This is a genomic window from Arthrobacter sp. 18067 (genome assembly GCF_902706295.1).
Classification (GTDB): Bacteria; Actinomycetota; Actinomycetes; order Actinomycetales; family Micrococcaceae; genus Arthrobacter.
The window spans coordinates 55,408-142,557 of the sequence record NZ_CACSJJ010000016.1 but is presented as its reverse complement, the minus strand read 5'-3'; the positions used below and the strand labels follow the sequence as shown (position 1 = coordinate 142,557).

Genomic DNA, 87,150 nt, shown 5'->3' with positions numbered 1-87,150 from the left:
GAGGTGAAAAGGGGTGGTGCTAGACCGTGACGGGGGTCTTCACGGGCTCGGCTACGGGAGCCGACTTGATGGTGCGCCGCGTCAGTCCTGGTGAGACAACCCGGCGGGTGATGAATGCGAGAAGCTGATCGAAAAACAGGGCCAGCAGTGCAACGAGGACGGCGCCTGCGACCATTTGGCTGTAGTCGTTCTGGGCCTTGCCGTCGATCAGGAGACGACCCAGGCCGCCGAGCGAAATGTACGCAGCGATAGTCGCCGTCGAGATGATTTGCAGCAGGGCGCTGCGGACACCGGACAAAACCAGCGGAAGGGAGCACGGCAGCTGGACATCCGTGAGGATCTTCATGGTGCGGAAGCCCATGCCTTTGGCGGCGTCGACGGCGGCAGCATCCACCGCGCGAACACCGGCATAGGTGTTGGTCAGGATAGGCGGCACCGCCAGCAAGACCAGGACGATGAGGCTAGGCAGGACGTAGCCCATGCGGGAAGGGAACGCGGGCGAGATCAGCAGGACGAGGAGGATCAGCAGACCGACGCTGGGAAGTGCGCGGAGGGCATTGGCCAAGCCTGCGATCATGAACACGCCTTTGCCAGTGACACCAATGTAGATACCGAGGGGCACGGCAATCACGGCGGCAATGGCCAGGGCAATGAGGGAGTACAGGAGATGCTCGGCGATCAGCGTTGGGATGCCGTCGGCGCCACTCCAGTGCGCGGGGTCGAACAAGTAGTTCACGATGCCACCACCTTGGGGGTCCACGGTGTCAGCCACCGGTTGATGAGGATGATCAGCCCGTCCAGGATCATGGCGAGGACCACGCAAAGCACGATGCCCGCGATGATCGGCGTGTAGAAACGGAGCTGGAAGCCCTGCGTGAAGAGTGAGCCGAGCTGCGGGATGCCCAGCAGCGCAGCAACGGAGACGAGGCTGACGTTGGAGACGGCTGCAACGCGGAGCCCGGCGCAAATAACCGGGACGCCTACGGGAAGTTCGACTTTCAGCAGGCTCTGGTACCCGCGGTAGCCCATGGCTTTGGCGGCTTGGACAGTGTCCTCGGGAACGGAATCAAGGGCATCGGCCACTACGCGAACCAGCAGCGCCACGGTGTAGATGGTCAGTGCGGCAACAATGTTCATCGGGTCCAGAATCTTGGTGCCAAGGACCAGCGGAAGCAACACGAACAGTGCAAGCGACGGAACGGTGTAGAGCAGACCGGCCACGCCTACCAGCAGTGGGTAGATGCGGCGACTGCGGTGCGCCCACCAGCCAAGGGGCAGTGCAATGAGCAGCCCCAGGATCAGCGGGGTGACGGCCAGCAGGACGTGCCAGCCGAGCAGGAACACGATGTTATCGAACTGGCGGCCCAGCCACTCGAAGTTCATCGCGCCGTCTCCAAGTGTGGCTCGGCCTCGATGGCCTTGACGACGTCCGTGGCAGTCACGGTGCCCATCAGTTCACCGTGCTCGTTGACCACAACGCCGCGACGGCTGGGTGAGGAGAGCGCTGCATCGAGCAGTTGCCGCATCGTTCCGGAGGCAGCGGCCGGGATGCCGCTGAGGTTCAGGTTCTCGCGCTTCACCTCACCGTTCAGAAGATCCGGCTGCGCCCAGCCGAGCGGCTTCCTGCCGCCGTCGACCACCAACACCCAAGCACCAGACGCCTTGGCGCGGGCCTCGTCAACGGACGTACCGAGCTGCACCACAGCTTCTTCGCCGATGGCCACAGTGCCTGCGGTCTTGGTGAAACCGAGCGAGCGGTACCCACGGTCCCGGCCAACAAAGTCGGCAACGAACTCGTCCGCGGGAGAGGTGAGCAGCTCCGACGGCGAAGCCATTTGCGCCAGCTTGCCACCAACGCGCATCACAGCCACCTGATCGCCGAGTTTGAGGGCTTCGTCAATGTCGTGGGTGACCATGATGATGGTCTTCCCGATCTCTCGCTGCAGGCGAAGGAACTCCTCCTGCAGTTGTGCACGGACTACAGGGTCCACGGCACTGAAAGGCTCGTCCATGAGCATGAATGCGGGGTCTGAGGCGAGCGCCCGGGCGACACCAACGCGCTGCTGCTGTCCACCGGAAAGCTGCCACGGATACCGCTTGGCGAAGCTCGCCGGCAACCCTACGCGCTCCATCAATTCGAGCGCCTTGGTCCGGGCCTTCTGACGGCTTTCGCCGAGCAGGACCGGCATAGTGGATACGTTGTCCACGATGGTCTTGTGCGGGAAGAGGCCTGCGTGCTGGATGACGTAACCGATCCTGCGGCGGAGCAACGCTGCATCCATGCCGGAGGTGGGCTGGTCGTCAAGGTAGATGGTGCCGCTGGTGGGTTCGATGAGGCGGTTGATCATCCTCAGCGAGGTTGTCTTGCCGCAGCCGGAGGGACCGACCAGAATGGTCAGCTTGCCGGTGGGTGCCTCCAGATTGAGGCCGTCGACGGCGACAGTACCGTCCGGGTAGGCCTTGGTGACATTTTGAAACTTGATCATTTTGCTTCCATGCTTTCCTGGGGTAGCTCATGGTTTTCGGTGTTCAGGGTGAGGATGTTGTCAGCTTCCTCCACCAGTTGCTGGCCTATCTTGAGGGCCTTCAGCTCGTCCACGCGGTAGCTGGGAACCACGATGCTCAGAGATGCCACCGTGCGGCCCCCCATGACCACCGGGGCAGCGATGGCCGTGACGTCGTCCTCCACACCGCTGCGCACCACCGCAAAGCCGCGCCCAGGGTGTTCGCCCTTGAGCACTTGACCGGAAGCCGTGCCGGCGAGCGGGATGCTCCGCCCAACCCAGCTGGAGTGCCTGATCGAATGGGTGCCCTCCACGATCGCGATGTAGATTCCCGTGTCCCCAACCCCGGGAATACTTAGATAGCAGGATTCGCGTGTTGTTGCGACGAGGCGCTTCATGGCCGGCGTGCACAACGAGACAAGGGATTCCTTGCCGAGCGCGAGTGCACCCAGCTGGATGATGCTGGCCCCCGGCCGGAAGTTTCCGCCGTCGTCCCTTGAAACGAAGCCGCTGCCTTCCAGCGTGCGGAGAAGGCGAAGGGCGGTGCTCGGTGACAGGTCAACAACCCTGGCCGCGTCGCTCAGCGCAATGGCACCTTCCGAACAAACTGCCCCCAGGAGCGCGAGCGCCCTTTCTACTGTCCGGGTGGAGGAATCAGCCATCACACACCTTCGCTTTCCGTGGTCCACATCACAACTCTCTTGCCATTCAGTAAAAACCAAGTTTCATTAAATGGCAATGGTTTGAGGCTTTCTTACGCAGAAGATGACGACGGCGGCGCGCGGCCACCACATTCGGCCCGGATGCCGGCTTGGGGAATTGCGTTCAATAAGTTGACCCAAAACCCCTCGGAATATGTCCACACGCTCCCGGAGGGCCGCTCAGCCAACTCCCAGCAGCCGAACAGACTTCGATGCGTTAACAACGTGAATACATGTCACGTCGGTCACTTGACTGGAACTCGGCGGATATGACGTGCCACACTGTGTAGCGCGAGTGCACCGGCGTCCCCGTCGGAACAGCCGACGACGTCCTGCACTGCGATCCCACACCACAGTCCCCCAAGGGAGTCCCATGTCCAGTTCCAGCACCGAAGGCGCGCCCCAAGTCTCCCGGAAGGTGATCGGCCTGGCCGTTGCCGGCGCGGTGGGCGGCTTCCTCTTCGGCTTCGATTCTTCCGTGGTCAACGGCGCCGTGGACGCGATGGCAGACGAATTCGTCATGAGCGAGGCACTGACCGGGTTCGCCGTCGCGGTCGCTTTGCTGGGTTGTGCCGCAGGCGCCTACCTGGCCGGCAAGGTGGCCGACCGTTATGGGCGCATTCCCGCCATGAAGATCGGCGCACTTCTCTTCCTGGTGAGTGCTGTTGGAACGGGTCTTGCGTTCAGTGTTTGGGACCTCATCTTCTGGCGCCTGGTGGGCGGCTTGGGCATCGGGCTTGCCTCGGTAATCGCTCCGGCCTACATCTCGGAAATCTCCCCGCGGCACGTGCGCGGACGCCTGGCATCGCTCCAGCAACTCGCCATCACCACGGGTATCTTCGCAGCGCTGCTTTCCGACGCAGTGCTGGCCAATTCGGCCGGCGGCGCCGATGGCACCCTGTGGCTGGGCATCGAGGCGTGGCGCTGGATGTTCATCGCCTGCGCTGTTCCTGCAGCTGTGTACGGGTGGATCGCCTTCCGCCTGCCCGAGTCGCCGCACTTCCTGGTACTCAACGGCAAGGAAGACCAAGCCCGCACCATTTTCAACAAGCTGATCCCCGGCGACGACATCGAACGGCACATCCGCGAGATCCGCGAATCCATCCAGCAGGAGCAACTCTCCACCAAGAAGGGCTCGTTGCGCGGCAACAGGTTCGGTCTGCTGCCCGTGGTGTGGATCGGAATCATCCTGTCCGTGCTGCAGCAATTCGTTGGTATCAACGTGATCTTCTACTACTCCACCACGCTGTGGAAGGCCGTCGGATTCCAGGAGAAGGACTCCCTGACGATCTCCGTCGCCACGTCGGTCACCAATATCCTGGTGACCCTCGTAGCCATCGCACTCGTGGACCGCATCGGCCGCCGCCCCATCCTCCTGACCGGTTCCATCGGCATGGCCGTATCGCTTGGCGTCATGGCACTGGCCTTCTCCTCGGCGACCGGAACCGGCTCGGAAATCTCACTGCCCGGCGCATGGGGTCCGGTGGCCCTGGTTGCCGCAAACGTGTTCGTTATCAGCTTCGGCGCCTCATGGGGTCCGCTCGTGTGGGTGCTGCTGGGCGAGATCTTCCCCTCCCGCATCCGCGCCCGTGCGCTTGGACTGGCAGCTGCAGCACAGTGGATCGCCAACTTTGCCATCACGCTCAGCTTCCCCATCATGGCGGCAGGCTCCCTGCCGCTCACGTACGCCATGTACGCAGCGTTCGCGGCGGCGTCGTTCTTCTTTGTGATGTTCAAGGTTCCCGAGACGAACGGCATGTCCCTCGAGCAGGCCGAAACACTGTTCGTCCCCAAGGGTGCACCCGTGGCGCCACTGCCAGTTGCCTCAGACGAATCCAAGTGATTGCACACCCCAGATAGACATATAAAAGAGCCCCGCGGATTTCCGCGGGGCCCTTTTGTTCTGGACCTCTGGTTTGTTCCGGAACCCCGGGTCTAGACCAGGTGCGGCTCGTGCGACCTCAGGTAGTCGCGGCCTCCGAAAGCAATGACAATCGCGATCACCATAGCCACTGCTCCGGCGAAGAACGGCACCTGCGGCCCGAAGTGCTCGCCGAGCTGGGCCGCCGCGAACGGTGCCAACGCACCGCCCATCCAGCGCACAAAGTTGTAGCCGGCCGAAGCGACCGGACGCGGAGAATCAGACACGCCCATGGCCAGTTCGGTGTAGACCGTGTTGTTAATGCCCAGCAGGGCACCCGCCACGATGACAAGAACGACGACGGCAGTCACCGAGTGCCCCGCGGCCAATCCCAGCCCAATCAGGTCGAGCATGAGGACGGCGAGTGTGCCGGTCAGCACCTTTACGGCACCGAAGCGCTTCTGCAGTACGGGAGCGACGAAGACCGAGAACACTGCAACAGCAACGCCCCAGCCGAAGAACACTCCCCCGATTCCATAGGCGTCCATGCCCAGGATGAACGGGGTGAAGGCGAGGATGGTGAAAAATCCGTAGTTATAGAAGAGGGCACTGGCTGCGGTGGTTCGGAGTCCCTTGTGCCCGAGTGCCAGGAGTGGATCCCTGAGGCGGGACTTCCTGGCGGGAGCAGGCGTCTTTGGCAGCAGCGCCAGAAGGGCAATGAATGCTGCTGCCATCAGGACTGCGGTGCCGAAGAACGGTGCTCGCCACTGCCAGCCACCGAGGAGCGCGCCCAGCAGCGGGCCGAGCGAGATACCCAGACCCAGTGCGGCTTCATAGAGAATGATGGCCGTGCCGGTTCCACCGCTGGCGACGCCAACGATCACTGCAAGGGCCGTCGCCACGAACAGTGCATTGCCGAGGCCCCAACCTGCCCGGAATCCCACCAGCTGTTCAACACTGCCAGACAGGCCGGACAACGACGCGAACACCACAATGATCGCCAGTCCGATCAGCAGCGTCTTCTTCCCGCCGATGCGTGAAGACACGAAACCGCTGATCAACATCGCAATTGCCGTCACCAGGAAGTAGCTGGTGAACAGCAATGACACTTCACTGGTGGACGCCTCGAGGTTCTTGGCGATCGCCGGAAGGATGGGATCCACCAGCCCGATGCCCATGAACGCGAAGACGGCCGCGAGGGCGGTGGCCCACACCGCCTTAGGCTGTTTGAGGAAGGAGGCTTTTTCAGCCTCCAGCGTGGTTTCGATGGTTGTTTCGGCGCTTGCTGAAGCGTCAGCCAACTGGCGTGACATTCAATGGCTCCTTGTCGGTGCGGATTTTCTTAGTTCTGGAAAGAGCTGTTGAGCTTGCTGATGACCGGCAGCGCGGCAGCGAGATGCTCAATTTCCTCGCTACTGAGGTCCTGGAGCAGTTCGGCCACCATGGCGTTGCGCCGGTGGTTGGCGGCCTCGACTGCGGCGGTTCCGTCCTGGGTGATGGCCACCTGGACGGCGCGGGAATCGTCGGGATCAGGTTGGCGGGTCACCAGGCCGGCGCGCTCAAGCTTGATGATCTGCTCGGTGGCGCTGGGAACCTTGATGCCCAGGTTCTTAGCTATATCGCCCACGCGGAGGCCGCCGTCGGAGATCATTGACAGCAGGCTGAGCTGAGCGGCGGTGAGGTCGCCTTCAGGATCAAGGCGACGGAACATGTACACGCCTAGCCGCAGTGACTCGCGGAATTCCTGTGCGAGGTCAAGGAGCCGGGGATCAAAGGTGTTCATACTTAGGTAGCCTAATAGTTAGGGTACCTAATAGTCAAGCCCTGGCCGGTGAGGTTGGTCCGCGCCTATGGCCCGGTGGCGCCGGCGCTTTTGATGTGTAACTGTGGCCGGTTGGTGTGCGAATTTCGAGGGTATGGACATCTTCGGGGAGCGTTTTCGCCGTCCAGCCGGGGTTTTCCTTGGTGTGGTTGCAGGCTTCGCAGAGTCCAGCGCCGTTGGCCAGCGTGGTGGTCCCGCCGGAATGCCAGGGGACGATGTGGTCGATGTGGCGGATGGGCGCGTCGCAGTATGGGGTTCGACAGGTGTCGTCGCGGGTTTCGATGAAGCGTCTGAGTCGCGGTGGGAAGAGCCTTGCTTTGGAGTCCATGGCCAGGAGTTCACCGGCGGCCGGCGCGGTGTAGAGCCGGCGCAGCCACACGGTTATCTCATCGGCTTGCCTTTGTGCCGGACTATCGGGTGTTGAGGATGATTGGCCAGCGACGGCGTTCCTCCTCACCCCACGAGGCTCGTCCGAGACAGTCCCTCCGGCGCCAACCAGTGCCCTGGCCCATTCGGCAGGCACAACTCCGTACCCCTGGAGCCGGGCAGGCTCGCTGTCTCCCTGGAAGAGGGTTCGGTCGGTCATGACGAGCTGGAGGTCGACGCCGCTGATCCCTCCGCGCCTACCCGTGATGCGCTCGACGAGGGTATCGGCCATGACCTGGCCCCGGATCCGGGAGTCTCCGCTGGAGCGGGCGGAGTCCGCCTTTCGAGTAAGCGCGGCATAGACGGCCACGCCGTGGGCGACGGGGAGCAGTGCGGTCAGGTACGTCATGGAATCCGGGGCAGGCCGCAGGTTTACTGTCCTCTCGGCGGCGGCGTAACTGGCCCTCTGGGAAACGGAACGGGGATCTCGCCGGTAAGCTGCGGCTTTCGCGGCGGCAATGATGGCATTGTCGCCAGCGCCGACGAAGGTACCGGTGTCGGCGGCAAGTTCCTCGTCCACGGCACACCGGTCCTCAAGTGACAGGCAGGCAGTTTCTTTCACGAGCAGCGTGGCGCGCCACTCGTTGAGCAGGCCCGACTCCAGCGCCGCCATGGTGTGCGGCATCTCCGTGACCAACGCCTTCGCAAGCCCGAGGAGACGGGAGCCGCGGTTGGGCGATTCGCGCCGGGCCAACGCAACCTGCGCACCCACACCCTTGCCCCGCTCCGACGAGGGAACACCAGCGGTTGCCCGCACGCCCCGTTGGGCCAGGTCAAAGGCAACCGCGGCCCGGGCCTGGAGACCAACGATGGCGGATTTCAGATCTTCCAGCCCCCGGATTTGGTCGATCAGTTCGCTGCTTTCGGTGCCGAGACGGACAGCGCGCAGGAGTGGGACAAGCTCCGAAACACTGGGCGCGGAGCCACCGGACCGAAACGCCGCCCCGGGGTCAAGAGAGGCCGTATCAATCGATTGCCGTTCCCGAATCTGCTCCATGACTCAAGCCTTCCAGCCAGCCACGGACACCAGAAGGCATGAAGATTCCTATGTGGAAAACACCCAGCCTTGAGCCCAGCATGCCTTCTGTGGATGACGGATCCGGCCCTGCCCACACTCCTCGCCGATGTACACGCGGGGCGAACGAGTGCGGGACGCGTCTAGAGCTTCAGCTTCATGCCCTCATGGCTCGCGACGAACCCCAGCCGCTCGTAGAAACGGTGCGCTGCCACACGCGATTTGTCGGTCGTCAGCTGCACCAGCGAACAGCCACGCTCCCGGGCCTGCTCGATAGCCCACTCGACCATCAGCGCCCCGACACCCTGGCCTCGCAGCACCTCCGACACCCGGACCGCTTCAATCTGCGCACGCCATGATCCCTTGCGGGACAACGCCGGAAGGTAGCTGAGCTGGAACGTGGCAACAACATCACCGGCGAGTTCGCCGACCACCAGAAGGTGGGCCGGATCGGCGTCGATCGCGTCAAAAGCCCGCTCATAGGGCGCCAGATCGTCCACACTCTCGCGGGTGGCACCCAATTGATCGTCCGCCAGCAAAGCGAGGATCCGGGGTAGGTCGCCTTTGCGGGCGCGCCTCAGGCTGAACGTGCCAGGTCCGACGGCGGCAGTCATCAGGGCGGGTGCGGTACCAGATTCCGTGTTCACCATCCCAGCATGCCATTTTGGTTGGAACTCAGTATTGCTAAGTACCGGTACTTAGTTCTACTATGTAGTGGTAGCTAGTAATACTGAGTAGTGAGGGAGGTGTCCGATGGGCAAGCAGATGACGGAGATGCTCAAAGGCACATTGGAGGGCATTGTTCTGGCCCTCCTGACCGGAAAGGCAGCGTATGGATATGAGATCACCACGCTGCTCCGGGAGCAGGGCTTCACCGAGATCGCTGAGGGCACCGTGTATGCGCTGCTGGTCAGGATCGAGCAAAAGGGGCTGGTGGACGTTGAAAAGCGGCCGTCCGAAAAAGGGCCACCCCGCAAGGTGTACACGCTCAACACACAGGGCGAAAAGGAACTGAACGAATTCTGGAACACATGGAGCTTCTTGTCCGGACGGATTGAAGAGCTCCGCAAGGAAGGAAAATAACATGGCAGCAAAATGGATCGAGCTGGTGACCGGATCGCTCGAGCAGAAGAAGCAGTACAAGCAGGCCAAAGCGCGGCTGGACGCCCTGCCCGAGCCGTACCTCACCGTAGCGACCGCCTTCAACAGGTACTTGATGTACTACGGCGGCGTCACTGAGGGAGACACCATGGTGCAGATGTTCACGGACCTCGCCGACCTCTGGGAACGCGCAGCAATCGATGGCACGCCAGTGAGCGAAATCGTCGGCGAAGATCCCATCGAGTTCGCCGAGGCCTTTGCCCAGGCATACGGCGGAAAGCGCTGGATCGACAAGGAACGCGAGCGCCTCACCAAGGCAATCGAGAAAGCGAAGGAGGCTGAATCATGACCACAACGGCAATCCGGGTAGAGGGCATTGAGAAGTCGTACAAAGATCTGCACGTCCTGCGAGGTGTGGACTTCGAGGTAGCGTCAGGCAGTATTTTCGCCCTTCTCGGCTCCAACGGCGCGGGCAAGACCACCATGGTAAAGATCCTGTCCACGCTGCTCAAGGCGGACGGCGGGTCAGCCGCCGTCGAGGGTTTTGATGTTGCTGCGGAGTCGCTGCAGGTGAGGCAATCCATCAGCCTCACCGGTCAGTTCGCCGCAGTGGACGAGGTCCTGTCCGGCAAGGAGAACCTGATCCTGGTGGCGAAGCTCCGTCATTTGAAGAATCCGGGCCAGATCGCGGATGACTTGCTGGCGCAGTTCAGCCTCACCGAGGCCGGCCCACGCAAAGTAGCGACGTACTCCGGCGGCATGCGGCGTCGCTTGGATATTGCAATGAGCCTGATCGGCAACCCGAAGGTGATTTTCCTGGACGAGCCGACCACCGGGCTGGACCCCGAGGCCCGCCTGGAAGTGTGGCAGATCGTCAAAAACCTCGCCCGCCAGGGGACCACTGTCCTGCTCACCACGCAGTACCTCGATGAGGCTGAGCATCTCGCAGACCGCATCGCCATTCTTCACGAGGGTCGCATCATCGCCAACGGCACCCTCGCGGAGCTCAAGCAGCTGCTGCCGCCGGCCAAGATCGAGTACGTCGAGAAGCAGCCGAGCCTGGAGGACATCTTCCTGGCCCTGGTGGGAACCGGCAGCACCGCCCCAACCGGTAACAACGAGTCAGTAAAGGACAGGTCATGAACACCCATTTCTTCGCAGACACGTCCGTGCTGCTGGGCCGCTCCATGCGGCACATCTTCCGGAGCGTTGACACCATCATCACGACTGCGATCACCCCGATCGCCCTGATGCTGCTCTTCGTCTACGTATTCGGCGGAGCCATCAGGACCGACACCGAGAACTATGTGAACTACTTGCTCCCGGGCATCATGTTGATCGCGATCGCCTCCGGTATCGCTTACACGGCGGTCCGCTTGTTCACTGACATGCAGAGTGGCATCTTCGAACGGTTCCAGTCCATGCCGATCGCACGCTCGTCGGTTCTCTGGGCGCACGTCCTGACCTCCTTGGTGGCCAACGGACTCTCACTGGTGATCATCGTGCTGGTGGCACTCCTCATGGGATTCCGCACTTCGGCCAACGTTCTGGATTGGCTGGCCATCGCGGGAATCCTGGCGCTCTTCACCTTGGCGCTTACATGGATCGCCATTATCGCGGGGCTCTCCGCGAAGTCCGTGGACGGCGCCGGAGGGTTCTCCTACCCGCTGATCTTCCTGCCGTTCATCAGCTCGGCCTTCGTCCCGACGGAAACCATGCCTGGCCCGGTCCGCTGGTTCGCCGAGAACCAACCCGTCACCTCCATCGTGAACACCATCCAGGATCTGTTCGCGCAGCGTCCGGTGGGCGGAGACATCTGGGTTGCCCTGGCTTGGTGCTTGGGGATCCTGGTCGTCTCCTACGCCTTCGCAACTGCTGCTTACAAACGCCAGATCGCGTAGTACCCGCAGGCTGAACACCGCGTCAGACAAGGCCTAAGCTCCCCCTCAACCAGGGCGGGAGCTTTCGCCATTCAGACGGATTCGCCATTTGTCAGACATTAGCTATAGCTTTATCGAACAGATTTGTAACGGCCGTCACTATTGTGGCGGGTCCTTCGAAGGGTTCTTGAACTAATGTCCGACCAGACAACACAGGGGCAGCTCCGCGCCTCCAGCAGGGACAGCGAGCCCCACCTGTCACGCTCGCTCAGCAACCGCCACATCCAGCTCCTGGCCATCGGCGGCGCCATCGGAACCGGCCTCTTCATGGGCTCCGGCAAAACCATTTCCGTTGCCGGCCCCTCCGTGATCTTCGTTTACATGATCATCGGCTTCATGCTCTTCTTCGTCATGCGGGCCATGGGCCAGTTGCTGCTGTCCAACCTGAACTACAAGTCCTTCAGCGACTTCGCGGGCGACCTCCTCGGTCCCTGGGCCGGCTTTTTTACCGGCTGGACCTACTGGTTCTGCTGGGTAGTCACCGGCGTGGCAGACGTCATTGCGATCGCGGGCTACGCAAATGAACTCTGGCCGGGAATCCAACTCTGGATCCCGGGCATCGCCACCATCATCATCTTGCTGCTCCTCAACCTGCCCACGGTCAAGGCGTTCGGTGAGACCGAATTCTGGTTCGCACTCATCAAAATCGTCGCCATCGTGGCTCTGATCGTCGTCGGCCTGGTCATGATCTTCACGGGCTTCCAGTCCAACGCAGGCACAGCGAGCTTCACCAACCTGTGGAGCCACGGCGGATTCTTCCCCAAGGAATTCATGGGATTCGTGGCCGGCTTCCAGATCGCCGTCTTCGCCTTCGTCGGCATCGAGCTTGTCGGCACCGCAGCAGCCGAAACCAAGAACCCGGAGCACAACCTCCCACGCGCCATCAACGCCATTCCCCTGCGCGTCATGCTCTTCTACGTAGGCGCCCTCATCATCCTCATGTCCGTCACCCCGTGGACCGAGTTCAAAGCCGGCCAGAGCCCGTTCATTGCCATGTTCTCCCTGGCCGGCCTGGGTATGGCAGCCACCGTGGTCAACCTCGTGGTGCTCACATCGGCCATGTCCTCGGCCAACTCCGGCATCTACTCGACGTCCCGCATGGTCTACGGCCTGGCCAACGACGGCGACGCCCCGAAGCTCTTCGGCCGGCTCTCCAGCCGCAAAGTACCCCAGAACGCACTGTTCCTGTCGTGCGTCCTGCTGCTGGCCGGCGTCGCGCTTCTCTACGCGGGCAAGGACGTGGGGGTCGCGTTCGACATGGTGACCACCGTGTCCGCCGTCTGCTTCATGTTCGTGTGGTCGATCATCCTGGCCAGCTACCTCGTGTACCGCAAACGCCGCCCCGAGCAGCACGCGGCCTCGCCGTTCAAAATGCCCGGCGGCATTCCCATGGTGTGGGTTGTCTTCGCGTTCTTCGCGTTCCTGGTCTGGGCGCTGACGACGCAGCCGGACACGCTCACGGCCCTGCTGGTGACGCCCATCTGGTTTGCTGTCCTCGGCGTCGCCTACGCCGTGGTCCGCAAGACGCCCCTGCACCAGGCCCGCGTGGCCGAATGGAAAGCCATGTCCGAAGCGGAAACCGCGGCAGCGCGCTAACCCTCAAATACAAAGGAAGCCCGACGTCGGAACCCAGCTTGGGTGCCGACGTCGGGCTTTCTTTGTATAGCTGAAAGCGTCAGGCGAAGTACACGCCGATGCGGTTGCCGTCGATTTCCTCGATGCGGATGTCGATGTCGTAGACGTCGCGCAGCATCCCGGCGCGCATGATCTCCGAGGGTGTGCCCTGGTGGATGAGCCGGCCGTCCTTCATGGCCAGGATGGTGTCCGAGTAGCAGGACGCGAAGTTGATGTCGTGGACCACCAGGACGATGGTCTTCCCGAGCTCGTCCGCCAGCCGGCGCAGCAACCGCATCATCTCCACGGAGTGCTTCATGTCCAGGTTGTTCAGTGGTTCATCGAGCAGCAGGTATTCGGTGTCCTGCGCCAGCACCATGGCAATGTAGGCGCGCTGGCGTTGGCCGCCGGAGAGCTCGTCCACGAATTTGTCGGCCATGGACGTGAGGTCCAGCTGTCGGATGGCTTCATCCACATGCTCAAGGTCCTCGACCGTCGGCCGGCCGCCGCTGTGCGGGAAGCGCCCGAAGGCCACGAGATCCCGCACAGTCAACCGCATGGTCAGGTGGTTTTCCTGCCGCAGGATGGCCATGGTCCTGGCCAGCTCCTTGCTGGGCGTCGCCGTGACATCCAGCCCGGCTACCGAGACTCCCCCGGCGTCCATGGGCTGAAGGCGGCTGATCAACGAGAGCAGCGTGGACTTGCCGGCACCGTTGGGGCCGATGATGGACGTGATGCCGCCGCGGGGAATCTCGCAGGTTACGTCGTCCAGCACAGTGGTGCCACCATAGCGCTTGGTCACGTTCCGGACGGTAATCATGGTCGGGCCCAGGTGATATCAGCTGTCATTTCAGTGAGCCTTTCAGCAACAGATAAAGGAACAGGATGCCGCCGGTGAACTCGATGATCACGCTCAGCGCCGTAGCGAACCCGAAGACGCGCTCCAGCAGTAACTGACCACCCACCAACGCAATGGCACCGATCAGCACCACGATCGGCAGCAGCCACGCATGCCGGAATCCACGGCACAGCTGGTAGCCGAGGCTCACCACCAGGAGGCCGAAGAACGTCACCGGCCCCACCAGCGCAGTGGAAATAGCCACCAGCAGCGAGCACGCCAGCAGTACCCGCATCACGACGCGCTTGTGGTCGACGCCCACATTGATGGCCACTTCGCGGCCGAGCGCCAGCACATCCAGGGTGTGCCGCATCCGCCACACGCCAACGCACACCAGAGCGACCAGTACAGCGGAAACTGCCAGCAACCCCGGGTCCACGTTGTTGAAGCTGGCGAAGAACAAGTCCTGCAGGATGATGAATTCGCTGGGCTCCATGAGGCGCTGCAACAGCGAGGAGAAGCCGCGAAACAGAGTTCCCAGCACGATTCCCACCAACAGCAACAGGTGCAGGGACCTCGTGGCGCCGGTGAACATCCACCGGTACAGGAAGGCGCTGAACCCCACCATCAGCAGGATCTCGAGCCCAAATTTCAGCGTGGACGAAGCCGTCGCCAGCGTCGCGGCACCCGCCACGAACGCCAGCGCGGTCTGCACCAGGATGTACAGCGAATCGAAGCCCATGATGGACGGCGTCAGGATCCGGTTGGCCGTCACAGTCTGGAACAGCAGTGTGGAAACCCCCACCGCGACAGCCACCAGCAGCATCGCGGACACCTTGATGGCCCGGCGCGGCAGGATGTAGGCGATGTTGCCTTTGAGGTCGATGGTCAGGAAAACGGCAACGAGCACGACGGCGGCAATCGCCAGGATGCCGATCACCACTCCCGGCGGGGTGCTGCGGATGGCCTCACGCCAGCGGGTGCGGGCGGAAAGGCGGGGTGCGGTCAGGAGCGCTTCAGGCATTGCGTTTCCTCAGGAGCAGGAAGAGGAACAGGATGGCGCCCAGAACGGACATGACCATACCGACCGGCACTTCATAAGGGAACCGGATGGTCCGGCCGATGATGTCACAGACCAGCACGAACGCGGCTCCGAACAAGGCAGTCCACGGAACGGCCCGGCGGAGGTTGTCGCCGAAGAGCAGGGACACAATGTTCGGCACCACCAGGCCAAGGAAGGGTACTGCCCCAACAGTGGTCACAACGACGGCTGAGATCAGGGAGACGATCATCAGGCCGAGCCGCATGGTGCGCGCATAGTTCAGGCCGAGGTTGGTGGTGAAGTCCTGTCCCATGCCGGCCACGGTGAAGCGGTCTGCGGCAAAGAGGCCCACAAGGACAAGAACAGCCACGACCCACAGCAGCTCGTACCGCCCACGCAACACGCCGGAGAAGTCGCCGATCATCCAGTTGCTCAGTGTCTGGAGGAGGTCGAAGCGGTAGGCAAAGAACGTGGTGACGGCTGCGATGATGCCACCCAGCATGATGCCCACCAAAGGAATCAGCAGGGTGTTGCGCGCAGGGAGGCGGCGGAGGATCGCCAGGAAGAGCGCGGTGCCGAGCACGGCGAACACAGAAGCCACGATCATTTTGGTGAGGATCGGAGAGTCAGGGGCAAGAACAGTGACTACCAGGATTCCGAGCGTCGCTGATTCCACAGTTCCCACGGTGGATGGCTCCACGAACCGGTTGCGCGCCATGAGCTGCATGATCAAACCGGCAACTGCGACGGCCATCCCGGCCAGGACCACAGCCACGGTGCGCGGCACCCGCGACACCCAGAAGATTTCCCAGGCACCGGCGTCGTTCGCCATCAAAGCGGGCAGAGAAACATCGCTGACACCCACGAAGATGCTGCCCACGGCGATCACCAGCACAACGACAGCCGCCGCAACCAGTCGGGCGGTCTCGCCAGTCCGGTTGCGGCGTGCTGGTGCCGTGGGGCGCACGGCTGTAGTTGTCACGTCAGAATTTCAGGTGATGCGGGATATCAGGCGACGGAGTCGGCCACTGCGGTGACCATGGCCTGGACGTTGTTCAGGCCGTAGCCCACGAGGTACCAGCCTGCGGGATCGAGGTTGACGATCTTGTTGTTCTTGGCTGCGTTGGTGGACTTCACGAGCTCGTTGTCCAGGATCGGGTTCGCCGTGGACCCTGCGGTGCCGATGGCGGTGTCGCGGTTGATGACGTAAAGGATGTCCGGGTTGGTTTCCTTGATGTATTCGAAGGAAACGGCCTCGCCGTGGGCACCTTCGGACTTGACCTCGGCAGCCGTCGGAACGCCCAGGACGTCGTGGATGATGCCGAAGCGGGAGCCCGCGCCGTAAGCGGTGACTTCACCACCGGAGGTGAGGACGATCAAACCCTTGCCGGCGGTGGCTGCCTTGGCCTTCGTGTCGGCGACGGTCTTGTCCACCTCGGCGAGCTTGGAGGCGACTTCATCTTCCTTCTTGAAGATCTTGCCGAGCTTCTCCGTCTGGGCCTTGAAGCTCTCCATCGGCTTCGCGGCGTCAACCGATAGGTCGATGGTCGGAGCGATCTTGCTCAGTTCCTCGTAGGCGCCGGAGGTGCGCCCCGAGATGATGATGAGGTCCGGAGCTGCGGAGCTGACGGCTTCGAAGTCGGGTTCCTTGAGCGAGCCGACCTTGGCGTACTTGGCCTCGGAGAACTTCTTCAGCGCCTCCGGGTAGCTGGCCTCGGGAACACCGGTGGGCTCGACGCCGAGCGCGTTCATGGTGTCCAGGACGCCGAGGTCGAACGTGACAACCTTCGCGGGGTTCACGGGAACGTTGGAAGTGGAGCCCTGGGCGTGCTCGATGGTGATGGTGCTGGCCTCTTCCGGCTGCGAGGACGCCGTTGCGCCGCCTCCACAGGCCGTAACGGTCAGCAATGCTGCCCCTGCAGCCAGTGCCCCAATGTAGCTCGACAGCCTCTTTTTCACGCCGGTACTCCACTCACTAATAAGTCATAGATGTGTTGTCTAATTGCCTTTTGACTCTATTAGTAAGGTGAGGCTAACTTCAAAACCGAAAGGCCCTCCAGTGGGTGAAAGTGAGCGAACTCACTGGTTTTTCTCCTGCCGGAGACCGAAACCCTCTCTCACCTTTCGCGCCTTTCCCACCGACCCTCTCTCACCTTTCGTGCCTTTCCCACCGACCCTCTCTCACCTTTCGTGCCTTTCCCACCGCCCCTCTCTCACCCCTGTCAACGCCCTGCTGCAACTCGACGCGAAAAAGCCCGACGTCGGCGCTCTGGTGAGTGCCGACGTCGGGCTTATCTGAAAACGGTGAGAGACCGTCCGCCTGATCGGGCCGTTCCGTGAGAGAGGGTCAGCCTGAAGGGGGCAGAAGGTGAGAGAGGGTCAGGCCTCGGCCTGCCGGTCCTCCACAAGCTTCTGCAGCGCCGGGAACAGCGGGTGCGCAGGCGTCAGTTCCGTGATGCGTTCGACGGCGGCAGCCGCGTCCATCTCGGACAGCATCCTTGCGAGCTCCACGGCTTCGTCATCGGCGCCGTCGTCGAAACGAAGGGCCGCCGACATGGCCTCAAGGAGGGCCACCGGAGTCACACCGCGCTCGGCAAGCTCAGCCGCGGGGCCAACGAAGCGCTCGTGCCGGCCGAGCTTCCGCAAGGGCGCGCGACCCACGCGGTTCACGGTGTCCGGCAGGTGCGGGTTGGTGAAGCGTGACAGGATCTTCTGCACATACGCTTCCTGCTCGGCCTCCACGAAACCGTGCTTGGCCACCAGAAGTTCCTTCGTTTCCTCCAGCACAGCCCGGACCTTGGCCGCCACGGACGGATCGGCCATGGCGTCGGAGATCTTCTCCAGCCCCGCTTGGTACCCGAAGTACGCGGCCGAAGCGTGGCCGGTGTTGACCGTGAACAGCTTGCGCTCGATGTACGGTCCAAGCTCGTCCACGAAGGTAGCCCCGGGGATGTCCGGCACATTGTCACCGAACGGCGTGCGATCGATGACCCACTCGAAGAAAGTCTCCACCGTGACGTCCAGTCCTTGGCCCGGCGCCTGGTTGGGGACAATGCGGTCCACTGCGGTGTTGGCAAAAACCGCGACGGCGTCCAGATCGCCCGCGGAGTCGTCCCACGCCGCGCGGATCTCCGTGTGAAGGAGGTCCGTGGCGTTGATGGCGTTCTCGCAGGCCATGACCTGAAGGGGTGGCAGATCCACAGGCCGGGCCGCCAGCCCGCGGGCAATCACCGGTGCCACGAACTTCAGGATGTGCGGCCCCACAGCAGTGGTGACCACATCCGCCGTCGAGATTTCCTCAACAACAGCAGCTTCCTGCGATGCCGAGTTGAAGGCACGGAAGCCGGTGACGGTCTTGACCGCCGGGTTCTCGCCTACCTCGTGGACGTCGTAGCTGCTGGCCGAGGCGAGCTGGCTGATCAGCGCGTCCGCTACATCCGCGAACACCACCTCATAGCCGGCTTCGTGGAGCAGCAGCCCCACGAAGCCGCGCCCGATGTTGCCTGCCCCAAAATGGACTGCCTTCACTATGCGTTGACCTTTCCGAACAGCTCCAGGACTTCGTCAACCGTGGTGGCTTCTTCCAGCTGGGCAACCTGTGCCTTGTTGGTGAAGATCTTCGCGATCGAGGACAGGATGTGGAGGTGCTCATTGTTGAGGCCAGCAACGCCGACCACGAACTTCACTTGCTTGCCGCCCCAGTCGATGCCCTGGGGGTAGCGGATGATGGACACTGCCGAGTGGTTGATGTGTTCCTTGGCATCGTTGGTGCCGTGCGGAATCGCCAGGAAGCTGCCCATGTACGTGGACACGGATTCCTCGCGCTCGTGCATGGCGTGGACGTAGCTGACATCAACGGCGCCGCGGTCCAGCAGGAGTTTGCCGGCTTCGTCGATCGCTGAATCGCGGTCAGCTGCCGTCCCGTTCAGGACCACGCTTTCGCGGAGAAGGACGCCTTTACCCTCGACGGCGGCAGCCGGCTCTGCGGCATGGGCACCGTGGGTGGCGGCTGCTGCGACAGGCTGGGCAGCGGCGGCGGGTTCCGCCGTCGTGCTTTCTTCAGAAGCAGCGCCTTCTTCGCTGTTGCTGCTCCGTACCAGTTCAACGATTTCGTCGTACCGCGGGCTGTTCATGAAGTTGTCCACCGAGTAGTGCACGGCGCTGGCCGTCCTCGGCTGGGCGCGTTCGGTGAGGTCCTCGTGGGTGACAACGACGTCGTAAGTGTCATTCAAGTTGGCGATGGCGGAGTTGGTGACCTTGACGTCCGGGAAGCCGGCCGCCTTGATTTTGTTGCGCAGGACCGAGGCTCCCATGGCGCTGGAGCCCATGCCGGCGTCGCAGGCGAACACGATGTTCTGGACCGGGCGGGTCAGGACGGTTCCGCCCTGGTCACCGGCGCGCTCGCCGACGAGTGCCGAAGAGACGGAGCTCTTTTTGCCCTTCATGGCTTCCATGCGCGAGGTGGCCTCGGTGAGGTCGTCCTCGCCCTTGTTCTTGGAGGTGCGCAGGATCAGCGACGCAATAAGGAAGGAGACAGCGGTCGCGAGAATGACCGCGAGGATCACGCCGACGTAGCTGTCACGCGACGTCTGGGCGATCACCGCAATGATGGAACCAGGCGCTGCAGGAGCAACCAAGCCGGAGTTGGTGATGGCCAACGTTGCGATGCCCGTCATGCCGCCACCGATAGCTGCGAGGATCAGGATGGGCTTCATCAGGACGTACGGGAAGTAGATCTCATGGATGCCACCGAGGAAGTGGATGATCGCTGCACCGGGAGCCGAAGCCTTGGCAGCACCACGACCGAAGAACATGTAGGCCAGCAGGATGCCGAGGCCCGGGCCGGGGTTGGCTTCCAGGAGGAACAGGATGGACTTGCCCTGTTCCAGCGACTGCTGGATGCCCAGCGGGGTCAGCACGCCGTGGTTGATGGCGTTGTTGAGGAAGAGGACCTTGGCGGGCTCGATGAAGATGCTGGTCAGCGGCAGCAGGCCGTTGTTGACCAGGAACTGGACGACGTTTCCGGCGCCGGTGCTGAAGGCCGAAACCAACGGGGAAATGCCGTAGAAGCCAAGCATGGCCAACAGTGCGCCCCAGATGCCGGCGGAGAAGTTATTCACCAGCATCTCGAAGCCGGGGCGGATCTTGCCGTCCCAGAGGCGATCAAGCTGCTTCATGGTCCAGCCGCCCAGCGGGCCCATGATCATGGCGCCAATGAACATCGGGATGCCCGCGCCGACGATCACGCCCATGGTGCCGATGGCTCCCACCACGCCACCACGGACGTCATGGACCATCTTGCCGCCTGTGTAGCCGATCAGCAGCGGAAGCAGGTAGGTAATCATCGGGCCAACAAGGCCTATGTTGGGAACTCCTTCGGCATTGGTGCCGAAACCACCGAGCGCGGGAACTGGAATCCAGCCCTTCTCGATGAACAGCGCCGTAATCAGACCCCAGGCGATGAAGGCGCCAATGTTGGGCATGATCATGCCGGAGAGGAATGTTCCGAACTTCTGGACACCAACGCGCACGCTGGTGCGGGGCTTCGCAACTGTCTCTGTTGCCATGTGAATTCCTAACGTGTGTCCCGCGGCGGCGCGGGGTCAGTCGATATAGATCGAGAGAGTGCAGCCTTAGGAGCTGCTGGAAATGCGGTGAAGCCACTCAAGGAAGAGCTTCAGTTCAGAGCTGGAAAGTTGGTCCGAATGCGAGGCCTGCAGTGCCGCATTCAGGGCGATTGCCGCAACAACTACCGAGGACTTACCGGAGTCCTCCGCTGCGGCGCCACGGGCGGTTTCCGTGGAGACGGCAAAAATCATGGAATCCCGGGTCATCGTTGAGAGCTCGAGGTTCCGTTCTTCCACCGGTTCTGCGATCAGCATGAGCGTGACGCCCACGTTGGCCGCCAGGATGCTGCGTGCTGCCTCACGTGGTGGCACGTTGATCTGACCGGCAATAGCGGCTTTGTTCAGCATTTCTTCCAGAAGCGCTTCAGCATCGGCCACGATTGCTGGGCGGCTTTCCGGCCTGATGTTGCCGAACATGACCAGATAAAGATGGGGTTGGGTCAGGCCGAACTGGACGTGGTTATCCCACATCCGCCGAACGTCTTCCAAAGGCTCCCCGGACGGTGCAAAATCCCGCTCCCCCGCCACGTACTCTTCGAAACCGGCTGAAACGACGGCGTCGAACAGTCCTTCCTTGTCGCCAAAGTGGTGGTAGAGCGTGGGCGCCGTGACCCCGGCAAGCTTGGTGATCTGGCGCGTAGAGACCGCTGACCCCTCCGAATTCGCCAGCAACTCGGCAGCTGCGCGAAGCAACCGAATTTTGGGCGGAAGCTGGTCATCGAAACTCATAACCGCTACCCTAGCACCTATAGCGTTGCTATATGAAGTGGCTCACAACAGAAATTTGTAGGCTAGTTCCAGAGGCTCCCGGTGCCGTCGCCGGCGGGCTTGAACCAACAAGCAGGAACAGAGGATTCAGTGCAGAATTTCCAAGGAGTAGGGGTAAGCCCTGGCCGCATCATTGGTTCCGTCCGCCAAATGCCCAAGCCGGTGAGCGAACCGACGTCGGGAGAGCGGTTGGCCGAGGGAACCAGCCCGGAAGACGCCGTCGCAGGCTTGAAAGCGGCCGCGCAATCCGTCCACGACGAACTCAAGGGGCGCGCGGACACCGCCTCCGGCGACGGTAAAGCCGTCCTCGAAGCCACAGCCCTCATGGCCAAGGACACCATGCTCCTTAAGTCGGCGGCCAAGCTCATCAACGCAGGGTCGTCCGCGGAGCGCGCCATCTGGGAAGCCGGCGCCTCCGTCTCGGAAATGCTGCACAACCTTGGCGGCTATATGGCCGAGCGCGCCACGGACGTCTTGGATGTCCGCGCACGAATTGTTGCCGAACTCCGCGGCGTCCCCGCGCCCGGCATCCCCGCCTCGGAGACCCCCTTCATCCTGGTGGCCGAGGACCTGGCACCCGCCGACACCGCAACGCTGAATCCCGCTGTGGTGCTGGCCCTGGTGACCTCGGGCGGTGGACCGCAGTCGCACACCGCGATCATTGCCCGCTCCCTTGGTTTGCCCGCTGTTGTTGCCGCGCACGGCGTTGACTCCGTGGCCGACGGTTCCGAGGTTTACGTCGACGGCGCGGCTGGTTTCGTTGCCGTTTCGCCCTCCGACGAGCAGCGCGCTGCTGCCACGGCCTGGGCGGAAACCTCCGCCACGCTCGCCGAATTCGACGGAAACGGCACGACGGCGGATGGCCACCTGGTGCCGCTCCTCGCCAACGTCGGCGGAGCCAAGGACGCCGTGGCAGCTGCCGCTTTGGGCGCCCAGGGCGTTGGCCTGTTCCGCACCGAGTTCTGCTTCCTCGAGCGTGACACCGAGCCGTCTGTCGATGAGCAAGCCGCAGCCTACAAGGCTGTGTTCGACGCGTTCCCGGGCAAGAAAGTAGTCCTCCGCACCCTGGATGCCGGCGCCGACAAGCCCCTGCCCTTCCTTACGGACGCCAGCGAACCCAACCCTGCACTTGGTGTTCGCGGCTACCGGACCGACTTCACCACCCCGGGTGTCCTGGAGCGCCAGCTCGAGGCCATTGCCCGGGCAGCGTCTGAGTCCGAGGCCGATGTGTGGGTCATGGCCCCCATGATCTCCACGGCTGCCGAAGCCGGACGCTTCGCCTCGTTGTGCGCCGCCGCTGGAATCCAGACGCCTGGCGTGATGGTGGAAGTTCCCTCAGCCGCATTGACCGCCGCCACCGTGCTGCGCGAAGTCGGATTCGCCTCCCTCGGCACCAACGACCTCACCCAGTACGCCATGGCCGCCGACCGCCAGCTCGGCCCCCTCGCCGAACTCAACACCCCTTGGCAGCCCGCCGTCCTTCGGCTCGTCCAGCTCACAGTGGAAGGCGCCGCGCAGGAAGGCTCCGGCCGGGAGGGTACAGCCAAGCCCGTGGGTGTCTGTGGCGAGGCAGCCGCGGATCCGGCCCTCGCCGTCGTCCTCACCGGCTTGGGCGTCACCACGCTGTCCATGACCGCGCGCTCGTTGGCCGCCGTCGGGACTGTTTTGAAGACCGTCACCCTGGAGCAAGCGCAGGAGCTCGCACGGCTCGCTTTGTCCGCGCCGAGTGCTCTCGAGGCCCGCGACTGGGTCCGTGCCAAGCTCCCCGTGCTCGAAGAGCTCGGCCTCTAATTTTTCGTTTCCGACCTTTAGGAGAAAACCATGCCCGAACGCACAGCCACCATCGCCAGCCGCTCCGGATTGCATGCCCGGCCCGCCGCCTTATTCGCAGAAGCCGCAGGCGAGCAGCCGGTTGAGGTCACCATCGCCATGCAGGGCGAACCTGCCGATGACGCGCTCGACGCCGCCAGCATCCTTTCGCTCATGACGCTCGGAGCCGCGAAGGGCGACGTCGTTGTGCTGCGGGCAGAGGGCGACGGCGCCGACGCTGCGCTGGACGCACTGGTGAAGCTGCTGGAGACGGATCTGGACGCCGAGTAGCTCTCGCTGGGCTGGTGTAGGTTCGGGCTATGAACGAGCGTGCGATCCCTATCCTGCCGTGCCGGTACCTCGACGACATCGTGCCGTTCTACGAGGCCCTGGGCTTCAAAGTGACCTTCCGGCAGGCGCGGCCAAACCCCTACGTGTGCTTTAACCGGGGCGGGATCGACCTGCACTTCTTCGGCCTGGAGGCGTTCGAGCCGGAGAACTCGATGGGCACCGCCATCCTGCTGGTCGAGGATACGGGTGTGCTGTTCGACGAATTCGCAACCGGACTTCGTGCTGCTTTCGGCAAGTTGCCCATTGCCGGGATTCCGCGGATCACCCGTCCCCGCCGCAAGCAAGGAACGACAGCTGGGTTCACCGTGGTGGATCCGGGCGGGAACTGGCTACGGATCAGTGCCTTGGGTGAAACCGAGGATGATGGCTCCGGCTCGGAAAGCCGTCTGGAAAGAGTGCTGATGAGCGCTACCCGGCAAGGCGACTCCCATGGGGACGAAGCCCGGGCTATCTCGGTGATTGAGGCGGGGCTTTTGCGCCACGGGGAAGCAACGGACGCCGGGAAGCTGCCCCTGCTGGTGTACCTCGCTGAGCTGCACCACCGCACCGGCAACCCCGGGCTCGCCGCCTCAGTGCTGGATAGCGTGGACGCCCTCACCCTGACCTCCGGGGAACGGGAAGCGTTGGCCGCAGAGCTGGCCAATGCCGCAGAACTCCGGGCGTCGTTGTAGTTGGGCCGCGACGAACGCCGGTCCACGGCAGGCTCGCGCTAGGCTTCTGCCATGGCATTGATAGCTCCCCGCGTCACAGCAGGCCTTCCCGCCGATGACGCCCGGAATTTGGCGCGCTCCCTGGCGGACAGCAACGACATCACCGTTTTTGTGGATGGCACCGTCCACCGCCTGCCCGATCAAGCGAGGGACGCCGTCGTCGACCTCCTCGCGAGGCTGGGCCGGGGCGAAACGGTGACGGTCAGCAGCGTGGAGGAAATGCTCACCACGTCGCAGGCAGCGGAGCTCGCGGGCATTTCGCACACGTACTTGCGCAATATGACCGACCGCGGCGAAATCCCCGTGGAATATCGCGGCACGCATCGTCGGATCCGGCAGGCCGCCATCATTGCCTGGCTGGATACACAGAAGAAGAAACAGGCTGAAGCGGCGGCGGTCCAGACCAACGAAAATGACTTAAACGCCGGCTAAAAGTGTCGGAGTGATAAGGATCAAGCAACGATCCCACGCAACGGGCCAGCACCCGTTAAGGCCGGGGTTACGCTTGATCGGTGGGCAATTTCAAAGGGTGGCATATCGTGGCCGGGTTGGCCGCCATGGCCCTTGCCGCACCCTTGGGCTCTGCCATGGGATTGAACTTCGTGGCAACGTTCATGTTCGCGTGCACAGTGTTCGTGGCCGTGGCCATGTGGACGGAATCGAGAATTGCCCGACGCCGGGACGCGGCTGAGGCGGCCGCGGCGCCTGAGGCGTCACGTCCCGCAGTCGACCCCACTGAATCGGACGACGCGAACAGGGAATAGCCTATGGCCCCGGGAAAACGCGGTAAGTACTCCGAATGGCCGTGGAACCGACCTTGGCTGTGGCTCGTTTTCATCGCTGCCACCATCCCTTTCCTGGGCTTGATCTGGCTGCAAACCGGTGGCTGCGGCCAGGCATCGGGCGGGGTGGATTTCGAGACATGCCAATCGTCGCCCTTCCTCGGCTACCCGGTGACCTGGGCTCTCACGGTAGCCGCGGCAGCCTTTCTCGTGTGGTTCGCCGTGGGGCTGGGAAGGTCAATCCAGTACTCCCGCAGGCCCTCGCGCAATCGCGTCTTCACAGAACCGCCCCCGCAGTAACCCGCCAGGGGCATAGGCATGGGGTTCAATAGCAGTATGGCGTCGACCTCCCATTCCATTGTCTGGCCCGTGGTGCATGAGGAACGCCGCGCCCTGATTCAGGATCTGGAACCGCTCCATCCGGCTCAATGGAAGACACCGTCCCTGTGCCCTGGTTGGGACGTCCACGATGTCCTGGCCCACGTGATCGACAGCGCCAAAACCACGCCGCTCAAATTCATTCGCCGAATGATTGCCTCGCGGCTGGATTTTGACCGCGACAACGCCGTGGGCGTAGAGCGCGAAAAGACCGAGGACCCCGCGAAGACCTTGGTCCAATTGGACGCCGTGCTCTCCCGGACGTCCGGGCCGCCGGCTTGGCTGGCCACCAGGCTGGTTGAGGCCTTCGTCCACGGCGAGGATATCCGCCGGCCACTGGGCTTGCACCGCGCCTATCCGGCCGTCCACGTCGCCACTGCCATCGACTACCAAGTGCGGACCACCACCAAGATGGGTGGCGGCAAGGAGATCGCAGCCGGCTGGCGCTTGGTTGCAACTGACACCCCCTTCGAGCACGGTGACGGTCCGGTCGTTGAAGGTCCCGCGATCGCGCTGCTGCTGGCGGTATCCGGTCGGCCGGTAGCGGAGAGCGAATTGAGCGGTCCTGGCGCTCCGGTGTTCCTGCAGCGGCAGCCCTGATGACAACGCGGGAAAGGCCGGCAGCGCTGCTGTCTGCCGATGTCGAGGTGTTGGGCCTGAAGGGGCGGATCCTCTGGACCGAGGGCACGCCTTCGCCTGAGCCTGGGTCCGGGTCGGGGTCTAAGTTGGGCGCCGAACCCGCGTACATCCTGATCCATGGCATTGGGGTTTCACACCGTTACTTGGCCCGACTACATGCTGTGCTCGCCGCGGGCGCACCCACGTATTCCCTGGACCTCCCCGGTTTTGCCGGGACACCGAAGCCCGATCGGCAGCTCGGCGTGGAGGATTACGGCGCCTTCATCGCTGCGGCCCTCGCATCCCGTGGCATCGAATCCTACGTGTTGGTGGGCCACTCGATGGGTGTGCAATTCACCATCGAAGCGGCCTTGCATGCGCCGGAACACACCCGGCAGTTGGTGCTCATGGGACCGGTTGTTGACTCCCGGCACAAGAACGTGGGACGCCAGTCCCTGGCTCTTATCCTTGACGGGCTGCTTCGCGAGAGTCCCTCGTCCAATTGGATCGTTATCTCCGACTACTTCCGCTGCGGCCCGCGCTGGTACCTCACCGAGTTGCCCGTGATGATGAAGTACCCCACGGAGAAACGCCTGGCCTCAATACAGGTCCCGGTGCTGGTCCTGCGTGGAAGCCGGGACAATGTGGCGGGTCCTGATTGGTCGCTCCGGCTTTCGCGTACCGTGCCGCAGGGCCGGTTGGTGGAGATCCCTGGCGTCGGACACGTGGCACAGCACATGCGCCCGAAGGCCGTGGCGGATGCCATCCGGAGCTTCGTCACAGCGACGACGTTCCATGGCTGAGAGTAAAGCACGACGCCGGAGGGCGGCTTGAGTGCACTTGTTGGGTCAGCGCGCCGCGGCTAGGCTGACGAAGCAAGCGCATTAGTAAGTTTGCTTATGGAAGGGTTGATCGTGACAAGCAAAGACTCAAATGAAGAAACCCAAGGCTTCGGCGTAACGGGCGCGACGGGGCCATTCGGTGCCGCAACAACCCCCGCGACCCAGAACGACCACGTGAACGCAGATCCCGAACTGCGCCAAGACGAAGACGAGGACCCTGCTGCATCCGCGAACCCGGATCCCCTCGACGGGAATGTCACGGGATTGGAGCCCGGCGGCGGAGTCCCCCCGGGGGAAACCCCGCCCGCCGAGGGCAGCATGAGCAGCGACCAGGGGCACCAGGAGTAGCTACGGCAGCCTCAGGATCTCACCGAGGTCGTAATCCGCCGGTTCCTCCAACTGCGAGTACGTGCAGCTTTCCGGTGTCCGATCCGGCCGCCACCGCCGGAACTGCGTGGTGTGGCGGAAGCGGTCACCCTCCATGTAGTCATAGGCCACCTCGATCACCAGCTCGGGGCGCAGCGGCACGAACGAGAAGTCCTTGCCACCGCTCCACCGGCTCTGGGCGCCGGGCATCCTCGAACCTCCGGCCCCTTCGCCTTGATTGGCCCACTCGCCCCAGGGATGCTCGCTGAGTTCCACTTGGTAGGGCTCAAGCTCGGCCACCAGGCTTTCCCTTTTGGCCATGGGGAAGGAGGCCACCACCCCTACGTGCTGGAGGCGTCCGGCGTCGTTATAAAGACCCAACAGCATGGACCCCACAACTTTCGCGGTCTTGTGCCAGCGGAATCCCGCCACCACGCAGTCCGCCGTCCGCTCGTGCTTGGTCTTGAACATCACTCGCTTGTTGGGTTGATATGTCCCATCCAGCGGCTTGGACAGCACACCGTCCAAGCCCGCGCCTTCGAGCTGCACAAACCATTCCTGCGCGCGTTCCAGGTCCGTGACCGCGGGCGTGACGTAGACGGGAGGCTCAGCCTTCGCGAGCGAACGCTCCAGGATGCTGCGGCGCTCAGAGAACGGCCGGTCCATGAGGTTCTCCTCGCCCAGCGCAAGGATGTCGAAGGCGATCATGGACGATGGGGTCTTCTCAGCGAGCATCCGCACCCGGCTGTCCGCGGGATGGATCCGCTGCTGCAGCACCTCGAATTCGAGCCTGTTGCCCTCGATCAGGACAATCTCGCCGTCGATCACACATTTGTCCGGGAGGTTCTTCCGCAGCGCTTCCACCAGCTCCGGGAAGTACCGGGTCATGGGCTTCTCGTTGCGGCTGCCCAGGACCACCTCATCCCCATCCTTGAAGACGATGGTCCTGAAGCCGTCCCACTTGGGCTCATAGTGACCAACATCGGGGATGGCCGGAACGGACTTGGCGAGCATGGGCGAGACGGGCGGCATCACTGGCAGGTCCATAGACAATGTCTACCTGCCGGTGCACGCCGAAGCTAGTCTTATGCGATGGATATCTTGGCCGTGTTGGCCGCAGTACTCGGAGTTCCCGCGCTCCTCGCCGGCCTCTGGTACTGGACTTCCCGGCAGTCCAAGCGTGGAGTCAGGCGTGCGGCGGGCGGAATGCTGGGCATCGCCGACGAAATCTTCCGCCCTGAGACCCATCAGGCGCACCAAATCCAAAAGATCCAGCAAGAGTTGCCGGCTCCAGCGCCGGCCCCGAAGCCTAAGCGCTAGACGCCTCTCGCTTGCGGAGACCTACCGCCCGTTACATTAATGTGACTTTACTTTCCGGCTCATGTACCGTCGTAGGGCGACCCGTATCTCCGCTGGGCCGCTTCCGGATTGACGCCGAGCTCTGCCGCAATCCGGGATCCGCCAGACCCGCGGCAGAGGCGGGGGACCCAAAAGTTCCCGGACTTGATTCAAGTCCTTGGGGTGAAGCCGCTCAGGCGGCCGGACGGCCTCGTCCGAACCCGACAGCTAACCTCGAAGGCGTTGAGAGGCAACCACCATGTCCCCAACCATGGATCAGCCGCGCCGCGCCCAGACCGAACGCGAGCGCACCAAGCCAACCGGACGCCGTCGGGCCCAACCCAGCGGATCCCCCATCAGCGCGCCTGCAGACTCCGTCGCGGTGCCCGAAACTACAAGCACGACGCCGGAAGCCGCCACGGCGGCTGTCCCCACCGTCGCAACACCCACCACGCGCGCAGCCGTGCGCGCGGCCGAACGGGAGCAGGCAGCCCAGGCTGTGATCGCGCCCGCTGACCCCGCGGCCGGGGCATCTTCGCGGCCCAAGCCTGTTGAGGCGGCAACTGCGGCAATTCCGACCGTTCAGGCTGCAGCTCCTGTATCCACCACGCCGGGGCCTCCTACCGCGGCCATTCCAATCGTTGAGCCGGCCAGCCCTGAGCCGGGCTCCTCGGAACCGGCCACGGCAGCCATCCCCGTTGTCGCAGCCCGCGAAGAGTCCGCGACCACGCCACAGGCACACGCTGCGCCTCCGGCACCTGTGTCGCCGCGAGGCAAGTCCCCGGCCCAGGTTGCCGCGGCCGCAACGGCGTCGGCGTCACTCGCCAGCCGCAAGGATGTTCGCAAGCAGGCAGCCTCGCCCACGGCCGCCAAATCCAGCTTTGGTGGCTCCTCATTTGGCCGGGAACCCCACACCGTTCTCCGGAAAGCGGCATCGGTCAAGCACATGAGCCAGCGCATGGCCGTGGTAGCGGGCGCCCTTGGTCTGGTCCTGACGGCCGGAACCTTGGGACAGGCTCTCGAGCTGCCCTTCTTCGGCCAGGAAACCCCGGCCCAGGAAGCCAGCGGCAGCGGCGCCGATCGGAACTCGGGCTCCGCATCCCCCGCGCCCAGCGCTTCGTACTCCACCGCCTCATCGCCTTCTGCGTCAGCTGCTGCGACATCGGAAGCCGGCCAGCCGGCCACGGTTCCGGAGGCACCCGCAGCAGTGTCGCCGTCGTCGATTCCTACGCCGAAGATTTCACTGGCTGACCCGGTGTGGGTCCCATCCGCTGTGCCTGCGACCATCGCCGCGGCACCTGGTACCACCAGCCCGGCACCCACTCAGCCGGCGCCGGCTCCGGGCGACGTGCCGTCGGACACGATCACGACGCCGCCCACGACTCCTGCACCGACACCCACAACGACGCCGACTGTCACGCCCACGCCGACGCCGACTCCCACACCCACGGAAACGTCCACGCAGACGTCCAAGCCCCGGCCCACCGGCAACCCCAACGCGTCTATGACGCCGCAGCCCTCCGAGACGGCTCTTGAAGAGATCCTTGAAGCCGCGAAGGAAGCCCTCAAGTGAGCACCCGCCTGCCGCGCACCAGCACGCACGTGGGATGGCACAGCCGATACTGCAGCAGCAGCCGGACGGCTGCCTTCCGTCGTCGATTGGGACGCTGGAGCTGCCAGCGGTTGAAGCGGTCCTAAAGCAAACCCTGCGAATGAGGCAGGCACCCCACGACGGGTGCCTGCCTCATCCGTCCATCCAACCTCAGATCCGTGGTCTCCCCGCCCAGCGCCGCGCTTTCAAGGCAGCATGCAACTCAAGCCGGATTGCGCCACTCAACGGATCAGCGCCAATGAGTTGGCGGATCCTGCCGAGCCGGTTGTAGATGCTGCTCCTGTGGAGGTGAAGTTTGGCCGCGACGTCCTGTACTGAACCGTCGCTGTCATAGAGAAGCTCCAGGACGGGCAGGAGTTCGCCGTTCTTGTCCTGGTCCTCCAAAGTCCGGAAGTGCACGGACCCGGTGTCATCCCAGCCTCCGGGTGCCAGCAGGCGGTCGAAGAGCTGGTAGACGCCCACTGCCCGGCTGTCCACAAGCTCCCCCAGTGGCTGATCGACGGCGGCCGCCTGCGCCGCAACTTTCGATTGCCGGTATGCGCCCGAGAGCTGCCTGATGACCTGGAACGGCTCGCTGATACCCAGGATCACCCGGTCCACCGTCCTGCCGGCCCGCTTGGCGAGCTCCAGTTGATAATGCACCAGCACCTGGGCATGGTCCGCCCGCCCACCCGATTCGCGGAACAAGACCACAGAATGCGTCTCGGTACCGGCACTGAACAACGCGGCGTTGACGCCGATAGTGGACTGCAGGGCGGCCGATCGGTGGGTCAAGGTCGCGGCAATGGGGTCGACGTCGGACCTCGCACCATCCGCGTCCAGGATGGTCACCAACTGCCACGGACCGCGGCCTTGGATTTCCTTCCACCCCGCTACCGCTGCCACCGCGTTCGATTCACCGCTGCATGCCGAGAGGAACTCCTGCTCACGCCTCCGCCGGAACTCTGATTCGGCGGTGTTGGAATCAAGCAGCAACCCAGCCAACAGGTCCAGTTCGTCGCGCACGCCGGGCAATTCGGCGAGTATCGCCGTCGCGCTCTGCTCTTCGACGTCGAGCTGGACCCATAAGTAGCCCACGCGGAAACCCCGCACCAGGAGGGGCACGCAAACGCGGCCCAACATGCCGAGTTCCTCGTTGGCGGGAACGACGACAGGACGCACCGCCGTGGCGATGCCGTGGGACAGCTGCCAGAGGCTGACATCGCTGGGGACGCGCTTGCTGAGGAGGAAGTTCACGCGGACACGGTCGGCGTGGGACTGGTTGGAACTATAGGCGAGGAGGACGCCGTCGAGGTCTTCGAGGGACAGGCCCCGGCCCAGCTTCAACGCCACGCGTTCAACGATCTGCTCCACGTCCTGCTGCATCCGAAAAGCGTACCAACAGCAGGCGACACCTGACGCTCCAGCACTCGACAAATGTCGAGTCTCGATGGAGAAGACTCTTGAATTTCCGGGCTTTTCGCAGAGATGGGCTAGGGGGTCCATGTCGCCTGCCTCACAGCCGGATTTATTCTTGAATCACAGCCCGCAACACATTTTCGGCCGAAGAGGCCGCTAACGATGGAGCCCACAGATGATCATCGGCGTCCCCAAAGAAATCAAGAACAACGAATTCCGCGTAGCCATCACGGCTGCAGGTGTCCACGAGTTCCGCACCCACGGACACACCGTTCTGGTTGAGCGCGGCGCAGGCCTCGGCTCGGGCATCACCGACGAGGAATACTCGATCGCCGGCGCTGAAATCGTCAACGAAGCTGACGACGTCTGGGGCCGTGCGGACATGGTCATGAAGGTCAAGGAACCCATCGCCGCGGAGTACCACCGCTTCCGCAAGGGCCTCATCCTCTTCACCTACCTGCACCTCGCCGCAGAACCCGAGCTCACTGCTGAGCTCATCAACTCCGGCGTTACCGCCATCGCTTACGAAACCGTTCAGGAAGGCCGCACCCTTCCGCTGCTCGCACCGATGTCCGAGGTAGCCGGCCGCCTGTCGGTCGTAGTTGGCGCTTCCTCGCTGATGGCCCCGGCCGGCGGCAAGGGCGTCCTCCTGGGCGGCGTACCGGGCGTCCGTCCGGCCAAGGTTGTTGTCCTCGGTGCCGGCGTTGCGGGAACCAACGCCGCTGCCATGGCGCTGGGCCTCGGTGCCGATGTCACCATCATGGACATCAACATCAATCGGCTGCGCGAACTTGATGCCCTCTACCAGGGCCGCCTGAAGACCGTTGCCTCCAACGCCTACGAGATCGAGAAGTCAGTCATCGACGCAGATCTCGTCATCGGCTCCGTCCTGATCCCGGGTGCCAAGGCTCCCAAGCTGGTCACCAACGAACTCGTCTCCCGCATGAAGCCGGGCTCGGTCCTGGTGGACATCGCTGTGGACCAGGGCGGCTGCTTCGAGGACACGCACCCCACCACCCACCAGGAACCGACGTACAAGGTCCACAACTCGATCTTCTACTGCGTTGCCAACATGCCTGGCGCTGTTCCGAACACCTCCACGTACGCACTGACCAACGTCACCCTGCGCTACGCCGTGGCACTGGCCAACCTGGGCGTCAAGGCCGCATTCGACCGTGACCCCGCACTGGCCGCCGGCCTCAACATCGCCGCAGGCCACGTGGCACACCACTCCGTTTCCGAGGCGCACAACCTGCCCCTCGTCAACGACTGGCACAGCCTGGTTTCCGCGTAGCCTTTAGCTTCGCGGCGGCGGTTGGACGTCGTTGGCCCGCTGTTCCGTTGCTGCCCAGCAACGGAACAGCGGGCTTTCCACGTTTTAGCGTCCGATCCCCCGCCGCCTGCCCAGCGCAAGCTTGAGCCGCTGCTCGACTTCCCACGGACGGCTGAGGTGGTCCCACTCCATACGGACAATCTGCCAGCCCATGGCTTCAAGGGCCTTTTCCCTGCGACGTTCCTCGAAAATGACCTCGTCCGCAGCCGCCGGGCACCGCGGGTGATCCTGCCACTGTCCAAATAATCCTGCAGTATCCGCGGATCAGCCCCACGCCGCAGCGCTTGGTCCGCGATGATCACAGCCTTTTCGAAGTCCAGCGTCCGTGCACAATCAACCACCGTGCGTTCCAGACTGGTGACCCTGGCCGGTGATCCCCACAGTGTCCGTGCTTCCGAGACTTCGTAGCGTTCCAGCAACCCGCCGTGGGCGATGACGTCCGCGCCGGAACTCGCCTGAGCCGGAGAAAAGGCAGTGGTGACATGCACGTGTGGCCCGCTCTCCCAATCCGAAAATCCGTGGAGTCGGGCCGCACTCACATGGCTGTAGACGGCCTGGCTGGCGGGGTTGCCGCAGTGGTGCGCCTGGATACGGAGCATCTCCTGATCCCAGGGTTTGCGGCGGTGCCAATCAGCTGCCCGGACGTAGGCGCCACGCCTCAATCTCAGGAGCTTCCCGGAGCGTACGCCCGCCGTCAGGACCCGATCACCCAGCCCACTCCCCAGAAGCTCCGGAGTGGAGGCAACGGAGGTCTCCGGCCAATGTGCAGTGATGAGGGCGTCGAGTTTTCTTGGGTTCATGGACCCATGCTTGGCGGAATCCAGGCCCGCGGCTATCGGGCTCTGGCCTTATGTGGACAACCACGTTGCTATACCGCTTCTCCGTTGCGGGCCAACAACGATTTAGCGCTTCAGCAACTCGCTTGTGGCCTACGGCTTGCCGGGAACGTGGGGAACCACCTGCGTGGGAACAGGCACAGGGAGGTCCGACGGGCGGAGCTGTGATGGATCGATGGCTGGCGGATCGATGGCTGGTGGCGTCACAGGTACCACTGGGGGCGTGGGAATGCTGCCCTTGCCGGTTTCATCGTGCTGGGGAACCTTGGGTGTTTGCGATGGTGCTCCCCTGCCCGGCTGCGGAACGCGATCAAGAGCGCCCGGCGTCGAAGGCGCTGGCCCGGGCTGGTTCCGGGCAGGACCTGGTTTGGTCTCTTCGAGGGGTGGCTGCTGGGTTGAACCGCCGGGTCCGCCTTGCTGCGGAGCAGTTCCCGAGCCGGGCGCCAACTGCGAGACCACTGATCCGATTGCTGCGCCAAAGTGCTGGAAGGCGCCCGGAATCCCGCCTTCGGACGCGGCCGCCGCAGTGGCACCCCCGACCAAGGACACGGCAACAGCAAGGCCGGCGATGGCTGCGCGACGCTTCTTCCGCCGCCGCGCTGCCAGTTCGTCACGCGCTGGTGCCTCGTCCACAGGGGCTTGGGCAGTGGTCTGGTCAACGGTGGCGAGGACCGCCGTCGGGAGCTGGTGGGTGACGGCGACCCGGTGCGTGACGGCTGCGGGGTTGCCGGCCATCAGCGCGCGGACGGCGTCGGACGGCAGCGGGGCAGTGCTGGCCAGTGAGCGGAGTTCCAGCAGTTCGGTGCGGAGCCCTGCGTCACCCTCCAGGCCGGAGCCGGCCAACAAGTGGTCGATCGCCTGCTGGTGGTTACGTCCGCGCGGCGGAATGTGTTCGCTCATGATGTGCCGTTCGATCGTTGTGCCCGTTTCTTCAGCGCGTTCAATGCCCTGCGCTGCAACTGCTTCACGGCCCCTTGGGATTTGCCCATGATGTCCGCTGTTTCTTCCACGGACAGGTCGGCGACAACGCGTAAGGCCAGGACCTCCCGGTAGTCGTCCGCAAGACCCTCAAGGAGTTCTGTGACCCCCAGCCCGGAGCTCCGCCCGAACGCCTGGTCTTCCGCCGACGGTGCGCGTCGGGCGTCCAGCTCCGACTCGTACGGTGTGGAATCCGGCGTTCTTTCGCGTTTCCGGTAGTGGTCCACCATCCGTGCGTGGGCAATGGAGAACAGCAGCGTCTTGGCACCCTGAAGCCCGCCATGGAGGGAGTCCAGCTTTGGGTATAGCGCAAGGAACACGTCCTGCGTGACGGCTTCAGGGTCATCCACGCCACGGGCCCTGAGGTAGCCAAAGACCGGTCCGGCGAAGCTGTTGTAGGCAACCGTGAAGAGCAGCGCGGGGTCTTCCTGATCCGCCTGCACATATTCATCCGCCAAAGGGTCAAGCACCCGTGGACGCCTCCATCCCACGTTACGAAGCAGGGCTCCTTGTCCTAAGCCAAGGAGCCCCGCCCTTAAACCGTAGCCGCTGCCCGCTTAGCGGACAGAATCGAGCGGGGCTCCCGGAACGGCCGGAACGTCCGTGGGAACCTGCGACGGGAGGGCAGGTGCCGCCGGGGTTGCTGGCACCGCGGGAACGGCGGGGGTGGCCGGTACCTCCGGGCTGGCGGGGACTGCCGGAACGGCCGGCTTTGCCGGAAGTTCAGACGTTACGGCGGCATCGACGTCGGTTTCTGCCTTGGCCGAAGGGTCCGCCTTCACACCGGCAGCCTTGCCGGCATCAACCACTGCCTGGCAGTGCGCTTCCACCTTTGCTTCGCCGCCGGCGGCAATGGTCAGGGATTCGAAGCCGGGGACCTTGGAGTCGGACTTCAGGCCACCGTTCAGGAAGGCGGCGCAAAGGCCGAGAGCCTCGGGGGAAGTGGCATCTTCGGCTGCGGCCTTCGCATCGGACACAGTCTCTGCAGCCTTCGCCTGGCCGGCTTCGGCGGCGTTGGTAGCCTTTGCCTGCGCCGTCTCGACGGCGTCAGTCGCCTTGGTGTTGACGGTCTTGGCGGCTTCGGCTGCTTCAGCGGCCTGACCATCGAACGGGGCAGGTGCGCCGATCAGGTCATGGGCGGTCTGCTGGAACTCGGTGGGAAGCGCGCCATTGAAGGCAGCGACACCGGTTCCACCAGCGGCTACAGCTCCGGCGGCCAGGACGCCTGCGGCGACTTTGCTGGTGGCAAGGACAGTGAACAAGGACATGAAACCCTCCGACAAACGATGTTGGGATTGCCCCGGCAGCTGTTGGGCGGCTACCGGATGATCGGTGTGCGGACGTGGCCCGCACACCCCCTACATCGTTGGGGGCACCGATGAGGTTACGCCTCAGCTGAAATACTTTCCGCAGAGTGATGTCAGGCCCGTTGTGCACACCGGCTAGATGTCCCCATGGCCGAGTCCGCAACGGCCAACTATGCTCAGGAAATGCCTGGCGCAACAATGGTCCCAGGCATGCCACAACGTTCAGGGGATACGTGATGGGACTGGGTACGTAATGGGACAAGGATTGGTGGGCGCGGACGTCGGAGACCTCCGGCGGTTGTCGGCCGTGATGGACGCTGAGGCCGAAAAGATCGCCGATCTCAGGCGCCAGCTCAACGGATTGATCCAAAACGGCAACTACTGGAAGGGCAACGACGCCGACCAGTTTCGCAGCGCTTGGCACAGCGACCTCCAAGGACGGTTGGGAGCGGCAGCTGCATGCCTGAAGACCAACGCCCGTGCCTTGAAGCTCAATGCCGAGCAGCAGGAACAGGCCTCGCTGGGCGGATCTGGTGGGCCCGGGGGTTCCAAGGGCGGACCGGGCCCCGGGGTAGGCAAAAGCCCAGCGGGAACGCCCGGCTTCACTGTTGGTCCAACCACCTACGGTCCGGTGACGGTTGAGGGCGACGGGTCCTTGGTGGCTGAGGTCAATGGAGAGGCGCACGGATCAGTCGGTCCTGGCGGAGCGGCTTTTGAGGCCTCCGTTGACGGCAAGATCGGGGCCGAGATGACATGGACTGCCACGTCCGGATTCGGTCCCGTCACGACCACCACTACCAACGAAACGTTCTCTGGAGCCCGTGGGGACGGGAAGATCGATGCCCGGGTTCCCTTCGGGTTGGGACTCCCGAGCGTCCAGGCCAACGGTGAAGTCTTCGTGGGTGTGGAGAACACCACCACAACCAAGAGCGAATTCTTTGACGGGTGGGCAACCAACACATCGACCGTTCGGGGCATGACCGGGGCAGAAGCAGGGGTCCATGCGAGCGCGGAAACCCCCTTCCTGTTCGGTGCAGGCGGCGAAGCGTTTGCAGGCCAAAAGGTCACCTTCGGCAACGAAACGGAGTTCGCGGGAGGCCTGTTCAGCATTGGCCAAGGAGCGGAGTTGCGGGGAGGAGCCTGGGCCAGCGCTGGTGAAGGGGAGGTCAGCGTCAAAAACGACGACGTCACCGGTAAAGCAGCCGGAGCCGGAGCTGGTGCCGAACTGACCGCCTCCCAATACATTGAGGTGCTTGGCCAAAAGCTGTCCACATCGGAAACTGTCGCCGCTGGTGCGGGCGAGGGCTACTTCTTCAACGCGTCAATGGACGAGGACGGCTTCACCCTGGGTGTGGGCGCGAAAATCACGGCGGAACTTGGCCTCGGCGCCGGAGGCCAAATCACTATCAGTCCCTCCGGATTCGTGGATTCAGTGACCGGGTTCGTCGATTTCCTCAACAAGTAGCCTCCTGAACAGACACTGCTCCGAAAGGACTCCCATGACATCACACCAGGTTTTCCCGTCCGACGCTTTCCCCGCCTACCCGTCCATCAAGCTCACCCCGCCGGCTGGTTGGACGCAGCAAGTGGTTCCCGACGCGGTGGGTGCGCTCATGGCCCCCGCCGCCGCAGGAAATTACACGGCGAATGTGGTCATCTCAGTGTCGCGTCGCCTACCGGGGTACGGCCTCCAGGACATCGCAGCCTCCGTGGACCAGTTCCTGGATGCCCTGCCCGATGCCGTACTGCTTGCTACCGAACCCGTGGTCATCAACGGCCGGGATTGGCACGTTCGCGAGGCGCGGTACACACACCCGCAGGCCGGTTCCTTAGCGCAGTTCACGGCCGTCACGGTGGTCCAGCACCAGGCTGCCGCGGACATCGTCCAGCTGACCGGCAGTTGCCAGCCTGGTGAAGGGAACGACGACCTCAAGGCCATCTATTCGGTGGTTGCGAGCGCGGACGTTACGCCAGCGCCCTAGCCTGCTCGATCAGCTTCAGCACCGCAACCGAATCAGCCGGATCAACAGGTAACGGAAGCGCGGAGGCGGAGCCACCGTCGTCGAGCTTGTCCGCCAAAATCCGGTAGAACTCGGGGTACGCCCCGCGCTCGGTGGGGACAGTGGAGCGCTGCCCGTTCACCTCGAGCGTCCCCTGGTTTTCGGCAGGCTCGACGCCGTACTCGGGGTCCGTCGGCAGGCCGCCGCCCAGCACATGGGGCTCCTGCGGGTCGGTGCCAAACTTCACGAATCCGCCCTCGGTGCCGAGGATGCGGAAACGCGGGCCGTGGAGGTGGCTGTTGAGGTTGATGGTGACATGGCTGACCACACCCGACTGGTGTTGAAGGACAAGGAAGACGTCGTCATCGGCGCTTTCCTGGGGGCGGCGGGCTTGGATTTCTGCATAGGTGACCTTGGCGGGGCCGAAGAAACGAAGAGTGAGGTCGAGGACGTGGGTGCCGAGGTCGAAGAGAACCCCGCCGCCGTCTTCCGCAGTGGCACTGGCCTTCCATGCCTTGGAGATCTCCGGCGCCCAACGCTCCATGCCCACCTCAAACCGGGTCACGGTACCCAACGTCCCGGCGTCGAGCAGTTTCTGCACAGTGAGAGCGTCGGCATCCCAGCGGCGGTTCTGGTAGACCGTGAGGACGCGGCCCAGCTTCGCTGCAAGCTGGATCAGTTCCTCGCCTTGGTCGCTGTGCACCACGAACGGCTTGTCAACGACGACGTCGAGCCCGGCTTCCAGCGCCGCTTTCGCCAGCGGGTAATGGGTTGCGGGCGGCGTGCCCAGGACAACGAGGTCCAGTTCGCCAGCAAGGGCCAGGATGTCCTCTGGCGTGTTGACGATCGTTGCCTGTGGGTAGCGGTCCTTGGCTTTCGATTGGCGCGTTGCGTCCGAGGTTGCGATGACGGCGAGCTCATAGGCGGGGTTGCTGGCAAGGTAGGGCGCGTGGAAGACGCTGCCCGATAGCCCGAAACCTGCCACTGCGGTACGGATCGGCGTGGAAGTCATGCCCCTAGGCTACCGATCCTCGCTCACGTAACAGCCCTTTCACGCCAACCCTCTATCACCGGGTGAGAGAGCGATGGGGTGAAGGGCGCTAAAGGTGAGAGAGGGTTGGGACGGCGAAGGCCGGGAACCTCCACGAACCGATCAACAGGTTCAGGGAAGCTCCCGGCCTTCAGGAATTTACAGCGGGGAGGCTACTTCTTGGCGCCCTTTTCCCAGCCGAGGGTGGTCCAGTCCGGAACGTTGGAGAGGCTCTTGAACAGGGCCGGACCGTAGTTGGCCAGGCCCGTGCGCACGAACTGGATCTCCGGGCCATTCAGCACGGTACCCATGGAGAAGTACTTCTCCATGTGCTTCTTCTCGACGTCCATGGCGGCCTTGTTGCGCTCGGTATCATCAGCGATTGTTGCCAGGCGCTTGATTTCGGCGTCGAGCTCAGCGTCGCCCAAGCCGTTTTCGTTAGTGGCGGAGTCGTAGAACTGCTTCACGGCATCAGTGGCATCCGCGCCTACGGTGTAACCGGAGATGGTCACATCGAACTCGCGTCCGCCGATGACCTTGCCGAAGTCAGCGTCACCGCGCTGGTCGATGGTGACATCCATACCAGCGGCCTGGAGCTGCTTCTGCAGGGTCTGCGAGGTTGCAGCCGTGGTGGGGTCGTCACCGAAGTTGGTGATCTTGAAGGAGACGGGGACGCCATCCTTGGCCATGATGCCCTTGTCGTTGGCCGTGTAGCCAGCTTCGGTCAGGACCTTTTTGGCAGCCTCAGCGCCGGTGTCCTTCACGGGGTAGTTGTCCTGGTAGTACTCGGAGAACGGCATGAGCATCATGGAGCCCGAGCTCTCTTCGGACCAGTTCAGGCCGTTGAAGCGCACATCGCGGATGGCTTTTCGATCGACGGCGGTGAAGATCGCCTTGCGCACGGCTACGTCGGTCAGGGCCGGGCGTTTGGCGTTGATGTTGAGACCACCGGCAAACAGGCGCTGACCGCGGCGGACCTCGGAGTTGGTGGTTCCTTCGAGCTGCTTGTAGCGGCCCAGGGTGCGGCCGTTGGCTGCATCGATCTCACCGTTCTTGAACGCCGCGATGGTTGCGCTCGGCTCCATCTGACGCCAAATGACCTTTTCGAGGACCGGCTTCTGGCCCCACCACTTGTCGTTGGGCACCATAGTGACCGTCTTGGCCGTGGTGTCGTAGTTCTCCACCTTGAACGGTCCTGCCATCCATTCGGGGTGCATGTTGCCTGCAAACCCCGTGTTGAAGATCTCGGGGGTATTGATGGCCGGGTGGATCAGGCCGAAGAAGAGGCCTTCCAGCGGAAAGACCGGCTGGGTAGTGGTGACAATGACTTCTTTGTCGTTGGCACCCGCCTTGACTGAATCGACGAAAGCGTAAGCACCAGCGGTCACGATGTCGATTGACTTGTCTTCACCCTTGAGCATGTTCCAGGTGTTTTCGAACGTCTTGACGTCGATGGGCGTACCATCGTTCCACGTCGCTTTGTCGTTGATCTTGATCGTGACGGTCTGCTTGCCGTCCTTGACTTCACTCTTGACGTCTTCGCAGAAATCCTTGTTCGGCTCTGCCTTGCCGTCGAAGTCCAGCTTCCAGCAGCCGCCAATGCCACCGCTGTTGATGGAGGCAGTGTTGACGGGAGTCATCAGAGCTGAATTGTCAGCGCTGTTGCCCACATTCGAGAAGCCATTGAAGTCCGGCCCAATGCTGCCTACAGCAAGGGTGACCGTGCCGCCCTGCTCCAGATCCTTTGCTTCCTTGGCGTTGACGCTGATCAGCTTGCTGATATCGCCGCCGCTCTCTTCGGCCTTCTGAGAGGCCGGACCCGACGGCGTTCCCCCGCCGCAAGCGGTCAGCATAAGCGTTGCTGCGAGCGCTACGCCACCGATCGTCGTGTACTTCTTCATGGTTTGCCCTTCATGTTTTTACGACTGGAAATCTTTGCGAGTTGAATAACAGGGTTTCAATCAAATAGTTCATGTGTCGTCAGGCATGCACCACCAGCATGTCGGCATCCAGCTCTCCGTCCGGGAAGAAGCATGCGAAGTCCTGCGCGCCTTCCTTCTCAGAAGCCAGTGGCGGCTCCAGAGTAAGGCACTTCTCCTGCTTTGCGGCAGGGAGGGCGGCGAACACGGGACAACGGGTGGCAAAATTGCATCCCTTGGGCGCATCCAACGGGCTGGGAAGGTCACCCTGCAGGATGATGCGTTCGCGGGTGCGCTCCAGGTTGGGGTCCGGCACCGGGATGGCGGACAGCAGCGCCCTGGTGTAGGGGTGGCGTGGGTTGTCGAAGACGTCGTCCACATCGCCGGTCTCGACGATCTTGCCCAAGTACATCACGGCCACGCGGTCGGAGATGTGGCGGACCACCGAGAGGTCGTGGGCCACCATGAGGTAGCTGAGCCCAAGTTCGGCCCGGAGCTTGTCCAGTAGGTTGATGACGCCGGCCTGGACGGACACGTCCAACGCGGACACGGGCTCATCCAGTACCACCAGCTTCGGATTGACTGCGAGCGCCCGGGCAATGCCGATGCGTTGTCGCTGGCCGCCGGAGAACTGGTTGGGGAAGCGGTTGACGTGGTCCGGCTGAAGTCCCACCAGCTTCATGAGTTCCATGATGCGTTTCTTAATGGCGGCCTTGGGCATCCCCAGGTTCTCCAGGGGTTCGGCCAGGACTTCGTACACGGTGAAGCGCGGGTCCAGGGCGCCCGTGGGGTCCTGGAAGACCATCTGCATTTCCTTGCGCATGGCCATCTTGGTCTTGTGGTCCGTGGCGACCTTGTTGCTGACGCCACCGATGATCACTTCCCCCACCTGGTCCGGGTGGAATTCCATGATCTCCAGCAAGGTGGTGGTCTTGCCACAACCGGACTCGCCCACAATGGACACGCACTCGCCCTCGCGGATATCGAAGCTCAGGCCATCCACGGCCTTGACCGTGCCGATCCGCCGCTTGATCAAGGCACCCTTGAGCAGCGGGAAGTGCTTCTTTACGTCCTTGAGTTCCAGGACTTTTTCGCGCTCGACACGGGCAACGCCGTCGAACTTTGACACGGGTTTGGGCGGCGCGTGGAAAATCTTGTGCGCGTCCGCGTTACCGGACAGCTCATTCGACTTGATGCAGGCCGCCTTGTGCCCCAGCCTCTGACCCTCGACACCCGGCACAGCCGCGCCGGGGACCGGAAACAGATCGGGCTCGCCGTGCAGGCAGGCGTCGCTGACCAGTGGGCAGCGGGCCGCGAACGAGCAGCCGATCACGGGCAAAGCCAGGTTGGGCGGCGTCCCCTCAATGGGAACCAACGACTGCCTGGTGGCAGTATCCACGCGCGGAACCGCACCGAGGAGGCCCAGCGTGTACGGCATCCGGGGGTTGTAGTAGATGTCCTCCACTGTGCCGGTTTCCACGGGCTTGCCTGCGTACATGACCATGATGTCGTCTGCCATGCCCGCTACGACGCCGAGGTCGTGCGTGATCATGACGACGGCGGCGCCGGTCTCCTCCTGCGCGGTGTGCAGGACTTCCAGCACCTGCGCCTGGATGGTGACGTCCAACGCCGTCGTGGGTTCATCGGCGATGAGTACCCGCGGATCGTTGGCGATCGCAATGGCGATCATGACGCGCTGGCGCATGCCGCCGGAAAATTCGTGCGGGAAGGCCTTCAGCCGGTCCTTGGGACTCGGGATGCCCACCATACGCAAGAGGTCGACGGCGCGGGCTTCTTTGGCCTGCTTGCTCATGTTTGGGTTGTGGACGGTCAGTGCCTCGATGATCTGGGTACCCACCGTGTAGACGGGCGTCAGCGAGGAGAGCGGGTCCTGGAACACCATGGCGATGTCATTGCCACGGTGCTTGCACATGGCTTTGTCGCCGAGGCCCAGGAGTTCCTTGCCCTTGAAGCGCACCGAGCCGGTGATGTCCGCAGTCTCCGGGAGGAGCCCCATGATGGCCATGGACGTCACGGACTTTCCGGAACCGGACTCGCCGACGATGCCCAGGGTCTTGCCGGGCATGAGGTCGAAATCCACACCCCGGACGGCGTGGACAACACCGTTTTCGGAGTTGAAGCGGACGTTGAGGTCGCGGACGCTCAGGACGGCGTCGCCGGGGGCGTAGAGTCCTGCGTCGCGGAGGCGCTCGGCGGGAGTGATGTTGGTGCTCATTTGGTGGTCTTCTTTGCGGTCTTGGTCTTCGCCCGGCCAATGGAGCTGGAGCTGGGATCGAAGGCGTCACGGAGGCCGTCGTTCATCATGGCCAGCGAGCCTGTCAGCAGGAACATGACGGTGAGCGGAACCCAGAACATCCAGGGGAAGGACGACACCTGGCCTGTCGCTTGCCCGATGAGGACACCGAGGCTGACGTCAGGGAGTTTGATGCCGATGCCGATAAAGGAGAACGCAACTTCGGCCAGGATCGCGCCGGTGATGCCGCGGGTGAAATCGAGCACCAACAACGAGCCGATGTTCGGGACCAGGTGCCGCCAGACGATGCGGCGGGAAGGGACACCCATGTATTTGGCGGCCTTGACGTAATCACGCTGCATGAGGGACATGGACAACGAGCGCACCAGACGGGCAGTGCCCATCCAGCTGAAGAACAGGAGCACCACAACCAGCAGGAGCCAGCTGGGGAGGTCCTTGAGGCCACCACTGCCGCTGGTTGCCACGGCGACCACCAGGATGGCCGGCATCATGATGAGTGCCTCAAGGATGAACAGCATGGTGGCATCCACTTTGCCCCCGAAGAAGGCCATGGTGCAGCCATACACGGCCGAGATCAGCACGGACAAACCGCCCACGATCAGGCCGATGAGAATGGAGGTCCGGGTGCCGTCCACAATGAGCGCCAGGAGGTCGATGCCTGCCTGCGTTGTACCGAGCAGGTGGTCCGGTGACGGCGGCATTCCGATATTCAAAGGATCGATGGTGTCTTTATCCCATGAAGTCAGGAACCCGCCGAAGAGGGAGACGAGGAACAGCGCCACGAAGATGAACAAACCGGCGACGGCGGTACGGTTCCGCATGAAGCGACGGAAGATGATGCGGGACTTCCCGATCACCACATCCTGGTCGCCAACCCGGGACTCGTCGATTTCCGCAATGGGATCAATGATGTTGGTCATTACTGGACCCTCACTCGTGGATCGACCAGCGTGGTGGCGAAGTCGGCAAGGATGGCGCCGATCGCGAAGATCACAGAGCCGTAGGCCAGCGTGGCCGTGGCCACGTTGACGTCCTGCAGGCCAATCGACTGGATACTCCACAGGCCGATGCCCGGCCAGGCGAAGATGGCCTCGGCGAAGAAACCGCCGGTGAAGATCGCCGGGATGGTGAAGGCAATGCTCTGGGCCACGGGGATGAAGGAGACGCGCAGCGCGTGCTTCCTGATCGCCTGGTTGCGTGTGAGTCCCTTGGCCCGGGCGGTGCGGACAAAGTCGGCGTTGACGTTATCCAGCAGGTATTGCCGCTGGGCGATCTGGTATCCGGCCCAACCAAAGATGGTCATCGCGAAGGTGGGCACGGCGTAGTGGGCCACCATGTCTACGAAAGCCGGCCAGCCCGGGTCAATTCCCGGCGTCGAAATTCCTGTTACGAAGAAGATGCGTTCGCCTACGGCCTCATTGACGCTGATGGCGCCCAGCTGAACCAGGAAGTAGGCGATGGGTGCTGGAAGGATGTGGACCAGGTAGCTGTAGGACGTGATGACGCGGTCCTGGAACTTGTACTGGCGTGCGGCAGAGTAGACACCGAGGGCGACGCCGATGATCAGAGTCAGGATGATCGAAGCAATGAACAGCCGGGTGGAGACCAGCACGCGATCGGCGAATTCGGCGTTGACGAAAGCCCCGTTCGGGCTGCGGCCCCAGTCCCAGCGGGTGACGATGCCGCCGAGCCATTGGACGTAGCGTTCCCAAGGGTTCAACTCAGGGTCCAAGCCCAGTCCCCGGAAAGACGCGGCTACCTGTTCAGGAGTTGGCCGCGGGATTTTCTCTTGCTCCAGGACGGCGGGCTTGAGTGATGAGACCGCCAGGAAGTAGCCGGCACTTGTGGTCAGGAAGATCATGATCAGGTAGATGCCCGACCGCTTCATCAGATATTTCAGCATGTCGGGTGGCTGCCCCGAATCGTGGCAAAACTCAATGCTCGTCCTTCCGCGGTTCCCGGCTGTGGCCGGCGTCAGCTACGAATTGGCGCAGCGGGTTGTTGGGTCCCCCGCACCCCTTCAGTGATCACCAGCCTTGTATGGCATGCGTCACATTCAAGAGGAAACTACCACAATAACTGCTTCACGTTTTGCTTCCTCGCCTCCAGTTTCGCGCCTGCAGCCAGATTGTTATGTGCAGACTGCGTCACGTTACCGACGTCGGAGACACTGATACGCCCATAGCGGCAACGATGGGGGCGCTAACAGGTTCGGCGGGAGGGCTGCGGCGCTAGGCCGTTCGCAGGAGGCGCGTGATCAGCTCGCGCCAGGAGTCGGTGAGGCGCGTGGGTGAAATGCCACGAACGCGAACGTCGTCGACTATCCGCTCGGGATCCAGTGCGTAGGTGAGGGACATCGCCATGACCCAAGGATCGGCGATGCCGGCCTCCCGAAGCAGGACCTCCATGTGGCGATGCGAGAGCTTGGTCGCCGGTACATCGAACCTGTTGCGTGTGGCAGCGCCCGCCGCCTTCAGGAGTTCACCATTTTCAAGGACGAAATAGATCCGGCCTTCTCCAAACGCGATCAGCCGCTCGAGGGGTGGCGCGCCCGGACCCAACGGCGGTGGACCGAACATGAAGCCATGCTGGAATTCAGACTCAGAATCACTCAGGAGGGTCATCATGAGCCCCGCCCTGCTGCCAAAGCGGCGGAACACGGTCCCCTTGCCCACGTGGGCCTTACAGGCGAGCGCATCCATGGTCAGCGCTTCGGCGCCCAATTCAGCCACCAAGTCCCGGGCAGCATTGAGTAAGCGCTCACGATTCCTCGCTGCGTCACTGCGCTCGTGCGGCGCGCCAAGGGGCACGTCCGGCCGGATTGGGATCGAGCTCACAGAAATATTCTAGACCCCGGGAATAGAAAGCGGACCATGGTCCGTTTAGTATCGGTGAAGGCTCCACAGCCCAGATACCGCAGGTCGGGTTCCGCAAGGGACTTGGCCAGACACAAGGAGACACCATGTCCAAGAGCACCGTTCTTACCCTCGTCGGCAGCCTCCGCGACGATTCCCACAACAAGAAGCTCGCCGAAGCCATCCAGCTGAACGCACCCGAGAACGTTGACGTGCAGATCCACGGCTCGCTGGGCACCATCCCCTTCTACAACGAGGACATTGACGTCGAAGGCCAGGTTCCTGCCGAAGCCGCAGCCCTCCGCGCCGCAGCGGCCGACGCCGACACCATCCTGCTGGTCACCCCCGAGCACAACGGCACCATGCCCGCATCGCTGAAGAACGCCATCGACTGGCTGTCCCGCCCGTTCGGCGCCGGCGCCCTCTCCGGCAAGCCGACCGCCGTCGTCGGAACCGCCTTTGGACAGTTCGGTGGCGTGTGGGCGCAGGACGAAGCCCGCAAGGCTGTGGGCATCGCCGGCGCCAAGGTCCTGGAAGACGTCAAGCTGGCTGTCCCGGGTTCCATGATCCGCTTCGCTGAACTGCACCCGAAGGACGACGCCGAGGTTGTCGAGCAGATCAAGGGCATCTTCGAGCCCCTGACAGCCGTCCAGGAAGAAGAAGCAGCAGCCTAGTCTCTTCGCTTGTGATGCCCCTGTTCCGCAGCTTGCGGGACGGGGGCATTCGCGTTCCCGCCGCTTTGCCGTACTGCTGCCGGCTTCAGCGTGATCAACTCTTGTCCGAACCGTCACCCTAGCGGCATGTTGTGCTGCGCCCATGCGTCCTAACGTTGGAGATACAGGTGGACGGACAGGAGCGCGGGCTGTCATGCATGCCGGACGGGGATTCAAAAGTACGACGGCGATCGCCGCTGCCTGCCTCGTCTTCGGATTGGGGGTGGTTGGCTGCACGAAGGTTCCGGCCAGTCCCGAAGGCGCCGGCCCCGCAAGCGCTCCTCCTTTGCCGACGGTTTCCGTGACTGCTTCGGCCAGCATGACGCCCATAGTTTCCACGCCTGGCACTCCGTCTGTTGCCGTACCCGCCGCACCTCCCTCGACCGCCTCGGTTTCCTCGGCCCCCGCACCAACGCCGACGCGGTCCCCTCCCAGCGCTCCGGCGGCCATCCCTGCGCCTCCTTCGGCCTCTCCAACTGAGCCAGGTTCCGCCGTCGAGCCTTCCCCCGAACCGGGCACCAGCGCGCCCGAACCTTCACCAACCGCCACCGTGGTCCCCGTGGATGCAGACACCTCGGGGCCGGCGGTCTACTACGTGGCAATCGACGACGGCGGCTCCCGCGGCGTGCGCTTCGGCTGCAACGACAGCCTGGTTCCGGTCCGCGGCGTGGCTGTGCCCGGCGATCCCCTGACCGTTGCGCTGGGAAGACTGCTGGAAGCCGGAATGCCCGTGGACAGTGATGCCGCACTCTACGACGCACTGGCAGGTTCCTCGTTGCGCTACTTGTCCGGCTACATGAGCGGGGCCACCGTAGTGGTGAACCTCAGCGGATCATTGAGGCCCGGAGGGGTGTGCGACATTCCGCGCATCCAAGCGCAACTGACGCACACCATCGTGTCGGCCAGCGGAGCGTCGCGGGCCGAGATCTACGTCAACGGCCGGACATTGACCGAGGCCTTGAGCGTGCGGTGAGGATAGGCTTGGGGGACATCTTGTTGGGGGGAACGCTGCATGACCAGTCCTGAACTTCACGCGTGGCCACGGTTTGATGGCGGGTACCGCCACTCGGACGTGTCTGCCGTGGTGGGTCATGGTGATGAGGTCTGGGAGCGCGCCGCGGAGCAGGTGCTCCGCTGGGGTGTGAAGACCGCGAGCGGGTTCTCCGTCAATTCACCGGAGCCCGTGTCTGCCGGCGATCGGGTGCTGGTCACAGCGCATTTTCTGGGCTTTCGAGTGCTGGAACCGGTGGAAGTTGTGGCCGTCGTGCAAGAGCCGGACAGGGTGGGATTCGCGTACCGCACCCTGCCGGGGCACCCTGTTTCAGGCGAAGAAGCGTTCATCGTGCACCGTGATGGGGAGCAGGTGAGCTTGACCATCCGTTCGCTGACAGCGCCGGCGCCGCAGCAGCCGTGGAGAGTGCTCTACCCGGCTCTCCTGGTGCTGCAGAAGGTGGTGCGGCGTAGGTACCTCCGGACGCTGCGCTGATTCCTTCACGCCGTCGCTATGGCCAACACCCTCCGCAGGGCCCAGGCCACTCGCAACAAGGCAAGGACAGAGGCGAAGGCCAGCACGAACACCACGGCCTCGGGAATCCAAAGTCCCGTGGCAGCGCCTCCTTCGAGGACAACCGTGGCCAGGGCAGCAACCACCAGAAGGCCAAGACCCGGAATGGCGAACAGGAACACTTCACCGATCTGGCGGCGGTGGGTTGCCGACAGTTTCTCCAACGGCAGTTCCCGCTGGCCCGGTGCTGCCTTCTTGCCGAGCACGTTAATGAGCATGGAAACACTGGTGAGCGTGAGCCCTGCCGTGGCGCCGGCCAAGGTGGCGAGCGTCTGGAAGAGGGTTCGCCGGGCTCCGGTATCAACACCCTCCAGCATCAACGGCTGATGCGCCAACAACCCGATCCCAAGCCAGATCACAACAGCGAGAACCGCCCAAAGGAAGTCGGCTGTGGGATGTAGCAGGAACCAGCGCCAGAGGGTCCGGCGACGCCCTGTGTGGTGGACATCAACCTCGTACAAGCTCATGGCCCGCACCGCCTTGGGCTTCCTCATCACGTCTTGTGGCGGCCGCGAGCGCCTCCCGCACGGCGGCCATTCCACCCGCGACGATATCCGGTACCCAGCTGGCGTCCGCCGAGCCTTTGACGTCCGGCAAGGTCCTCGCGAAAAATTCCTCGTTGTCCTTGGCCTGCTTGTTGAGGATGGCGATGGCCTCGGCCACCGACTTCTGCGGATCGTTGAACACGTCCGGATCAACCTCGATGTGCGAAATGAACCGCTCCTTGAGCAAATCCACCACCTCACGATCGCCGGTCAGTGAATCCTTGCCCTCCGCCACGACGTAGTCAAAGTGCTCCACGGACCCTGCCCTGCGGAAGAGGTCGATGAGTTGTTGAATGCGGTCCCGGATCCGCTGTTTGTCCTCTGCTTTTCCGGTCCGGCCAACGCTGAGGGAAATGCGGAATGTTCCCTCGTTCATAAGGCGGGAGGCGCTGTCCAGGACGTCGGCCCATTCGCCTTCCATCAGCTTCCCCGACAAGCGCTCTGCAGGAAGGGCGAACTCGAAACGGCTCACTTCAAGCCGGGTGAGGATTTCCTCGATGTCCTCCCTGACCACCGGAACCAGGCTTGGTTCCAGTCCCAGCATTCCGCCCAGGTACTCCCCCATCCGGGATGCCCGGGGACCGTTCCCGCTGGTGAGTACCGCAATGACATTCCTCTTCAGGAACGCGAAGTACGTGGTCTCCAGCAGGTGGTCGCCCGGAGCCAGCGGCAGGGGTTTACGTCGGCCAAGGGCGTCACCGACACTCGGCAGGTTGGTGTCCCGGACCCGGTCCAGCAGAAGCACGGGATGCGGTGAGGAGGCCACTGCCTGCGCAACCAACACCGTGCCGTCCACGCTGGTGAAATGGCGGTCCGTCGCCGCATCCTGGGCTTTCTTCAGGACCTCTGCCACCCGACGCGCTGGAAATGGACGGCTGAGCTCGTCACCGTTCAGCTGTTCCATACGCCAAAACTGCACACTACGCCGTGCCATGGAGCCTCCCCTCGTCTTCCACATGACCAAAGTTATCGGCGGGGTCCGACAATAAAGGCGGGTGCCGCCGTCGAGCCTTCCACTGTTTCACAGGCTGTATTTGGGCCCCTCGGCAAAGAGTGCGTCCATCTCGTCGTGACTTCGCGTGCCGGCGAGGCCGGCCCAGTTGCCGTCCCCGAGGATCTCCTTCGCTACCCGCGCCACCTTGGCGTAGGCCGCTTTGGCGGTGTTGCCGCCGATGCTGACGCGACGCACGCCGGCGTCGTGCAGTTCCAGCGGCGACGGCGCACCCACCCCCGCCAACGCGTTGAGTGGCGCCGGAATCCGGCTGGACAGTTCGTGGAGGACATGCAAATCCACGACGCCGGGCACGAAGACACCTTCGGCGCCGGCCGTGAGGTATGACCCGGCACGCCGCAGCGTCTCCTCATATGCCGCGTCCGGGAAGCGGCCTGACAGGTAGGTGTCCGTGCGTGCATTGATGAACAGTGGGATCCCGTGGTCGTCGGCAGCGGCGCGGATGAGGGCGATCCTGCGCGACTGCTCGCCGATCTCGGTGAGCGGCTCGGCGCCGGAATCTTCAATATTGATTCCAACAGCGCCCGCGTCCAGGACGGCATGGACGGTGGCCCGGAGCTCGTCATCGGTCCGCCCGTACCCCGTCTCGATGTCCGCGGTCACGGGCAGCGTGGTGGCGCCGACCACCCGCCCCAAGGCGGCCATGGCCAACCCCCACGGCACGTGATCCCCGTCCCGGAACCCCAAGCTCCAGGAGACGGCCGAGCTGGAGGTGGCAATCGCCGTCGCCCCTGCGTCCTGGACCACGCGGGCGGAAGCCGCGTCCCACACATTCACCAGCACCAAAGGCGTGGGCCCGGCGTCGTGGAGTTTGTGGAACTGTTCGGCCTTGGTCACGGATCCCCGGTGCGCTGTCATAGCTACATTCCAGCCCTTCCGGATCGCGGCGTAAAGCGTGACCTGCGAAACTTGGACAGATTCGAAAACAACTGTTGCCTCATTAGCAACATCGAGGAGTATCCTGTGACTGTGACCCACGAAACATTGGATGCCGGCGCAACGTTGCCCGCTGAAGCCATCGACGCCATTGAGCGGGCCGCCACGGCCGCCCACCCGCACGAGGAACTTTTCTCCGACCGGGCCGCCAACATCAAGCAATCCGCTGTCCGCGACGTCTTCGACATCTCGATGCGGCCGGGCCTTGTATCGCTCGCAGGCGGCAACCCGTACCTGCAGTCGCTGCCGCTGGACAAACTGGGCCAGACCGCCGCCCGCATCATCGCCGAAGAGGGAATGATTGCCCTGCAGTACGGCGGCGGCCAGGGCACCGAAGAGCTCCGCAGGCAGATCTGCGACATCATGGCCGCCGAGGGAATCACCGACGCCCTTCCCGAAAACGTGGTGATCACTGCCGGGTCCCAGTCGGCCCAGGACGTGGCCACCAAGGTCTTCTGCAACCCTGGGGACGTTGTCCTGGTGGAGAACCCTACCTACGTGGGCGCCTTGAACACGTTCGAGGCGTACCAAGTGGAGGTGGAGCCGATCGACATGGACGACGACGGTCTGGTGCCTGAGCTTCTTGAGGCCCGGATCGCCGCACTCCAGTCTGAGGGCAAGAACATCAAGTTCCTCTACACGATCCCCAACTTCAACAATCCTTCCGGAATCACGTTGGCGGAGGACCGCAGGCAGCGGATCGTCGATATATGCCGCAACGCGAATATCATTGTCCTGGAGGACAATCCCTATGGGCTCCTGCGTTTCGACGGTCGCCCTATCGCCCCCATGCGTGCCGCCAACCCGGACGATGTCATCTATCTCGGCTCCTTTTCCAAGATCTTCGCACCCGGGCTCCGTATCGGCTGGGCGCTTGTTCCGGCCCACTTGCAGCGGCGTTTCTACCTCGCATCCGAGGCCGTGACGCTCTGCCCGCCGCCGCTGAACCAGATGCTCGTCTCGGCATATCTCCGCGACTACGACTGGAAAGGTCAGATCGACACGTACCGCAAGCTCTATGCGGAACGCTGCGAGGCACTGCTCTCCGCACTGGACGCGTACATGCCGGCAGGCCTGACCTGGACCCGACCGGACGGCGGCTTCTTCGTCTGGGTCACCCTGCCCGAAGGAGTAGACACCTATCCGCTGCTCGCGAAAGCCATCGACGCCGGCGTGGTCTTCATCCCGGGCGCGGCCTTTTCCCCCGCCGACGGACCCTCAAACAAGCTCCGCCTCGCCTTTAGCGCCGTTCCCCCGGATACGATTGCCGAAGGCGTCCGCCGCTTGGCACCAGTTTTGGCAGAAGCCATCAAAGCCACCAATGAAGGAGCAGCACAATGACCGGAGTTGTGATTGTCGGAGTAGACGGCAGCGAGACGGCTATGAGGGCAGCCCGGGCCGCCCAGCAGTTGGCAATTGGCCTCGGAGCCAGCCTGCGGGTGGTCAGTGCATTCGACAGCAACCGTACTGAGGTGGTTGAGATCGGCACCGACAAGTGGATCGTGTCCGACGCCGCCGAAGCTGAAACCGTGGCCCGCACCGTGGCTGAGCAGCTGGCGGACGACCGCCTCGACGTCACCTATTCAGCTGCCCGCGGCAAGCCGGGCGAAGCCTTGGTGAAGGAAGCCGAAATGCAGGACGCGCGCCTGATCGTGGTAGGCAACCGGCGCATGCAGGGCCTTGGCCGGGTACTGGGAAGTGTGGCCAACACCGTTGCCCACACCGCCCCTTGCGATGTCTACATTGCCAAGACCGACCAGCCGTAAAGCGAGCTGAATCACTCCGCCGGGTGGGGAGACTCACCCGGCGTTCGGCGTATTTTGGGCCAGTAGGCAGACCCAACCGTTATAAAATCGAGATGCCCCCAATGGCGTGCGCCACCATCCACTTCTCGATTTCAGGGGAACTTTCTTGCTTACCTTGCAGCCGCGCCAACGCGTGGGTCACGACATCCTTCTTGCCCGCCACGGCAACAACATCAGCACCATGCGCTACGACCGCAGCAACGATCGCATCATCGCGATGCTGGACGACGGCACCTGGGACAGCGCCCCCAACATGATCTCCCCCAGCCTTGAGATGCCGGAGACCTTTGGCAGCGTCTTCCGCAAGGACTGGCGCTTCCTCTCCGTAGCCTGCGTTGCCATGGTCACTGTGGCCGCCATTGCCATGGGCATCAGTGTTGAAATGGCCAACAACATGTCGACGACGGAACTTCAAGCGCTGCTGGTCAGTTACCCGGCGTTCTAGCGACTGCCCGCCACCTCGGGAGATTCCGCAGCCCCATCGACGCGAGCGCCGTCGTCGAAGTTCAGGCCGACGTGGCCTCCCGCCTTCCGGCGGCGCGCGAGGAGAATCGCCAAACCCACGGCAAGCCACGCCGCTCCCAGCAGGTACGTGAACCAAGCGAGCGACGTCCAGAGCCATCCGATGGAGGCAAACCCAAGCAGGGGCAGGACCAGATTCCGCAAGGTCCCTTTCGCTCCCCTCCTCCGCAGTTCGAAGAACAGCACCTTGACGGTTGCCAGGTTTACCACTGCGAAGGCGATCAAAGCCCCGAAGTTGATCATGTATACGGCCTGCTCCAACGTGATGAACAGGGCAACCAGGGAAATTGCCGAGACGAGCAAGGCGGCAACGTACGGCGTGCGGAAGCGGGGCTGGAGTTTCGCGAGCGCTCCGGGCAGGATTCGGTCCCGCCCCATTGCATAGATGACGCGGCTGACACTCATCTGCGCTGCGGTACCGCAGAGAACCAGCCCGGCCAGGTTCACCACCACGAACACCACCATCAGCACGTCACCGCCAGCGCGCTGCATGAGTTCGGTGCCCGCAGCATCGAGGTTTTCGATTGATCTCCACTCCGGTGCGATGAGGCTTCCCGCCACGGAAAAGAGCGCGTAGCCCAAGCCGGCGAAGAGCGTGGACAGGATGATGCCGCGCGGCACATCCTTTTTTGGGTTTCGCGTTTCCTCGGACAAGGTGGAGACGCCGTCAAATCCCAGGAACGCGAAGGCGACAATTGCCGCAGCGGCCATGACCGGCGCTATGCCCCCGTCGCCCAGGGTCAGCGGGCGGATGACGCTCTGGACGGTAAGGTCCGGGGCATTGACTACTGCCAAGACAACGAAAACAAGGATGACAAGCACCGAAGCGGCCACCACTGCGAAGTTCATCTTCTTGATCCAGGCAACGCCGATCACGCTGAAAAGGCCAACCACCAGAAGACACATCAAAACTGCCAGTTGGGGCGGTATAGCGGGCAGCAAACTGTTGAGATAGAGGCCAAACAGCAGGAAGTTCACCATGGGCAGGAACACGTAATCCAGCATCATGGCCCATCCCACAAGGAATCCCACCGGCTTGCCGAACGCGCGGGAAGCGTACGCGTACGCGCCGCCGGTCACCGGGACGTGGCGTGCCATCTGCCCGTAACTGTGGGCCGTAAACAGCATTGCGATCAGGGCCGCCACATAGGCGGCCGGCAAATGCCCGTCGCTGATCTCGGTTCCGGCGCCGTACACCGCCACCACGGACAGAATGCCCATGGAGGTCAGGCCGAAGGCGACCAGTGACGGCAAGCCAAGGACGCGCTTGAGGGTAGGCCCTGATGCAGGAGCCTCCGGTGCGCTGGTTGGGGTGGTGTGCATGGCGTTCTCCTCGATGCGATCCGCATCACATAAATGAATGTTGTTCATTAGATTAGGCGAGGCCTGCGCTCATGTACAGGTTTTGGTATGCCAAATATGAAATCTACTAGGCCTCATGCTGCTTCCCGGTGCCTGAATTGCTTCATTGGCCGCCCCGCCGCCCGCCTTCGAAGAATTTTGGTATACCGTAGTGGTTCACGAGGAGAGGACCCCACATGACTGCACCTGAAATGCCGGCAAAGTCTCAGGGACAAGTGCCCAAAGGGCAGCCTCCCCTGCTGACGGCTGGATTCGTGGACGCACACATCCATCCGGACAAGACCACCTGGGGCAGCCGGTGGTTGTCCCGCCCACACGCCAATACGCTGACGGATCTCATCGGGAATGACCTGAGGGCGCAACTTTCGTTTCCCGATGGTGTTGAGGAACGCGCCTACTCACTCATGAGGCAGGCCGCTATCAACGGGACCATGTCCATGCGGGCGCATGTGGATGTCGGCACGCAAATCGGCCTCAAGAACATCCACGGCGTCAGGGCAGCTGCTGAACGGCTGGCCCCTTACCTGGACGTCCAGATCGTTGCGTTCCCCCAATTCGGGTTGCTGAGCAATCCCGGCACGCGGGACCTCATGGAGGCCGCCCTGTCGGAAGGAGCCGACCTGGTGGGCGGCATCGACCCTGAGTCGCTGGACGGAGACCTCCACGGCCATCTGGACGCCGTTTTCGGAATCGCGAACAAGCATGGCAGGGACCTGGATATCCACCTCCACGATGGGGGCCATGAAGGCCTGGTCCAGCTGCGCGCGATCGCGCAGCGTACCTTGTCGGAGGGCATGCAGGGGCGTGTCACGATCGGACACGCCTTTGCCCTCTGCGATACCGCTCAGCCGGAGCTTGGTGCCACCTTGGACGCCATGGCGGAGGCCGGGATGTGGATGGCGACATGTGCCCTCGGCTCCGATCCCGTCCCCACGCTGGATCTCATGGAGAGCCATGGGGTCAGGGTTGCCCTCGGATCAGACGGCGTCCGCGATGCTTGGTCACCCTACGGCACGGGCAGCATGATGGACCGTGCACACCTTCTGGGTTACCGCACCGGCGCTTTGACCGACACGGAACTCGAACGTTGCTTCCGGATTGCTACCGCCGCCGGGGCAGAACTCGTCGGATCGGCCGCGGTAATCGGCTTCTCCGGCACCGAGTCCGATGATCGGCTTGAGTTCGCAGCCAACTCAATCCCTGAGCTGGTGGTGGACAGGCCTGCCCCGCTGCGGGTTGTTCGGAACGGGAGAACGTTGACCCTTTAGCCTCAGTGGCTAGAGCATCCACTCCCGCAGCAGCCACCACAGTCCTGCGATCACCACTCCGCCGAACAGCGAGCCCACAATGACCTGGCCCAGGGTGTGGGCACGCAGGACCAAACGAGACCAACCCACTGCAGGTACCAGGAGCAGCACCGGCAGCCACGCTGGTCCAAACATCGAAACGACAATCACGGCTGCCGCAGCAAGGGCAGACGCGTGCCCGCTCATCTTCCAGAAGGCACTCACCACTGCCAGGACGGAGATGCCTCCGATGAGCGCGATGATCATCACCGATACACTCGCCGGTCCATCCAGAAGCTGCAACACAATCAGCCCGACCACCACTGAAACCAGCGCCATCAACAGCAACGCTGGCCTTTGGCGCCGGTCGCTGACATGGTGGTCCGTGATCCTGCCCAGTTTGACCATCACCAGCACGTACGCCAGCGGCAGGACACAGACGAACAGGGCAGCCAGGAGCCCGAACCACATGGTTCCGGGGAAACCAGGTTCGATTGCAGGGCTGATCAACAACAGCACCAACACGACGATTGGTGGCTGGAACACTTCGGTCAGCACACGGGCAACCGTCCGCCAAGGACCCGTCAACAGCTGAGGGGGCAGGTGGCCCGTTTCCGGCGCTGCCTCCAAGCCGGAAGAGGTTGGGGCAGCAGCCTTACCGTCAGTCAAGCAACAGAGCCGGTTCTTCGAGAATGGCCGCAACGTCGGCCATGAATCGCGCCGACAAATCGCCGTCCACCACGCGGTGGTCGAAGGAGCCGCCAAGCGTTGTGATCCAGCGCGGAATGACTTCGCCATCCAGAACCCAAGGCTTCTGCTTGATGGTTCCAAACGCGATGATGGCAACTTCACCCGGGTTGATGATGGGTGTTCCGGTGTCAATGCCCAGTGCGCCGATGTTGGTGACGGTCAGGCTTCCGCCCTGCATCTCCGCCGGCTGCGTCTTGCCCGCACGGGCTTTGGTGGCCAACTCGTTGAGTGCAAGTGCCAATTCCTTAAGCGAAAGGTCCTGGGCATCCTTGATATTGGGGACCATGAGTCCTCGCGGGGTTGCAGCGGCGATACCCAGGTTCATGTAGTGCTTGACCAGGATCTCGGCATTTCCCTTACCGTCGGCATCATCCACCCACGTGGCGTTGACGCTGGGGTTGCGGGCGGCGGCCCAGATCACGGCCTTGGCAAGGATGAGCAGGGGCGAGACTTTGATGCCCTCGAAGTCTCGGGAGACCTTGAGTCGCTTGACGAACTCCATGGTGCGGCTGGCGTCCACATCCACAAAAATGCTGACGTGGGGAGCCGAGAATGCCGAATCCACCATGGCCTTGGCCGTCGCCTTGCGCACGCCCTTGACCGGCATGCGCTCAACACGCTGGTCCTGTGGCTTCTTTGAAGCACCCCAGAATGAGTCCGCTTGATCGTGCTCGGCATCGCGCTGAGCCTGGTAGCTCACCAGGTCCTCGCGGGTCACCTCACCGCGCTGACCCGTGGCCACGACATCGGCGAGGTCTATTCCGAGATCGCGGGCAAACTTGCGCACGGGAGGCTTGGCCAGAACCTTGTTGACCAGGCCGCTGATGGTGCCGGTAATCGCTGCGCCGCGGGAAGCTGCCGTCTGACCGGCGGGAGACTGCGGGCCTTGCGGGGCCGGCTGTTGGGGTGCAGGAACCTGGGTGGCCGGGGCCTGGACGACCGGCGCCGGGGCGACGGGCCCGACGGCGGCGCGTGCCGGCGTCGTACGATGCGAGACCGGGGTTTCGGCTGCTTTGGCGGACAGAACGGCTTGGTTGTCCTGAACCGTGCCTTCGGCGTTCTCGGCGACGGCAGCTGCCTCAACTGAGCCTGCCGGACGCTTGCGCGCACGGCGTTTGACGGCGTCGGCCTTGGGTCCCGAACCTACCAGCGGACCGCCGGCCGGGCGGTTATCGTCATCGTCGTCGGCAGGCAGCTTGCCGTAGAGGGGCATTTCGACGGCAGGTGACTCAGGGGCAACCGGCGTCCCTTCGCCGTCCTGGCCTTCGGAAACAGCGATGATCGCCGTGCCGACCTCAACAGTGATGCCTTCCTCGACGAGCAACTCCGTGACAGTGCCCGCAAAAGGCGAGGGCAGCTCAACGAGCGACTTGGCCGTCTCGATCTCGCACAGGACATCGTTAATGGCAACGACGTCGCCCGGCTTGACCTTCCAAGCCACTACCTCGGCCTCGGTCAGGCCTTCGCCAACGTCCGGCAGATTGAATTTCTTTACAGTCACAGTGGTCCTCGATTTCCGGTTACCAGGCAGCGAAGCCGGGCAGGATCAGGGCGGTTTAGTAGGCCAGGGAGCGGTCGAGCGCTTCGAGTATCTTGTCGATGTCCGGCAAGTAATCCTCTTCCACCTTGGCAACGGGATAAGGCATGTGGAACCCGCCCACGCGGATCACGGGGGCTTCCAGGTGCAGGAACGCCCGCTCGCTGATACGCGCTGCGATCTCGCCTCCGATACCTCCAAAGGTGGGGGCCTCGTGGGCCACGATCAAGCGGCCCGTCTTCTTGACCGAGGCTTCCACGGTGTCGAAGTCCAACGGCGAGATGGAGCGGAGGTCGATGACCTCGATGCTTCGCCCGTCCTCCGTCGCAGCGTTTGCGGCCGCCAGAGCAACCGGCACCAACGGTCCGTAGGCCACGATCGTGGCATCGGTACCTTCGCGGACAACGTGCGCCTTGAACGGATCCTCCGAAAGGCCGGCGTTCTCAACATCCACCTCACCCTTGAGCCAGTAACGGCGCTTGGGTTCGAAGAAGATCACCGGATCCTGGCATTCAATCGCCTTTTGGATCATCCAGTAGGCATCGTGGGCGTTTGAAGGCGAGATGATGCGCAGGCCAGCGGTGTGGGCGAACAGCGCTTCGGGGGACTCTGAGTGGTGCTCGATCGAGCCGATGCCGCCGCCGTACGGAATGCGAATGACCACGGGAACGGTGAGCTTGCCGAGACTGCGCGAGTGGATCTTGGCCAGCTGCGTGGTGATCTGGTTGAAGGCAGGATAGACAAAGCCGTCGAACTGGATCTCGCACACCGGCGAGTACCCGCGCAGGGCCAGCCCGATTGCGGTGCCAACAATGCCCGACTCTGCCAACGGGGTGTCCACGACGCGCTCGTCGCCGAACTCCTTGATGAGGCCGTCGGTGACACGGTAGACGCCGCCCAAGTGTCCGATGTCCTCACCCATGAGCAGGGACTTGGGATTGCTCGTCAGCGATGCGCGGAGACCCTCATTGATGGCCTTCGCAATGGTCATGGTTGCCATCAGTTAGCTGTCTCCTCGTCGCTTTCGAAGCCTGCCGAGTATTCCTCGAACCAGGCCAGTTCCTCCGCAATCAGCGGGTGTTGTTCCGCGTAGACGCTGGCGAAGGCACCCCGGATGTCCGGAACCTCAAGGCCATGCGTGGTGCTGCGGACGTACTTGGCCAGCTCATCGCCGTCGGCCTTGACCTGGTCGAAGAAGGCCTCGTCTGCAAGTCCCTCGTTGCGCAGGTACTTCTCCAGGCGGTCCAGCGGATCCTTCTCACGCCAGGCAGCTTCCTCGGCAGATTCCCTGTACTTGGTGGGGTCATCGGCGGTGGTGTGTGCACCAACGCGGTAGGTGTACGCCTCGATCAGCACCGGGCCACGCCCCTCGCGCGCATGTTCCAGGGCCCACTCGGTGACGGCGTGGACGGCGATGACATCATTGCCGTCCACACGGATTCCGGGGAAGCCGTAGCCTTTGGCACGGTTGGCCAGCGGAACCTTCGTCTGCACTTCGGTAGGCACGGAGATGGCCCAGTGGTTGTTCTGGCAGAAGAACACCACCGGCGCGTTGTAGGACGCAGCGAAGACCATGGATTCATGGACATCGCCTTCGGAGCTGGCACCATCCCCGAAATAGGCAATGACAGCGGCCTTGGGGTCGTTGGAGTCCGAGAGCTTCTGGTCCCGCTGGATACCCATGGCATAACCCACTGCGTGGAGTGTCTGCGCCGCGAGAACCAACGTGTAGAGGTGGAAGTTGTTCTCCCGCGGATCCCAGCCACCGTTGGACACACCGCGGAACTGCTTGAGCAGCTCGGCGAGGTCCACGTTGCGGACCAGCGCGACACCGTGTTCGCGGTAGGTGGGGAAGATGTAGTCCTGGGGCTGGCTTGCGTGGCCGGAACCGATCTGAGCGGCTTCCTGGCCGGTCAGCGGCACCCACAGTGCCAGCTCACCCTGGCGTTGCAGGGCAGTGGATTCCTGGTCGAATCGACGGATCCTGGCCATGTCCGTGTAGAAAACACGAAGCTTCTCGGGATCGATCCGCTTGGCGTAATCCGAGAAGACGGGGTCGGTACCCAGTTTTCCGTCAGGGCCGAGCAACTGAACCATTTCCACCGGTTCGCCTGGCGCGGCTGCTGCCGCGGAGGTTGCCGCGAGAGTTTCTTCCGTCCCGGGGGGCAGTTGTGTCGAGCCCATTCCGTCTCCTTGCTTGCCGGGGCGGGGGCGCCGGGCAATGTCTGTCGCTGGGATATATGCCCGTTCCGGAATGCATTCCGGAACGGGCATACTTTTGGCTTTCGTCCCTTACTTTATCGGCAGTAAGTAAGGTTGGCGCATTTGTTAACCGCTAGGAACCCAGCGGTGCATTTGTATAACCTGCACAGAGTTTCAAGAATCGACTGTTGGCCTCGACCTCTCCGATACTCACCCGGACACCTTCGTTGCCGAATGCCCGCACAGACAAGGCCTGCTCTGCTGCCAGCGCCGCAAACTCGCCACTGTGCTCGCCGAGACTCAGCCAAACGAAGTTGCCCTGGGCCTCGGGAACAAACCAACCAAGCTCCCGCAGGCCAGCTGTGACCCGGTCCCGCTCATCCACAAGGCTTTGTACCCTTTCCACAACCTGATCGAAATTCTCGATAGAGGTAACGGCGGCGCGTTCCGCAATTTGGGAAACAGCAAAGGGAGTGGCCGTGACCCGCAGGTGCTGGGTGAGCAGTGGACCGGAGACGCTGTACCCAACCCGCAACCCGGCCAGGCCATGGGCCTTGGAGAAGGTCCTCAAAACCACAACGTTGGGATAGTTGCGGTAAAGCTTGATGCCATCCACCGCGTCGGCATCCCGCACGAATTCCTGGTACGCCTCATCGATCACCACCACCACGTTGGGCGGTACCGACTGGATGAAACGCTCCGTTTCCTCTGCAGTGAGGATGGGACCTGTGGGGTTGTTTGGGGTGCACAGGAGGATCACCTTGGTGCGTACCGTGACGGCCGACGCCATGGTCTCAAGGTCATGGCGTCCGTCAGCCAGCAAAGGGATCTGGACACTGGCCGCACCGGCGAGACCGACGCAGATAGGGTATGCCTCGAAGGAACGCCAGGCGTAGATAACCTCGTCCTGCTTGCCATCGTCATTCTGCCCGGCGAATGTTGCGAGAATCTGGTTCAGTGCTCCAAGGCTGCCCGCACCGGTGACGACATCGTCAGCGGGGACATCCAGGAAACCGGCCAGGGAGTTCCGCAGCTTGGTAGCGAGAGGATCAGGGTAACGATTGATATCGGACTGGTCTGCGATTGCCTGCAACACTGCAGGAATCGGAGGCAGCGGGTTCTCGTTGGACGACAATTTGTAGCTGGTGAGGCCCTCAATCGCAGCAGGGGGTTTGCCTGCTGCGTACTTGGGGAGCCTGTCCACGACCGGACGAGGGAGTACGCCCTCCGGTGCGTTGTCAGTAGTAGTCATGGCTTCAAGCCTACTTGCCTGCTTAGGGCTAATGCTGAGCCGATTAACAGGTCCGTGTGAAACCATGGGGCCATGGGTTCATTCATCATTCGCGTCCTGATTAACGGACTTGCCCTCTGGGTGGCAACTTGGCTGCTGCAAGGCATGGATATCACCACCACGGCAACCGAGAAGGCCGCCACCAACGCGGGACTCACCCAAGGCGCAGACACTGCCGGCATAGTTCTCGCGTACCTGTTCATCGGACTGATCTTCGGTGTAGTGAACGCCTTCGTCCGCCCCTTGGTCAGGCTGCTGTCACTCCCGGTGACCATCCTGACGCTTGGCCTGTTCACCATCGTGATCAACGCCGCGATGCTGTACCTGACCGCATGGCTGAGTACTTTCACACCGGTACACCTCACTCTCGACTCGTTCTTCTGGACGGCCATCCTGGCCTCGATCATCATCAGCATCATTTCGATGGTGGCTGGACTCATCCCCGGTGCCCGCAAGCGGTAGCAGCAGGCATTCGTCCTCCGCAGTTTGAAGCACTACCGGGTCCCAGCGTCTGCCTTCGTATCCCGGACCGTTGGAGGTGAATCAGGCTGCACCGCGGACGACCGGCTGGGTACGGGCGCCCTTTCCAGCTTGAATCGCGTCACCTTAGCCACCCCGCCGGCACCCACAACGCTGGCGAATACGGCAGTCGAAGCGGCCAGTGACTCGTCATGGCTTGCCGCGACCAACTCGGCTCCTGCCGCGTAGTTCTCCTGATCGTGCCCCGGACCAAGGCCGGGGTCTTCCCCGTCGGGTGTCCTGACTTCGTCGGTCAGGGTCACAGTCACCCTGTCCTTTGTGTCGGGGTTCATCCGGCCATCTGCTCCCGGGACCCAGTCCTGAATGTGCTCCAAATGGAGTGAGCTGATGCCGGGCTCAGGGATGATTCCGCCGACGGGAGCTCCGGCCGTCAGCACGTACTTGAGGTCGAACTCATTGAGAAACGCCTTGTTCTGGCTAAGGTTCATGGCGTGTATGCCTCCTTGGCTGTGCCCCACGGCCACGACTTGGTCCCCAGATTCCGCTCCGGCCTCGCGGAGGGCCTGGCTAACGGCCGGGACTACTCCTTCAGAGTCGTAAGCAACTGCTTCGCCGATGCCTGGGATACCGAGCGGGTTCGTGTTGGGCGAGTCGGGTTGAGTCCCCGGTATCAGGACCATCCAGGACGATGAGCCGTGCTGGTCGAATTGGATGATCTCAATTTCTCCGTCGTTCCGGGCGTACAGCCTCTCCAGACGACGGAGGCTTTCAGCCATAGTCGGCTGCACGTCTTCAACGGCTTCATCCATCCTTTCGATGCTTACCCGACGGGGTTGGTAGTCGGTCAGTAGTGGTGACTCAAGAAAAGAGTGCATTAGCTCGGCCGCCTCATAGCCGTCAGGAATGAGGCGGTTGTAGTTTTCCTCGGTGAGGTCCCGCCCCAGCGCCAAAATACCTGGGGCGCCGGAGCCCCTGAATTGGTCGGGACGCAGTGCGTGGGGCCGGGCGTTTTTGTCCTCCGCCTCCACATAGTCCCGGTGGCTGGCCCGCACACTTGTACTGACCTCCACCAGGTCCTGACGCACCCGCGCCACGTCCTTCCTGCTCGCGGCAACGGCATTGATGGCATTGCATCCGGTGTCATAGGAGTCGTAAAGGAACGGTTCCAAGTCGTCCTGAACCCGACGCGCCACTTCTTCGATATCGAGGAGCTGTTGGACCACGTCATCGAGCTGACCGGCTCCCCGAAGGAGTTCCTCGAGCTGGAACGACATCCCTCCGACCCCACCCCTAACAGTGAGGTCTCCGTCCGTTGCCGGGGGCAAGGGACGAGGTGCTTCGCCGGCTCCTACTGGAGCTGAATCAGCCACTACGGACCCCTCTCGCCCGAGACGGATACATTCTGGGAATGACGCAGCACCAAGGCGACTGCTGCGTCCATTGACTCCCGGGCACGCATCAGCGCCGAGGCATGCAGGGCAATGGTTATCCTGCATGCGCGCCCGGCGGGAGACTGCCACTCAGCCATTTGGATCCTCCTCAAGGACGCCAGAACAGCGTCTACTTGGTCCACGCAGGTCTTGATGCGCCAAGCCAGCCGCTGAACTTCATGGCTTCGGGAAGCGCACTCCAGGGGGTCGAAGGTGGGCAGGGTGGCTGCAGGCATCAAGCCGACGCTCATGTCCGTGTACTCCATTGGTTGTTCCGGGATCGGTAGCAAAAACGCTACGGAGCCTTGGAACCGGACGGAAGCGCCGCCGTCGTGTATGTGGATAACCAGACGGGCCGTCCACATAGCCGCCGTCACCGACTCGGGCACCATGGCGGAACATGAAAGAATAGGCACCATGGCTGAATCCCCTCGCGTGTCCCTCGCTTCCGAACCTCTCGCCCTTGGCGCCCTCGACGGCCGCTACCGTGCCGCCGTCGCACCCCTCGTGGACTACTTGTCCGAGGCTGCCCTCAACCGCGATCGCGTTCACGTTGAAGTCGAGTGGCTCATCCACCTGACCAGCCAGTCCGTCCTGCCCGGCGCCGGCCCGCTGTCCGATGAGCAAATCGCACAGCTGCGTGCCATCGTCACCGATTTCAACGCCGCATCGGTCAACGAACTCGCCGAGATCGAGGCTGTTACGGTCCACGACGTCAAGGCAGTGGAGTACTACATCGGCCGTCGCCTGCCGGCCATTGGCATCGAGAACCTGACGGCCATGGTGCACTTCGGCTGCACCTCGGAGGACATCAACAACCTGTCCTACGCCGTAGGCATCAAGGGCGCCGTGGAGGACGTCTGGCTCCCGAATGCCGCGGCCCTCGTCAAGCAGATCGAGGCCATGGCGGAAGAGAACCGCGCTGTGCCCATGCTGTCCCGCACGCACGGCCAGCCCGCCACACCCACCACGCTCGGTAAGGAACTGGCTGTCATAGCGCACCGCCTTAACCGCCAGCTGTCACGCATCGCCAAGACCGAATACCTGGGCAAGATCAACGGCGCCACCGGCACCTACGCAGCGCACGTCGCTTCCGTCCCGAGCGCTGACTGGGAAGCGGTCGCCAAGACGTTCGTGGAAGGTCTGGGCCTGACCTGGAACCCGCTCACCACCCAGATCGAAAGCCACGACTGGCAGGCCGAGCTCTACGCCGACATCGCGCGCTTCAACCGCATCCTGCACAACGTTTGCACGGACATCTGGAGCTACATTTCCATCGGCTACTTCCGCCAGATTCCGGTTGCCGGAGCCACGGGTTCCTCCACCATGCCGCACAAGGTCAACCCCATCCGCTTCGAAAACGCGGAAGCCAACCTGGAAATCTCCAATGGCCTCCTTGACACCCTGGGCGCCACGCTGGTCACCTCCCGCTGGCAGCGCGACCTGACGGATTCCTCCTCGCAGCGCAACATTGGCGTCGCCTTCGGCCACTCGCTGTTGGCCATTTCCAATGTCGCGAAGGGCCTCAAAGCCCTCGACGTCGCAGAGGAAGTCCTCGCAGGCGACCTGGACACCAACTGGGAAGTATTGGGCGAAGCCATCCAGATGGTCATGCGCGCTGAAGCCATCGCCGGCGTCGAAGGCATGGAAAACCCGTACGAACGCCTCAAGGACCTCACCCGCGGCCAGCGCGTAGACGGCGCCCGCATGCAGGAATTCGTGCAGGGACTTGGCCTCTCCGCCGACGCCGAAGCCCGCTTGTTGGCGCTGACCCCGGGCAAGTACACGGGCATCGCCAACAAGCTGGTGGATCACCTGCAGTAATTCACAACGCTCGACGACGGCGGGCCGGGGCTGGATGCTTCGGCCCGCCGTCGTCGTTAACCCGCCGTCGGCGAACCGCTGCGGACGTTTTAAGCTGGTAAGAGGATGCACGCTGTTCCCGGTTGCTCTACCAAGCACCACGTCTGGGGCTTCAAGACACGGTGTGTCGGGCTTTTCCCCGGCTGCTACGACTGGTTGGCTGGAGTAAACGGGGAGGAGCGCAATGCGTCCAGACCCAGACCCAGACAGCTACGACGCAAAGGAGCGGAGCAACCATGAAGCTCCTGTTGATCAGGCACGGACAGACACCCGGCAACGTAGCGGGCCAGTTGGACACGGCGTTCCCCGGACCGGGGCTGACCGAACTTGGCGAGCGTCAGGCGGCAGCTTTGCCCGAAGCGCTGGCCGACGAGGGCATCCAAGCCCTGTACACGTCGACGCTGCTGCGCACCCAGCGAACGGTCGCCCCTTTGGCCAAAGCCACGGATTTGGAGCCGACAATCCTGGACGGTGTCCATGAGATCGAGGCCGGCGCGCTGGAGAAAAAGACTGACCACGAGTCCCACCTGCGGTACATGAGCACCGTGTTCTCTTGGACGGACGGCGACCTGGACGTCCGGATGCCGGGCGCTTTCAACGGGCACGACTTCTTCGCCCGCTTCGATGCTTCCGTCGAGCAAGTTGCGGCCGCGGGACACGAGACGGCAGCGATCGTCAGCCACGGTGCGGCCATCCGCTGCTGGGCAGGACGCCGGGCAACAGATATCGACACAGTGTTCGCCGAAACGCATCAACTACCTAACACCGGAATTGTGGCGCTGGAGGGTGACCCCGGGAATGGCTGGAAGGTGCTGCACTGGGACCAGATCCCGGTGGGCGGCATGGCCCTGGCAGACCAAACCGCGGAGGACCCTACGGGCGAGGCACTGAAGCCCTGAGCCACAACGCAGAGGCGGCCAGCAATTCTCCCGACGCTTACGCGCAGGAAACACCACGGTAACCACCGCTCCGTAGGCTTAAGACGCATAGACACCTCCGACGAAACCCGGCGAATTGAGGCACAAATGCAGACCAACCCACGGCTCAACATTCGGCAGGTCACGTGGGCCAACCCAGTGGGCGCCGACCTCCGGGCAGCGCAGCAGGCCGAACTCGATGGGCGGTTCGGAAGCACGGACCACGAGCCCGGGCCTCCTCCATCAGAAGCCGATACGGCAGTCTTCGTTGTTGCCTACGAGAAATGCTCCGGGCAACCACTGGGATGTGGCGGGCTGAGGATGCTGGATGAGAACACAGCCGAAATCAAGCGGCTTTACGTGGTCCCCTACGCCCGGGGATCAGGAGTAGCGAGCTCCATCCTGGCAGCGCTCGAAGCCCAGGCGCATTCCCATGGATTCAGCGTGATCGCAGCTGAGGCAGGGTCAGCCCAGTCGGATGGCCGGAGCTTCTACGAGAGTGCGGGCTTCGCCTCGGTGCCGAACTTCGGGCTGTATGTGGGCGTCGACGAATCGTACTGCTATTCCAAGCGGCTGGACTCACACAGTGCCTCGCACACCGCTATGGCATAACAGTGAGGCAGCGGGTACGCCTGCTGCGGAACTAGGGCGCAACATCAAGCGGAGGCCGCGCCAGTTCGATAATCTCGGATTATGGAAAAAGCAGACATCACCTTTCGCACCCGCAAATGGGTGCGGCCCGAGGACCTCAATGCCAACGGCACGCTTTTCGGTGGGAGCCTGCTGAAGTGGATCGATGAAGAGGCCGCGATCTATGCCATCCTCCAATTGGGCAACGGTCGGGCCGTCACCAAGTACATCTCCGAGATCAACTTTGTGAGCTCAGCGGTCCAGGGTGACCTGATCGAGATGGGGCTGACGGCCAAGCGCTTCGGCCGTACCTCCCTGACCATGCGCGCTGAAGTCCGCAACATGATCACCCGCCAAGCCATCCTGACCATCGAAGAAATCGTCTTCGTGAACCTGGGCGCCGATGGCCGCCCGCAACCGCACGGCTATACGGAAATCACGTACGATCGGGACCGCATCCCCACTCATCACCTGACTGAAACGCTCGACGAAGACTGAACCGCCCGGCGTCGGGCGCTGGCCGCTACTGCAGGTACCTGAACACAGTCCATGTGCTGGAGTTCAGGCAACAGTCGTCGGTGTGCCGTGCGCTGAACGTCGCCTTGCGGCCGGTCCCGGCAGTGCGGAACATTGCTTTGCCTCCGCAGGCCATGCAGACGAGCTGCTGCCGCCGCGGCTCCTGCCGGTATTCGTCGAGGTTATCGAAGTCCTCGGCGTCCCAATCTCTCCGGTCGGCGAGGCACAGTGCCCTTCTCATCAGCTGCGACTTTCACTCGTAAAACAGCGGTTAACGGGTGCTGGCGGCCGCGGGAACGCGGCCGCCAGCTTGTATTTCCGGTGGCGGGAGTGATGCCACCGGAACCTAAGGGGGCTGACTCGGGATAGTCAGCGCCGGTCGAACGTCAGCCCGCCGGGCACCTGGAACGTCGGCATAAGCTCAAGCATGCCCACGTTCACATGGCGCGGCGTTTCGATGGCATAGTCCAGGGCGTTCACGATGTCGTCCGTGGTCAGCGACTCATAGCCCTCGTAGTAGGTCTGCCAGGCTTCTTCCATGGCCTCGGGAGTGCCGCCCATGTTGCGGCCGAAGATCTCGGTCTCCACCCGGCCCGGGCAGATCTCGGTGACACGGATGCGCTTGCCCACGGTGTCGTTGCGGAGTTGGCGCGAGATCTGGTGCACGGCTGCTTTGGTGGCGTGGTAAACCGTGTGGCCGTAGAAGTTGTAGACACCGGCGATGGAGCTGATGTTGATGACGTGGCCGAGGTCGCGCTCCACCATGCCCGGCAGGACCAGACGGGTGAGCTGCAGCAGTCCGCGGAGGTTCACGTCCACCAGCTCGTCAATGTCCTCTTCGGACGAGTCCAGGATGTTGCCCGGCCGGGAAACACCGGCACAGTTCACCAGGACGTCCACCTTGAGGTCGTTCACGACGGCGGCCAGCGCGGCTGTGTCGGTCAGGTCCACTACGTGCGGGATGGCTCCGGTGCGGTCGGCCAGTTCGGCGAGGCGTTCCTCGTTGCGGGCCACTGCGTGTACGGTCAGGCCGCGCTTGGCAAGCCGCTCGGCAATGGCTGCACCCATACCGGTGGAAGCTCCGGTGACGAGGGCGGTGGTGTAGTCAGAAAAAGACATTGGGTTCTCCAAAAGGTGGGGAATCGGTGGGGCTCAGTGCGCCGGACCCGGAAGCCCGGCGCACTTCACGGTGTAGGTGGAAGCTAGGCGTCGCGCAGCGGTTCGTGGGCGCGGTCCTTGACCGTGCTGACCGCGATGAGGGTGCCGAGCGCCGTGATGACTGCGTAGAACGCGGGCATGTAGATGTTGCCGGTGCTGCCGATCAGCCAGGTCATCAGCAGCGGCGCCGTGCCGCCAAAGAGCGCCGAGGAGATGTTGTAGCCGAGGCCGTAAGCGGAGTAGCGGACACGGGTGGGGAACAGTTCAACGATCAGGATGTGGATGACTGCGGTGTGGCCGGCAAAGACGATGGCCATGATGCAGGCGCCCAGGATGGCCAGGCCCATTTGACCGGTGGCAATCAGGGCGTAGGACGGGATGCCGAGGACTGCCATAGCGATCGCGGAACCGGCGATGACCTTCTTGCGGCCGACGCGGTCCGACAGGGCGCCCATGAACGGGATGGCGATGCAGATGACAACCAGGCTGCAGGCCGTGACCAGGAGCGCTTCGCCGATGGTGAAGTTCAGCTGCTTGCCCTTGAGGAACGTGGGCATGTAGGAGAACAGGACGTAGTAGCCGGAGCCGTTCATCAGCGGGATGAAGAGGGCCAGGAGCATGGCGCGGCGGTGCTCTTTGGACTGGAAGGCTTCCTTGAGCGGGTTCTTGGAGAGACCGCCCTCTTCCTTCAGCTTCTCGAAGTTGGGGGTATCGCTGATGGCCTTGCGGATGTACCAGCCGATGATTCCCATGGGGATGGCGACCAGGAACGGGATGCGCCATGCGAACGAACCGAAGCCGCCGCCGTCGATGGCTGCCTGGGTGAGCCAGGGAGACATTGAGTAGGCCACCAAAGTACCGGTAAGCAGTGCTGCGAAGGACGCGATCTGTGCGTAGGAGGTGATGATGCCGCGCTTGCCTTCAGGGGCGTGCTCAGCAAGGAAGGTCATGGCGCCGGCAGCCTCGCCACCAACGGAGAAGCCCTGCAGGAGGCGCAGGAGGACCAAGAGGACCGGCGCCGCGACGCCGATGGCAGCATAGGACGGCAGCAGGCCGATGCCGGCAGTCGCCACACTGATCAGGAGGATGACAAAGACGAGTAGCTTTTGCCTGCCGATCCGGTCTCCGAGGTAACCACACACCACGGCGCCAAGCGGGCGAACGAAGAATGACACCGCGTAGCCGGCGAACACGAAGAGCAGTGCGTTGTCCGGGTTGCCCGGCGCGAGGAAGACGAGCGCCAGTGTTCCCGCCATGAAGGCGAAAATGCCGTTGTCGTACAGTTCCACGAAGATGCCAACACAACCTGCGGTGACTACCTTGCGGGTTTGGCGGCTCGTAAGCCGCTCATGCTGCACTGGCGCAGCGTTGGTGCTTGCGGTCATGACTTTTCCTTACTGGGATGAGCGTAGCAACGCCTACTGGTATGACGACAGGGTTTTAGCTGCATGCCGCAACTGGTAGGTCCTGCCACTGGGGACGGCATCCGATGCCGAGGAGTCCGAAGACGGTGTTGACGGATTCGCGGAGTGTCTCAAGTTGGGTCCGCGAGCGCCTATGGGCGGCAGTTGCTTCTGCCACTGTGGTTTTCCGAAAACGGACTTTGTCCCCTGGCCGCGCTTGGGCCAGGACATCCAGTCCGGTGCTGGTGACTACTGCCAGGACGGGATACCCGGCCGTGACGCCGCGCCCCCGGTGCAGTACCAGCAGCTCTTCCCTTGAGGGAACCTCGACGGCGCCCACTGGCACTCCGCGGGAAAGGACTTCGCCGTTTGAGGTTCTTTCCGGAAGTTCCCCGCCGAGCCGCAGGCCGATGTGGTTGCTGCGGCCGCTGACGGCGTATTCCGAGGTGAAGAGCAGTTCGCCGGATTCGCCAAACTCGGCGACGTCCGGCCCGTCGGTCACATCGACCAACAAGTCTGAGTCCATGCTGGGCCGTTCAAGGCCCAGCCGGAAGAGGGGAAGGTCGAAGTACGGCTGGCGTACCGGGCCGACGCTCCTGCGGGTGAGGAGGCTGGTTCCTTCCTTGAGCTGAAGCCCGAAGCCCACCACGGTATCCGGGGCCACGCTGCCTAGCAGTGTCTCTGCCTCGATGGAGCCATGGACGGCCAGGTAGGCGCGGAGGCCGCGGTGGATTCCGCGGATGGAGACTGTTTCTCCTGCACGGACCGAGACCGGTTCCCACTGGCTGGAGGGGCGACCACCAACGGCGAGCGTGAGCGGAGCACCAGTGACGGCGATCAGGATGTCGGTGGTGGCCGTCATCCGGAAGTCGAGGGCGGTGATTTCCACGAGAGGATCATTGTCCAGGTTGCCGGCCAGGATGTTGGCGGCGCGGGCCGAGTACTGGTCCAGGGCACCGTTGACGGGAAGTCCGAAGCGGGGGCCGCGGGTCCTCCCGAGGTCCGTGACAACCGAGTTGCCGGGCTGCTGGATCAGGATTTCGCCGCTCATGGAAGGGGCTCCAGTTCCATGCCCACGAAGTCGCCGAAGTCCTCGGAGCGGATCTGCCGGAAACGAAGGATGTCGCCCGGCTTGTAGGGCACCAGCGGTTCGCGGCGGATGTTCAAGACTGACAGCGGTGTCTGGCCGATCACGCACCATCCGCCGGGAGCCGATGCGGGCGCGATGACTGCCTGCCGTCCGGCTACGGCCACCGCACCAGCTGGAACGCTGAGCCGTGGATCCTTAAGGCGGGGCACCGGTTTGGGAAATGCTGGGCCGTCCATCATGGGCGAGCCTGCGGGCGCACCCAGGCAGCGAACGGTGTAGGTCTTTTCAGTGTGGAGGCGGATGACTTCGTCCGTAGCAATCCCCTGGTACTGCGCGACGCGTTCCAGGTCCGGACCGTACTCGCCGCCGTAGGCCACGGGAACGTCGAACTCGCGGGGGACGTTGGCTGTCTCGCCGGCATGGGCGAGTTCCAAGAGACCGAGTTTGACGAAGGCGCGCACTTGACGTGCCGAAACGAGGATTGGATCGAATTCAACCAGCACGGAGTCATAGGTAGGAACTGCTCCGTGCAGGCCTTCAGCGCCGCAGCTTTCCAGCCAGTCGGCCAGTCCGTGCACGGTCAGCCAGTTCTGTTCGCTCGCTTCGGAGATAGCAACCACACGCAGTGCGGAGTCTCCGGACTCGTAGATCTCGGTGGGAGCCGCTGTGAGCACGGGCATCTCAGGCCGCCTTCCTCTTGGCGTCCATGACCTCCGCGAGAGGGGAGATGGTGACGCCGGCGGAGATGAGTGCGGAACGGATCCGGCGGGCCAGTTCCACGGCGCCGGGGTTGTCCCCGTGCAGGAGGAGAGTGTCGACGTCGATGTCCAGTTCCACACCGTTGGCGCAGCGGATCTTGCCCTCAACCACCATGCGGAGGGTCCGCTCAACAATCTCCGTGGGATCGTGCAGCACAGCACCGGGCTGGCTCCGGGGAACCAGCGTGCCGTCTTCCTGGTAGGCGCGGTCCACGATGCCGACGATTGCGACGTCGAGCCCGGCGTTGCGTGACGCTGCAGCCAGTTCGCCTTCCTGGGCTACCACGATCAGTTCGTTGTCCACGCGGGCCGCGGCGTCAGCCACAGCCTGTGCGTAGTCGGCGCGGACAGCGACAAGGTTGCCGAGCCGGCCATGCGGAGCAAGGTGCGTGACCTTGGTGCCATGGAACGCGGCGAAACCGTTCAGTGCACCCAGTTGGTACAGGACATCGTTCTGAACCTCGCCGGCAGAGAGGCCCATGTCGCGGCGGCCAAACCCACGCAAGTCCGGAAAGCTCGGATGAGCCCCGATGCCTACTCCGCGGCGAACGCATTCGGCAACAGTGGCGGCCATAATGTCGGGGTCACCGGCATGGAACCCGCATGCGATATTGGCACTTGTTACGATCTCCAGGAGTTCGGAATCGTCGCCAATGGTGTAGGCGCCAAATCCCTCTCCAAGATCCGCTACAAGATCAATTATCGGGTTCACGTGGTTTCTCTTTCCGTGGGTTTTTCATTGGAATTTAATTCCGATGAAACGGCAGACGCTCCTGGAATCCCAAAGCGTCACCTGAAGTTCTTTCCAAAAGTCTCGCACCGGTCATCCACGTTGCACAAAGACCTAATAGCTATCCCGTGATAGCTCTCCGTTATGACCTGCACCACCCTGTACTGTGTCATGGGTCCCACCTGCGCCCGGATAGAATTTCCCTAACGCATGCCACCAGGGGACGTGGCCCTCCAGGAAGGCAGACCCATGGATACGCGCAAGCTCTCATACTTCGTGCAGATCGTTGACTCCGGAAGCATCACCAAAGCTGCAGCCGCGCTCCACGTGGCCCAGCCGGCCTTGAGCCAGCAGGTATCGGCACTGGAGAACGACCTCAAGCAGCGCCTGCTGATCCGCAGCAAACAAGGCGTCGAACCTACGGCCGCCGGGCACACCCTTTACCGCCACGCACAGTCGATCCTTCGACTCGTGGAACAGGCCAGGCAGGACGTCGCCTCCTCCGGAGCCGCGCCCTCCGGCCGCGTCTCCATTGCGATCGCGCCTTACAGCATGGCCTCCAGCCTGACACCCCAGATCATCAGCGAAGTCGGCCGGCGTTACCCGGACATCGTGGTCCACCTGACAGAAATCTTCGGCGGCGTCCTGAGCGAGGCCATCAAGAACGGGCGCCTGGACATGGCGCTGATCTACGAACCGGGCAAAATCCGGGGGGTTCAGTTCACCACCATGATCGTGGAAGACCTTCACTTGGTGGTGCACCCGGACGTGGACATCAACCACGGCAAGGACACCATCACCCTTGCGGAGGCCAGCACAGTAGGGCTGTTCCTTCCGGAAAAGAACCACACCCTGCGCCAGCTCATCGAGAAGGGCCTGGCCGACCAGGACCTTCCCCTCAAGCTGGTGGGCGAGGTGGAATCCGTGCCCTCCCTCACCCGCCTCATCCGCGCCAACCTCGGTGGCACCGTGCTGCCGAAGTCGGCCGCGGATGCCCTCTTCCCGGACCAGGACTTCAAGGTGCTGCGGATCGTGGAACCCGGCCTGCAGAGCAAGATCGCCCTCTGCACCCCGGACCACGAGCCATTGTCCGAGGCCGCGTCTGCCGTGCTGCTGGTGGTCAAGGAGATGCTGCATCAACAACTGATCAGCAAGTACGGGACCGACCCCGTGCAGCTCCCGGCCCATCCATAACAAAGCCTTATCCGGACAGACAGCTTTGGTCTTATTCAAGACCGTTTTAATTTCCTAATATCGAATTAGCAAACAATTCGAAACCAGCTCACGGATTCCGCGGGCAAGTTCAAAGGAAACAACGGTGAAAAAGATCAGCACAGCCGGATGGGTCTCAAATCCAACCCGCGGAACGGTCAATGCACGGACCGGATTCCATTGCCCCCGGAATGGTTTTTGGCGCCCGCTGGGCGGGATCGGCGAGCCGCTGTTCGTCTTTGAAGGCAGCCTGATGCCCACCCACGCCGGCAACAGCATCGAATGGCATTTGGTGGATACACGGCCCGGGCACTCCGGACTGGACTAAGCCACCCGCCGGGCCCGGCGGACCGCACAACCCGGCCACCCGTCGTCGTACATTAATCACAGCTGCACCCTAAGGCGCCCTGCCCCTGGAGACCTAAGAGTCCGGGCAAGGCGCCTTCCCTGTGCTCGAAAACAACGTGCTCGAAAACAACGTGCTCGAAAACAACACGCCAAAGGGCCGGCCGCACGCTGGTTCACCAGCTGCGCGACCGGCCCGGATAAAGGAGCCTAGTCTTCCACCAGGAGGCCCTTCTCCTTGAGCTTCTCGGTGAGGCCGCACAGCTCGATGGTGTTGCCGCCGTCGTGGTAGAGCTTGATGAGTTCGCGTTCGTGGTCGTCGCGGGCCTGGGACAGTGCGATGACTTCCTCGGCCTCCTCGCGGCGGACCACCACCACGCCGTCAGCGTCGCCGCGGAGGATGTCGCCCGGGTAAATGATCTCGTCGCCGAAGACGATCGGGTGGTTGATGGGGCCGAGCGTTTCCTTGACGGTGCCCTTGATGCTGACGCTGCCGGAAAAGACGGGCAGGCCGAGCTCGATCAGATCCTGGGTGTCGCGTACGCCCGAATCGGTGACCATTGCGGCGATGCCCTTGGCCTTCATGGCGTTGCCCAGGACGTCACCGAACGTGCCGGCTTCCGCCATTTCCTGCGCGCCGACCAAGACCACGTCGCCTGCCTGCGCATAGTGGATGGCGACCTGGAGCATGAGGTTGTCCTGCGGCGCGCAGGCGACCGTGACGGCGGGACCGCAGAAGGACATGGAACGGTCGATCGGCTTGATCCTGGAGCTCAAGGCGCCGCGGCGGCCCTGTGCTTCGTGGATGGTGGCGGAGGAAAAAGCGGCGAGGCGGCTGACGACGTCGGCATCAGGGCGCTCGAACTTGGTCTTGACGTGGATCATGGTCTGAATCTTTCTAGTTGAGGGCGTTGACGGCATCGCGGATGGAGTCCACGCCGGCATTGATGGTCTCCAGCGAGGTGGCGAAGGAGATCCGGAAGTACGGGCCCAGGCCGTAGGCCGAGCCTTGGATGACGGCCACGCGGGCGGCGTCCAGCAGGTAGAGCGTGAAGTCCTGGTCGTTCTCGATGACCTTGCCGTCGGGTGCGGTCTTGCCGATCGCGCCGCTGCAGTTCACGTACGCGTAGAAGGCACCCTCCGCCGGCGCGACGGACAGGCCGTTGATGGCGTTGAGGCCCTCGACGGCGGCGTCCCGGCGCTTGCGGTACACCTCCACGCTGTCGCGGACGAAGGACTGGTCGCCGTTCAGCGCCGCCACGGCGGCGGCCTGGCTGATGGACGACGGGCACGACGACGTCTGGGACTGCAGCTTGTTCATGGCCGCAATCAGGGGAGCCGGACCCACGCCGTAGCCGAGCCGCCAGCCGGTCATCGCATACGCCTTGGAAACACCGTTGACCAGCAGGATGCGATCCTTGAGCGCCGGCACGGCTGTGACCAGGCTGGTCACGCGGCCGTCGCCGAAGTGGATTTCGTCGTAGATCTCGTCGGTGAGGATGGAGACGTGCGGGTGCTGCTCGAGGACCGCACCGAGTGCCTGCAGCTCCTCGCGGGTGTACACGGCGCCGGTCGGGTTGGACGGCGCGTTGAGGATGAGCCACTTGGTGTTGGGGGTGATGGCCTTTGCCAGCGCATCCGGGGTGAGCTTGAAGCCTGCCTCTTCGCCGCAGGCGACGATCACCGGGGTGCCGTCGTTGGCGAGCACCATGTCCGGGTAGGAAACCCAGTACGGCGCGGGGACGATCACTTCGTCGCCCGCATTAAGGGATGCCATCAGCGCGACGTACAGGACCTGCTTGGCTCCGCCGCCGATGGTCAGCTGGTTGCGCTCATAGTGGTGGCCGGTGTGGCCCTCGATTTTGCGCAGGATGGCGGTCTGCAGCTCCGGAGTGCCAGTTACCGAGGTGTACTTGGTCTCGCCGTTGTTGATCGCCTCGATGGCGGCGGCCTTAATGTGGTCCGGGGTATCAAAGTCCGGCTCGCCGACAGTCAGGTCGATGATCGGGATGCCTTCGGCTTTGAGTTCGCGGACGCGGGCGGCCGCGGCGACGCTCGCTGAGGACTTGATGCGGGTGACCCTCGACGCCGGCAGGTAGTCGGACATGTCTCCTCCAGGAATGTGGAACTCAGGACGCGCGGATTCGCGTATCCCCTTTTTCGAGACTAGGGATCCGTGGGCGCTGTGGATAAGACCTAATGTGCGTGGATCTATAAGGAGGCCTTATGACGAGCATCTCAATGTGGAGGATTTGTGCGTCGATTCCGAGTTTCCGCGTCCTCGGAGGCTTCTTCCATGCACTTTGCTTATGGGTTCACTCGGTATTGGTATTTCCTTGCACCGGTGAACAATGCCTAGATTCGAGGGGTCAGAAGCGCTGTTCCGGAACCGAAAGGGAGCCAATGCCGGCCCAAACCCCCGCCGCTGCATTGCAAGGCCGCGCAGCCACCGGACGGTACGCCTATCGGGCCAAGGCCCCCGGACCGCAGGCCCCGGGGCACGCGGAACACGCCAAACTGACGCATGCGCTGGGAGTGCACCGGCAACTCCTGTCCCACGCAACGGCCGCCATCCGCACCCTGACTGCTGCCAGAAACGAGCAGATTGCCCAGGCGATTGAGGACGGCTTCACCATTGCCACTGTTTCGGCGGTCACCGGGGAGAACATGAAATCGGTCAGGACCATCGCTTTGGCTTATGACGATCTCTTTCCGAGCGGCCTCCCCCGCGGCACGCATATGGCTGCGTTGAAGCAGAAAAGCGAGGAGCTCAGGGCAGCCGAACGGCATCGGGACCAGATCACAGAACGCCGCGAGGCGCTGATCATGATGGCCCTCCGGAACCAGGTCTGCGATGACTTGGAGCTCGCCTCGCTGACCGGACTCACTCCGGACCACATCCGCCGGGCAACGCGGGGAATCGTCCGGCCGGCCTAGTGTCTCCGCACCTCACCGTTGAACCCTGCAGCCCCGGAGGGTAGAACGGGTAGATGACCAACGACGTGAACTCCTGGATGGACCAATACGAACGCGCCTGGACGTCGAATGAGCCCGACGACATCCGGGCGCTCTTCACCGAAGATGCCGTCTACAACGACCGGCCCAACACCGCAAAACCCTGGAACGGCCACGAGGAGATCGTCAAAGCGTGGGCCGACGCCGGTGACAAGCCTGAGGATTGGACGTTCGAGTGGACGCTCCTGGGCAGGGAAGACGATACTGCCTTCGTCCAAGGCCTCACCACGTATCTCAACGGGGACCCCACCTACGACAATCTGTGGGTGATCCGCTTCGCTGAGGACGGCCGGGCACGCGAGTTCACGGAGTGGTACATGGCCCGCAAATAGCTAGCGGGAACTGACCAGGACGTTGGGGTGGATCTGGGTCCAGCCATCGTATTTCGGCTGGCCGGCATCCACGCCGTCGTTGATGAGCTTCGCTTGTGAATCGTCAAAGTTAGTCAAGGTGACGATGTCCTCACCGGTCGCTAACGCTGCGCAACCCGCCCTCCACCGCTCCGGTAGTCCTATAGGCACCGTAATCAAGCAGGCGGACCCGCCAGTGGAACTCTTGGCCGCGAAGTACTCCACATCAGCGTGGGTTGCCAGCAATCGGGCTGACCCCGCTTTGATGTCCGTATCCACACTGACAAGGCTCACGGCCTCCGGAAGCTCGTCCTCCGCCGTCGCTTCCCGCGCCAAGACATCCGGGCCCGTCGGCGACGAACAACCGGTCATTCCCAGTGCGGCAACAACGGCAATTACAACTAACACACGACGATTCATGGCGCTGGCCCCTCAGGCTCTCGTTTCGCCGAGCCTAGCGCACCGGCTACCCAGGACAAGAACGGATCAGTAGCTTTCGCGCTCCGCCGTTTCGGACACGGGGATGAACGTCGAAGCGAAGCCCTCGGACGCGCGGGCCAGCACCGCAACATCGGCGCCGACCAGCACGAAGGAGGCACCGGCGTCGAGATACGCCCGCGCGGTTGACTCGTTAAAGGCGTTCACGCCGGCGGGCTTCCCCGCCGCTTTGGCGGCTTCAAGGCAGTGCTCGACGACGGCCCTCACCAAGGGATTTTCCTGCTGTCCCAGCAGGCCCATGGAGGCTGCGAGGTCCGAGGGGCCCAGGAAGATGCCGTCCACGCCGTCGACGGCGAGGATCTCCTCCACCGCTGATGCCGCAGCTTCAGATTCGATCTGGACCGTAAGGCTGATGGTCTCCGAGGCGGAAGCAAGGTAGTCCGGGACGCGGTTCCAGCGAGCGGAACGGGCCAGCGCGGATCCGACGCCGCGAACACCGTGCGGCGGGTAGCGGACAGCGGCAACTGCAGTCGCGGCATCAAAGGCCGAGTTCACCATGGGGATCATCAGGTTCTGCACACCGAGGTCCAGGTACTGCTTGATGACCACGGTGTCGTTGACCGGTGGACGGACCATCGCCTGCACAGGGTAACCGCTGACTGCATGGAGTTGGGCGAGGATCGACTCGAGGCCATTGGGACTGTGCTCGGCGTCGATCAGTACCCAGTCCAAGCCTGAACCGGCGCAGATCTCGGCCACCAGCGGGCTGCCGGAGCAGACCCACATGCCGGCCAGCGGCCGGCCGGCCGCGGAGAGCGCCGAGTAGAAGGTGGGGCTTAGTCGAATTGGCATGTCACCACTCCCAACGGTCCGTAATCCGCGTGCACGGTATCCCCTTTGTACACCCACGTCGGGCGGGTAAACGAGCCCGCCAGGATGATGTCTCCGGCCTTCATCGAATCCCCGTGGGCGGCGATCTTGTTGGCGAGCCAATGCACTCCGTTGGCCGGGTGGTCCAGCACACCGGCCGCCACCCCCGTCTCCTCCACGGTCTGGTTCTTGTACAGGATGGCGGAGACCCAACGGAGGTCGACGGCGTCCGGCCGCACCGGGCGGCCGCCCACCACCATGGCGCCCATCGCGGCATTGTCCGAGATGGTGTCCACGATGGTCCGGCCCTCCATCTCGATCCTGGAGTCCAGGATTTCGAGGGCCGGAACCACGTAGTCGGTGGCGTTGAGGACATCGAAGATGGTGCAGCCCGGCCCCTTCAAGGCACTCTTCAACACGAATGCGAGTTCCACCTCAACCCGTGGGTGTGTGTACTTGTCCCACTGCACGGAGCACCCGGTATCCAGGACCATGTCATCGAAAATGGCACCATAATCCGGCTCAGTGATGCCCGTGGCGGCCTGCATGGCCTTGGACGTGAGGCCGATCTTGCGCCCCACCAACGTGCGCCCGGCTTCCTCGTTCCGACGCCGCCACAGCTGCTGTACGGCGTAGGAATCCTCCACCGTCATGCCGGGGTAGCGGGCAGTGAGGCGCGGCACCGGCTTGCGGTTACGGCCGGCTTCGAGGAGCTCGTCGGCAATGGCTTCGATCGTCTTCGCGTCCAACATGGTTTAGACCTGCGCCCCCAGCTTGAAGCCCTCAGCAGCTTCGCCGGAGGCACCGTCGGGACGGGTGTAGGAGAAACCGTCCGCGCCCACGGTAACCGCCATTTCGGAAGCGTCGGTGCGTTCAATGACTGGCTGTGGGTTGCCGTCGAGGTCCAGGACCAGGGAGGCCTCGGTGTACCAGGACGGGACCACCGGGTTGCCCCACCAGTCGCGGCGCTGGTTGTCGTGGACGTCCCAGGTGACGGTGGGGTTGTCGGGGTCGCCGGTGTAGTAGTCCTGGGTGTAGATCTCTACGCGGTGGCCGTCCGGGTCCAGGATGTAGAGGTAGAACGCGTTGGATACACCGTGGCGTCCGGGGCCGCGTTCGATGCGGTCGGAGATGCGCAGGGCGCCCATCTTGTCGCAGATCTGGATGATGTTGTGCTTCTCGTGCGTGGAGAACGCGATGTGGTGCAGGCGGGGTCCGTTGCCACCGGTCAGGGCGGTATCGTGCACGGTCTGCTTGCGGTGCATCCACGCGGCGTACGTGACGCCGTCGGAGTCCTTGATGTCCTCGGAAACGCGGAAGCCGAGGTCCTCCAGGTACTTGCGGCCGCGCGGGACGTCCGGGGTGACCTGGTTGAAGTGGTCCAGGCGGACCAGCTCACCGGCGGAGTAGAGGTCGTAGCGCTGGGTGAGGCGTTCGACGTGCTCCACGTCGTAGAAGAACTCGTAGGGGAAGCCCAGCGGGTCCTCCACACGGACGGAGTCGCCCACGCCCTTGGTGAAGCCTTCCTTGCGGCGCTCAACCCGGCAGCCCAGCTCGCGGTAGTACGCCTCGGCGGCGTCCACCTCGGCTGGGGACTTCACGCGGTAGGCGAAGGCGGCAGCCGCGGCCACCGGGCCTTTGCGGAGGACCAGGTTGTGGTGGATGAACTCCTCGAAGGAGCGCAGGTAGATGGTGTTCTCGTCCTCTTCTGTGACGTGCAGGCCCAGAAGGTCCACGTAGAACGCGCGGGACTTGGCCAGGTCCGTGACCACGAGTTCCAAGTAGGCGCAGCGGACGATGTCCGGGGCGGGAACTGTTGGAGTGATGATGGGGCCGGTAAACGGGTTGCTCATGATGGTCTCTCTTCGTTGAAAGGGTGGTGTGGGAACCCAACTGAGTAGCAGTAGATGCCGTTTTGAAGGCCCAAAACGCCCTGTACTGCGACCTAGTTGGGTACTAGGCGCCGAATTTGGGGGTATGAACTGAGCCGAGCGTGATGTGCACGGCCTGCTGGTCGGTGTAGAAGTCGATGGAGCGGTAGCCGCCCTCATGGCCCAGGCCGGATGCTTTGACTCCGCCGAACGGGGTGCGGAGGTCGCGGACGTTGTGGCTGTTGAGCCACACCATGCCGGCTTCGACGTTCTGCGAGAAGTTGTGGGCCCGGGTCAGGTTCTGGGTCCAGATGTAGGCCGCCAGTCCGTACTTGGTGTTGTTCGCCAAGGCGAGGGCTTCGTCGTCGTTCTCGAATGGCGTGATGGCCACGACGGGACCGAAGATTTCTTCCTGGAAGATCCGCGCGTCAGGCGCGACGTCGGCAAACACCGTGGGTGCGATGTAGTTGCCTTCGGGCAGGTGGTCGGGTCGGCCGCCGCCGGCCAGGAGCCGACCCTCGGACTTGCCGATCTCCACGTACGACGCCACCTTGTTGTAGTGCTCGGGGTGGACCAGCGCGCCCACCTGGGTCTTGGGATCGTGGGGATCGCCCACCACGATGTTCTTGGCCCGGGCGGCGTACTTTTCGCAGAATTCGTCGTAGATGGCCCGCTCAACCAGGATGCGGGAGCCGGCGGTGCAGCGTTCGCCGTTGAGGGAGAAGACCCCAAACAGCGCCGAATCGATCGCCGCATCCAGGTCAGCATCGGCGAACACGACGCACGGGGACTTTCCGCCGAGCTCCATGGACAAACCCTTGAGGTTGGCAGCGGCGTTGCGGAAGATGGTCTGGCCCGTGGTGGTCTCGCCGGTGAAGGAGATCAGCGGCACGTCCGGATGCTTCACCAGGGCATCGCCGGCTTCTTCGCCCAGGCCATTGACCAGGTTGAACACACCGTCAGGCAGGCCGGCGTCTTTGAAGATCTGTGCCCACAGCGATGCGGAAAGCGGCGTAAACTCGGCGGGCTTCAGGACCACGGTGTTGCCGGTGGCCAATGCCGGGGCGAGCTTCCAGGACTCCAGCATGAACGGGGTGTTCCACGGCGTGATGAGGCCGGCGACGCCGATCGGCTTCCGGTTCACATAGTTGATCTGCGAGCCGGGAACCTTCATGGCGTCATCGAACTGGGCCACGATCAGGTCCGCGAAGAAGCGGAAGTTCTCCGCCGCGCGCAGTGCCTGGCCCTTGGCCTGGGTGATCGGCAGGCCGGTGTCGAAGGTTTCGAGTTCGGCGAGGCGGGCTTCCTGCGCCTCCACGGCGTCGGCGATCTTATTCAGCACACGGGCACGCTCACGCGGCTTCATCTTCGGCCACGGACCGTTGACGAATGCCTCACGGGCGGCGGCAACGGCGAGGTCGATGTCTTCCTTCTGACCTGCGGCCGCAGTGGCGTAGTTGCCGTTGGATACCGGGTCCAGGACATCGAAGGTCTTGCCGGACACGGAGTCAACGAACTCACCGTTGATGAAGTGCTGGATGTGGGACGGCAGGTTCTCGGGGATGTAGTGCTTGGCGGTCTCTACAGAGGTCGTCATCGTTGAAGTCCTAACTAGCGATCAGTGGTGGGTAGTTATTGCTTGGCTTGCGCCAGGTACGCGTCCAGGGTGGCGGCGCGGTGCTGGCGGGCTGCTTTTTCGATGGTCTCGGCGTCGGCCGCGCCCTCAATGAGCTGCAGCAGCGCCTCGTGTTCGCGCACCGATTCCTGCGCGCGGCCGGGGACGAAACGGAACGTGGAGGACCTCAGCGAGGCCAGCCTGTTCCAGCCCCGGTGGACGAGGTCAAGAATGTGAGGATTGGGGCAATGTTCAAACAGGACACTGTGGAAGTCCTGGTTCAACGCCGTGAAGCGAACGGGGTCGAAGTGCTCCAGGCACTCACGCATCTCCTCGTTCACCGCACGCGCCCGGGCGATCGCCACGGAGTCAATCAGCGGAGCGGACAACGCAGTGGCTGCACCTTCGACGATGCTCAACGTCTGCATCGTGTACAGGTATTCCGTGGGGTCGATCCCGGAGACGGTGGCGCCGACGTTCCGCTCGAACTTGACCAGCCCTTCGGCTTCCAGGCGGCGGATCGCTTCCCTCACGGGGACCACGCTGAAGCCCAGGTCCTCGGCGATCTTCGCGAGCACCAGCCGGTAACCCGGCGTGTACGTACCTTCAATAATTCGCGCCTTCACAGCGGCATACGCCTGCTGGGACTTGCTTTGGGCGGCGCTTTCGACGGCGGTTTCAGTCACCTTGGGCTCCTTGCCGGCTCTGCCACTCGGCTGTGACCCACTCCGCGTACCGCGCCTGCCATTCCTTGTTCATCGGATACAGCCCATCAACACTGTTGCCCTCTTGGACCATCTGGAAGATGAACGTCTCTTCCTTTTCCTGCTGGATGCAGTCATCCACCAGCTCCTCGGCGATGGCCGGCGGGATCACCAGGATGCCGTCGGAGTCAGCCACGATGATGTCCCCGGGCTGTACGGTCGCTCCGCCGCAGGCGATGGTGATGTCCGTGTCCCAAGGAATGTGCCGCCGTCCAAGGACTGCCGGGTGCGGGTTGGCGAAGTAGGTAGGCATCTCCAGGTCAGCCACCGCGGAGTAGTCGCGGACGCCGCCGTCGGTAATGATGGCAGCGGCCCCACGTACTTGGGCCCTCAGTGCCAGGATGTCCCCCACAGTGCCGGTTCCCTTCTCGCCACGGGCTTCCATGACAAGGATCTCGCCCTCATTCACGGAATCGATGGCGCGCTTCTGGGCATTGAAGCCGCCGCCGTGGGTTGTGAAGAGATCTTCGCGGTTCGGAACGTAACGCAGTGTCCGTGCCAGGCCCACCACCTTGCGGTCCGGGCGGGTAGCCTGCAGGCCGTCGATGCTCACGTTGTTCAACCCGCGCTTGCGCAGCTGGGATGAGAGGGTGGCGGTGGCGACGCTTTCCAGCTTCGCCTTCAGCTCCGGGGTCAGTACCGAAGCATTTTCGGGAGCAGGCAGCCCTGCCGCTTCGCGCGATCCGTAGGCCTCTTCCCGCTGGGTGTCATCAGACTTGGGCCTGGCACCAAAGTCCGCGAACGGCGTCGTGCCTTCCGTTACTTTGGTGGCCAGGCGGCCGCTGCTGAAATCACCACCGGTGACCTCAATTTCGACGACGTCACCCGGCTTCGCGACCGACGCACCGGCGGGTGTGCCGGTGAGGATGATGTCGCCCTCTTCGAGGGTGAGCAGCTGCGAGAGGTCGGCGACCAGTTGCGCGAACGGGAAGAGCAGGTCCTCGGTGGTGTCGTCCTGGACGAGGTTTCCGTTGTGCCAAGTGCGGATCCGCAGCTGGGTGGGATCGACGGCGTCGGCTGGGATCAGCGCCGGGCCGACGGGGGTGAAGCCGTCGCCCCCTTTGGACCGGACATTGGAGCCCTTGTCTGCGTAGCGGAGGTCGTAGACGCCGAGGTCGTTGGACGCAGTGACCCATTCGACGTGGCTCCAGGCGTCCTCAAGGCCAACACGGCGGGCAGACTTGCCGATGACCAGGGCGATCTCGCCCTCGTAGCCCAGAAGTTCACAACCGGCCGGACGCTCAACGGTGCCGGGAGCATCCGCGGTGCCGAGCGCCAGAGACGAGGACGGCTTCAGGAAGTACGACGGCTGCTCGGGAGTACGCCCGCGCTGGGCCGCGCGGCTGGGGTAGTTGATGTGGACGGCAATAACCTTGCGCGTCCGGGCCAGCATGTCCTGGCTGACTTCCTGGGTCCGGAACTCCAGTGTCACGGCGCCTCCTCCTGGTCGAACATTTATCAAGTACGAAATCGTATACGATAACTATTACCCGGGATCGGCGTCCCGTCAACCCCCTCCCCGAACCCAACTGAGTCGCAGTTAACGCCGTTTTGTGCGACCATAACGCGCTCTGCTGCGACTTACTTGGGGGATGCTGGTAGTTGGAAAGGGAGGTTCACGGTGGATAAGAACGAGCCAGAGCTGCTGAGGTTTGCCGACGGCGCAGAGTGGGAGCGCTGGCTCGCGGAGAATCACGGGACGCAGGCCGAAGCCTGGCTGATAATCGGCAAGAAGAACTCCGGCGCCGGACTCATTGAGATACAGGACGCCCTGGACGGGGCACTCTGCTTCGGCTGGATCGATGGCCAGCGCAAGGGCTACGACCAAACAACCTTCCTGCAGAGATATTCGCGCCGCCGGGCACGAAGCACGTGGTCCCAAGTGAACGTGGGCAAGGTGGAGTCGCTGATAGATGCGGGACGCATGCAGCCGCCCGGATTTGCGGAGATTGACGCCGCCAAAGCAGATGGCCGCTGGGAAGCGGCCTACGTTTCGCAAGCCAACGCCGAGGTTCCCGAGGACCTGGAAGCCGCACTCGCAGGAAACGTGGCCGCCAAGCAAGGTTTCGAACGGTTGGGCAAGACCGAGCGCTACCTCATCATCCTGCAGGTACTCAAGGCCCGCACCCCGGACTCCCGCGGCAAGATCCTGGCGAAGGTTGTGGAGAAGCTGGCTGAAGGACACTAGCGGCTCTTACAAACTGTCGGTGGGCTCCCGTAGGGTACCCGCATGGACATCATCCTTGTACCCGGTTTCTGGTTGGACGCCTCGTCGTGGGAGGAGGTGACTCCCCCGCTGGTGGCCGCAGGACACTCGGTTCATCCGCTGACGCTCCCTGGGCTGGAATCCGTCGACGCATCCCGCACCGGCATCGGCCTCCGCACACACATAGATGCCGTTGTGGAGAAGGTGGACTCCCTGGACGGCAAAGTCATTCTTGTAGGCCACTCAGGGGGCGGCGCCATCATCCATGGCGTGGCAGATGCCCGCCCGGACCGGGTGGCCCGCGCCATCTATGTGGACAGCGGCCCCCTCGGTGAGGGCGGGGTCATCAATGATGAATTGCCCGACGACGGCGACGACCTCCCGCTGCCGCCGTGGGAAGCATTCGAGGACGAGGACCTGGTTGACCTCACCGATGACCTGAAGAAAGCCTTCCGCGCACGTGCCATCCCCGAACCCAAGGGCGTTGCCTTCGACCAACAGCATTTGAGCGATGTCCGGCGCTACGACGTTCCTGCCACGATCATTGCGTGCCAATTCCCGTCGTCACTGCTGAAGGAGTGGATGGACGCCGGGCATCCCTTTACCGCCGAGCTCGCAAGGATCCACGACGTGGACTACATCGACCTGCCGACAGGACACTGGCCGCAGTTCACCAAGCCCAAGGAATTGGGAGAGGCAATTTTGACGGCCGCGAACCGCAGCAATTAGCCAAGAACTAGGGACGGGGCGGCGTATTTGTAGCTGGTCCTTCCGGCGCTGCGCCGCCTTCGTCCGTCCAGTCACTTCCGGTGGTGTCATCCAGGGCAGGATCCGACACGACGTCTGACTTGATGGGCACAGTGGTTACGGTCGGTTCGCTCGGGGAAGAGCCGAACCGCTGGTCCGCCTTCGGCGAGGAGATTCCGGGAAACATCGCCTCGGCCTTTTCCATCAGCTTCTTGCCGGCCTCATACAAGTTGTCCAGGATGTCCGGCACCGAGTCCTGCACGGCTTCGGTGGCCTGGTGCACGTTGTCCTGGACATCCGGGTTCTTCCAGAGCTTTTCCGTACCGCCGCGTACCCGCCGATACACCTCCGGCCAGGACTTCGATCCCCATACGTAGCCGACGGCCACTCCAACGGCGAACAATGCTTTCCCTTTCACAGGAATCACTCCTTTCGAGGTGTTATTCCTCGACACTAGCCCCGTGGGCTGCGCGCTGTCACCTGCGCATTGATCGCAGGCTGGCTACTAAAGATTTGCTGAAATGGGACAAGCAACTAAAATATTATGCCAGCCGGCCGATAATCGCCGGTTGGCAACCGCATCACAACCCGAGGAGTGAAACCATGGGACTCGATGACAGGACTAAGGACATTGCTGAAGAGGCAGTTGGCAAGGCCAAGGACGCCGCCAAAGGAATCAGGGGCATCCCCGGACCACCGCTAGCCTGCGAAACCGGGCAGCTTTGGGCGCATGCCGGAAGCAAACAAATAATCAGGTTGCTTGCTACTGGTTCCCGGAGCGGCTAGCGTTGCAGTTGCAGTACTGAGCCCGACCCCCAATCGGCAGGAGTGCTTTAATGGCTGTGTTTAATAATTTCATCGGGTTGCATTGAGCGTTTCAATCCCCGCAAATCGCACGGCCCTCAAAGGGTCTCATTCCGGCGCCCTTAATTTGGAACAGGCGCCTGATGAAGTAACCGCTTCAAGACGTTCATGGAATTTCCATCGACAAAGAAAGTAGGAGCAAAAATGGGTTTCTTTGGTTTTCTTCTGCTCGGCCTTTTGGCCGGTGCCATCGCAAAGCTAATCCTTCCCGGCCGCCAAGGAGGCGGCTGGTTCATAACCCTCTTGCTGGGCGTGGTCGGCGCCCTGCTGGGCGGCTGGATCGGTGGCCTGATCTTCGGCGAGGGACTAACGGAGTTCTTCGCCATCCGAACCTGGCTCCTGGCCATCGGCGGCTCC

General features: G+C 63.2%; 92 protein-coding genes and 1 riboswitch (1 of these 93 only partly in view). Of the genes, 39 read left to right on the top strand and 53 right to left on the bottom strand.

Annotated features, from left to right (window positions below):
* Positions 1-19: 19 nt before the first annotated feature.
* Genes GVL04_RS16530 through GVL04_RS16515 form a run of 4 tightly spaced genes read right to left on the bottom strand, consistent with a single transcriptional unit; the run spans position 20 to position 3,166 of the window.
* Complete coding sequence (locus GVL04_RS16530) at positions 20-760, bottom strand: ABC transporter permease (protein ID WP_235036329.1); 741 nt, start codon at positions 758-760, stop codon at positions 20-22.
* A complete protein-coding gene (locus tag GVL04_RS16525) occupies positions 733-1,383 on the bottom strand; it encodes an ABC transporter permease (protein WP_159706543.1) in 651 nt (216 codons plus the stop codon). Before GVL04_RS16525 ends, GVL04_RS16530 begins: the two co-directional genes overlap by 28 nt.
* Positions 1,380-2,486, bottom strand: a complete 1,107-nt coding sequence (locus GVL04_RS16520; protein WP_159706541.1) for an ABC transporter ATP-binding protein — start codon at positions 2,484-2,486, stop codon at positions 1,380-1,382. Before GVL04_RS16520 ends, GVL04_RS16525 begins: the two co-directional genes overlap by 4 nt.
* Positions 2,483-3,166, bottom strand: coding sequence for an IclR family transcriptional regulator (locus GVL04_RS16515; protein WP_159706539.1), 684 nt, complete (start codon positions 3,164-3,166; stop codon positions 2,483-2,485). Before GVL04_RS16515 ends, GVL04_RS16520 begins: the two co-directional genes overlap by 4 nt.
* A 412-nt stretch (positions 3,167-3,578) precedes the next feature.
* On the opposite strand from GVL04_RS16515, the gene GVL04_RS16510 reads away from it, so the two are divergent.
* Positions 3,579-5,048: a sugar porter family MFS transporter gene (locus GVL04_RS16510; RefSeq protein ID WP_159706537.1), complete on the top strand. Its 1,470-nt coding sequence runs from the start codon at positions 3,579-3,581 to the stop codon at positions 5,046-5,048.
* A 92-nt stretch (positions 5,049-5,140) separates the two neighbouring features.
* Here the strand turns inward: GVL04_RS16510 and GVL04_RS16505 are convergent, their stop codons facing one another.
* The 4 genes from GVL04_RS16505 to GVL04_RS16490 all read right to left on the bottom strand — a co-directional run bounded on the left by GVL04_RS16505 (position 5,141) and on the right by GVL04_RS16490 (position 8,979).
* A complete protein-coding gene (locus tag GVL04_RS16505) occupies positions 5,141-6,379 on the bottom strand; it encodes an MFS transporter (RefSeq protein ID WP_159706535.1) in 1,239 nt (412 codons plus the stop codon).
* 29 nt (positions 6,380-6,408) lie between these two features.
* Positions 6,409-6,849, bottom strand: a complete 441-nt coding sequence (locus GVL04_RS16500) for a MarR family winged helix-turn-helix transcriptional regulator (RefSeq protein WP_159706533.1) — start codon at positions 6,847-6,849, stop codon at positions 6,409-6,411.
* Between the two features lie 34 nt (positions 6,850-6,883).
* Positions 6,884-8,311: an HNH endonuclease signature motif containing protein gene (locus GVL04_RS16495; protein WP_159706531.1), complete on the bottom strand. Its 1,428-nt coding sequence runs from the start codon at positions 8,309-8,311 to the stop codon at positions 6,884-6,886.
* A gap of 161 nt (positions 8,312-8,472) precedes the next feature.
* Positions 8,473-8,979, bottom strand: a complete 507-nt coding sequence (locus GVL04_RS16490; RefSeq protein ID WP_159706529.1) for a GNAT family N-acetyltransferase — start codon at positions 8,977-8,979, stop codon at positions 8,473-8,475.
* A gap of 103 nt (positions 8,980-9,082) precedes the next feature.
* On the opposite strand from GVL04_RS16490, the gene GVL04_RS16485 reads away from it, so the two are divergent.
* From GVL04_RS16485 to cycA, 5 genes are all read left to right on the top strand, one after another.
* A complete protein-coding gene (locus tag GVL04_RS16485; protein WP_141283837.1) occupies positions 9,083-9,412 on the top strand; it encodes a PadR family transcriptional regulator in 330 nt (109 codons plus the stop codon).
* 1 nt (position 9,413) lies between these two features.
* Positions 9,414-9,779, top strand: coding sequence for a DUF1048 domain-containing protein (locus GVL04_RS16480; RefSeq protein ID WP_159706527.1), 366 nt, complete (start codon positions 9,414-9,416; stop codon positions 9,777-9,779).
* Positions 9,776-10,573, top strand: a complete 798-nt coding sequence (locus GVL04_RS16475; protein WP_159706510.1) for an ABC transporter ATP-binding protein — start codon at positions 9,776-9,778, stop codon at positions 10,571-10,573. The genes GVL04_RS16480 and GVL04_RS16475 overlap by 4 nt, the downstream gene beginning before the upstream one ends.
* A complete protein-coding gene (locus GVL04_RS16470) occupies positions 10,570-11,331 on the top strand; it encodes an ABC transporter permease (protein WP_159706508.1) in 762 nt (253 codons plus the stop codon). Before GVL04_RS16475 ends, GVL04_RS16470 begins: the two co-directional genes overlap by 4 nt.
* A gap of 174 nt (positions 11,332-11,505) precedes the next feature.
* A complete protein-coding gene (cycA, locus tag GVL04_RS16465; protein ID WP_200846871.1) occupies positions 11,506-12,966 on the top strand; it encodes a D-serine/D-alanine/glycine transporter in 1,461 nt (486 codons plus the stop codon).
* A gap of 79 nt (positions 12,967-13,045) precedes the next feature.
* Here the strand turns inward: cycA and GVL04_RS16460 are convergent, their stop codons facing one another.
* The 7 genes from GVL04_RS16460 to GVL04_RS16430 form a co-directional block, all read right to left on the bottom strand.
* Entirely contained in the window at positions 13,046-13,804 is a 759-nt protein-coding gene (locus GVL04_RS16460; protein WP_159706504.1) for an ABC transporter ATP-binding protein, read from the bottom strand.
* Positions 13,805-13,829: 25 nt separating this feature from the next.
* On the bottom strand, positions 13,830-14,846 hold the full coding sequence (locus GVL04_RS16455) for an iron chelate uptake ABC transporter family permease subunit (RefSeq protein WP_235036328.1): 1,017 nt from the start codon (positions 14,844-14,846) through the stop codon (positions 13,830-13,832).
* Positions 14,839-15,846, bottom strand: a complete 1,008-nt coding sequence (locus GVL04_RS16450; RefSeq protein WP_159706502.1) for an ABC transporter permease — start codon at positions 15,844-15,846, stop codon at positions 14,839-14,841. The genes GVL04_RS16455 and GVL04_RS16450 overlap by 8 nt, the downstream gene beginning before the upstream one ends.
* 26 nt (positions 15,847-15,872) lie before the next feature.
* On the bottom strand, positions 15,873-16,823 hold the full coding sequence (locus tag GVL04_RS16445; protein WP_159706500.1) for a siderophore ABC transporter substrate-binding protein: 951 nt from the start codon (positions 16,821-16,823) through the stop codon (positions 15,873-15,875).
* A gap of 420 nt (positions 16,824-17,243) precedes the next feature.
* On the bottom strand, positions 17,244-18,392 hold the full coding sequence (locus GVL04_RS16440; protein WP_159706498.1) for a mannitol-1-phosphate 5-dehydrogenase: 1,149 nt from the start codon (positions 18,390-18,392) through the stop codon (positions 17,244-17,246).
* Positions 18,392-20,431, bottom strand: coding sequence for a PTS mannitol transporter subunit IICBA (locus GVL04_RS16435; protein ID WP_159706496.1), 2,040 nt, complete (start codon positions 20,429-20,431; stop codon positions 18,392-18,394). Before GVL04_RS16435 ends, GVL04_RS16440 begins: the two co-directional genes overlap by 1 nt.
* A 66-nt stretch (positions 20,432-20,497) precedes the next feature.
* Positions 20,498-21,220: a TetR/AcrR family transcriptional regulator gene (locus GVL04_RS16430; RefSeq protein ID WP_159706494.1), complete on the bottom strand. Its 723-nt coding sequence runs from the start codon at positions 21,218-21,220 to the stop codon at positions 20,498-20,500.
* A 129-nt stretch (positions 21,221-21,349) separates the two neighbouring features.
* Between GVL04_RS16430 and ptsP the strand changes: the two genes are divergently transcribed.
* From ptsP to GVL04_RS16385, 9 genes are all read left to right on the top strand, one after another.
* The gene (ptsP, locus tag GVL04_RS16425) at positions 21,350-23,050 is read left to right on the top strand and encodes a phosphoenolpyruvate--protein phosphotransferase (RefSeq protein ID WP_159706492.1); all 1,701 of its coding nucleotides are present in this window, start codon (positions 21,350-21,352) and stop codon (positions 23,048-23,050) included.
* Positions 23,051-23,080: 30 nt separating this feature from the next.
* Positions 23,081-23,359 carry an HPr family phosphocarrier protein gene (locus GVL04_RS16420; RefSeq protein ID WP_089596564.1) on the top strand — a complete coding sequence of 93 codons (279 nt, stop codon included), beginning with the start codon at positions 23,081-23,083 and terminating at the stop codon, positions 23,357-23,359.
* A gap of 29 nt (positions 23,360-23,388) precedes the next feature.
* Positions 23,389-24,090 carry a hypothetical protein gene (locus tag GVL04_RS16415; protein ID WP_159706490.1) on the top strand — a complete coding sequence of 234 codons (702 nt, stop codon included), beginning with the start codon at positions 23,389-23,391 and terminating at the stop codon, positions 24,088-24,090.
* A 51-nt stretch (positions 24,091-24,141) separates the two neighbouring features.
* A complete protein-coding gene (locus tag GVL04_RS16410) occupies positions 24,142-24,561 on the top strand; it encodes a helix-turn-helix domain-containing protein (protein WP_159706488.1) in 420 nt (139 codons plus the stop codon).
* Between the two features lie 80 nt (positions 24,562-24,641).
* Entirely contained in the window at positions 24,642-24,893 is a 252-nt protein-coding gene (locus GVL04_RS16405) for a hypothetical protein (protein ID WP_159706486.1), read from the top strand.
* 3 nt (positions 24,894-24,896) lie between these two features.
* Positions 24,897-25,211 carry a hypothetical protein gene (locus GVL04_RS16400; RefSeq protein WP_159706484.1) on the top strand — a complete coding sequence of 105 codons (315 nt, stop codon included), beginning with the start codon at positions 24,897-24,899 and terminating at the stop codon, positions 25,209-25,211.
* 18 nt (positions 25,212-25,229) lie between these two features.
* Positions 25,230-25,889 (top strand): maleylpyruvate isomerase family mycothiol-dependent enzyme, encoded by a 660-nt coding sequence (locus tag GVL04_RS16395; RefSeq protein ID WP_159706483.1) that lies wholly within the window; start codon positions 25,230-25,232, stop codon positions 25,887-25,889.
* A complete protein-coding gene (locus GVL04_RS16390) occupies positions 25,889-26,710 on the top strand; it encodes an alpha/beta fold hydrolase (RefSeq protein ID WP_159706481.1) in 822 nt (273 codons plus the stop codon). Before GVL04_RS16395 ends, GVL04_RS16390 begins: the two co-directional genes overlap by 1 nt.
* 111 nt (positions 26,711-26,821) lie before the next feature.
* Positions 26,822-27,097 carry a DUF6480 family protein gene (locus GVL04_RS16385; RefSeq protein ID WP_159706479.1) on the top strand — a complete coding sequence of 92 codons (276 nt, stop codon included), beginning with the start codon at positions 26,822-26,824 and terminating at the stop codon, positions 27,095-27,097.
* On the opposite strand, the gene GVL04_RS16380 is transcribed toward GVL04_RS16385, so the two are convergent.
* Complete coding sequence (locus GVL04_RS16380) at positions 27,098-28,162, bottom strand: ATP-dependent DNA ligase (protein ID WP_159706477.1); 1,065 nt, start codon at positions 28,160-28,162, stop codon at positions 27,098-27,100.
* 45 nt (positions 28,163-28,207) lie between these two features.
* Here GVL04_RS16380 and GVL04_RS16375 point away from each other — a divergent pair, with 45 nt between their 5' ends.
* On the top strand, positions 28,208-28,435 hold the full coding sequence (locus GVL04_RS16375; protein ID WP_159706475.1) for a hypothetical protein: 228 nt from the start codon (positions 28,208-28,210) through the stop codon (positions 28,433-28,435).
* Positions 28,436-28,564: 129 nt separating this feature from the next.
* Positions 28,565-28,710: riboswitch (cyclic di-AMP (ydaO/yuaA leader) on the top strand.
* A 2-nt stretch (positions 28,711-28,712) separates the two neighbouring features.
* Entirely contained in the window at positions 28,713-30,026 is a 1,314-nt protein-coding gene (locus GVL04_RS16370; RefSeq protein ID WP_159706473.1) for a hypothetical protein, read from the top strand.
* Between the two features lie 189 nt (positions 30,027-30,215).
* On the opposite strand, the gene GVL04_RS16365 is transcribed toward GVL04_RS16370, so the two are convergent.
* Positions 30,216-31,430, bottom strand: coding sequence for a CdaR family transcriptional regulator (locus GVL04_RS16365; RefSeq protein WP_159706471.1), 1,215 nt, complete (start codon positions 31,428-31,430; stop codon positions 30,216-30,218).
* A 208-nt stretch (positions 31,431-31,638) separates the two neighbouring features.
* Here GVL04_RS16365 and ald point away from each other — a divergent pair, with 208 nt between their 5' ends.
* Entirely contained in the window at positions 31,639-32,757 is a 1,119-nt protein-coding gene (ald, locus tag GVL04_RS16360; protein WP_018780201.1) for an alanine dehydrogenase, read from the top strand.
* A 968-nt stretch (positions 32,758-33,725) separates the two neighbouring features.
* Here the strand turns inward: ald and GVL04_RS16355 are convergent.
* From GVL04_RS16355 to GVL04_RS16345, 3 genes are all read right to left on the bottom strand, one after another.
* Positions 33,726-34,532: a hypothetical protein gene (locus GVL04_RS16355; RefSeq protein WP_159706469.1), complete on the bottom strand. Its 807-nt coding sequence runs from the start codon at positions 34,530-34,532 to the stop codon at positions 33,726-33,728.
* Positions 34,529-35,080 carry an RNA polymerase sigma factor gene (locus tag GVL04_RS16350; RefSeq protein ID WP_159706467.1) on the bottom strand — a complete coding sequence of 184 codons (552 nt, stop codon included), beginning with the start codon at positions 35,078-35,080 and terminating at the stop codon, positions 34,529-34,531. Before GVL04_RS16350 ends, GVL04_RS16355 begins: the two co-directional genes overlap by 4 nt.
* A gap of 87 nt (positions 35,081-35,167) precedes the next feature.
* Positions 35,168-35,878, bottom strand: coding sequence for a hypothetical protein (locus GVL04_RS16345; protein WP_159706465.1), 711 nt, complete (start codon positions 35,876-35,878; stop codon positions 35,168-35,170).
* Positions 35,879-36,170: 292 nt separating this feature from the next.
* Here GVL04_RS16345 and GVL04_RS16340 point away from each other — a divergent pair, with 292 nt between their 5' ends.
* On the top strand, positions 36,171-37,382 hold the full coding sequence (locus GVL04_RS16340) for a WXG100 family type VII secretion target (RefSeq protein WP_159706463.1): 1,212 nt from the start codon (positions 36,171-36,173) through the stop codon (positions 37,380-37,382).
* 34 nt (positions 37,383-37,416) lie between these two features.
* Positions 37,417-37,899, top strand: a complete 483-nt coding sequence (locus GVL04_RS16335) for a hypothetical protein (protein WP_159706461.1) — start codon at positions 37,417-37,419, stop codon at positions 37,897-37,899.
* Here GVL04_RS16335 and GVL04_RS16330 read toward each other — a convergent pair.
* From GVL04_RS16330 to GVL04_RS16305, 6 genes are all read right to left on the bottom strand, one after another.
* On the bottom strand, positions 37,883-38,929 hold the full coding sequence (locus GVL04_RS16330) for a Gfo/Idh/MocA family oxidoreductase (protein WP_159706459.1): 1,047 nt from the start codon (positions 38,927-38,929) through the stop codon (positions 37,883-37,885). The genes GVL04_RS16335 and GVL04_RS16330 overlap by 17 nt on opposite strands.
* 191 nt (positions 38,930-39,120) lie before the next feature.
* Positions 39,121-40,848 (bottom strand): ABC transporter family substrate-binding protein, encoded by a 1,728-nt coding sequence (locus tag GVL04_RS16325; RefSeq protein ID WP_159706457.1) that lies wholly within the window; start codon positions 40,846-40,848, stop codon positions 39,121-39,123.
* A gap of 79 nt (positions 40,849-40,927) precedes the next feature.
* Complete coding sequence (locus GVL04_RS16320; protein ID WP_159706455.1) at positions 40,928-43,102, bottom strand: ABC transporter ATP-binding protein; 2,175 nt, start codon at positions 43,100-43,102, stop codon at positions 40,928-40,930.
* Complete coding sequence (locus GVL04_RS16315) at positions 43,099-44,061, bottom strand: ABC transporter permease (protein ID WP_159706453.1); 963 nt, start codon at positions 44,059-44,061, stop codon at positions 43,099-43,101. The genes GVL04_RS16320 and GVL04_RS16315 overlap by 4 nt, the downstream gene beginning before the upstream one ends.
* Positions 44,061-45,044, bottom strand: coding sequence for an ABC transporter permease (locus tag GVL04_RS16310; protein WP_159706451.1), 984 nt, complete (start codon positions 45,042-45,044; stop codon positions 44,061-44,063). Before GVL04_RS16310 ends, GVL04_RS16315 begins: the two co-directional genes overlap by 1 nt.
* 328 nt (positions 45,045-45,372) lie before the next feature.
* Positions 45,373-45,978, bottom strand: coding sequence for a TetR/AcrR family transcriptional regulator (locus GVL04_RS16305; RefSeq protein ID WP_200846870.1), 606 nt, complete (start codon positions 45,976-45,978; stop codon positions 45,373-45,375).
* A gap of 125 nt (positions 45,979-46,103) precedes the next feature.
* Here GVL04_RS16305 and GVL04_RS16300 point away from each other — a divergent pair, with 125 nt between their 5' ends.
* From GVL04_RS16300 to GVL04_RS16290, 3 genes are all read left to right on the top strand, one after another.
* Positions 46,104-46,670 carry an NAD(P)H-dependent oxidoreductase gene (locus GVL04_RS16300; protein WP_159706449.1) on the top strand — a complete coding sequence of 189 codons (567 nt, stop codon included), beginning with the start codon at positions 46,104-46,106 and terminating at the stop codon, positions 46,668-46,670.
* 193 nt (positions 46,671-46,863) lie between these two features.
* Positions 46,864-47,682, top strand: a complete 819-nt coding sequence (locus GVL04_RS16295) for a GerMN domain-containing protein (protein ID WP_159706447.1) — start codon at positions 46,864-46,866, stop codon at positions 47,680-47,682.
* Between the two features lie 39 nt (positions 47,683-47,721).
* Complete coding sequence (locus tag GVL04_RS16290; protein WP_159706445.1) at positions 47,722-48,195, top strand: DUF1990 family protein; 474 nt, start codon at positions 47,722-47,724, stop codon at positions 48,193-48,195.
* Between the two features lie 5 nt (positions 48,196-48,200).
* Here the strand turns inward: GVL04_RS16290 and GVL04_RS16285 are convergent, their stop codons facing one another.
* From GVL04_RS16285 to GVL04_RS16275, 3 genes are all read right to left on the bottom strand, one after another.
* Complete coding sequence (locus GVL04_RS16285; protein WP_159706443.1) at positions 48,201-48,740, bottom strand: hypothetical protein; 540 nt, start codon at positions 48,738-48,740, stop codon at positions 48,201-48,203.
* The gene (locus GVL04_RS16280; protein WP_159706441.1) at positions 48,721-49,752 is read right to left on the bottom strand and encodes a hypothetical protein; all 1,032 of its coding nucleotides are present in this window, start codon (positions 49,750-49,752) and stop codon (positions 48,721-48,723) included. Before GVL04_RS16280 ends, GVL04_RS16285 begins: the two co-directional genes overlap by 20 nt.
* Positions 49,753-49,839: 87 nt before the next feature.
* Positions 49,840-50,688 (bottom strand): isocitrate lyase/phosphoenolpyruvate mutase family protein, encoded by an 849-nt coding sequence (locus GVL04_RS16275; protein WP_159706439.1) that lies wholly within the window; start codon positions 50,686-50,688, stop codon positions 49,840-49,842.
* 111 nt (positions 50,689-50,799) lie between these two features.
* Between GVL04_RS16275 and GVL04_RS16270 the strand changes: the two genes are divergently transcribed.
* The 3 genes from GVL04_RS16270 (at position 50,800) to GVL04_RS16260 (ending at position 53,016) form a co-directional block, all read left to right on the top strand.
* Positions 50,800-52,107: a PLP-dependent aminotransferase family protein gene (locus GVL04_RS16270; protein ID WP_159706561.1), complete on the top strand. Its 1,308-nt coding sequence runs from the start codon at positions 50,800-50,802 to the stop codon at positions 52,105-52,107.
* Positions 52,104-52,532 (top strand): universal stress protein, encoded by a 429-nt coding sequence (locus tag GVL04_RS16265; protein WP_159706437.1) that lies wholly within the window; start codon positions 52,104-52,106, stop codon positions 52,530-52,532. The genes GVL04_RS16270 and GVL04_RS16265 overlap by 4 nt, the downstream gene beginning before the upstream one ends.
* A gap of 172 nt (positions 52,533-52,704) precedes the next feature.
* Entirely contained in the window at positions 52,705-53,016 is a 312-nt protein-coding gene (locus GVL04_RS16260) for a hypothetical protein (protein WP_159706559.1), read from the top strand.
* Here GVL04_RS16260 and GVL04_RS16255 read toward each other — a convergent pair.
* The gene (locus GVL04_RS16255; protein WP_159706435.1) at positions 53,013-54,416 is read right to left on the bottom strand and encodes an APC family permease; all 1,404 of its coding nucleotides are present in this window, start codon (positions 54,414-54,416) and stop codon (positions 53,013-53,015) included. The two genes, GVL04_RS16260 and GVL04_RS16255, sit on opposite strands and share 4 nt — an antisense overlap.
* A 215-nt stretch (positions 54,417-54,631) precedes the next feature.
* Between GVL04_RS16255 and GVL04_RS16250 the strand changes: the two genes are divergently transcribed.
* Positions 54,632-55,723: an amidohydrolase gene (locus GVL04_RS16250; RefSeq protein WP_159706433.1), complete on the top strand. Its 1,092-nt coding sequence runs from the start codon at positions 54,632-54,634 to the stop codon at positions 55,721-55,723.
* Positions 55,724-55,732: 9 nt separating this feature from the next.
* Here the strand turns inward: GVL04_RS16250 and GVL04_RS16245 are convergent, their stop codons facing one another.
* The 5 genes from GVL04_RS16245 to GVL04_RS16225 all read right to left on the bottom strand — a co-directional run bounded on the left by GVL04_RS16245 (position 55,733) and on the right by GVL04_RS16225 (position 61,482).
* On the bottom strand, positions 55,733-56,329 hold the full coding sequence (locus GVL04_RS16245; protein ID WP_159706557.1) for a phosphatase PAP2 family protein: 597 nt from the start codon (positions 56,327-56,329) through the stop codon (positions 55,733-55,735).
* A gap of 73 nt (positions 56,330-56,402) precedes the next feature.
* Positions 56,403-57,992 (bottom strand): dihydrolipoamide acetyltransferase family protein, encoded by a 1,590-nt coding sequence (locus GVL04_RS16240; RefSeq protein ID WP_159706432.1) that lies wholly within the window; start codon positions 57,990-57,992, stop codon positions 56,403-56,405.
* 55 nt (positions 57,993-58,047) lie between these two features.
* Positions 58,048-59,028 carry an alpha-ketoacid dehydrogenase subunit beta gene (locus tag GVL04_RS16235; RefSeq protein ID WP_159706430.1) on the bottom strand — a complete coding sequence of 327 codons (981 nt, stop codon included), beginning with the start codon at positions 59,026-59,028 and terminating at the stop codon, positions 58,048-58,050.
* Positions 59,028-60,212 carry a pyruvate dehydrogenase (acetyl-transferring) E1 component subunit alpha gene (gene pdhA, locus GVL04_RS16230; protein WP_159706428.1) on the bottom strand — a complete coding sequence of 395 codons (1,185 nt, stop codon included), beginning with the start codon at positions 60,210-60,212 and terminating at the stop codon, positions 59,028-59,030. Before pdhA ends, GVL04_RS16235 begins: the two co-directional genes overlap by 1 nt.
* Positions 60,213-60,363: 151 nt before the next feature.
* Positions 60,364-61,482 carry a histidinol-phosphate transaminase gene (locus tag GVL04_RS16225; protein WP_200846869.1) on the bottom strand — a complete coding sequence of 373 codons (1,119 nt, stop codon included), beginning with the start codon at positions 61,480-61,482 and terminating at the stop codon, positions 60,364-60,366.
* Positions 61,483-61,554: 72 nt separating this feature from the next.
* Here GVL04_RS16225 and GVL04_RS16220 point away from each other — a divergent pair, with 72 nt between their 5' ends.
* On the top strand, positions 61,555-61,983 hold the full coding sequence (locus tag GVL04_RS16220) for a phage holin family protein (RefSeq protein WP_090824234.1): 429 nt from the start codon (positions 61,555-61,557) through the stop codon (positions 61,981-61,983).
* Positions 61,984-62,015: 32 nt separating this feature from the next.
* Here the strand turns inward: GVL04_RS16220 and GVL04_RS16215 are convergent, their stop codons facing one another.
* Both GVL04_RS16215 and GVL04_RS16210 read right to left on the bottom strand, forming a co-directional pair.
* Complete coding sequence (locus GVL04_RS16215) at positions 62,016-63,371, bottom strand: hypothetical protein (RefSeq protein ID WP_159706424.1); 1,356 nt, start codon at positions 63,369-63,371, stop codon at positions 62,016-62,018.
* Positions 63,371-63,682, bottom strand: a complete 312-nt coding sequence (locus GVL04_RS16210; RefSeq protein WP_159706422.1) for a hypothetical protein — start codon at positions 63,680-63,682, stop codon at positions 63,371-63,373. Before GVL04_RS16210 ends, GVL04_RS16215 begins: the two co-directional genes overlap by 1 nt.
* 166 nt (positions 63,683-63,848) lie before the next feature.
* On the opposite strand from GVL04_RS16210, the gene purB reads away from it, so the two are divergent.
* From purB to GVL04_RS16190, 4 genes are all read left to right on the top strand, one after another.
* Positions 63,849-65,255: an adenylosuccinate lyase gene (gene purB, locus GVL04_RS16205; protein ID WP_159706420.1), complete on the top strand. Its 1,407-nt coding sequence runs from the start codon at positions 63,849-63,851 to the stop codon at positions 65,253-65,255.
* Between the two features lie 275 nt (positions 65,256-65,530).
* Positions 65,531-66,193 carry a histidine phosphatase family protein gene (locus tag GVL04_RS16200; RefSeq protein ID WP_159706419.1) on the top strand — a complete coding sequence of 221 codons (663 nt, stop codon included), beginning with the start codon at positions 65,531-65,533 and terminating at the stop codon, positions 66,191-66,193.
* 126 nt (positions 66,194-66,319) lie between these two features.
* Complete coding sequence (locus GVL04_RS16195; protein ID WP_159706418.1) at positions 66,320-66,823, top strand: GNAT family N-acetyltransferase; 504 nt, start codon at positions 66,320-66,322, stop codon at positions 66,821-66,823.
* Between the two features lie 81 nt (positions 66,824-66,904).
* A complete protein-coding gene (locus GVL04_RS16190) occupies positions 66,905-67,339 on the top strand; it encodes an acyl-CoA thioesterase (RefSeq protein ID WP_159706417.1) in 435 nt (144 codons plus the stop codon).
* 25 nt (positions 67,340-67,364) lie between these two features.
* Here the strand turns inward: GVL04_RS16190 and GVL04_RS16185 are convergent, their stop codons facing one another.
* The 6 genes from GVL04_RS16185 to GVL04_RS16160 all read right to left on the bottom strand — a co-directional run bounded on the left by GVL04_RS16185 (position 67,365) and on the right by GVL04_RS16160 (position 72,478).
* Complete coding sequence (locus GVL04_RS16185; RefSeq protein WP_159706416.1) at positions 67,365-67,598, bottom strand: hypothetical protein; 234 nt, start codon at positions 67,596-67,598, stop codon at positions 67,365-67,367.
* A 128-nt stretch (positions 67,599-67,726) separates the two neighbouring features.
* On the bottom strand, positions 67,727-68,476 hold the full coding sequence (locus GVL04_RS16180; RefSeq protein WP_024818576.1) for an SDR family oxidoreductase: 750 nt from the start codon (positions 68,474-68,476) through the stop codon (positions 67,727-67,729).
* A gap of 83 nt (positions 68,477-68,559) precedes the next feature.
* Positions 68,560-69,900 carry an MFS transporter gene (locus GVL04_RS16175; RefSeq protein WP_159706415.1) on the bottom strand — a complete coding sequence of 447 codons (1,341 nt, stop codon included), beginning with the start codon at positions 69,898-69,900 and terminating at the stop codon, positions 68,560-68,562.
* Between the two features lie 55 nt (positions 69,901-69,955).
* On the bottom strand, positions 69,956-70,969 hold the full coding sequence (locus GVL04_RS16170; RefSeq protein ID WP_159706414.1) for a biotin-dependent carboxyltransferase family protein: 1,014 nt from the start codon (positions 70,967-70,969) through the stop codon (positions 69,956-69,958).
* Positions 70,966-71,688 carry an allophanate hydrolase subunit 1 gene (locus tag GVL04_RS16165; RefSeq protein WP_159706413.1) on the bottom strand — a complete coding sequence of 241 codons (723 nt, stop codon included), beginning with the start codon at positions 71,686-71,688 and terminating at the stop codon, positions 70,966-70,968. The genes GVL04_RS16170 and GVL04_RS16165 overlap by 4 nt, the downstream gene beginning before the upstream one ends.
* A 1-nt stretch (position 71,689) precedes the next feature.
* Positions 71,690-72,478, bottom strand: coding sequence for a LamB/YcsF family protein (locus GVL04_RS16160; RefSeq protein ID WP_159706412.1), 789 nt, complete (start codon positions 72,476-72,478; stop codon positions 71,690-71,692).
* Between the two features lie 267 nt (positions 72,479-72,745).
* Between GVL04_RS16160 and GVL04_RS16155 the strand changes: the two genes are divergently transcribed.
* Positions 72,746-73,690, top strand: a complete 945-nt coding sequence (locus tag GVL04_RS16155; protein ID WP_159706411.1) for a LysR substrate-binding domain-containing protein — start codon at positions 72,746-72,748, stop codon at positions 73,688-73,690.
* A 124-nt stretch (positions 73,691-73,814) separates the two neighbouring features.
* Positions 73,815-74,036: a hypothetical protein gene (locus tag GVL04_RS16150; RefSeq protein ID WP_159706409.1), complete on the top strand. Its 222-nt coding sequence runs from the start codon at positions 73,815-73,817 to the stop codon at positions 74,034-74,036.
* Positions 74,037-74,263: 227 nt separating this feature from the next.
* On the opposite strand, the gene GVL04_RS16145 is transcribed toward GVL04_RS16150, so the two are convergent.
* Positions 74,264-74,938, bottom strand: a complete 675-nt coding sequence (locus GVL04_RS16145) for a 4-carboxy-4-hydroxy-2-oxoadipate aldolase/oxaloacetate decarboxylase (protein WP_159706407.1) — start codon at positions 74,936-74,938, stop codon at positions 74,264-74,266.
* A gap of 13 nt (positions 74,939-74,951) precedes the next feature.
* Complete coding sequence (locus GVL04_RS16140; protein ID WP_159706405.1) at positions 74,952-76,160, bottom strand: aspartate transaminase; 1,209 nt, start codon at positions 76,158-76,160, stop codon at positions 74,952-74,954.
* 296 nt (positions 76,161-76,456) lie between these two features.
* Here GVL04_RS16140 and GVL04_RS24705 point away from each other — a divergent pair, with 296 nt between their 5' ends.
* Positions 76,457-76,990: a hypothetical protein gene (locus GVL04_RS24705; protein WP_235036327.1), complete on the top strand. Its 534-nt coding sequence runs from the start codon at positions 76,457-76,459 to the stop codon at positions 76,988-76,990.
* Positions 76,991-77,043: 53 nt separating this feature from the next.
* Positions 77,044-77,400, top strand: a complete 357-nt coding sequence (locus GVL04_RS16130; protein WP_159706403.1) for a nuclear transport factor 2 family protein — start codon at positions 77,044-77,046, stop codon at positions 77,398-77,400.
* Here the strand turns inward: GVL04_RS16130 and GVL04_RS16125 are convergent, their stop codons facing one another.
* The 7 genes from GVL04_RS16125 to GVL04_RS16095 form a co-directional block, all read right to left on the bottom strand.
* Entirely contained in the window at positions 77,401-77,826 is a 426-nt protein-coding gene (locus GVL04_RS16125; RefSeq protein WP_159706401.1) for a hypothetical protein, read from the bottom strand.
* A gap of 78 nt (positions 77,827-77,904) precedes the next feature.
* Positions 77,905-78,708: an HpcH/HpaI aldolase/citrate lyase family protein gene (locus tag GVL04_RS16120; RefSeq protein ID WP_159706399.1), complete on the bottom strand. Its 804-nt coding sequence runs from the start codon at positions 78,706-78,708 to the stop codon at positions 77,905-77,907.
* The gene (hpaH, locus tag GVL04_RS16115) at positions 78,693-79,478 is read right to left on the bottom strand and encodes a 2-oxo-hept-4-ene-1,7-dioate hydratase (protein ID WP_159706397.1); all 786 of its coding nucleotides are present in this window, start codon (positions 79,476-79,478) and stop codon (positions 78,693-78,695) included. The genes GVL04_RS16120 and hpaH overlap by 16 nt, the downstream gene beginning before the upstream one ends.
* A gap of 3 nt (positions 79,479-79,481) precedes the next feature.
* Positions 79,482-80,579: a 3,4-dihydroxyphenylacetate 2,3-dioxygenase gene (gene hpaD, locus GVL04_RS16110; protein ID WP_159706395.1), complete on the bottom strand. Its 1,098-nt coding sequence runs from the start codon at positions 80,577-80,579 to the stop codon at positions 79,482-79,484.
* A gap of 103 nt (positions 80,580-80,682) precedes the next feature.
* Positions 80,683-82,194, bottom strand: a complete 1,512-nt coding sequence (gene hpaE, locus GVL04_RS16105; protein ID WP_144652317.1) for a 5-carboxymethyl-2-hydroxymuconate semialdehyde dehydrogenase — start codon at positions 82,192-82,194, stop codon at positions 80,683-80,685.
* Between the two features lie 35 nt (positions 82,195-82,229).
* Entirely contained in the window at positions 82,230-82,898 is a 669-nt protein-coding gene (locus tag GVL04_RS16100) for a GntR family transcriptional regulator (protein WP_159706393.1), read from the bottom strand.
* Positions 82,891-84,408 carry a fumarylacetoacetate hydrolase family protein gene (locus GVL04_RS16095; protein WP_159706391.1) on the bottom strand — a complete coding sequence of 506 codons (1,518 nt, stop codon included), beginning with the start codon at positions 84,406-84,408 and terminating at the stop codon, positions 82,891-82,893. Before GVL04_RS16095 ends, GVL04_RS16100 begins: the two co-directional genes overlap by 8 nt.
* A gap of 189 nt (positions 84,409-84,597) precedes the next feature.
* On the opposite strand from GVL04_RS16095, the gene GVL04_RS16090 reads away from it, so the two are divergent.
* Positions 84,598-85,164, top strand: coding sequence for a YdeI family protein (locus tag GVL04_RS16090; protein ID WP_235036326.1), 567 nt, complete (start codon positions 84,598-84,600; stop codon positions 85,162-85,164).
* A 42-nt stretch (positions 85,165-85,206) separates the two neighbouring features.
* On the top strand, positions 85,207-85,911 hold the full coding sequence (locus GVL04_RS16085; RefSeq protein WP_159706389.1) for an alpha/beta fold hydrolase: 705 nt from the start codon (positions 85,207-85,209) through the stop codon (positions 85,909-85,911).
* Between the two features lie 7 nt (positions 85,912-85,918).
* Here GVL04_RS16085 and GVL04_RS16080 read toward each other — a convergent pair whose 3' ends face one another.
* Complete coding sequence (locus tag GVL04_RS16080) at positions 85,919-86,347, bottom strand: hypothetical protein (RefSeq protein ID WP_159706387.1); 429 nt, start codon at positions 86,345-86,347, stop codon at positions 85,919-85,921.
* Between the two features lie 590 nt (positions 86,348-86,937).
* On the opposite strand from GVL04_RS16080, the gene GVL04_RS16075 reads away from it, so the two are divergent.
* A protein-coding gene (locus GVL04_RS16075) for a GlsB/YeaQ/YmgE family stress response membrane protein (protein ID WP_159706385.1) crosses the window boundary here: on the top strand, positions 86,938-87,150 show its 5' portion. It continues 57 nt past the right edge of the window; 213 of the gene's 270 nt are visible here — the first part of the coding sequence; it begins with the start codon at positions 86,938-86,940; its stop codon lies beyond the right edge, outside the window.

Coding starts and splice junctions, on each gene's coding strand:
- GVL04_RS16525 (WP_159706543.1), bottom strand. CDS start 1,383: ATGAACTTCGAGTGGCTGGGCCGCCAGTTCGATAACATCGTGTTCCTG.
- GVL04_RS16520 (WP_159706541.1), bottom strand. CDS start 2,486: ATGATCAAGTTTCAAAATGTCACCAAGGCCTACCCGGACGGTACTGTC.
- GVL04_RS16515 (WP_159706539.1), bottom strand. CDS start 3,166: ATGGCTGATTCCTCCACCCGGACAGTAGAAAGGGCGCTCGCGCTCCTG.
- GVL04_RS16510 (WP_159706537.1), top strand. CDS start 3,579: ATGTCCAGTTCCAGCACCGAAGGCGCGCCCCAAGTCTCCCGGAAGGTG.
- GVL04_RS16505 (WP_159706535.1), bottom strand. CDS start 6,379: ATGTCACGCCAGTTGGCTGACGCTTCAGCAAGCGCCGAAACAACCATC.
- GVL04_RS16500 (WP_159706533.1), bottom strand. CDS start 6,849: ATGAACACCTTTGATCCCCGGCTCCTTGACCTCGCACAGGAATTCCGC.
- GVL04_RS16495 (WP_159706531.1), bottom strand. CDS start 8,311: ATGGAGCAGATTCGGGAACGGCAATCGATTGATACGGCCTCTCTTGAC.
- GVL04_RS16490 (WP_159706529.1), bottom strand. CDS start 8,979: ATGGTGAACACGGAATCTGGTACCGCACCCGCCCTGATGACTGCCGCC.
- GVL04_RS16485 (WP_141283837.1), top strand. CDS start 9,083: ATGGGCAAGCAGATGACGGAGATGCTCAAAGGCACATTGGAGGGCATT.
- GVL04_RS16480 (WP_159706527.1), top strand. CDS start 9,414: ATGGCAGCAAAATGGATCGAGCTGGTGACCGGATCGCTCGAGCAGAAG.
- GVL04_RS16475 (WP_159706510.1), top strand. CDS start 9,776: ATGACCACAACGGCAATCCGGGTAGAGGGCATTGAGAAGTCGTACAAA.
- GVL04_RS16470 (WP_159706508.1), top strand. CDS start 10,570: ATGAACACCCATTTCTTCGCAGACACGTCCGTGCTGCTGGGCCGCTCC.
- cycA (WP_200846871.1), top strand. CDS start 11,506: ATGTCCGACCAGACAACACAGGGGCAGCTCCGCGCCTCCAGCAGGGAC.
- GVL04_RS16460 (WP_159706504.1), bottom strand. CDS start 13,804: ATGATTACCGTCCGGAACGTGACCAAGCGCTATGGTGGCACCACTGTG.
- GVL04_RS16455 (WP_235036328.1), bottom strand. CDS start 14,846: ATGCCTGAAGCGCTCCTGACCGCACCCCGCCTTTCCGCCCGCACCCGC.
- GVL04_RS16435 (WP_159706496.1), bottom strand. CDS start 20,431: ATGGCAACAGAGACAGTTGCGAAGCCCCGCACCAGCGTGCGCGTTGGT.
- GVL04_RS16430 (WP_159706494.1), bottom strand. CDS start 21,220: ATGAGTTTCGATGACCAGCTTCCGCCCAAAATTCGGTTGCTTCGCGCA.
- GVL04_RS16420 (WP_089596564.1), top strand. CDS start 23,081: ATGCCCGAACGCACAGCCACCATCGCCAGCCGCTCCGGATTGCATGCC.
- GVL04_RS16415 (WP_159706490.1), top strand. CDS start 23,389: ATGAACGAGCGTGCGATCCCTATCCTGCCGTGCCGGTACCTCGACGAC.
- GVL04_RS16410 (WP_159706488.1), top strand. CDS start 24,142: ATGGCATTGATAGCTCCCCGCGTCACAGCAGGCCTTCCCGCCGATGAC.
- GVL04_RS16400 (WP_159706484.1), top strand. CDS start 24,897: ATGGCCCCGGGAAAACGCGGTAAGTACTCCGAATGGCCGTGGAACCGA.
- GVL04_RS16395 (WP_159706483.1), top strand. CDS start 25,230: ATGGGGTTCAATAGCAGTATGGCGTCGACCTCCCATTCCATTGTCTGG.
- GVL04_RS16390 (WP_159706481.1), top strand. CDS start 25,889: ATGACAACGCGGGAAAGGCCGGCAGCGCTGCTGTCTGCCGATGTCGAG.
- GVL04_RS16380 (WP_159706477.1), bottom strand. CDS start 28,162: ATGGACCTGCCAGTGATGCCGCCCGTCTCGCCCATGCTCGCCAAGTCC.
- GVL04_RS16375 (WP_159706475.1), top strand. CDS start 28,208: ATGGATATCTTGGCCGTGTTGGCCGCAGTACTCGGAGTTCCCGCGCTC.
- GVL04_RS16370 (WP_159706473.1), top strand. CDS start 28,713: ATGTCCCCAACCATGGATCAGCCGCGCCGCGCCCAGACCGAACGCGAG.
- GVL04_RS16365 (WP_159706471.1), bottom strand. CDS start 31,430: ATGCAGCAGGACGTGGAGCAGATCGTTGAACGCGTGGCGTTGAAGCTG.
- ald (WP_018780201.1), top strand. CDS start 31,639: ATGATCATCGGCGTCCCCAAAGAAATCAAGAACAACGAATTCCGCGTA.
- GVL04_RS16355 (WP_159706469.1), bottom strand. CDS start 34,532: ATGAGCGAACACATTCCGCCGCGCGGACGTAACCACCAGCAGGCGATC.
- GVL04_RS16345 (WP_159706465.1), bottom strand. CDS start 35,878: ATGTCCTTGTTCACTGTCCTTGCCACCAGCAAAGTCGCCGCAGGCGTC.
- GVL04_RS16340 (WP_159706463.1), top strand. CDS start 36,171: ATGGGACAAGGATTGGTGGGCGCGGACGTCGGAGACCTCCGGCGGTTG.
- GVL04_RS16335 (WP_159706461.1), top strand. CDS start 37,417: ATGACATCACACCAGGTTTTCCCGTCCGACGCTTTCCCCGCCTACCCG.
- GVL04_RS16330 (WP_159706459.1), bottom strand. CDS start 38,929: ATGACTTCCACGCCGATCCGTACCGCAGTGGCAGGTTTCGGGCTATCG.
- GVL04_RS16325 (WP_159706457.1), bottom strand. CDS start 40,848: ATGAAGAAGTACACGACGATCGGTGGCGTAGCGCTCGCAGCAACGCTT.
- GVL04_RS16320 (WP_159706455.1), bottom strand. CDS start 43,102: ATGAGCACCAACATCACTCCCGCCGAGCGCCTCCGCGACGCAGGACTC.
- GVL04_RS16315 (WP_159706453.1), bottom strand. CDS start 44,061: ATGACCAACATCATTGATCCCATTGCGGAAATCGACGAGTCCCGGGTT.
- GVL04_RS16310 (WP_159706451.1), bottom strand. CDS start 45,044: ATGCTGAAATATCTGATGAAGCGGTCGGGCATCTACCTGATCATGATC.
- GVL04_RS16300 (WP_159706449.1), top strand. CDS start 46,104: ATGTCCAAGAGCACCGTTCTTACCCTCGTCGGCAGCCTCCGCGACGAT.
- GVL04_RS16295 (WP_159706447.1), top strand. CDS start 46,864: ATGCATGCCGGACGGGGATTCAAAAGTACGACGGCGATCGCCGCTGCC.
- GVL04_RS16290 (WP_159706445.1), top strand. CDS start 47,722: ATGACCAGTCCTGAACTTCACGCGTGGCCACGGTTTGATGGCGGGTAC.
- GVL04_RS16285 (WP_159706443.1), bottom strand. CDS start 48,740: ATGAGCTTGTACGAGGTTGATGTCCACCACACAGGGCGTCGCCGGACC.
- GVL04_RS16280 (WP_159706441.1), bottom strand. CDS start 49,752: ATGGCACGGCGTAGTGTGCAGTTTTGGCGTATGGAACAGCTGAACGGT.
- GVL04_RS16275 (WP_159706439.1), bottom strand. CDS start 50,688: ATGACAGCGCACCGGGGATCCGTGACCAAGGCCGAACAGTTCCACAAA.
- GVL04_RS16265 (WP_159706437.1), top strand. CDS start 52,104: ATGACCGGAGTTGTGATTGTCGGAGTAGACGGCAGCGAGACGGCTATG.
- GVL04_RS16255 (WP_159706435.1), bottom strand. CDS start 54,416: ATGCACACCACCCCAACCAGCGCACCGGAGGCTCCTGCATCAGGGCCT.
- GVL04_RS16250 (WP_159706433.1), top strand. CDS start 54,632: ATGACTGCACCTGAAATGCCGGCAAAGTCTCAGGGACAAGTGCCCAAA.
- GVL04_RS16235 (WP_159706430.1), bottom strand. CDS start 59,028: ATGGCAACCATGACCATTGCGAAGGCCATCAATGAGGGTCTCCGCGCA.
- pdhA (WP_159706428.1), bottom strand. CDS start 60,212: ATGGGCTCGACACAACTGCCCCCCGGGACGGAAGAAACTCTCGCGGCA.
- GVL04_RS16225 (WP_200846869.1), bottom strand. CDS start 61,482: ATGACTACTACTGACAACGCACCGGAGGGCGTACTCCCTCGTCCGGTC.
- GVL04_RS16220 (WP_090824234.1), top strand. CDS start 61,555: ATGGGTTCATTCATCATTCGCGTCCTGATTAACGGACTTGCCCTCTGG.
- GVL04_RS16210 (WP_159706422.1), bottom strand. CDS start 63,682: ATGAGCGTCGGCTTGATGCCTGCAGCCACCCTGCCCACCTTCGACCCC.
- purB (WP_159706420.1), top strand. CDS start 63,849: ATGGCTGAATCCCCTCGCGTGTCCCTCGCTTCCGAACCTCTCGCCCTT.
- GVL04_RS16200 (WP_159706419.1), top strand. CDS start 65,531: ATGAAGCTCCTGTTGATCAGGCACGGACAGACACCCGGCAACGTAGCG.
- GVL04_RS16195 (WP_159706418.1), top strand. CDS start 66,320: ATGCAGACCAACCCACGGCTCAACATTCGGCAGGTCACGTGGGCCAAC.
- GVL04_RS16190 (WP_159706417.1), top strand. CDS start 66,905: ATGGAAAAAGCAGACATCACCTTTCGCACCCGCAAATGGGTGCGGCCC.
- GVL04_RS16185 (WP_159706416.1), bottom strand. CDS start 67,598: ATGAGAAGGGCACTGTGCCTCGCCGACCGGAGAGATTGGGACGCCGAG.
- GVL04_RS16180 (WP_024818576.1), bottom strand. CDS start 68,476: ATGTCTTTTTCTGACTACACCACCGCCCTCGTCACCGGAGCTTCCACC.
- GVL04_RS16175 (WP_159706415.1), bottom strand. CDS start 69,900: ATGACCGCAAGCACCAACGCTGCGCCAGTGCAGCATGAGCGGCTTACG.
- GVL04_RS16170 (WP_159706414.1), bottom strand. CDS start 70,969: ATGAGCGGCGAAATCCTGATCCAGCAGCCCGGCAACTCGGTTGTCACG.
- GVL04_RS16165 (WP_159706413.1), bottom strand. CDS start 71,688: ATGCCCGTGCTCACAGCGGCTCCCACCGAGATCTACGAGTCCGGAGAC.
- GVL04_RS16155 (WP_159706411.1), top strand. CDS start 72,746: ATGGATACGCGCAAGCTCTCATACTTCGTGCAGATCGTTGACTCCGGA.
- GVL04_RS16145 (WP_159706407.1), bottom strand. CDS start 74,938: ATGATCCACGTCAAGACCAAGTTCGAGCGCCCTGATGCCGACGTCGTC.
- GVL04_RS16140 (WP_159706405.1), bottom strand. CDS start 76,160: ATGTCCGACTACCTGCCGGCGTCGAGGGTCACCCGCATCAAGTCCTCA.
- GVL04_RS24705 (WP_235036327.1), top strand. CDS start 76,457: ATGCCGGCCCAAACCCCCGCCGCTGCATTGCAAGGCCGCGCAGCCACC.
- GVL04_RS16130 (WP_159706403.1), top strand. CDS start 77,044: ATGACCAACGACGTGAACTCCTGGATGGACCAATACGAACGCGCCTGG.
- GVL04_RS16120 (WP_159706399.1), bottom strand. CDS start 78,708: ATGCCAATTCGACTAAGCCCCACCTTCTACTCGGCGCTCTCCGCGGCC.
- hpaH (WP_159706397.1), bottom strand. CDS start 79,478: ATGTTGGACGCGAAGACGATCGAAGCCATTGCCGACGAGCTCCTCGAA.
- hpaD (WP_159706395.1), bottom strand. CDS start 80,579: ATGAGCAACCCGTTTACCGGCCCCATCATCACTCCAACAGTTCCCGCC.
- hpaE (WP_144652317.1), bottom strand. CDS start 82,194: ATGACGACCTCTGTAGAGACCGCCAAGCACTACATCCCCGAGAACCTG.
- GVL04_RS16085 (WP_159706389.1), top strand. CDS start 85,207: ATGGACATCATCCTTGTACCCGGTTTCTGGTTGGACGCCTCGTCGTGG.